This is a genomic window from Bradyrhizobium sp. IC3123, from assembly GCF_020193625.1.
GTDB lineage: Bacteria > Pseudomonadota > Alphaproteobacteria > Rhizobiales > Xanthobacteraceae > Bradyrhizobium > Bradyrhizobium yuanmingense.
Map to the genome: position 1 here is coordinate 1 of NZ_JADYVF010000002.1, position 115,343 is coordinate 115,343.

The 115,343-nt window shown below is 64.9% G+C and carries 98 protein-coding genes, 1 tRNA gene and 2 pseudogenes (1 of these 101 running past the window's edge); 54 read left to right on the plus strand and 47 right to left on the minus strand.

The window, feature by feature from the left end; all coding sequences use genetic code 11:
• A pseudogene (locus tag I6F20_RS05435) lies at window positions 1–434 on the minus strand (DUF2147 domain-containing protein); the annotation flags it as partial.
• Between the two features lie 304 nt (window positions 435–738).
• Here I6F20_RS05435 and I6F20_RS05440 point away from each other — a divergent pair.
• The gene (locus I6F20_RS05440; RefSeq protein WP_036012425.1) at window positions 739–1,236 is read left to right on the plus strand and encodes a DUF1993 domain-containing protein; all 498 of its coding nucleotides are present in this window, start codon (window positions 739–741) and stop codon (window positions 1,234–1,236) included.
• 4 nt (window positions 1,237–1,240) lie between these two features.
• Here I6F20_RS05440 and I6F20_RS05445 read toward each other — a convergent pair whose 3' ends face one another.
• From I6F20_RS05445 to I6F20_RS05470, 6 genes are all read right to left on the minus strand, one after another.
• Entirely contained in the window at window positions 1,241–1,732 is a 492-nt protein-coding gene (locus I6F20_RS05445; RefSeq protein WP_036012421.1) for a hypothetical protein, read from the minus strand.
• 168 nt (window positions 1,733–1,900) lie between these two features.
• Complete coding sequence (locus I6F20_RS05450; RefSeq protein ID WP_225125350.1) at window positions 1,901–2,890, minus strand: hydroxyacid dehydrogenase; 990 nt, start codon at window positions 2,888–2,890, stop codon at window positions 1,901–1,903.
• 37 nt (window positions 2,891–2,927) lie between these two features.
• Window positions 2,928–4,028, minus strand: coding sequence for an ABC transporter ATP-binding protein (locus I6F20_RS05455; RefSeq protein ID WP_036012409.1), 1,101 nt, complete (start codon window positions 4,026–4,028; stop codon window positions 2,928–2,930).
• Between the two features lie 20 nt (window positions 4,029–4,048).
• A complete protein-coding gene (locus tag I6F20_RS05460) occupies window positions 4,049–4,960 on the minus strand; it encodes a carbohydrate ABC transporter permease (RefSeq protein WP_036012407.1) in 912 nt (303 codons plus the stop codon).
• Window positions 4,960–5,898: a carbohydrate ABC transporter permease gene (locus I6F20_RS05465; RefSeq protein ID WP_057029220.1), complete on the minus strand. Its 939-nt coding sequence runs from the start codon at window positions 5,896–5,898 to the stop codon at window positions 4,960–4,962. Before I6F20_RS05465 ends, I6F20_RS05460 begins: the two co-directional genes overlap by 1 nt.
• A 120-nt stretch (window positions 5,899–6,018) precedes the next feature.
• Window positions 6,019–7,359: an ABC transporter substrate-binding protein gene (locus tag I6F20_RS05470; protein WP_036012401.1), complete on the minus strand. Its 1,341-nt coding sequence runs from the start codon at window positions 7,357–7,359 to the stop codon at window positions 6,019–6,021.
• 476 nt (window positions 7,360–7,835) lie between these two features.
• On the opposite strand from I6F20_RS05470, the gene I6F20_RS05475 reads away from it, so the two are divergent.
• Together I6F20_RS05475 and I6F20_RS05480 are read left to right on the plus strand one after the other, a co-directional pair.
• Entirely contained in the window at window positions 7,836–8,639 is an 804-nt protein-coding gene (locus I6F20_RS05475) for a Spy/CpxP family protein refolding chaperone (protein ID WP_036012400.1), read from the plus strand.
• Window positions 8,640–8,751: 112 nt separating this feature from the next.
• Complete coding sequence (locus I6F20_RS05480) at window positions 8,752–9,129, plus strand: response regulator (RefSeq protein ID WP_036012398.1); 378 nt, start codon at window positions 8,752–8,754, stop codon at window positions 9,127–9,129.
• A gap of 33 nt (window positions 9,130–9,162) precedes the next feature.
• Here I6F20_RS05480 and I6F20_RS05485 read toward each other — a convergent pair whose 3' ends face one another.
• Window positions 9,163–9,375, minus strand: coding sequence for a hypothetical protein (locus I6F20_RS05485; protein ID WP_036039656.1), 213 nt, complete (start codon window positions 9,373–9,375; stop codon window positions 9,163–9,165).
• 139 nt (window positions 9,376–9,514) lie between these two features.
• The gene (glk, locus tag I6F20_RS05490; protein WP_036012393.1) at window positions 9,515–10,486 is read right to left on the minus strand and encodes a glucokinase; all 972 of its coding nucleotides are present in this window, start codon (window positions 10,484–10,486) and stop codon (window positions 9,515–9,517) included.
• A 266-nt stretch (window positions 10,487–10,752) separates the two neighbouring features.
• Between glk and pncA the strand changes: the two genes are divergently transcribed.
• The 22 genes from pncA to I6F20_RS05600 all read left to right on the plus strand — a co-directional run bounded on the left by pncA (window position 10,753) and on the right by I6F20_RS05600 (window position 32,626).
• Window positions 10,753–11,379, plus strand: a complete 627-nt coding sequence (gene pncA / locus I6F20_RS05495) for a bifunctional nicotinamidase/pyrazinamidase (RefSeq protein WP_036028076.1) — start codon at window positions 10,753–10,755, stop codon at window positions 11,377–11,379.
• A gap of 16 nt (window positions 11,380–11,395) precedes the next feature.
• Entirely contained in the window at window positions 11,396–12,511 is a 1,116-nt protein-coding gene (locus tag I6F20_RS05500) for an alpha/beta fold hydrolase (RefSeq protein ID WP_225125352.1), read from the plus strand.
• 142 nt (window positions 12,512–12,653) lie between these two features.
• A complete protein-coding gene (locus I6F20_RS05505; RefSeq protein ID WP_225125354.1) occupies window positions 12,654–14,687 on the plus strand; it encodes an NAD(+) synthase in 2,034 nt (677 codons plus the stop codon).
• A 30-nt stretch (window positions 14,688–14,717) separates the two neighbouring features.
• Window positions 14,718–15,101, plus strand: a complete 384-nt coding sequence (locus I6F20_RS05510) for a GrlR family regulatory protein (RefSeq protein WP_036012369.1) — start codon at window positions 14,718–14,720, stop codon at window positions 15,099–15,101.
• A 104-nt stretch (window positions 15,102–15,205) separates the two neighbouring features.
• On the plus strand, window positions 15,206–16,489 hold the full coding sequence (locus tag I6F20_RS05515; RefSeq protein WP_225125356.1) for a DUF1236 domain-containing protein: 1,284 nt from the start codon (window positions 15,206–15,208) through the stop codon (window positions 16,487–16,489).
• A gap of 455 nt (window positions 16,490–16,944) precedes the next feature.
• Window positions 16,945–17,760, plus strand: coding sequence for a sugar phosphate isomerase/epimerase family protein (locus I6F20_RS05520; RefSeq protein WP_225125358.1), 816 nt, complete (start codon window positions 16,945–16,947; stop codon window positions 17,758–17,760).
• A 28-nt stretch (window positions 17,761–17,788) separates the two neighbouring features.
• Complete coding sequence (locus I6F20_RS05525; RefSeq protein ID WP_225125360.1) at window positions 17,789–19,426, plus strand: ABC transporter substrate-binding protein; 1,638 nt, start codon at window positions 17,789–17,791, stop codon at window positions 19,424–19,426.
• 2 nt (window positions 19,427–19,428) lie between these two features.
• Window positions 19,429–20,412 carry an ABC transporter ATP-binding protein gene (locus tag I6F20_RS05530; protein ID WP_225125361.1) on the plus strand — a complete coding sequence of 328 codons (984 nt, stop codon included), beginning with the start codon at window positions 19,429–19,431 and terminating at the stop codon, window positions 20,410–20,412.
• Complete coding sequence (locus I6F20_RS05535; RefSeq protein ID WP_225125364.1) at window positions 20,409–21,395, plus strand: ABC transporter ATP-binding protein; 987 nt, start codon at window positions 20,409–20,411, stop codon at window positions 21,393–21,395. Before I6F20_RS05530 ends, I6F20_RS05535 begins: the two co-directional genes overlap by 4 nt.
• The gene (locus I6F20_RS05540) at window positions 21,395–22,324 is read left to right on the plus strand and encodes an ABC transporter permease (protein ID WP_225125366.1); all 930 of its coding nucleotides are present in this window, start codon (window positions 21,395–21,397) and stop codon (window positions 22,322–22,324) included. Before I6F20_RS05535 ends, I6F20_RS05540 begins: the two co-directional genes overlap by 1 nt.
• Entirely contained in the window at window positions 22,321–23,181 is an 861-nt protein-coding gene (locus tag I6F20_RS05545) for an ABC transporter permease (protein ID WP_225125367.1), read from the plus strand. Before I6F20_RS05540 ends, I6F20_RS05545 begins: the two co-directional genes overlap by 4 nt.
• A 290-nt stretch (window positions 23,182–23,471) precedes the next feature.
• The gene (gene ilvD, locus I6F20_RS05550; RefSeq protein WP_109143722.1) at window positions 23,472–25,322 is read left to right on the plus strand and encodes a dihydroxy-acid dehydratase; all 1,851 of its coding nucleotides are present in this window, start codon (window positions 23,472–23,474) and stop codon (window positions 25,320–25,322) included.
• 257 nt (window positions 25,323–25,579) lie between these two features.
• Complete coding sequence (locus tag I6F20_RS05555) at window positions 25,580–26,029, plus strand: hypothetical protein (protein WP_225112899.1); 450 nt, start codon at window positions 25,580–25,582, stop codon at window positions 26,027–26,029.
• 315 nt (window positions 26,030–26,344) lie between these two features.
• Window positions 26,345–26,668, plus strand: a complete 324-nt coding sequence (locus tag I6F20_RS05560) for a hypothetical protein (RefSeq protein ID WP_036028057.1) — start codon at window positions 26,345–26,347, stop codon at window positions 26,666–26,668.
• Between the two features lie 122 nt (window positions 26,669–26,790).
• Window positions 26,791–27,135 (plus strand): hypothetical protein, encoded by a 345-nt coding sequence (locus tag I6F20_RS05565; protein ID WP_036012306.1) that lies wholly within the window; start codon window positions 26,791–26,793, stop codon window positions 27,133–27,135.
• Window positions 27,136–27,254: 119 nt separating this feature from the next.
• Window positions 27,255–27,344, plus strand: a tRNA-Ser gene (locus tag I6F20_RS05570).
• Between the two features lie 787 nt (window positions 27,345–28,131).
• A complete protein-coding gene (locus I6F20_RS05575; RefSeq protein WP_035999192.1) occupies window positions 28,132–28,428 on the plus strand; it encodes a hypothetical protein in 297 nt (98 codons plus the stop codon).
• Between the two features lie 192 nt (window positions 28,429–28,620).
• On the plus strand, window positions 28,621–30,654 hold the full coding sequence (locus tag I6F20_RS05580) for a VTT domain-containing protein (RefSeq protein WP_225125369.1): 2,034 nt from the start codon (window positions 28,621–28,623) through the stop codon (window positions 30,652–30,654).
• Window positions 30,654–31,328, plus strand: a complete 675-nt coding sequence (locus I6F20_RS05585) for an endonuclease/exonuclease/phosphatase family protein (RefSeq protein WP_035999197.1) — start codon at window positions 30,654–30,656, stop codon at window positions 31,326–31,328. The genes I6F20_RS05580 and I6F20_RS05585 overlap by 1 nt, the downstream gene beginning before the upstream one ends.
• 167 nt (window positions 31,329–31,495) lie before the next feature.
• Window positions 31,496–31,684 carry a hypothetical protein gene (locus tag I6F20_RS05590; protein ID WP_225125371.1) on the plus strand — a complete coding sequence of 63 codons (189 nt, stop codon included), beginning with the start codon at window positions 31,496–31,498 and terminating at the stop codon, window positions 31,682–31,684.
• Window positions 31,685–31,908: 224 nt separating this feature from the next.
• Window positions 31,909–32,229, plus strand: a complete 321-nt coding sequence (locus I6F20_RS05595) for a DUF1476 domain-containing protein (protein WP_225125373.1) — start codon at window positions 31,909–31,911, stop codon at window positions 32,227–32,229.
• A 106-nt stretch (window positions 32,230–32,335) separates the two neighbouring features.
• Entirely contained in the window at window positions 32,336–32,626 is a 291-nt protein-coding gene (locus I6F20_RS05600) for a hypothetical protein (RefSeq protein WP_036031443.1), read from the plus strand.
• A 33-nt stretch (window positions 32,627–32,659) separates the two neighbouring features.
• Here the strand turns inward: I6F20_RS05600 and I6F20_RS37910 are convergent, their stop codons facing one another.
• The gene (locus I6F20_RS37910; RefSeq protein WP_260347296.1) at window positions 32,660–32,788 is read right to left on the minus strand and encodes a hypothetical protein; all 129 of its coding nucleotides are present in this window, start codon (window positions 32,786–32,788) and stop codon (window positions 32,660–32,662) included.
• Window positions 32,789–33,579: 791 nt separating this feature from the next.
• Between I6F20_RS37910 and I6F20_RS05605 the strand changes: the two genes are divergently transcribed.
• Window positions 33,580–34,506: a septal ring lytic transglycosylase RlpA family protein gene (locus I6F20_RS05605; RefSeq protein ID WP_057029204.1), complete on the plus strand. Its 927-nt coding sequence runs from the start codon at window positions 33,580–33,582 to the stop codon at window positions 34,504–34,506.
• Here I6F20_RS05605 and I6F20_RS05610 read toward each other — a convergent pair.
• Entirely contained in the window at window positions 34,500–35,456 is a 957-nt protein-coding gene (locus I6F20_RS05610) for an alpha/beta fold hydrolase (RefSeq protein ID WP_036031438.1), read from the minus strand. The genes I6F20_RS05605 and I6F20_RS05610 overlap by 7 nt on opposite strands.
• 154 nt (window positions 35,457–35,610) lie before the next feature.
• Here I6F20_RS05610 and I6F20_RS05615 point away from each other — a divergent pair, with 154 nt between their 5' ends.
• The 9 genes from I6F20_RS05615 to I6F20_RS05655 all read left to right on the plus strand — a co-directional run bounded on the left by I6F20_RS05615 (window position 35,611) and on the right by I6F20_RS05655 (window position 45,343).
• Window positions 35,611–36,873 carry a D-alanyl-D-alanine carboxypeptidase family protein gene (locus I6F20_RS05615; RefSeq protein WP_225125375.1) on the plus strand — a complete coding sequence of 421 codons (1,263 nt, stop codon included), beginning with the start codon at window positions 35,611–35,613 and terminating at the stop codon, window positions 36,871–36,873.
• 2 nt (window positions 36,874–36,875) lie between these two features.
• Window positions 36,876–37,562 (plus strand): dTMP kinase, encoded by a 687-nt coding sequence (gene tmk, locus I6F20_RS05620; protein WP_036031435.1) that lies wholly within the window; start codon window positions 36,876–36,878, stop codon window positions 37,560–37,562.
• On the plus strand, window positions 37,559–38,605 hold the full coding sequence (locus I6F20_RS05625; protein ID WP_225125376.1) for a DNA polymerase III subunit delta': 1,047 nt from the start codon (window positions 37,559–37,561) through the stop codon (window positions 38,603–38,605). Before tmk ends, I6F20_RS05625 begins: the two co-directional genes overlap by 4 nt.
• Before the next feature lie 108 nt (window positions 38,606–38,713).
• The gene (gene metG, locus I6F20_RS05630; RefSeq protein ID WP_225125378.1) at window positions 38,714–40,657 is read left to right on the plus strand and encodes a methionine--tRNA ligase; all 1,944 of its coding nucleotides are present in this window, start codon (window positions 38,714–38,716) and stop codon (window positions 40,655–40,657) included.
• 13 nt (window positions 40,658–40,670) lie between these two features.
• Complete coding sequence (locus I6F20_RS05635; RefSeq protein WP_036039597.1) at window positions 40,671–41,447, plus strand: TatD family hydrolase; 777 nt, start codon at window positions 40,671–40,673, stop codon at window positions 41,445–41,447.
• A gap of 13 nt (window positions 41,448–41,460) precedes the next feature.
• Window positions 41,461–42,258 carry an MBL fold metallo-hydrolase gene (locus I6F20_RS05640; protein WP_035999229.1) on the plus strand — a complete coding sequence of 266 codons (798 nt, stop codon included), beginning with the start codon at window positions 41,461–41,463 and terminating at the stop codon, window positions 42,256–42,258.
• Window positions 42,259–42,416: 158 nt separating this feature from the next.
• On the plus strand, window positions 42,417–43,010 hold the full coding sequence (locus tag I6F20_RS05645) for a TRAP transporter small permease (RefSeq protein ID WP_109143760.1): 594 nt from the start codon (window positions 42,417–42,419) through the stop codon (window positions 43,008–43,010).
• A 2-nt stretch (window positions 43,011–43,012) separates the two neighbouring features.
• The gene (locus tag I6F20_RS05650; protein ID WP_035999234.1) at window positions 43,013–44,326 is read left to right on the plus strand and encodes a TRAP transporter large permease; all 1,314 of its coding nucleotides are present in this window, start codon (window positions 43,013–43,015) and stop codon (window positions 44,324–44,326) included.
• A gap of 39 nt (window positions 44,327–44,365) precedes the next feature.
• Window positions 44,366–45,343 carry a TRAP transporter substrate-binding protein gene (locus tag I6F20_RS05655; protein ID WP_057029200.1) on the plus strand — a complete coding sequence of 326 codons (978 nt, stop codon included), beginning with the start codon at window positions 44,366–44,368 and terminating at the stop codon, window positions 45,341–45,343.
• A 54-nt stretch (window positions 45,344–45,397) separates the two neighbouring features.
• Here I6F20_RS05655 and I6F20_RS05660 read toward each other — a convergent pair whose 3' ends face one another.
• The 8 genes from I6F20_RS05660 to I6F20_RS05695 all read right to left on the minus strand — a co-directional run bounded on the left by I6F20_RS05660 (window position 45,398) and on the right by I6F20_RS05695 (window position 56,803).
• Window positions 45,398–47,047, minus strand: coding sequence for an acyl-CoA synthetase (locus I6F20_RS05660; protein WP_225125380.1), 1,650 nt, complete (start codon window positions 47,045–47,047; stop codon window positions 45,398–45,400).
• Between the two features lie 21 nt (window positions 47,048–47,068).
• A complete protein-coding gene (locus tag I6F20_RS05665) occupies window positions 47,069–48,958 on the minus strand; it encodes a TRAP transporter large permease (protein WP_225125381.1) in 1,890 nt (629 codons plus the stop codon).
• Window positions 48,959–48,988: 30 nt separating this feature from the next.
• Complete coding sequence (locus tag I6F20_RS05670; protein ID WP_225125382.1) at window positions 48,989–50,020, minus strand: TRAP transporter substrate-binding protein; 1,032 nt, start codon at window positions 50,018–50,020, stop codon at window positions 48,989–48,991.
• Between the two features lie 571 nt (window positions 50,021–50,591).
• Complete coding sequence (locus I6F20_RS05675) at window positions 50,592–51,560, minus strand: Bug family tripartite tricarboxylate transporter substrate binding protein (RefSeq protein ID WP_225125383.1); 969 nt, start codon at window positions 51,558–51,560, stop codon at window positions 50,592–50,594.
• 66 nt (window positions 51,561–51,626) lie between these two features.
• Window positions 51,627–52,811 carry a CaiB/BaiF CoA transferase family protein gene (locus tag I6F20_RS05680; RefSeq protein WP_225125384.1) on the minus strand — a complete coding sequence of 395 codons (1,185 nt, stop codon included), beginning with the start codon at window positions 52,809–52,811 and terminating at the stop codon, window positions 51,627–51,629.
• A gap of 24 nt (window positions 52,812–52,835) precedes the next feature.
• On the minus strand, window positions 52,836–55,058 hold the full coding sequence (locus tag I6F20_RS05685; RefSeq protein WP_225125385.1) for an acyl-CoA dehydrogenase family protein: 2,223 nt from the start codon (window positions 55,056–55,058) through the stop codon (window positions 52,836–52,838).
• Between the two features lie 9 nt (window positions 55,059–55,067).
• Window positions 55,068–55,877 (minus strand): enoyl-CoA hydratase/isomerase family protein, encoded by an 810-nt coding sequence (locus I6F20_RS05690; protein ID WP_225125386.1) that lies wholly within the window; start codon window positions 55,875–55,877, stop codon window positions 55,068–55,070.
• A gap of 56 nt (window positions 55,878–55,933) precedes the next feature.
• The gene (locus I6F20_RS05695) at window positions 55,934–56,803 is read right to left on the minus strand and encodes a FadR/GntR family transcriptional regulator (RefSeq protein WP_051056824.1); all 870 of its coding nucleotides are present in this window, start codon (window positions 56,801–56,803) and stop codon (window positions 55,934–55,936) included.
• Between the two features lie 81 nt (window positions 56,804–56,884).
• Here I6F20_RS05695 and I6F20_RS05700 point away from each other — a divergent pair, with 81 nt between their 5' ends.
• Window positions 56,885–58,024: an acyl-CoA dehydrogenase family protein gene (locus I6F20_RS05700; RefSeq protein ID WP_035999273.1), complete on the plus strand. Its 1,140-nt coding sequence runs from the start codon at window positions 56,885–56,887 to the stop codon at window positions 58,022–58,024.
• 512 nt (window positions 58,025–58,536) lie between these two features.
• Window positions 58,537–62,358 (plus strand): Dyp-type peroxidase domain-containing protein, encoded by a 3,822-nt coding sequence (locus I6F20_RS05705; RefSeq protein WP_225125387.1) that lies wholly within the window; start codon window positions 58,537–58,539, stop codon window positions 62,356–62,358.
• Between the two features lie 27 nt (window positions 62,359–62,385).
• Here I6F20_RS05705 and I6F20_RS05710 read toward each other — a convergent pair whose 3' ends face one another.
• From I6F20_RS05710 to I6F20_RS05725, 4 genes and pseudogenes are all read right to left on the minus strand, one after another.
• Entirely contained in the window at window positions 62,386–65,475 is a 3,090-nt protein-coding gene (locus tag I6F20_RS05710; protein ID WP_225125997.1) for an ATP-binding protein, read from the minus strand.
• Between the two features lie 302 nt (window positions 65,476–65,777).
• Window positions 65,778–66,605: a hypothetical protein gene (locus I6F20_RS05715; protein WP_225125388.1), complete on the minus strand. Its 828-nt coding sequence runs from the start codon at window positions 66,603–66,605 to the stop codon at window positions 65,778–65,780.
• An 87-nt stretch (window positions 66,606–66,692) separates the two neighbouring features.
• Window positions 66,693–67,983, minus strand: a pseudogene (fsrB, locus tag I6F20_RS05720) (siderophore utilization protein FsrB).
• 212 nt (window positions 67,984–68,195) lie between these two features.
• On the minus strand, window positions 68,196–69,071 hold the full coding sequence (locus tag I6F20_RS05725) for a helix-turn-helix domain-containing protein (RefSeq protein WP_225125389.1): 876 nt from the start codon (window positions 69,069–69,071) through the stop codon (window positions 68,196–68,198).
• 255 nt (window positions 69,072–69,326) lie between these two features.
• Between I6F20_RS05725 and I6F20_RS05730 the strand changes: the two genes are divergently transcribed.
• The 5 genes from I6F20_RS05730 (at window position 69,327) to I6F20_RS05750 (ending at window position 75,359) form a co-directional block, all read left to right on the plus strand.
• Window positions 69,327–70,541, plus strand: coding sequence for an amino acid ABC transporter substrate-binding protein (locus tag I6F20_RS05730; RefSeq protein WP_225125391.1), 1,215 nt, complete (start codon window positions 69,327–69,329; stop codon window positions 70,539–70,541).
• A gap of 64 nt (window positions 70,542–70,605) precedes the next feature.
• The gene (locus I6F20_RS05735) at window positions 70,606–71,481 is read left to right on the plus strand and encodes a branched-chain amino acid ABC transporter permease (protein WP_225125393.1); all 876 of its coding nucleotides are present in this window, start codon (window positions 70,606–70,608) and stop codon (window positions 71,479–71,481) included.
• Entirely contained in the window at window positions 71,478–73,148 is a 1,671-nt protein-coding gene (locus tag I6F20_RS05740) for a branched-chain amino acid ABC transporter ATP-binding protein/permease (RefSeq protein WP_225125394.1), read from the plus strand. Before I6F20_RS05735 ends, I6F20_RS05740 begins: the two co-directional genes overlap by 4 nt.
• Window positions 73,141–73,872 (plus strand): ABC transporter ATP-binding protein, encoded by a 732-nt coding sequence (locus I6F20_RS05745; protein ID WP_036028046.1) that lies wholly within the window; start codon window positions 73,141–73,143, stop codon window positions 73,870–73,872. The genes I6F20_RS05740 and I6F20_RS05745 overlap by 8 nt, the downstream gene beginning before the upstream one ends.
• 35 nt (window positions 73,873–73,907) lie before the next feature.
• Complete coding sequence (locus I6F20_RS05750; protein ID WP_225125396.1) at window positions 73,908–75,359, plus strand: aldehyde dehydrogenase; 1,452 nt, start codon at window positions 73,908–73,910, stop codon at window positions 75,357–75,359.
• Between the two features lie 51 nt (window positions 75,360–75,410).
• Here I6F20_RS05750 and I6F20_RS05755 read toward each other — a convergent pair whose 3' ends face one another.
• From I6F20_RS05755 to I6F20_RS05765, 3 genes are all read right to left on the minus strand, one after another.
• Window positions 75,411–77,705: a TonB-dependent siderophore receptor gene (locus I6F20_RS05755; RefSeq protein ID WP_225125398.1), complete on the minus strand. Its 2,295-nt coding sequence runs from the start codon at window positions 77,703–77,705 to the stop codon at window positions 75,411–75,413.
• Between the two features lie 272 nt (window positions 77,706–77,977).
• The gene (locus I6F20_RS05760) at window positions 77,978–79,966 is read right to left on the minus strand and encodes a primary-amine oxidase (RefSeq protein WP_225125400.1); all 1,989 of its coding nucleotides are present in this window, start codon (window positions 79,964–79,966) and stop codon (window positions 77,978–77,980) included.
• Between the two features lie 15 nt (window positions 79,967–79,981).
• Complete coding sequence (locus I6F20_RS05765) at window positions 79,982–81,172, minus strand: serine hydrolase domain-containing protein (RefSeq protein WP_225125401.1); 1,191 nt, start codon at window positions 81,170–81,172, stop codon at window positions 79,982–79,984.
• A gap of 182 nt (window positions 81,173–81,354) precedes the next feature.
• Between I6F20_RS05765 and I6F20_RS05770 the strand changes: the two genes are divergently transcribed.
• Window positions 81,355–82,341: a helix-turn-helix domain-containing protein gene (locus I6F20_RS05770; protein ID WP_225125404.1), complete on the plus strand. Its 987-nt coding sequence runs from the start codon at window positions 81,355–81,357 to the stop codon at window positions 82,339–82,341.
• 6 nt (window positions 82,342–82,347) lie between these two features.
• Here I6F20_RS05770 and I6F20_RS05775 read toward each other — a convergent pair whose 3' ends face one another.
• The 3 genes from I6F20_RS05775 to I6F20_RS05785 all read right to left on the minus strand — a co-directional run bounded on the left by I6F20_RS05775 (window position 82,348) and on the right by I6F20_RS05785 (window position 85,174).
• Window positions 82,348–83,013, minus strand: a complete 666-nt coding sequence (locus tag I6F20_RS05775) for a methionine ABC transporter permease (RefSeq protein ID WP_057029183.1) — start codon at window positions 83,011–83,013, stop codon at window positions 82,348–82,350.
• Window positions 83,003–84,142, minus strand: coding sequence for a methionine ABC transporter ATP-binding protein (locus I6F20_RS05780; protein WP_225125406.1), 1,140 nt, complete (start codon window positions 84,140–84,142; stop codon window positions 83,003–83,005). Before I6F20_RS05780 ends, I6F20_RS05775 begins: the two co-directional genes overlap by 11 nt.
• Window positions 84,143–84,367: 225 nt before the next feature.
• Complete coding sequence (locus I6F20_RS05785) at window positions 84,368–85,174, minus strand: enoyl-CoA hydratase/isomerase family protein (protein WP_225125408.1); 807 nt, start codon at window positions 85,172–85,174, stop codon at window positions 84,368–84,370.
• Window positions 85,175–85,292: 118 nt separating this feature from the next.
• On the opposite strand from I6F20_RS05785, the gene nthA reads away from it, so the two are divergent.
• Genes nthA through I6F20_RS05800 form a run of 3 tightly spaced genes read left to right on the plus strand, consistent with a single transcriptional unit; the run spans window position 85,293 to window position 86,958 of the window.
• Window positions 85,293–85,925 (plus strand): nitrile hydratase subunit alpha, encoded by a 633-nt coding sequence (gene nthA, locus I6F20_RS05790; RefSeq protein WP_035999337.1) that lies wholly within the window; start codon window positions 85,293–85,295, stop codon window positions 85,923–85,925.
• Window positions 85,922–86,581: a nitrile hydratase subunit beta gene (gene nthB, locus I6F20_RS05795; protein ID WP_057029182.1), complete on the plus strand. Its 660-nt coding sequence runs from the start codon at window positions 85,922–85,924 to the stop codon at window positions 86,579–86,581. The genes nthA and nthB overlap by 4 nt, the downstream gene beginning before the upstream one ends.
• Window positions 86,581–86,958 (plus strand): nitrile hydratase accessory protein, encoded by a 378-nt coding sequence (locus I6F20_RS05800; protein ID WP_036028031.1) that lies wholly within the window; start codon window positions 86,581–86,583, stop codon window positions 86,956–86,958. Before nthB ends, I6F20_RS05800 begins: the two co-directional genes overlap by 1 nt.
• A gap of 109 nt (window positions 86,959–87,067) precedes the next feature.
• Here I6F20_RS05800 and queC read toward each other — a convergent pair whose 3' ends face one another.
• Window positions 87,068–87,781 (minus strand): 7-cyano-7-deazaguanine synthase QueC, encoded by a 714-nt coding sequence (queC, locus tag I6F20_RS05805; RefSeq protein WP_225125410.1) that lies wholly within the window; start codon window positions 87,779–87,781, stop codon window positions 87,068–87,070.
• A 127-nt stretch (window positions 87,782–87,908) separates the two neighbouring features.
• Here queC and mazG point away from each other — a divergent pair, with 127 nt between their 5' ends.
• Window positions 87,909–88,754, plus strand: a complete 846-nt coding sequence (mazG, locus tag I6F20_RS05810; RefSeq protein ID WP_225125412.1) for a nucleoside triphosphate pyrophosphohydrolase — start codon at window positions 87,909–87,911, stop codon at window positions 88,752–88,754.
• 18 nt (window positions 88,755–88,772) lie between these two features.
• Here mazG and hflX read toward each other — a convergent pair whose 3' ends face one another.
• The 4 genes from hflX to I6F20_RS05830 form a co-directional block, all read right to left on the minus strand.
• Window positions 88,773–90,155 (minus strand): GTPase HflX, encoded by a 1,383-nt coding sequence (gene hflX / locus I6F20_RS05815; protein ID WP_225125413.1) that lies wholly within the window; start codon window positions 90,153–90,155, stop codon window positions 88,773–88,775.
• A gap of 11 nt (window positions 90,156–90,166) precedes the next feature.
• Window positions 90,167–90,415 (minus strand): RNA chaperone Hfq, encoded by a 249-nt coding sequence (gene hfq / locus I6F20_RS05820; RefSeq protein WP_007591126.1) that lies wholly within the window; start codon window positions 90,413–90,415, stop codon window positions 90,167–90,169.
• A 249-nt stretch (window positions 90,416–90,664) separates the two neighbouring features.
• Window positions 90,665–92,035, minus strand: coding sequence for a nitrogen assimilation response regulator NtrX (gene ntrX / locus I6F20_RS05825; RefSeq protein WP_036039494.1), 1,371 nt, complete (start codon window positions 92,033–92,035; stop codon window positions 90,665–90,667).
• Between the two features lie 17 nt (window positions 92,036–92,052).
• Window positions 92,053–94,461, minus strand: a complete 2,409-nt coding sequence (locus tag I6F20_RS05830; RefSeq protein ID WP_109145803.1) for a sensor histidine kinase — start codon at window positions 94,459–94,461, stop codon at window positions 92,053–92,055.
• A gap of 176 nt (window positions 94,462–94,637) precedes the next feature.
• Between I6F20_RS05830 and I6F20_RS05835 the strand changes: the two genes are divergently transcribed.
• Window positions 94,638–94,784: a hypothetical protein gene (locus tag I6F20_RS05835; protein WP_167361662.1), complete on the plus strand. Its 147-nt coding sequence runs from the start codon at window positions 94,638–94,640 to the stop codon at window positions 94,782–94,784.
• Window positions 94,785–94,973: 189 nt separating this feature from the next.
• Here I6F20_RS05835 and ntrC read toward each other — a convergent pair whose 3' ends face one another.
• From ntrC to dusB, 3 genes are read right to left on the minus strand one after another with little or no spacing between them, the layout of a single operon-like run.
• Entirely contained in the window at window positions 94,974–96,416 is a 1,443-nt protein-coding gene (gene ntrC / locus I6F20_RS05840; protein WP_035999368.1) for a nitrogen regulation protein NR(I), read from the minus strand.
• Window positions 96,417–96,425: 9 nt separating this feature from the next.
• Complete coding sequence (locus I6F20_RS05845) at window positions 96,426–97,601, minus strand: two-component system sensor histidine kinase NtrB (RefSeq protein ID WP_035999469.1); 1,176 nt, start codon at window positions 97,599–97,601, stop codon at window positions 96,426–96,428.
• Window positions 97,598–98,599 (minus strand): tRNA dihydrouridine synthase DusB, encoded by a 1,002-nt coding sequence (gene dusB / locus I6F20_RS05850; RefSeq protein ID WP_085968735.1) that lies wholly within the window; start codon window positions 98,597–98,599, stop codon window positions 97,598–97,600. The genes I6F20_RS05845 and dusB overlap by 4 nt, the downstream gene beginning before the upstream one ends.
• Before the next feature lie 276 nt (window positions 98,600–98,875).
• On the opposite strand from dusB, the gene I6F20_RS05855 reads away from it, so the two are divergent.
• The gene (locus I6F20_RS05855) at window positions 98,876–100,057 is read left to right on the plus strand and encodes a bifunctional 2-C-methyl-D-erythritol 4-phosphate cytidylyltransferase/2-C-methyl-D-erythritol 2,4-cyclodiphosphate synthase (protein ID WP_225125416.1); all 1,182 of its coding nucleotides are present in this window, start codon (window positions 98,876–98,878) and stop codon (window positions 100,055–100,057) included.
• A 3-nt stretch (window positions 100,058–100,060) separates the two neighbouring features.
• Window positions 100,061–100,669 carry a CinA family protein gene (locus tag I6F20_RS05860; protein WP_035999375.1) on the plus strand — a complete coding sequence of 203 codons (609 nt, stop codon included), beginning with the start codon at window positions 100,061–100,063 and terminating at the stop codon, window positions 100,667–100,669.
• Window positions 100,670–100,675: 6 nt separating this feature from the next.
• Here I6F20_RS05860 and I6F20_RS05865 read toward each other — a convergent pair whose 3' ends face one another.
• From I6F20_RS05865 to lipA, 3 genes are all read right to left on the minus strand, one after another.
• Window positions 100,676–101,458: a mechanosensitive ion channel family protein gene (locus tag I6F20_RS05865; RefSeq protein ID WP_050996038.1), complete on the minus strand. Its 783-nt coding sequence runs from the start codon at window positions 101,456–101,458 to the stop codon at window positions 100,676–100,678.
• 222 nt (window positions 101,459–101,680) lie between these two features.
• On the minus strand, window positions 101,681–102,151 hold the full coding sequence (locus I6F20_RS05870) for a type II toxin-antitoxin system RatA family toxin (RefSeq protein WP_027542754.1): 471 nt from the start codon (window positions 102,149–102,151) through the stop codon (window positions 101,681–101,683).
• A 6-nt stretch (window positions 102,152–102,157) separates the two neighbouring features.
• Window positions 102,158–103,114, minus strand: coding sequence for a lipoyl synthase (gene lipA / locus I6F20_RS05875; RefSeq protein ID WP_225125418.1), 957 nt, complete (start codon window positions 103,112–103,114; stop codon window positions 102,158–102,160).
• A 130-nt stretch (window positions 103,115–103,244) separates the two neighbouring features.
• On the opposite strand from lipA, the gene I6F20_RS05880 reads away from it, so the two are divergent.
• Entirely contained in the window at window positions 103,245–103,847 is a 603-nt protein-coding gene (locus tag I6F20_RS05880) for a DNA-3-methyladenine glycosylase (protein ID WP_225125420.1), read from the plus strand.
• Window positions 103,848–103,939: 92 nt separating this feature from the next.
• Here the strand turns inward: I6F20_RS05880 and I6F20_RS05885 are convergent, their stop codons facing one another.
• The 5 genes from I6F20_RS05885 to I6F20_RS05905 all read right to left on the minus strand — a co-directional run bounded on the left by I6F20_RS05885 (window position 103,940) and on the right by I6F20_RS05905 (window position 110,604).
• Complete coding sequence (locus tag I6F20_RS05885) at window positions 103,940–106,816, minus strand: valine--tRNA ligase (RefSeq protein WP_225125422.1); 2,877 nt, start codon at window positions 106,814–106,816, stop codon at window positions 103,940–103,942.
• Window positions 106,817–106,956: 140 nt separating this feature from the next.
• Window positions 106,957–107,727 carry a PopZ family protein gene (locus I6F20_RS05890; RefSeq protein ID WP_225112862.1) on the minus strand — a complete coding sequence of 257 codons (771 nt, stop codon included), beginning with the start codon at window positions 107,725–107,727 and terminating at the stop codon, window positions 106,957–106,959.
• Window positions 107,728–108,029: 302 nt separating this feature from the next.
• Window positions 108,030–109,415, minus strand: a complete 1,386-nt coding sequence (locus I6F20_RS05895) for a TolC family outer membrane protein (protein ID WP_035999388.1) — start codon at window positions 109,413–109,415, stop codon at window positions 108,030–108,032.
• A gap of 204 nt (window positions 109,416–109,619) precedes the next feature.
• On the minus strand, window positions 109,620–110,282 hold the full coding sequence (locus tag I6F20_RS05900) for a protein-L-isoaspartate O-methyltransferase family protein (RefSeq protein ID WP_036028010.1): 663 nt from the start codon (window positions 110,280–110,282) through the stop codon (window positions 109,620–109,622).
• 142 nt (window positions 110,283–110,424) lie between these two features.
• On the minus strand, window positions 110,425–110,604 hold the full coding sequence (locus tag I6F20_RS05905; RefSeq protein WP_035999393.1) for a hypothetical protein: 180 nt from the start codon (window positions 110,602–110,604) through the stop codon (window positions 110,425–110,427).
• Window positions 110,605–111,062: 458 nt separating this feature from the next.
• Here I6F20_RS05905 and I6F20_RS05910 point away from each other — a divergent pair, with 458 nt between their 5' ends.
• From I6F20_RS05910 to I6F20_RS05920, 3 genes are read left to right on the plus strand one after another with little or no spacing between them, the layout of a single operon-like run.
• Window positions 111,063–111,710: a CoA transferase subunit A gene (locus I6F20_RS05910; RefSeq protein ID WP_035999395.1), complete on the plus strand. Its 648-nt coding sequence runs from the start codon at window positions 111,063–111,065 to the stop codon at window positions 111,708–111,710.
• Window positions 111,711–111,714: 4 nt separating this feature from the next.
• Entirely contained in the window at window positions 111,715–112,365 is a 651-nt protein-coding gene (locus tag I6F20_RS05915; RefSeq protein WP_225125424.1) for a 3-oxoacid CoA-transferase subunit B, read from the plus strand.
• A 12-nt stretch (window positions 112,366–112,377) separates the two neighbouring features.
• Window positions 112,378–112,836, plus strand: coding sequence for a MaoC family dehydratase (locus tag I6F20_RS05920; protein WP_036028008.1), 459 nt, complete (start codon window positions 112,378–112,380; stop codon window positions 112,834–112,836).
• A gap of 196 nt (window positions 112,837–113,032) precedes the next feature.
• Here I6F20_RS05920 and I6F20_RS05925 read toward each other — a convergent pair whose 3' ends face one another.
• Together I6F20_RS05925 and I6F20_RS05930 are read right to left on the minus strand one after the other, a co-directional pair.
• Window positions 113,033–113,917 carry an alpha/beta fold hydrolase gene (locus tag I6F20_RS05925; protein ID WP_109143791.1) on the minus strand — a complete coding sequence of 295 codons (885 nt, stop codon included), beginning with the start codon at window positions 113,915–113,917 and terminating at the stop codon, window positions 113,033–113,035.
• Window positions 113,918–113,926: 9 nt separating this feature from the next.
• On the minus strand, window positions 113,927–115,343 hold the 3' portion of the coding sequence (locus I6F20_RS05930) for an alpha/beta hydrolase (RefSeq protein WP_036039465.1). The gene runs 1,091 nt beyond the window's last position; only the last 1,417 of its 2,508 coding nucleotides appear in the window; the start codon falls outside the window, past its right edge; its stop codon occupies window positions 113,927–113,929.

Genomic DNA, 115,343 nt, shown 5'->3' on the forward strand with positions numbered 1-115,343 from the left:
GGCGGGGCCACGGCGGGCGCGGCTTGCTGCTCGACCGGCGCAGGGGCCGGAGGTGGTGCAGGCGGCGGCGCAACGGCCGTTTGGGCCGGCGTATTGGCCGCGGTCGCGGCCGTCGGCGGAGCCGGCGGCGCAGGAGGCGGCGCGACGGCGGCAGCCGCAGGTGCCTGCACGGCTGCGGGCGGCGCAGCAGGAGCGGGAGCTGGGGCCGGAGCAGCCGGCGCCTGCGGGTCGACCGTGGCCTGCTGCGGCGCCGTCTCGTTCTTCTTGGCCTTCTTGGGCTTATTCTGGCCTGTGTTGTCGTAGACGCCGGGGATCTGCACCGTGCCGCGGTCCGGATCGATGCGGATGGTGCGCCCGCCATATTCAAACGTGTACTGCGCCTGCGCGGCAGTGCTCGCCAAAAGGAATGCGGCCGTGGCCAACAGCTTCCTCATTTCCGTCTCCTGAACAGGTGGTCCCCGCACCGACGCTTACGCGCCGGCTCGCTTGCAAAAAGTGATCTAGATCACTGTCGTTGCTGTGAGTCGTCTCCCGGCGGTTCCGGGTTCAATAGGCCCGGAGCCGGTCCAAAGTTTGGCGAGGCAAAGCGACGGAAGGACACGGCCTTATCGAACTAGGCCGGGTAGATCTTCTTGCAGGCGCCGTCTTCCATGGCAATGTGCAGCCACTGGTCGACCGAAAAGCGGACAACTTTTCGGAAGGCAGAAATCGAAGGGAATCCTTGAAGTGACGATCTCGATCTACGAGGCCTCGGTCGGCCTGTTCGTGCCCTATTTGCGTAACCTGTCGGCGCTGCTCGACAAGGGCGTTGCGTATGCCGAGGCCCGGAAGTTTGATCCGGCGATTCTGCTCGGCATGCGCCTTGCGCCGAACATGTATGACCTCGCCCAGCAGGTCGGCGAGGCCTGCCGCCATGCCACGGTCGCGCCGGCCCTGCTGGCGCAGTGCGAGCCGGTGACGCTGCCGGCGCTGGAGCATGACATGGCCGGGCTGCAGGCGCGCATCGCAACGTCCATCGAGTTCATCGAGAGCCTGCCGCGCGCGGAGATCGATGCGGCGGCGGAACGGAGTGTCTTCTTCAAATTGAAGAACGGCACCGAGCTGCCCTTCACCGGCCGGACGCTGCTGCTGACGTTCAGCGTCCCGCAATTCTTCTTTCATGTCACCACCGCCTACGACCTGCTCCGCCACGCCGGCGTCGAGCTGGTGAAGAAGGATTATCTCGGCAGGAAGTGAGGTCTTACGCTTCGCCCTTGCGCTCGTAGTCGGCGAGCGAGCTGCGGCCGGCGATTTCGCTGCGCAGCAGCTCGAAGCGCCTGTTCGCCTCATCTTGTTGGGTGTCGACGAAGCGCACCGCGGCCTCGCTCGTCATGGGACCACTGACCACGGGGGCGGATTGCTCGCCGATGGTCTCGTGGACATAGTACTGGCCGTCATCGCCGCGATGAACCGTCCATTTCAGACGGATCGCGACCATGGGTCCCGGACCAACCTTGCTGTAGCCGTCGGCATCGGTGTGCTCCGGCGCCAGCGGCTGCTCCTCGACCACGGGATGCTCGTCGATCACCGGATGCTCATCCACGATCGGCGGCTCGTCCGACGCGATGTGCTCACGCTCTCCGGCGACCACGATTTCGGTCTCGGTCTGGCGAATGACGAGAACGGGCTCGGGGTGCTCCAGGATGCTGGCGATGGTCGCCAGCGCGTGGTCGGTCGGGTCGATCTCTGACAAGGGTCCATCCTCCAGCTCGCCGCGCCGGCCAGTCTGTCCCACCGCCGCCGCGTTTCAAGCCCATTACGCGCGTTTGATTAAGGCTGAGTTGGGGCCCGATCTGCACCAAAATGGGACGCTTTCTGGCGTTCCGAAGGCGGCGGGGTGAGCCGCTGACCTTCCATAATCTCAGCCCAGCACGTCCTGGTTGATGACATTCTGCCTGATGGGATCGCCGTCCAGCACGCTCAAAATATTGCGCGCGGTCTGCTCGCTCATGCGGCTCACCGCCTCGACCGTGACGCCGGCGACATGCGGGGCCATGATGACGTTGGGCAGCGCGAACAGCGCGTTGCTGACCGGCGGCGGCTCCACCTCGAACACGTCGATGCCGGCGCCGGCGAGCTTTCCGGACGTCAGTGCGTCATAGAGCGCCGCTTCCTTCACGATGCCGCCGCGCGCGGTATTGATGAGGTAGGATCTATCCTTCATGCGGCCGATCCTGTCGGCATCGAATAGGCCGACGGTCTCCGGCGTCTTCGGGCAGTGGATGGTGACGAAGTCGGCGTGAGGCAGCGCGGCATCGAGGTCGGTGACCGGCTCGCATCCGGCCGCCTTGATGTCGGCGGCGTCCTTGTAGGGATCGTAGACCTGCACCTTCATCTCGAACGCCAGGCAGCGCTTGGCTGTGCGGCTGCCGATGCGGCCGAAGCCGATGATCAGCACGGTCTTGCCGTAGAGGTCGAACGGCAGCATGCCGAGCCGGTCGACCCAGGTGCCCTCCTTGACGCAGGAATGCAGCTCCTGCGCGCGCTTGGCCAGCGTCAGCATCATGAACAGCGCCGCCTCCGCAACCGAGGGCGAATTGGCGCTGCCGGCGACCATCAGCGGCACCTTGCGGCGGGAGAGGGCGGGCACGTCGACGGCGTCGTAGCCGACGCCGATGCGGGTCACCACCTTCATGTCGCCGGCCGCCTCGAGCTCGGTCTCGCCGAAAGCGGTGGCGCCCAGCGCCACGCCATGGACCGGCGCATGGCTCTTCAACAAGGCCTCGAAATCCTTCGCCGAGATCAGGTTCGGAAACTCGACGAGCTCAATATCGTCCCGCTGGGTGAGGAGGGCACGTGCCCCTTGCGACAAAGTTTGCGTAACGAAAATCTTCTTCTTGTTGGTCGCCATCGCTCCCCTACCTGCTCGCTTTTCTTGGATCGCGGCGTCACAACACGACGCCGGTCTCCTCATTTAGCAGGTGCATGTTGTTGAGGTCCATCGCCAGGCGCATGGGTGCCCCGTCCTTGGCGCCGGCATTGGGATCGACGCGGCCGCAGACCGGCGTGCCCTCGAGCCCGAAATAGACCAGCGTCTCCATGCCCATCGGTTCGGTGACGTCGAGCACGGTGTCGAAGGTCTCGACCCCGGGCGCCAGATGCGCATGCCACTCGGTGAGATGCTCGGGACGGAGGCCGAGCAGCAGCTTGTCGGTGCGTGGCAGCGCGTTGTAGCGCGCGGCGCGGGCCGGCGGCAGCGCGAAGGCGAGGCGGTCGGTGAGGCGCAGCTGAAGCGTGCCGCCGACATCCTCGAGCCGGCACGGGATGAAGTTCATCGCGGGTGAGCCGATGAAGCCGGCAACGAAGCGCGTCGCCGGCTTGTGGTAGAGCTCGTTCGGCGTGCCGATCTGCTCGATCTTGCCCTTGTTCATGACAACGACGCGATCGGCCAGCGTCATCGCCTCGACCTGGTCGTGGGTGACGTAGACCGTCGTGGTGCGCACCTTCTGGTGCACCTTCTTGATCTCGATCCGCATCTGCACGCGGAGCTTCGCGTCGAGATTGGACAGCGGCTCGTCGAACAGGAAGACCTTGGGATTGCGCACGATGGCGCGGCCCATGGCGACGCGCTGGCGCTGGCCGCCGGAGAGCTGCTTCGGCTTGCGGTCGATCAGATCGGTGATGTCGAGGAGGCGGGCGGCTTCCGTCACCCGCGCCTTGATCTCGGCCTTGGGATAGTGCTTCAGCCGCAGCCCGAACGACATGTTCTCCGCGACCGTCATGTGCGGGTAGAGCGCGTAGTTCTGGAACACCATGGCGATGTCGCGGTCCTTCGGCGGCACGTCGTTGACGATATCGCCGCCGATCATGATGTCGCCATCGCTGATGTCCTCGAGGCCTGCGATCATGCGCAGCGTGGTCGACTTGCCGCAGCCGGAGGGGCCGACCAGCACAATGAACTCATGGTCGGCGATGTCCAGGTCGATGCCGCGCACGGCTTCGACATCGTCGTAACGCTTGACTACCTTCCGCAAGGAAACGTCGGCCATTTCAGTTCAACCCCTCGCTTTCAACCCTTTGTCGCACCGGCGGTAAGGCCGGCAATGTAGTAGTCCATCAGGAACGCGTAGATGATGAGCGGCGGCGCGGCTCCGAGCAGCGCGCCGGTCATGATCTGTCCCCAATTGAAGACGTCGCCCTTGATCAGCGTGGTGATGATGCCGACCGGCAGAACGAGCTGGTCCGTTGAGGTCGTGAACACGAGTGGATAGAGGAATTGCGCCCAGGATACGGTGAAGGCGAAGATGGTGGCGGCGATCAGGCCCGGCAGCGCCACCGGAATGAAGATCCGGGTCAGTGTCTGGAACCAGGACGCTCCATCGATGATGGCGGCCTCGTCGAGCTCCTTCGGGATCGAGGCGAAATAGCCGATCATGATCCAGGTGCAGAACGGGACCGTCAGCGTCGGATAGATGAAGAGCAGCACGTACCATCTGTTGATCAGCTGGACTCCCGTCCAGTCGCCGATCAGCGCGAACATCTTGAATAGCGGAATGAATAGCAGGCTGTCGGGGACGAGGTAGGTGAGGAACACGCCGGTGGCGAGTGTCGCCGAGCCCCAGAACTTCATGCGTGCCAGCGCGAACGCGGCCGGCACGCTGATCAGCATGGTGAGAGTCACCACGATGATCGAGACCCACGCCGAATTCCAGAAGAAGCGCAGGAACTGGTTGGACGTCAGCAGCTCGGCATAGTTGTCCAGCGTCGGATGGAACACCCACCAAGGGTTGGTCGCCGCCGAAATCTCGGCGCTGCTCTTCAGCGAGGTGATCAGCATGTAGAGTGGCGGCGTCAGCGAGAAGATCGCAAACAGCACCAGGAAGAAGTAGGACCAGCGCAGCGCCCAGGCGCGGTCGCGGCTCATGCTGCCGTATTTGACGTTGCGGCGCGGTCCGGCCTTGTCGATTGTCATGGTGCTCATCAGGCTTCGTTCCCGCGTTTGTTGACGTCGCGAAGGATGAAGATTGCGGCGACCGCCAGGATCGGCACCATGAACAGCGAGACGCTGGCGCCGAGCGGAATGTCGCTGCCCTCGATGCCGACCCGGAACGCCCATGTCGCAAAGATATGGGTGTGATCCAGCGGGCCTCCCGCGGTCAGGATGCGCACGATGTCGAAATTGGCGAAGGTGACGATGAGGGAGAACAGCGTGGTGATCGCGATGATGTTGCGCATCATCGGCAGCGTCACATACCAGATGCGTTGCCACCAATTGGCGCCGTCGATGGCGGCGGCCTCGTAGAGTTGATCGGGCACCGATTTTAGGGCGGCCAGATACATGATCATGAAGAAGGGCGCGCCATACCAGACGTTGACCAGGATCACGGCGAAACGCGCCCAGGCGGCGTCGCCGGTCCACGGGATGGGCCCAATACCGAAGAATGCAAGTGTGTAATTGAAGGCGCTGTAGGACGGGTCGAACAGCCAGAGCCAGGCAAGCGTGCTCATCGCGGGCGGGATCACCCAGGGCACGAGCAGCATGCCGCGCCATTTGCGCTGGCCCTTGGCCGGAATGTTGTGAACGAAATGCGCGACGACGAATCCGATCAGGGCCTTGAAGACCACGGCCGTGATGGCGAAGATGCAGGATTGCTTGACCACCAGCCAGAATGTGTCGCGCCTGAACAGGAACTCGAAATTGCCGAAGCCTACAAACTTCTGCATCGACTTGTTCAGCGTTGCCAGATGCAGCGAATAGAAGGCCGGATAGACCACGAGCAGCGTGATCAGCAGGATCAGCGGCAGCGTCATCAGGAACGCCACGGTCGATTTCCGCCTCAGGGCGTTGTGCAGGCTTGCACGTTTGTGGGCGCTCGCAGGCCGGGCGACGCCGGGTTGCCGAACTACGGCATCAGCCATGATGGATCTTCCTCGCAGGATCGTTCGCACGGAAGCCGGCGGAACCGGCTTCCGAAATTGATGCTTGTGGCGGCAGCCAGACCGGCGGCTCACGTCCAGCGTGAGCCGCCCGTCTCTGTCTCAGCTTCGCATGAAGCCTTCGCACTCGCCTTCCGCCCAAGCGAGCGTCGCCTCCATCTTCTCGCCTTGCGCGTAGCGGAGGCACATCTTGGTCAGCGTGGCCTGCGCGTAGATCTGCTGGGCGATCTTGGGCGGAGCAGGAGAGGCAGCAATCGACAGCGTCTGGTGATTGTGGGGATTGGGGTAGTGATAAAGGGTGCCCTTCGGCGGCCCTTCCTCCTGCCAGGTCTTCAGCGTCGTCATGTTCGCGTAGGCCGGCAGGTCGTAACCGCCGCTCGCGGCCACGAACTTCTCGATCGATGACGGCTGCGACAGATGCGTGAGCAGGCTCTTCGCCGCTTCCTTGTTCTTGGAGAAGCTCCAGGTCCCCCAGAAATAAGGCAGGTAGGGCGCATAACGGCCTTTCGGACCGGACGGCATGCCGTGGGTCCAGCACTGCTCTGCGACCTGCGGCGCGTCGCGCTTGGCGACCGCCCACGCGCTCGGAGGATTCATGATCAGCGCGCCTTTTCCGGAGATCAGCCACTTATTGTTGGAGGCGTCATCCCAGGCGGCGACGTCGGGCGGCAGGACCGCGATAAGCTTCTTGTAGAATTCGAGCGCCTGGCGAACCGCGTCCGTCTTCACCGTGAGATCGCCCTTGGCATTGACCAGCTCAGCGCCGAACGACTGGAAGATGGCGCCGGCAGTGTCGGTGCTGTCGGTGGTCTCGCCCAGGCCGATGCCGAAGGGCACGCCGCCTTTTTGGCAGGCCTCGGCCGCCTTCAGGAATGTCTCCATGTTCCAGTTATCGGCCTTGGGCTGGCTGCCGGCCGGATATATTTCCTGGATATCGATATTGGCGAACTTCTTCAGGAGATCGATGCGGGAGCAGGGCCCCTTGATCTGGCTTCCGATTGTTGCGGGCACCGCAAGCCATTTGTTGCCGGCCCGTCCCAGATATTTGACGGTGCCGTTCACGTCGCCGTTCTGCTTGATGATCGGCTCCATGATGTCATTGACCGGCTCGAGCAGTTCGGCATGGGCGTGCGGCCACCATGTCGGCATCGCCAGGACATCGTGACCTGACTTCGCCGCCGCCTCGGCCGCGATGGTGAGCTCGATCTTCTTGCCCTGGCTTGTGATGTAGTCGATGGAAATCTCGACCTTCTCCTTCGCCGCCCATTCGTTGACGAGCTCGGTCGAGGCCTTGTTGGCGCCCGGCACCCAATGGTCCCAGAAGCCGATCGAGAGCTTGCCGGCGGCGTAAGCGCCCCGGACATAGGGCGCCGAGATCAGCGCCGCGGAGGACATTGCAGTGGCAGCCACAAATTGACGTCGCGTCAGTGTCTTGCGTGACATCTCGTTTCCTCGCTTGGGTGTTGTTGTTGGAGTTTCCTCTGAGACTTCTTTCTTGAGTTCTTGTTGTCGATTTTCTTGTTGGTGCCGTCGGCCCGCGTGGGCAATTCACGCCGGTCGCAGCAAATTGGTAGCGCGATCAGATCATGATTGATCGCGTCTGTCGAGAAAGCCGAACGGCTCCGCGTCCAAAACTCATGTTGTGCCCGGAAAGGTCGCAACGTCTGGCAAGGCGATAGGGCCGCAGGCGCAGCGCACGGTGTTTTTTTGCGACGCACACTTCGCGCCAAACGGCCTCGAACGCTGCCGTGCGCAATTGCGCCTCAGTTTCGCAAGAGGCTGGATAACCGCTTCGCGTGAAAGACCTTTCGGGCGTGGACAGCAATCGGCCACGTCTGGACCTCGAAGCGGCGGAAACGATAGAGTTGCGCCTAGCGGCTGATCCTCGCTGACAGGCCAGATCGATGATGGAGACGAGAATGATCAAACCGGCGGCACCAGCGCGGCTTCATCTGCGGCGATGCCTGGCGCTGGGGTCTATGCTCGCGCTGTTGCTCGGGGCCGGCGCGGTGGCGAATGCTCAAGGTCTGGTCAAGGGCGTTCAGGAAGGCGCCGCGGCCGGCAACAAGGCGGCAGGTCCGGTCGGTGGTGTGCTCGGTGGCGCCATCGGCGGCGTGGTCGGCGTCTTCACCGGCGTGCTCGGTGTCGGCAACACCAACACCAGCAATCAGGCGCCGCCGCCCCGGGAGGCCGGCAAGGACGCGGCGAAGGATTCCAAGCAGCAGGGCGGGGCCAAGGACAAGGATGCCAAGAGCGCCAAGGGCAAGAGCGCCAAGGCGACCAAGGAGGCGAAGAACGCGCCGCAGGACAACAAGGGTAAAGACAACAAGGAAGTCACGGTTCTGACCCAGCCCGGTGCGCCGCAGCTGACTGCCGAGCAGATCGTCGCGAACAGCGATTCCTACATCGAGCGGATCAAGAGCGAGCTGAACCTCACGCCGGATCAGGAGAAGCACTGGTACGGCTTCTCAAGCGCGATGCACTACCTTGGGCATAATGGCGCAGAGCGGCTCAACCTGCGGATTGCGCGCGCCAAGCGCGATCCGCCCGACGACATCATCGAGCAGATGCGCAACGAGGCCCAGTTCCTGATCGATCGCGCCGGCGATCAGCGCAACGTCGCCGATGCCGCCGAGCCGCTCTTTTCCAGCCTCGACGACAAGCAGAAGCAGGTGTTCATCCAGGCAATGGTGCGCCTCAGCCACGAGCGCGGACTGGATTGATCAAGTTGAATCGGTTCGGGCGCGTGTGAATTAACGGCGCCCGCCACGAATTCGTGTATCTACAGCGCAATTCGGTTATGCTTAGCTTCGCACGGCTGATTGCGGGGTTGATATGGCGGACGGACTCTCCGTTTTCCTGGTCGAAGACGAGGCGTTGATCCGGATGATGATCGCCGACATGGTGGAGGAACTCGGCCACCACGTCGTTGCGGAGGCAGACAATGTGCGCGACGCCAGCGCCTTTGCCATGACCGCGCAGTACGATCTGGCCATCCTCGACATCAATCTGATGGGCGTCTATGTCGACCCCGTCGCCGATTTGATCGAACGTCGTGGAAAACCGTTTCTGTTCGCCACAGGCTACGGTCCGGAACTGCTGCCGTCCTTGCTCCGGCGCAGGCCGATCCTGCGCAAGCCGATCGCGATGGATCAGCTCAAGGCGATGATCGACTCGATGTTTCCGGAGCCGTCGGCCACTATCCCGAGCTGACCGATCGCGCTTTTGCCGCCTGGCGGGAAGGACTCAACCGGCAGGGTTGCGGCCGTTCCTCAGCACCCTTGCAATGGTATGAGCCGTCATGGCCGCGCGATCCGAAGCGCGCTGGGCGGCCAGCTGGTCGCGGGCCTTTTCCTCGATCAGGAGCTCGATGAGCGCCAGCCGCTTGTCTTCGCTGTCCGCTTCGCGCAACAGGCGGTGATAGCGGTGATAGTCGAAACCCGAATCCTGCTTACGCATGTCACGCCCCCGCAACTACGCCACACACGGGTAGATTGTTTCTCATCGGGAACACACAGGCAAGCAGAACCTGCGTGGAACCGCAGGTGCGCCGCAAATCAGCTGTGCATGACGGGAACTCGCCGCCTGAGACCGCTACTCAGCCGGAATTGTGCTCGGCAAACATCGTCAGGCCGAGGAAGCTCGCATCGGGTTTGATCACGAGCCTGGTCGGGATGTTGCGCAGATAATCCTGGAACCGTCCCTTGGCTTCGAAGCGCGCCCGGAAAGCGGAGGCGGCGAGGAACTCGCGGAAGCGCGGCACGATTCCGCCGGCGACATAGACGCCGCCGCGGGCGCCGAAGGTCACCGCGAGATTGCCGGCGACCGAGCCGAGGATGGCGCAAAACATTTCGAGCGTCGCGCGGCTGACCGGACAGCTGTTCTCCAGGGCCGCCTTGGTGATCCCGGCGGCATCGCGATGCGGCACCTGGACGCCGTCGATCTCAGCCAACGCTTCATACAGGTTTTGCAGCCCCGAGCCCGAGAGGGCACCGCGCTCGATCGAGACATGGCCGAGGCGCTGCCGCAAGCAGGCGATCACGCGCTCCTCGCGCTCGTTCTCCGCCGGCAGGGTCGCATGTCCAGCCTCGGTAACGACGGCCAGGCGCGAACCATGGCGGTCGACCAGGCAGGACACACCAAATCCGGTTCCAGGCCCCACGACCAGCAACGGCTCGCCGGCCAGGCCGTCGCCGCCGCCGAGTGGGACCAGGTCTGAAGGCTCCAAGGCAGGCAGGGACCAGGCCACCACCTCGAAATCGTTCAGCACATGGACGCTGTCGAAGCCGAGCGCGGACTGCAGCTCGTTGCCGTCGATGACCCAGGGACTGTTGGTCATGACGCAGCGATTGTTGGTGACGGGACCCGCCACGGCCAGCACCGCGCGATGGGGCTGCTCGCCGTTGGACCGGCGCGCCAAAACGTCCGCGATGGCTTCGCGCACGGTCGGGAAGTCGGCGACCTTGACATAGTCGATCGGTCCGGTCTGACCGCTCGGGCTCAGCGCGAAGCGCGCATTGGTGCCGCCGATATCGGCGAGAAGAATTTTTCCGGTCTTGCCGATATTCATGGCCTCATCGCCGCCACGACCTTCAGGCCCTGGCAGCCCTGTCCTCCGCTGCTTCGACCCGATCCGCCTGGCGCGGGCGGTGCGAGAATCTGCCCTTGGGTGCGCCTAGTCAACACGGACGAGGTCAAACCGTTGCATCGTGGCGGCCACGGTGACCAATTCGCGCAGCTGCCGCGCGTGCCAGTGGTTGCGAAGCCGCGCGGGAAGGCCGACACTGAGGTGGTCGCCCGGCGCCGTCGCGCCCGGCAGATCGAAATGGGACGGCGATGAAGATTTCCGACCGCGACGTGTTGCTGGTGATCGACGTGCAGAACGACTTCTGCACCGGCGGGGCGCTGGCGGTACCAGGGGGCGAGAAGGTCGTGCCCGCCATCAACAGGATCGCCCAAAAATTCGCCAATCTGGTGCTGACCCAGGACTGGCATCCGAGCGACCACGTCTCGTTCGCGCCGAACCATGCCGGCAAGCAGCCGTTCGAGACCATCGAGCTCGACTATGGCCGGCAGGTGCTGTGGCCGACGCATTGCGTGCAAGGCACGGCCGGCGCGGAATTTCATCGCGATCTCCACGTGACACGGGCAAGCCTCGTGGTGCGCAAGGGCTTTCGCCGCGGCATCGATTCCTATTCGGCGTTGTTCGAGAACGACCATCGGACACCGACCGGATTGCTTGGTTATTTGCGCGAACGCGAGCTGAAGACCGTCTTTGTCGCAGGTCTGGCGCTGGACTTCTGCGTCCGCTTCTCGGCGGAAGATGCGCGGAAGGCAGGGTTGGAGGTGGCCGTCATCGAGGATGCCTGTCGCGGCATCGATCTCGACGGCTCGGTCGCGGCGACCCATCGGAGTTTTCGGGACCTCGGCATTGCCGTCGTGAGCCTCGAGGCGTTTCTGTGAGGATGTCGAGGTAGCCATGGTGGACAAGACCTCCAAACCGCCACGCAGTTCAGCCCAGGCTCACGATGATCCACGGCTCTGGCCGTTTGCGGCAGCGCAGCTCGCCATGGATGCCTGCTTCTGGTGGCTGGAGCGGGCACCCGAGCAACAGGGTGACAGCAGCCTGCCATGGACGACGCCGAGCCGCGTTGCGCTGGAGCTCGCAACGATGGACTTGCGCGATTGCTCGCAGACCCGGTCCGGCCAGCCGGCGCTGGTCTGCGCGCCCTATGCGCTGCACCGGGCTCTGATCGCCGATTTCGCCCCGGGCCACAGCGTGGTGCAGTCGCTGCAGAACGGCGGCATCGACCGGATCTATCTCACCGACTGGCGGTCGGCGACGCCGGACATGCGCTATCTCTCGATCGACAGCTATCTCGGCGATCTCAACGTCGCCATCGACGAGATCGGCGCGCCGGTCGATCTCGTCGGGCTGTGCCAGGGCGGGTGGCTGTCGCTGCTCTATGCCGCGCGCTTTCCAGCCAAGGTGCGGCGGCTGGTTCTGGTCGGTGCTCCCGTGGACCTGTCGATCGAGTCCTCGCTGTCCCGGCTCGCCCGCAACGCGCCCGAGCTGGTCTATGACCAGCTCGTCGCGCGCGGCGGCGGCAATGTCAGCGGCGAGGAGATGCTGCGCTTCTGGTCCAAAACCCCTGACAACGACGATATCAGGACGGCATTGCAGCGGGATCTCTCGGACGAGCAGGGCTCCGAGCTGCTGGCGCGGTTCGACCGCTGGAACACCGAGACGCTCAACCTGCCGGGCACTTATTATCTCGAGATCGTCAACGCGATCTTCCGGGAGAACCGCATCGCCGAGGGCCGTTTCGTCGCGCTCGGGCGCCCGATCGATCTGAAGGACGTCAAGGCGCCGATCTTCCTGCTCGCCGGCCTCGACGACGATGTAGTGCCAGCGACGCAAGCGCTGGCCACCGCGGGGCTCGTCGGTACGCCACCTGCCTTCGTTGCAGCGGCATCCGAGCCCAGCAACCACCTCGGCCTGTTCATGGGCGCGCGCACCCATGCGCATGCCTGGCCCCGGATCGCCGGGTGGCTGCGCGGCGATCTGCCCGGCGTGCTGGCCCGCAGCGCCTGACCTCGCCGGCACTGGACCGGATGGGGCGCAAATCCGTTATGCATGACGGCGGATGGCCTGCACGGGGCCAGATCGATGGGCTAAATATGACCGGAGCTGACGGCTTTGGCCGCCGGCGAGAGATTTGAGGGTACTGCGCTCGATGACTTTCCACTCGATTTACGCCCACGGATTTGCGCGCGTGGCAGCCTGCGTGACCACCTCCCACGTCGCCGATCCCAGCGCCAACGTGAAGGCCGTGCTGGCGGCGGCCAATGCCTGCCATGAGCAGTCGGTCGCGGTCGCGGTGTTTCCCGAGCTGTGCCTGTCCGGTTATGCGATCGAGGACCTGGTGAAGCAGGATCCGCTGCTTGATGCGGTCGAGCGCGGGCTCGCAAGCGTCGTTGCGGCCTCCGTGGGGCTAATGACGGTCCTGATCGTCGGGGCGCCGCTGCGCTTTGGCAATCGCATCTACAACTGCGCCGTCGTCATTCATCGCGGCAACGTCCTCGGCGTCGTGCCGAAATCTTACTTGCCGACCTATCGCGAGTTCTACGAGGGACGGCATTTCGCCTCCGGCGCCGGCATCGCCGGTGAGACCGTCGCCTTTGGCGGCCTGCATGCGCCGTTCGGCGTTGATCTCCTGTTCGCGGCCGAGGACGTTCCGGGCCTCACCATTGGCGTCGAGATCTGCGAGGACATGTGGATCCCGGTGACGCCGGCCTCGGAGCTCGCGCTTGCGGGCGCGAGCGTGCTGATCAACCTCTCGGGCAGCCCGATCACGATCGGCCGGGCGCGCTCGCGCGCGTTGCTGTGCCAATCGACCTCGGCGCGCTGCCTCGCGGCTTACGTTTATTCCGCGGCCGGGGCCGGAGAATCCACCACCGATCTCGCTTGGGACGGTCAGACCTCGATCTACGAGAACGGCGTGCTGCTGGCCGAGGGTGAGCGGTTCCGCCAGGGCGGCCAGATCACGCTGGCTGACGTCGACCTCGACCTGCTCCGGCAGGAGCGCGCGCTGATGGGAACGTTCGACGACAACCGGCGGCAGCGCGAGGCGTTTTTCCGCAAGGTGACATTTGCCCTGAAGCCGCCGGCCGCCGATATCGGCTTCCTGCGCAAGGTCGAGCGCTTTCCATTCGTGCCGAGCGATGAGAGCCTGCTCGAGCAGGACTGCTACGAGGCCTACAACATCCAGGTCGCCGGGCTGGTGCAGCGCATGCGCGCCACCGGTACCAAGCGCGTGGTGATCGGCGTGTCGGGCGGCCTCGATTCCACCCACGCCCTGATCGTCGCCGCCAAGGCGGTCGACCTGCTCGGCCTGCCGCGCGAGAACATCCTGGCCTACACCATGCCGGGCTTTGCCACCGGCAGCGAGAGCAAGACCAACGCGCTCGCGCTGATGAAGGCGTTGCAGACGAGCTGGCAGGAGCTCGACATCCGCACCACGGCGACGCAGATGCTGAAGGATATCGGCCATCCCTTCGGCAAGGGCGAGAAGGTCTACGACGTCACCTTCGAGAACGTGCAGGCCGGCCTGCGCACGGATTATTTGTTTCGGCTCGCCAACCATTACGGCGGCATCGTGATCGGAACCGGCGATCTCTCCGAGCTCGCGCTCGGCTGGTGCACCTATGGTGTCGGCGACCAGATGGCGCATTATAACGTCAACGCCGGCGTGCCGAAGACGCTGATCCAGCATCTGATCCGCTGGGTGATCTCCTCCAAGCAATTCAGCGACGACGTCAACCGGACGCTTGGCTCGATCCTTGTGGCCGAGATCTCGCCGGAACTCGTGCCCGTCGAGGCCGGCCAGAAGCCGCAGAGCACGGAAGCGTCCGTCGGACCTTACGAGCTGCAGGACTTCAACCTGTTCTATACGCTGCGCTTCGGCATGCGGCCGTCCAAGATCGCCTTCATGGCGCTTCAGGCATGGAAGGACGTTGCCAAGGGCGAATGGCCACCGGCCTTCCCGAGCGATCGGCGCCGGGCCTATGACCTGCCGGATATCCGCCGCTGGCTCGAGATGTTCCTGCGCCGCTTCTTCGCCTTTAGCCAGTTCAAGCGCTCGGCCATGCCGAACGGGCCGAAGGTCTCGGCCGGCGGTTCATTGTCGCCGCGTGGCGATTGGCGCGCGCCCTCGGATTCGAGTGCAGCGGCATGGCTCGAGGATCTCGAGCGGAACGTGCCGAACTGATCGGGGCAGCGGATCGGTGGGGATGATCGGATGTCAGCTGGCGATGAAGCGGAAGCGGGTGAGGAGGCCAGGGTCGTCAACGGCCTCTACATCTTCGACATCGAGATGCGGGACGGCAAGCGTGGGCAGGCCAGGGGCGTGGTCGTGCTCAGCGACGGCCGCATCATGGGCGGCGACAGCTACTTCTACTACACCGGCAGCTACACCTTCCGGAACGGCAAGTGGCGGGGCGACATGATCGTCAATCAGCACACCGAGGCGGTCGGCAGGACGCTCGCATTCGGCGGCAGGGAGGTCACCTGCGGCTTTTCCGGCGACTATTTCCCCGGCGGTGCGGAAGTCGAAGGCATGGCGCTGGTCGGCAAGACCAGCGTGACGTTCACGGCGCGGCTGACGCTGAAGGATGCGATGTAATGGCGACTTGATTGGCTCACCTCCACGACTGCGTTCCTGCTCAGGAACCTTCGTACGAACAGAACGTTCGCGTTTATTGTTGCGAATTGTCGAGGAGAGGGACCATGCGTCAACATTTGATGTTATCGACTGCGGCCGTCGGGCTCATGCTCGCATCCGGCCTTGCCTATGCCCAGGCGCCCGGTGAGCGCAGGGACGAGCCGAAACGGACCGAGGAGCCGGCCAAGGGCGCTTCTCCGCAGCGCGGTGGTGCGGCTCAAGAACGCGGTCAAGAGCGCGCGCAAGGCGCCCAAGAGCGGCTTCAGGGCGCAGGCCGCGAGGATCGAGGCGGCGCTGCCAAGAGCGAGGCAAGTGACGACAAGCGCCAGCCGGCGACGGCCTCGGAGCGCAATCAACCGAAGGCGAGGGACCAGGCACAAGACTCTCGTGAGCCTTCGCGCGATCGCAACCGGGAGGCCGAGAGCACCAAACCCGGACGCGATGCGGGCAAGAGCGGTGCGGAAACCAAGCAGGACAAGGCTGCGCAGGACAAGGCTGCGCCGCAGAAATCAACCGCCGAATCCGAGAGATCCAAGACTGGCCCGACGACTGGTCCGGCTGGCCAGCAGAACGAGCGCACCGGAGCTACAGCCAACCAGAACGAGCGCAACCAGGCCCAGCCGCCGCGCAGTGCCGCCGAGCAGCAACAGAGCAACCAGCCGGCCACTGCGACGGATACCAGCCGCGCGGCACCGACCAACAACGCACAGACCGCGCCCGGCTCCACGGGCACGCAGACCAACCAGGCCAATCAGACCACGCAGACCAACACGCAGGTCAACCAGCAGGCCCAGGTGACGACCGAGAGGCAGGTGCGGATCTCCGAAACGGTGAGCCGCGCACGCCTGGCGCAGCCGGAGCGCAATCTGAACATCTCGATCCGGGTTGGCGAAACGATTCCCTCGCGCGTGCGTCTGCATCGGCTTCCGCCCGAGATCGTCTCGATCGAGCCTGCATATCGGGGCTACGAATATTTCACGACGGAAGACGAGGTCATTATCGTGGAGCCGCGCTCGCATCGCATCGTCAGCCAGGTACCCCGCGATCCGTCGCGGGCCCGGGCTCAAATGGGTGGCAGCGCCTCCTCGTCGTCAAGCATGGCGGCGGCCGGCGGAAACAACATGGTGAACTGCCAGATCATGCGACGTGATGCCTCCGGCAACGTCGCCCAGGCCGAGCCGACCACCGTGGGCTCGACTGCGCGCACCGATTCCCTGAGCGTGATCGTCCAGATGCCTGGCGGCGGCTCGTCCACGCCGATCGCTCTCGGCGCTCCCGCGGGCAACATCGTGGTCGCGACGCAAGGGCAGGGCGATTGCACGGTGACGCTGGAGCCGCAGACGCGCTAAGCGCCGAAACAAAGAGGCTCTGAAACGACAACGCGCCGCCCGGATGCCCCACCGGACGGCGCGTTGCTGCGTTCAATCTAAAAAGTTTCGAGGTCCGGAGTGCCTAGGAGTCCGGACCTCGTCACCTTGCCCCAGCCTTCAATCCCACGCCCCATGTGGTCCCCCAACCCCATGTAGCGCGATCAGAGGGTGATGCCCGTGGAAGTGGCCGCCGATCGATGTCCCGCGATGTACGCGAAGGACGGCTAGGATTCCATTCCGGATCACTACGGACACGATGGCGCTTGCCATGTGCCCATTCGGCATCGCTCGGAGCGATCGCTTTTGCTTGAACCGCAGCACGCGCGGGCAGGATGTCCACATCTCGTCCACGCTGCGGAAGGCGCATTTCACGGGCCTGTCATTGAACTGGTCTAGCGCTGCTCCCGTCATCGCTGACGACGAAGGAGCATGCCATGTCGAAGCCGGTGCTGGGCGCCGCATTGTCCATCAAATCGATCCCCGCGCATCGTGACTGGCTTCTCGAAAAGCAGCGCGATCTGGAAATCCAGGACTTCTTCCGCGCCGATCTGCTCGATAGCGACTGGCGCGCAACTGCCGGCGAGATCAAGCAGATGCTTATCGGTCACACCGGCCGGCTCGGCATTCATGGTCCGTTCTGGGGCTTCAAGATCGACAGCCACGATCCGATGATCCGCCAGGCCGTAACGAAGCGCCTGCTGCAGGGCCTCGAGGCCGCCGAGTTCCTCGGTGCGACGCAGATGGTGATCCACTCGCCGTTCACGACCTGGGACCACAACAATCTCGATCTCTATCCCGACAACCGCGCCAATATCGTCGAGCGAGTCAAGGCGACGCTCGCCGAGGTGATTGCGCGTGCCGAGACGATCGGCTGCGAGATCGTCATCGAGAACATCGAGGACAAGGATCCACGCGACCGCGTGCGCCTCGCCAAGGCGTTGGAAAGCAGCAAGGTCCGCGTCTCGCTCGACACCGGGCACGCCAATTATGCGCACATCTCCACCGGCGCGCCGCCGGTCGACTATTACGTCGAGACCGCCGGCGACATGCTGACGCATGTGCACCTGCAGGACACCGACGGCTTTGCCGACCGGCACTGGGCGCCGGGCGAGGGCAACATTCCCTGGGTCGCCGTATTCCGCGCGCTAGGACGGCTGACGTCAAATCCGCGGCTGATCCTCGAACTCCGCAATCACGACGATGTCCGCAAGGGCGCGGCGCATCTCGCCGCGCTCGGTCTCGCCGAATAACCGCAATCACAAAGGGCAGGGTCACATCATGAGCAAGCTCACCCGTCGCACCATCCTGAAATCCGGCGGCGCCGCCGCAAGCACCTTGCTGCTGCCGCGTTTTGCCATCGCGCAAGGCGACAACCGTCCGTCGGTGACGGTCGCCGTGCAGAAGGTCACGAATGCGAACGTGCTCGACGTGCTGCGCGAGCAGTCCAATGTCGGCGAGCGCGTGTTCTTCTCCTCGATCTGGGAAGGCCTGATCTCCAAGAACTGGCGCGGCAAGCTCGAAGCTGTGCCGGGCCTTGCCACCGAATGGCGCCGCATCGACGACCAGACCGTCGAGGTGAAGCTGCGCCAGGGCGTCAAGTTTCACAACGGCGACGAGCTCACGGCGGAAGACGTCGTCTTCACCTTCAGCCGCGAGCGCATGTTCGGCGAGACCGAGGCCAAGAACCGCTCCACCATCAAGGCGTTCGAGAAGATCCCGACGCCGCGCCCGGGCAAGGAGCTGCCGCCGGACGTCCCCGCGGTCGCCCGCCGCATCTGGCCGGACCTGGTGCGCGTCGATGCCGTCGACAAGTACACGGTGCGCTTCTACAACGCGACGCCCGACGTCACGATCGAAGGCCGGCTGTCGCGCTACGGCTCCGACATCATGAACCGCCGCGCCTGGGAAGAGGCGGCGAGCTATCTCGACTGGGCCCGCAAGCCGGTGACGACCGGCCCCTACAGGGTCGTCGAGCTCAAGCCGGACGTCTCGCTGACGCTGGAAGCCCACGACGAATATTGGGGCGGCCGGCCGCCGCTCAAGCGCATCCGCTTCCTCGAAGTGCCTGAGGTCGCGAGCCGCATCAACGGACTGCTCTCGGGCGAATACCAGTTCGCCTGCGACATCCCGCCGGACCAGATTGCCGGCATCGAGAAGAATTCCGCCTTCGAAGTGCAGGGCGGCACGATTCAGAATCACCGCCTGACCGTGTTCGACAAGAACCACGCCGTGCTCGCCAATCCGCTCGTGCGGCGCGCCTTCACCCACGCGATCGATCGCCAGGCGATCGTCGACAGCCTGTGGGCCGGCCGCACCCGGGTGCCGAAGGGTCTGCAATGGGAGTTCTACGGCGACATGTTCAACGCCGATTGGAACGTGCCGGCCTATGATCCGAAGCTCGCGCAGGATCTGCTCAAGCAGGCCAATTACAAGGGCGACCCGATCCCGTATCGCCTGCTCAACAATTACTACACCAACCAGGTCGCGACCGCGCAGATCCTGGTCGAGATGTGGAAATCGGTCGGGCTCAACGTGCAGATCGAGACCAAGGAGAACTGGTCGCAGATCATGGAGCGCGGGCCGGCACGCGCCGTGCGCGACTGGTCGAACTCGGCCGCCTTCAATGATCCGGTGTCGTCGCTGGTCGCCCAGCACGGGCCGAACGGCCAGCAGCAGCAGATCGGCGAATGGACCAATGCCGAGCTGAACACGCTCTCCGAATTCCTGGAGACCTCGACCGACCGGGCCGCGCGCAAGAAGGCGTTCCGCCGCATGCTGGAGATCGCCGAGCGCGAAGATCCCGCCTACACGGTGCTGCACCAGAACGCGACCTTCACGGCCAAGCCGAAATCGATCAAGTGGAAGGCAGCGCCCGCCTTCGCGATGGATTTCCGCGCCGGCAATTTCGAGGTCTGAAGGTGAAGCCGCTGGTCAGCATCGAGGACTTGCGCGTCGCCTTCAATGGCGTGCCGGTCCTGCGCGGCGTCGACATTGCCCTGCAGAAGGGCGAGGCCGTCGGCCTCGTCGGCGAGTCCGGCTCCGGCAAATCGGTGACGTGGCTCGCCGCGCTCGGCCTGTTGCCGCGCCATGCGCAAGTCTCTGGCTCGGTGCGGCTCGACGGGCGCCAGATTCTCGGCGCGCCGGCCACCGAGCTCGATCAGGTCAGGGGCGGGCGGATCGCCATGATCTTCCAGGATCCGGCGAGCGCGCTCAACCCGGTGCTGACCATCCGCAGGCAGCTGTGCGAAGCGCTGGCGCTGCACCGCGATCTCCAAGGCAACGCCGTGAAGGCGGAGGCGCGGCGGCTGCTCGATCTCGTCGGCATTCCCGACGCTGGCCGCCGGCTCGAGGCCTATCCGCACGAATTCTCCGGCGGCCAGGTCCAGCGCATCATGATCGCGATGGCGCTGGCCGGGAATCCCGATCTCTTGATCGCGGACGAGCCGACCACTGCGCTCGATGCCACCATTCAGGCGCAGATCCTGGAGCTGCTTTCAACTGTCCGCCGCGAGCTCGGCATGGCCATGGTGCTGATCAGCCACGACCTCGGCGTCGTCGCGGAGAATTGCGACCGCGTCGCGGTGATGTATGCCGGCCGCATCGTCGAGCAGGCGCCGAGCAACCAGCTGTTCGCCGATCCCGTGCATCCCTACGCGCAAGGATTGATCGGCGCGCTGCCGCCGCTCGATGGCCCGCGGCGGCGCCTCACCGCCATTCCCGGCACGGTGCCCGATCCCGCGCACATGCCCGGCGGCTGCGCCTTCGCGCCGCGCTGCGCGCTGGTCGCGGAAGCATGCGGCCTTGCGGCGCCGATGCTGGCGCCGATCGCGGATGACCGCAGCGTGGCCTGCGTCCGTGCCGAGACCTCGCGCCGCGCGCTGCTCGGGATTGCCGCCGAATGAGTCCGCCGCTCGTCGAGGTCTCCGCGATCTCGCGCACCTATGCGATGCGCTCCGGAATGTTCGGGAGAGCTGCGGCCGTGCATGCCGTCGACGGCGTGTCGCTGACGATTCCAAGGGGCCAGACGCTCGGTCTCGTCGGCGAATCCGGTTCGGGCAAGTCCACCACGGGCCGCATCGTGCTCGGCCTCGAGCCGCCTGACAGCGGCGCGGTGCGGTTCGACGGCAAGCCGATGGCCGCGCTTGGGACAACGGCGTGGCGTGCGCAGCGCGCGCGGATGCAGATGATCTTCCAGGATCCGCTCGGTGCACTCGACCGGCGGCTGCCGGTTGCAACGCAGATCCGCGAGCCGCTCGACATTCACGGCCTCGGTACGCCGGCGGAGCGCGACGAGCGCATCCGCGACCTGCTGCGCGCCGTCGAGCTCACGCCGGCGCATGGCGCACGCTATCCCGGCGCGCTCTCCGGCGGGCAGCGTCAGCGCATCGTGCTGGCGCGGGCGCTGGCCACGAAACCGGATTTCCTGGTCTGCGACGAGCCGGTCAGCGCGCTCGACGTCTCGATCCAGGCGCAGGTGGTGAATCTGCTCTGCGATCTCCAGGCGCAACTGTCGCTGACGCTGCTCTTCATCAGCCACGATCTGCGCGTCGTCAGGCAGATCAGCAACGTCGTCGCCGTGATGTATCTCGGCCGCATCGTCGAGATCGGCAGCGCGGACGATCTGTTCGCGCGGCCCGAGCATCCCTACACCCAGGCGCTGGTCTCGGCCTCGCCCGCGCCGGGCCGCCGCAGTGCGGGCCGCATCGTGCTAGCAGGCGACCCGCCGAACCCGGCCGCGCGCCCCACGGGCTGCGCCTTCCATCCGCGCTGCCCGCGCGCCATCGCGCGCTGCGCGCGCGAGGTGCCGGCGCTGTCCGCCGTCGGCGGCGACAGGCAGGTCGCCTGCCATCTCGTCGCCGGCGCTGCGACACGGGACGCCGCGTGATGGGACGTTATTTCGCCATTCGGATCGGACGCGCCGCGCTCACGATCGTGCTCGTCGTGACCTTCGCCTTCATCGTGTTGCGGCTGTCAGGCGATCCCGCACTGATGATGCTGGGACCGGAGGCGCCGCCGGAGGTGCTCGCGGCATTCCGCAAGGCTTGGGGCCTCGATGACCCGATCTGGGCTCAATATTTCGATTATTTCGGCGCCATCGCCAAGGGCGAGCTCGGCCGCTCCATGCGCGACGGCCGGCCCGCGATCGAGCTGGTGCTGGAACGCATCCCGGCGACGCTGGCGCTGACCCTGCCGGCGTTCTTCTTCAAGGTCGCGCTCGGCGTTCCCGCAGGGATCTACGCCGCGCTGCATCGCGGCTCGGCCATCGATCGCGCCGTGATGATGACGGCGGTCGCGGGCTTTACCGTGCCGAGCTTCGTGCTCGCGCTGCTGCTGGTGCTGATCTTCGCCGTGCAGCTGGGCTGGCTCCCTTCGGGCGGGCAGGACAGCTGGCGCCACGCCATCCTGCCGATCGCAACGCTCAGCCTCGGCGGCGCGGCGGTGCTGGCGCGCTTCACCCGCAGCGCCATGCTGGAGGTGCTGGGCCAGCCCTATATCCGCACCGCATCCGCAAAAGGCGTGCCGTGGCGCAAGGTGGTGACCTCGCATGCGCTGCCGAACGCGGCGATCCCGACCGTGACCATCCTCGGCTTCATGGTGGGCACGCTGATCGCAGGCGCAGTCGTGGTCGAGAGCGTGTTCGCCTGGCCGGGAGTAGGGCGGCTTCTCGTCGTCGCGGTTGCCAACCGCGATCTCGCGGTCGTGCAATGCATTCTGCTGCTGGTTGCCATGACCATGGTGACGTCCAATCTGATCGTCGACTTCCTCTACGGCTTCCTCGACCCGCGCCTGCGCAGCAAGGGAGCCCACGCATGACCGACGCGACGCTGAAGGAGACCAACGCGTTTTCACGCCGCATCAGCCTGCCAGCCATTCCGGTCTCGGTCGCGCTGGCGATCACCTGGATCGTCGCGATGCTGCTGATCGCGGCCTTTGCGGAGAAGATCGCGCCTTACGGCTTCACACAGCTCGACCTGCGCAACCGGCTTGCTGCGCCCGGCAATGCCGCGCACTGGCTTGGCACCGACGAGCTTGGCCGGGACGTGCTGTCGCGGCTGCTCGTCTCGATCCGCATCTCGCTCCTGATCGCGTTCGGCGCGACCGCAATCTCGGCCGTGGTCGGGACCACCCTCGGCTTCCTCGCCGCGCATTTTCGTGGGTTCGTCGAGCAGCTCGTGCTGATGCTGACCGACTTCCAGGCCAGCATGCCCTTCCTGATCATGGCGCTGGCCGTGCTGGCCTTCTTCGGCAACTCGTTGCCGCTCTTGGTCGGGCTGATGGGCCTGTTCGGCTGGGAGCGCTACGCCCGCATCGCGCGGGGCCTTGCCATCTCCGCCAATGCGCAGGGCTACGCCGCTGCCGTCCGCCAGCTAGGGGCGACGCCGTCGCGGATCTACCTCCGGCACATCCTGCCCAACATCGCCTCGACCTTGATCGTCTCGACCACGCTCGTGTTCCCCGAGGTGATCCTGATGGAGTCAGGCCTGTCCTTCCTCGGCCTCGGCGTGCAGCCGCCGATGACCAGCCTCGGTAACATGGTCGGCTACGGCCGGGAATATCTGACCCGCGCCCCCTGGATCATGCTGGCGCCGGCGACGACCATCGTGGTCACCACCCTGGCGGTCTCTGTGATCGGCGACTGGCTGCGCGATCGGCTCGATCCGACGCTGTAATAGGGGCTCCGACGCCCCCCGCCGTCATTCCGGGGCGCGCCGAAAGGTGCGAACCCGGAATCCATTGTCCCGCGGGTGCTGCCGCCCGATGGATTCCGGGTTCGATGCTGCGCATCGCCCCGGAATGACAGAGAGTGAGCGACGAGCCCCCGCGCCGGGAGCAGGGGAGCCCTGTCCGACCCAAGTTCCCGTTGCGCGGGCTGCCCCCGTGCGGTATCCGGCCGGAAAGGCCTGAGGTGGCTCCACATTTTCCCGCCCCGGCCGACGCAAACCCGAGGACGGAAACCGCCATGCCAGCCTATCGCTCCCGCACCACCACCCACGGCCGCAACATGGCGGGCGCCCGCGGCCTCTGGCGCGCGACGGGCATGAAGGACGCCGATTTCGGCAAGCCGATCATCGCGGTGGTCAACTCCTTCACCCAATTCGTGCCCGGCCACGTGCATCTGAAGGACCTCGGCCAGCTCGTGGCGCGCGAGATCGAGCAGGCCGGCGGCGTGGCGAAAGAGTTCAACACCATCGCGGTCGATGACGGCATCGCCATGGGCCATGACGGCATGCTCTACAGCCTGCCGTCGCGCGAGCTGATCGCCGACAGCGTCGAGTACATGGCCAACGCGCATTGCGCCGACGGCCTCGTCTGCATCTCCAATTGCGACAAGATCACGCCCGGCATGCTGATGGCCGCGCTCAGGCTCAACATCCCCGCCGTGTTCGTCTCGGGCGGGCCGATGGAGGCCGGCAAGGTCAAGCTGGCCGGCAAGACCAAGGCGGTCGACCTCATCGACGCCATGGTGGCCGCCGCCGATAGCAAGGTCAGCGACGAGGACGTCAAGGTGATCGAGCGCTCGGCGTGCCCGACCTGCGGCTCCTGCTCGGGCATGTTCACCGCCAATTCCATGAACTGCCTGACTGAGGCGCTGGGCCTCGCGCTGCCCGGCAACGGCTCGGTGGTCGCAACCCATGCCGACCGCAAGCGCCTGTTCGTCGAGGCCGGCCACACCATCGTCGATCTGGTCCGCCGTTATTACGAGCAGGACGATGCCTCCGTGCTGCCGCGCAACATCGCGAATTTCAAGGCGTTCGAAAACGCGATGACGCTCGATATCGCGATGGGCGGCTCGACCAACACCGTGCTGCATCTCTTGGCTGCCGCCCATGAGGGGCAGGTCGCCTTCACCATGAAGGACATCGACCGTCTGTCGCGCCGCGTGCCCGTGCTCTGCAAGGTCGCGCCTTCCGTCGCCGACGTGCATGTCGAGGACGTGCACCGTGCCGGCGGCATCATGGGCATCCTCGGCGAGCTCGACCGCGCCGGGCTGATCGACACCTCTGTTACGACCGTGCACGCGCCGACCATGAACGAGGCGCTGGAGCGCTGGGACATCAAGCGCACCAAGAGTGAGACGGTCCGGACCTTCTATCGCGCTTCGCCCGGCGGCATCCCCACGCAAGTCGCCTTCAGCCAGGAGCGCCGCTACGACGAGCTCGACGCCGACCGCGAGAAGGGCGTCGTGCGCGATCTCGCGCACGCCTTCAGCAAGGACGGCGGTCTCGCCGTGCTCTACGGCAATCTCGCGCAGGACGGCTGCATCGTGAAGACCGCCGGCGTCGATGCCTCGATCCTGAAATTCTCCGGCCCAGCGCGCGTGTTCGAAAGCCAGGACGCGGCGGTCGAAGGCATCTTGGGCGGCAAGGTCGTCGCCGGCGAAGTCGTGGTCATCATCTATGAAGGCCCTCGCGGCGGCCCCGGCATGCAGGAGATGCTGTATCCGACCAGCTATCTGAAATCGATGGGCCTCGGCAAAGCCTGTGCGCTCGTCACCGACGGCCGCTTCTCCGGCGGCTCCTCCGGCCTGTCGATCGGCCATCTGTCGCCGGAGGCCGCCGAAGGCGGCAATATCGGCCTGGTGCGGACGGGCGACATCATCGCCATCGACATCCCGAACCGCAGCATCAGCCTCGAGGTCTCCGACGAGGAGCTCGCCAAGCGCCGCGCCGCGGAGGAGGCGAAGGGCGATGCCGCCTGGCAGGCGCAAGGCCGCAAGCGCAACGTCTCGACCGCGCTGCAGGCTTACGCCGCGCTCACCACCAGTGCCGCGCGCGGTGCGGTGCGCGAGGTCAAGCGGCGTCCGAAGTAGGCGGCATCGGCGCCACTGGCCTGGATCGGCGATCTTGGAACGCCTCGCGGCTCCGTGCGACCACCCGGATGCGCCGTTGCAGGAAGTAGCCGGAACGGAGATCGGGAAAGAACGGCCCCCGCCACCCTAGGGCGTGGGGCTGGTTGGGGTGGGAGCGGGAGCCGTTTGCTCAGTGGGCACCCGACGTGCGGGCTCGCCCGCCAGGCATCATCAACTTAGTGCATTGTCCACATTTTGCTATTTAATTTTTATTAATTTTGTTTTTATTTTTATTTAATCGTGCCATCCTAAGAAAAATCGTCGAAATCCATTTTTCCGAATTCAGCCGAGGCGGTCGCCGTATCGAGGTTCGTCCGCAAAGGTTCGGATTGCCAATAGCGGAGTTAGCCATGAGTCATTCTCCATCACTCGTGCCGCAAATCACGACAGACCGGGACGTCTATCTTGTGCTCGATGATTTCGGCCGCCGCCTGGGCCGGGCTTGGTGCGAGACGGCCGAGGAGGACGCCAATCGCGCGACCCTGCTCAGACATCTCGCCGAAGGGCAATATCTCCATCCCGCACGTATCGTGGCCTTCAATACTGCGGAGGGATGGTCGCGCGATGCCACCGCTGAAATCGCCGATGAGCTGCGCCGTCGCTTCGTCGAACTCGAGGAGACCGATCCCTCGCTGTTGGAGTTTCTGGAAAGAGCAGCGAGGCGTTGAAAGCTCGAACATGGAACGAGGATGAACTGCAAATTATGCTCGAACGAGTGCCGCGGCGATGTCCGATCGCGGACTCGCTGTCATGCGCACCCCCGCGCAAACATCCCGCGCGTTAATGCGCGTGGTCAATGAGTTCTTACCGCTCCGCCGCGATCGATCGTTCGCATTAAGGATGCCTCGACGAAGTTCGGCAAGGCAAGGTTTTGCGCCGTATACTCCCGCGACCTTCGCAGATCCGTTTCGGGCAACTGGGGCACCACCGCAATGTCTCGTACTCTCGCTGTCGTTTTCTCAACGGCCGTCGCCGCCATTTCCATGACGGGCGCGGCCTCCGCCGGCTGCTACAATTGCTACACGCCGCCGCCGTGCACGACCTGCTACCAGCAACAATATGTGCCGCCGCAATACCGCACCGTCGACGAGACCGTGATGGTCTCGCCCGGCTCCGTGGTCGCGCACCGCACGCCGGCGCAGTACCGCACCGTGATGGTGCCGCAGACCGTGATGGTCGCGCCGCCCAGCGTCCAGTACGAGCGCATCCCGCCGCAATACGCCACCCGGCAGCGCGTCGAGATGGTCTCGCCGGGTTATTCCTATTACGCCCCGGTGCAGATGAACTGCGCGTCCTGCGGCTACTGAGCTAGACGCAAACAACAAAGAATTTCAGGACGGCGCTCTTCGCGGGGCGCCGCGCTTTCTGTTGCGCGACGCAAAGGTGAGGGAGCCTTTGAACCGCAAGGCCCGGAACGACACGAAACGGCATGAGCTCGTTTCTGGACTCCGTCGAGCGACCGCAACTCGGGCTGGTCGCTGCTTTCGCCGTTTCACTGATGTGCGCAGTTGCGGTGGTCTGGTCGGTCGGCTCGACCGATCGCGTTACCTATCTCGGCCCGGACCACGGCCAGGAGCAGACCATCACACAGGTCCGCCTCAAGACGCTCCCACAAGGGAGTTACGTGATCGAACGGGGCGCGATCTACAAGGCAATGCAGGCAGGGTGCCGCTACGACTTGAACTACAGCCCTCAATTCGGGCGCAACGTCAGCGACCGGCAGAGGACCAAGTACATCCGGAGTGCCGTCCTGGTTGATTGCCCGAAGAGCTAGACAGGTTGTGCAGGAAAAGGAACGCGCCGCGCTCCGGCCGGCAAAGGTTTGAGCACTTGCGCCAACTTGGCGTTGCCTTGCGCGGTCGACTACGTTAAGCGACACCCATTCCCGGGACTGGAAGGGTGGCCGAGTGGTTTAAGGCACCGGTCTTGAAAACCGGCGTGCCCGCAAGGGTACCGTGGGTTCGAATCCCACCCCTTCCGCCAGAAATCGCCATAAGTTCCCCTCGTGGGCTGGCACGCTCCTTGCCAATTGGACGTGCCCGACCATGGAGGCGTGCACCGATGGCACAGCGAGTTCGTATCTTAAAGCAATCCAAGTCCGGTTTGACACATATTGCCCGCGAGCTGGTGAGATTGCTGGACGCGATCGAGGAGCTCGAGGAGCTGAGAGAAAGGGTCCGGCTCGCCGAAGCCGCTCGCGTGTTGCACTAGCCTGCGCTGGAAAGACTGGGGCGCCTCGGCGCGTCACTCCAAGGTCTGGATTGGCGGCGCCCCGGTGCCGCTCGGGTCATTTGGCTGAGACCCATTCCTAACACCGCAGCCCGACGGATCTGTTCAATCTTCCTCGCTCAAGTCCGGCCCGCGATGTTGGAGAGACGGATTCCGGCGGTGCCGTAGACCCATGTTGCGTTTGGATCTCCAGTCTTCAGAGGAGGATCGGGACTGGTTGAAATGCAGTGGAAGGAAGCGTTGCGTGCTAGAGCCACGGACACGCGAAACTGCGCAGGAACGCTACTGACTTAGAGAGATTAGCCCGACAGCAAGCTTCACAGCGGGCAACGCATGTTCTTCTTTTTCTCGAACCGGCTGGGATGTCTCGGCTCGCTGCTGATCTCCGGCCTGGTCACGGTGGCGCTGCTCTTCCTGTTTGGACTCATTCGGTTCTGATCATCAGCGCCTGGGATCCGACCGTCATCCTCTTGCATGCTCCCTCAGGAACTTGGCCTCGGCTCGTCTGTTGTTCGCAGTCTCGAGCACACGGAGAGCAGCCTTGGAAAGCACCATCATTGGAGAATTCGACACGCGCCGCGGAGCCGAGCTTGCGGTTGAGCATGTCGTGCAGGAATGCGGCGTGCCGCGAGGCGACGTCTTCGTCCAGCCTGCCGGCGCTGCGAACACCGTGGGAACACGCGCGGCAGGTCCCGACGTCAAGACAGCGCCCACACCGGAGGGGCGGCAGAAGCTGGAAGGCCTGATCGAGGTTTCCGTCGATTTTCACGGCGATGCCCCTGAGAAAATTGTCGATGTGTTGAGGAGCGCCGGCGCGAAGTTTGTCCGCACCAAATGACGACTTGTGCGACGGGCCCAGAGGGCGCGGGACATTCGGCATTCGCATCGAACCGCAGCCGTTGACCGCCTGGAACCCCTTGAGCCTCCAGCGCGTTTAGACGCAAACGCGAATTGCGAGGTCCACCTGCTTCAGAGCGCATCGACACTCACTCCCGGCGACACCGTCTGGCGGCGGTGCAAGGCGCGGCGCGTGGCGGTACTGAATGATGCCGCCGCCTATTTCGCCGCCCTGCGGGAGGCACTGCTGGAGGCGCAGGATGTCGTCTACATCGTCGGATGGGACATCCATAGCAGGACACGTCTGGTCGGAGCTTCCGGACGTGCCGATGATGGCCTGCCTGAGGAGCTTGGTCCCTTCCTACGCGCCCTGGTGCAGCGCCGGCCCGCCTTGCGCATCAACATTCTCGTCTGGGACTTCGTCTCATTCTACGCTTCCGAGAGAGAGTGGAGTTCCGCGGCGAAATTCACTGCCGACACCGACGGCCGCGTCCGGTTTCATCTTGACGCCACGCTTCCGTTTGGTTCGGCGCAACACCAGAAGATCGTCTGTGTCGACGGATCACTGGCGTTCGTCGGCGGCCTCGATCTGACGATCCGGCGCTGGGACACGAGTGACCACCGCGCCGACAATGCCATGCGCTGCGACCCTCAGCGCAAGCCATATCCACCCTTTCACGACGTTCAGTGCCTGGTCGACGGGGATGCTGCGGAGCAGCTGTTCGCCCTCGCGGAGCAACGCTGGCGTGCGGCAGGCCAACAGTCCGATGAACGGCGCGCACCGAGGAACGGTCGCTGGCCGGCGAACGTGCCTGTCGAGGCCGAGCACTTACCGGTCGGGATCGCCAGGACCGAGGTAGTCTGTCCTGCAGGCTCGACCATCAAGGAGGTCGAACGCTCCTTCATTGCGGCGATCCGGTCGGCAACGAGCTTCGTGTACATCGAAAATCAATTCACCAGCGCGACCAGGATGGCGCACGAATTGGCGGAGCAGATGTGTCGCGTGCCATCGCTTCGGGTTCTGATCGTCGCTCCGAAACTGCATTCCTCGTGGCTTGAGTCCCAGGCCATGCAGAACGGCCGTGGCGCCTTCATCGACTGCTTCAGCGCGGCTGGCGTGGCCGATCGCATCCGCTTCGTCTATCCGATCTCCCGCAGCGGCAATAAGGAAGCCGCGGTGATGGTGCACAGCAAGCTCATGATCGTCGATGACAGGATCTTGCGGATCGGCTCGGCCAATCTGAACAATCGTTCCATGGGCGCCGACAGCGAATGCGACCTCATCTTTGAAGCTGAATCCGAGCAGCATCGGGATTTCATCGCCTCGGTCCGCCGTCGGCTCATCGCTCATTTCTGCGGTCTCGACGAGCAGGCCGTCACGCAAAACGAGCATCGGCTGTTCGCCCTGCTGGATCAGGTGTCGAAAAAGGGTGGGGCGAAGACGCTGCGAAAAGTGGAGTCCTCGGTTCTGACCAGCACGCTGGCCACCCTGGTTCAGCCGGTGGCGGACCCTGAGCTGCCTCTTCATCTCGAGCGGGCGGCATCGCGCATGTGGAGCACGAAGACGATCATCGGGATCGCCTCGATCGCGCTGGCGCTTCTTGGACTGACGCTGGCGTGGTCGTACACGTCCCTCAGCGATTACGCCGATGCGGGCCGGATCTCGTCGTTCCTGTCTGCCTATTCGCAGTCCGTTTGGGGACCGCCATTCGCAATTGCGGCCTTCGTCGTCGGCGGGCTGGTCATCTTTCCGGTTCTCGTGCTGATTGCTGCGACTGCCGCCGCCCTGGGGCCCTGGCTGGGTTTCGTCACCGCAATGGCGGGCGTCTCGCTCAGCGCACTCCTCCTTTTTGCGATCGGACGGTTCCTGGGCCGAGAGCGCCTTCAGCGCTTGCTGGGACGCCGTGCCGCGCGCATCCAGGAACGCGTTGTCGGCAAGGGAATCCTGGCCGTTGTCGTCATCCGGATGATTCCGATCGCACCATTCTCGCTGGTGAACGTCGCGGCTGGCGCGAGCACGCTGCCGCTCCGTGATTTCCTGGTTGGAACGCTGCTGGGCATGATGCCCGGCATTCTCGCCATGGCCGTTCTGGGAGCGCAGATCGCCGATCTGGCCAGGAATGCGTCCTGGAGCAGCGTATTGCTGCTCACGCTGGCATTTCTGGGCTGGCTCGGCGTCTGTGCGGGCGCTCAATTCCTCGCGACGTGGCTCGCCGGGAGGCGCTGATGGCGCCGATGCGCTTCATGACGTGGAATGTGCACGGCACGTTCAATCTTAATCCGACGTTCGATCTGGAGGGAGTTTGCTCCATCATCCGCAAATGGTCGCCGGATGTCGTCGCGCTTCAGGAGGTGGATTCCCGATCGCGGTCGGACGATCCGTTCGCGAAGCTGGCGCGCGTCGTCGGCGATCATCGCGTTCATGCCAAGTCGATCGTCACGGAGGACGGTGACTACGGCCAGATGCTCATGAGCCGCTTTCCGTTCTCCAGCGTGCCCGAGATCGTCGACGTGTCGTATCGAGAGCGGGAGCCGCGCAGGGCGATCGCGACGGGGTTGCTGACGCCTTTCGGCGACGTCCGCGTGGTCGCCACTCATCTCGGCCTCAGCATCCACGAGCGTTATGCGCAGGCTCAGGCCGTGGTGAGCCTGGTGAGGCCGGAAAGGACCGTCGTCCTCGGCGATTTCAACGACTGGTTTTGGGTGAAATCGGTGCGGCGCGTGCTCGCGCAGGCCTGCCCGAACCGGACGCGGTTGCGAACTTTCCCATCGCGCTTGCCCCTCATGCGGCTCGACCGGATCTACGCAACGCGTGACAGCCGAATCGAGAAAGTCTGGACCGATCATGCGGCGCGCGCCTATTCCGACCATTTGCCCGTGATCGCGGACATCGCGATCTGACGGTTCCGGCGACGGAGCGCGGATCTCTGGCCCTCATTGAGAAAAGCGTTGTGGTAGAGGAACTTAGCTACTGTGCATGGGGTTGTTTTCGGACAACTTATGCCCCCGGCCGACGGTCTCGAACGCGACCATGCGGAACTTTTTCCTCACGGCCACGTTCATTTGGCATGACTGAAGACCTTTCCTTCCGACGCAAACCCCTGACTCCCGAACAGCGCCACGCTCGCGATGCGGCTCGGCGGATCGAGGCGGAGAAGGCCATGCGCGATCACGAAGCGGCGCAGAAGGCGTTCTATGCCAACAAGGAACGGCTGAAGGCCGAGCGGCTGGCGCGCGAAGCGGCGGCGAAGGGCTGAGCGAACGCGCTTAGCCGCGCAATTACCAAAAAATCGCATCTGCTGGCGGCCTGCATTTGATTGTCGGCCGCCAATGGCGCTTGGATGTCTGCTTCCCATCGGCAGGCTTGACGGCGCTTCGCTTCCGGGAGGAAGCTTCTGATGATCCAAAACTGACCTGAACCATGGAGACGTTCGCTCCCAGCAAGTCCGATCCTCATCAGCGACGCAGAATGGAGCTGACCATGACCACGTTCGACAAGCGCGAGCGGGGCTTTGAAGCCAAATTCGCCCACGACGAGGAATTGATGTTCAAGGCCACGGCGCGGTCCAACAAGCTGCTCGGGCTTTGGGCCGCAGGCCAGCTCGGGCTCAGTGGCGATGCCGCTGCAGGCTACGCGGCGGCGCTGGTGACGGACCATCTGGAGAGCCGGACGATGGACCATGTGGTGGGCAAGGTGGCGGGCGATCTCGCAGGCAAGGGGATCGCGCGCGAGCAGGTCGCGCAGAGGCTTCAGGAATGTCTGCACCAGGCGCTGGCGCAGCTCGAAGCGGACCGGCAATGACACCCGCTGCCGCGTTCATTCGGCGCGCTTGCCGCCTTCCGCGGGCTGTGCCGTTTCGTGCTACCGTGCCAGCCGCCGGAGACGGCGGCGAGCGGGAGGTGGGGGCATGTCACGGGGCAGCTTTGGCAAATGGTCCGGCGCAATCGCATGCGCCGGCGCCATGCTGGTCGCTGCAGGTGGCGCCGAGGTCTCGGCGACGCCGCTGACGCCGTTTCGATACGAGGCGCAGGCCCAGCGTCATTGCCCGCGCGACAAGGTGGTTTGGCTCGACTTCGGCAAGGGCGTCTATTACCGCAAGGGGCAGAAGCGCTACGGCCAGGGCTTCGACGGCAGCTTCGTCTGCCAGAACGAGGCCCGCGGCGGCTTCTACCGCCGCTCGCTGTTGGGCCTGCGCTGAGCGGCGGATTTCGGCGGCTGGCGGACGCGCCGGTTATTTCGCTGACGGCAGCCTGACCGGCACATGCGGGGAGGTGCTGATGACCCGGGGACTTCCATCCGGATAGGTGCGGTTGCCGCGGATCAGGGATTCCAAGACCAGGAAGAACTTCTCGGCAAGCATTTGCGTCACCCTCGTTGGTGATGGCCTCTTGCAATTGGTCGAGGCGCCGAACGCAATAATTCAATCAACTGAATGGGAGCGGGGACGGCCGCGCCTGCTGCGCCGCAATGGAGAGAACCCGTGTTGGACAGGAGGACGTGCGGTTCAGGCAAACGCCAGCGCGACGAGGCTCGAGCAGAGCAGCACCAAGCCGCCGGCGGTCAAGGCCAGGAAGCCATCGGATACGAGGTCATGATTACGCATGGGACACCTGCCGCTCTCGTGTTCGATGCGCGAGTGGATCGACCAAGACCGTCCGAACGCGCCGCTTTGAAAGAGGTGATGCTTGCCGTCCGCGCGAGTGCCTTCAGGCCCTCGTGCGGTAACCCTCGAACGCATGGGCCAGGAAGATCCCCGCGCTTACCAGACCCATCAGTGCCGAAACCGTCTCGATCATCGTTAAATTCCAAATCCCGCCCTCGCATCCGAGAGAACGCGGGCGGCCTTGCACAGTCAAAAGAATTTCGGTGAGCGGCGCGACAATGGGGGTGGAGTGAGGATTTGGCGCAACAGACTGTCCGGCACTGGCACAGTGCGGGGGCCATCGCCCCGTAGAACAACGGAAAAATGCGAACGTCTCGTTTACCATCCCGGCGTGATCGCCGTGGGCTCCCCATTTCCGCCGCGTTCGGGTTGCGTTATCGTTACCGCTTCCGAGACGGTGGTGGGCCGCCTCGGATGAGATGACCGGACAGCGCTCCCGTAGCCAAAGCGGGTTGGGTACGCCTCCGGCGAAGTGGTATTTGGGGCGCATGGGGATCCATCGGTCAGATTCGGTTTTGCGAGCCGCGCGCGGTGTTGCGGCGGTCGCGACCTGCCTTGCGCTCGCCAACTGCGCCTCCTCAAACAAGTTCGCCAGCCGCGTCGACCCGAAATACGGGGTGTCCTCGAGCCCGCGGGTGGTGGCCTTCGGCGATCCGGTCCCGAAGGGCGGCGGCACCTACCGCGTCGGCAAGCCCTATGTCGTGGCGGGCCGGACTTACGTGCCGGAGGAGGACGTCAACTATCGCGCTGAGGGCATGGCCTCCTGGTACGGCGACAGTTTCCACGGCCGCCTGACCGCCAATGGCGAAGTGTTCGACATGACCTCGCTGACCGCGGCGCATCCGACCCTGCCGATGCCGTCTTATGCGCGGGTGACCAACGTCTCGAACGGCAAGTCGCTGATCGTCCGCGTCAATGACCGCGGGCCTTATCACGGCAACCGCCTCATCGACGTCTCGAACAAGGCTGCCGAACTCCTTGAATTCAAAGGAAATGGCGTCGCCAAGGTCCGCGTCGAATATGTCGGCCGGGCTCCGCTAGAAGGCTCCGACGACCGCCAGCTTCTGGCGACCCTGCGCACCGGCGTTCCGGCGCCGTCGCCCTCGATGGTCCGGGTCGCCTCGGCCAAGCCGTTTGTGCCGGAGCTGCCGTCCTCGACCCGCGGTGCCATTCGCGGCGAGGTCCCGATGCCGGAGGGGCGGCCATACAATCTCGGCAGTACCTCGGCCGATATGGCTTCGCTCAATGCTACCTCGGAAATGTCGGCCTCGAGCCGCAGCCGGGGCCAGGCGCTCCAGAACGCCCGCGCGGTGTCCTATGGCGAGGACGGTCGCTACGCCGCCGACAGCGCGGCCGCATCGACCGATGGCGCCGCCGAGGCCCGCAGCATCCTGAGCGGCCGCGGCCTCTACTGAGCCGCGCTCTCCTTCAAGAACGTGACGAGCGCCGCATTCACCTCTTCGGGCCGCTCCTGCTGCACCCAATGGCCGGCGCCCTCGATGATCAGCTTGCGCTTCAGATTGGGCAGCACGCGCTCGAGCTCGTTGACGCGCTTGGCCCCGATCAGGCCGGTGATGACGGCGTCCTTCGAGCCTGCGATGAAGAGGGAAGGCTGGTGAATCTGCGCGTCCTGCCAGGGCGCGGTCAGCTCCCAATTGCGGTCGATGTTGCGATACCAGTTCAGCCCGCCGCGGAAGCCGGACTTGCGGAAGGCCTCGGTGAAATAGGCCAGGTCTGCCTCGCTGAGCCAGCCAGGCAGCGGCTCGTCGGCGCCCGCGTGGCCGAGAAAGCCCTTGCCCTCCTGCACGAACATGGCGGCGGTGGGATCGGCGAGGCCCCGCCCGCCGAGGACGATGCGCATGGTGCGTGCGACGTCACGCTCGAGCTCGGCCTCGGCGACGCCGGGCGTCTGGAAATACTGCCAGTAGAAATTGGTGACGCCGCCCTGGCGCAGCAGGTCGAGCGGCTTGCCGCGGCCCCGGAACGGCGGCGGCACGCTCAGGCCCGCGACCGCCGTGAAGATGTCCGGCCGGAACAGCGCCGCGTGCCAGGCGACCGGTGCACCCCAATCATGGCCGACCACCATCGCCTTGGTCTCGCCGAGGGCCTGGACCAGGCCGACCACGTCGCCGACCGTGTCGAAGATCGAGTAGGCGTTCGCGTCGAGCGGCGCCGCGCTCTGGCCATAGCCGCGCATGTCGGGGGCGACGACGTGAAACCCGGCTTCGGCGACTGCCGGGATCTGGTGGCGCCAGGAATAGGACAGTTCCGGCCAGCCATGGCACAGCACCACAAGCGGTCCCTGTCCGGCTTCGCGGACGAACAGCTCGACCCCGTTGGACTTGATCATGCGGGTTGAGGGCATTCGCTTTTCCGCCTTGTTTCAGGGGTTTGGTCGAAAAACATGAGGCGTCACGATAGGGGCGCGGCGAGAATCGTGCAATCTCTGCGACAAGCGTCCAACCGCGTGTTGTTCGCATCTGTTCCAGCTGTTAGAACGCCTCTCTCAGGGCTTCGCCATGGCACTTCGTCTTCCTTTGCTTCGTCGCAACCGGCTCACCGCAGGAACGCTGGCGCGCGGGCTGATCGCGACGGTTTTGGCGGCGGCCATCGGCTGGGGCGGGGCGCTCCATGCGGCCAACCAGAGTGTCCAGGGCGGCAAGAAAGCGGAAGATGCCGGCTTCGACGGCGATGCCCCGACCGCGATCCTGATCGAAGCCTCCTCGGGCAGCGTGCTGTTCGAGAAGGACGCCGACGAGCTGCGCGCGCCCTCGAGCATGATGAAGCTGATGACCGCGGAGGTCGTCTTCAATGCCATCAAGAAGGGCGACATCAAGCTGAACGACGAGTATCGGATCAGCGAGAATGCCTGGCGCAGAGGCGGGGCCCCCTCGGGCGGCTCGACCATGTTCGCCGCCATCAACAGCAAGGTCTCGGTCGACGATCTCCTGCGCGGCGCGATCATCCAGAGCGGCAATGACGCCTGCATCGCGCTGGCCGAAGCCATGGCGGGCAATGAGCGGATCTTTGCCGCCGACTTCATGACCAAGCGCGCCCGCGAGCTTGGCATGACCAGGTCGACCTTCGCCAATTCCAGCGGTCTGCCCGATCCCGGCAACAAGATGACGGTGCGCGAGCTCGGCATGCTTGCCCGGCACATCATCCTGGACTTCCCCGAATTCTACAAACTGTTCGGCGAGAAGGAGTTCACCTGGAACAAGATCCGCCAGCAAAACCGCAATCCGCTGCTCAATTCGATGGAAGGCGCTGACGGCCTGAAGACCGGCTACACCAAGGAAGGCGGCTACGGCATGGTCGGCTCCGCCGTGCAGAACGGCACGCGGCTGATCGTCGTCGTCAACGGACTTGACGATCCCGAGGACCGCGCCACGGAAGCCAAGAAGATGCTGGAATGGGGTTTTCGCAATTTCGAGACCCGCACCCTGATCGCAGCCGAGCAGCCGGTCGGCTACGCCAAGGTGTTCGGCGGCGAGAGCCGGTCGGTCAAGCTCATCGCCAAGACCCCTGTGAAGGTGATGGTGCACAAGAACGGCAGCGACAAGCTGATTGCGCGCATCGTCTATAGTGGCCCGGTGCGCGCGCCGATCGAGGCCGGCCAGCGGGTCGGCGTGGTCAGGGTCTGGCGCAGCGGCAACATCGCGGTCGAGACGCCGGTCTACGCCGCGGAGGCGATCGGCACCGGCTCGACCATGCGCCGCGCGATCGACGGCGCCAGCGAGCTCGTGATCGGCATGTTCCGCGCAGGCGCCGAGAAGCTCTGATCATGAGTGAGAGCGCTGCACAGCGGCCGTCCGGACGGGGACGCTTCATCACCTTTGAAGGCGGCGAGGGCACGGGCAAGTCGACCCAGATCAAGAAGCTCGCCGACCGCCTCAAGGCGGCAAAGCTGCGCATCCGCGTGACGCGGGAGCCGGGCGGCTCGCCGGGCGCTGAAATCATGCGTCATCTGGTGCTGTCGGGCATGGGCAAGCTGCTCGGCCCCGAGGCCGAGACGCTGCTGTTTGCCGCCGCGCGCGATGACCATGTCCGCACGGTGATCCAGCCGGCGCTGAGCCAGGGCGTCTGGGTGCTGTGCGACCGCTTCGCGGACTCGACGCGGGCGTATCAGGGCAGCCTCGGCCAGGTGTCCGATGGCCTGATCAACGCGATGCAAAGGGTGACGATCGGCGACCTCAAGCCGGACCTCACCATCATCCTCGATTTGCCGGTCGAGATCGGCCTGCAACGCGCCGCCGCGCGCCGCGGCAGCGGCACGCCGGACCGGTTCGAGGCCGAGAAGCTCAGCTTCCACCAGGGCCTTCGCGAAGCCTATCGCAAGATCGCGGCGGAGGATCCCGCGCGCTGCGTGCTGATCGACGCCAATTCCGATCCGGACACGGTCGCCGCGCGCATCTGGACGGCGCTGCGCGAGCGCCTGCTGCCAACGCCTGCGTCAGTGGTGTCGGTATGAGCCCGCGTCAGGCCGAGCGCGAAACCGCCATACCGCATCCGCGCGAGACGTCGCAGCTGTTCGGCCATCGCGAGGCGGAGGCCGCGCTGCTTGATGCCTATCGCAGCGGACGCATTCCGCATGCCTGGCTGATCGGCGGGCCACAGGGGATCGGCAAGGCGACGCTGGCCTATCGCATGGCGCGCTTCGTGCTCGCCCATGCGCAGCCGCTGGCGCCGGCCGTGCAGCGCGCCGAAAGCCTTGCGATCGATCACGACGACGCCGTGGCGCGGCAGGTGGCGGCCGGCTCGCATGGCGGCCTGCTGACGCTCGAGCGCACCGCCAACGAGCGCGGCGTGATGCGCACCGTGATCACCGTGGACGAGACGCGCGAGACGATCGGTTTCTTCGGCTCGACCGCCGCGGCCGAAGGCTGGCGCGTCTGCATCGTCGACACGGTCGACGAGCTCAATCCGAACGCGGCCAACGCGCTTCTGAAGATCTTGGAGGAGCCGCCGCAGCAATCGCTGTTCCTGCTGGTGAGCCACGCGCCCGCGCGGGTGCTCGCCACGATCCAGTCGCGCTGCCGCAAGCTGCGCCTGCGACCGCTCACCACGGATGATGTGATCGGCGCCGCAGCTTCGGCGGCTGAGCTCGATCCGAACGATGCCGCGCTGCGCGAGGCGGCCGAGGCCTCCGAGGGCAGCGTCGCACGGACGCTGACGTTGCTCGGTGGCGAGGCCCTGAAGCTTCAGCAGCGCACGGCGGCGCTGCTCGCGCGCCTGCCGCAGGTCGATCCGCGCGAATTGCACACGCTCGGCGATTCGCTCGGCACCAGCGACCGCGTGGCGCTTGCGGCCTTCATCGACGGCATCGACCGCTGGATTGCGGAGCGCCTGCATGCGGATGAGGCCAATGCCAACCAGAACCTGCCGCGCCTTGCGCGGCTAGCTGAGGTATGGGAAAAGATCGTCCGCGCCGCGCGCGACACCGAAACCTACAATCTGGAGCGAAAGCCCTTGGTTTTCTCGGTGTTCGGCTGGCTGGCGGACGCAACGCGCTAAAGCATGATCCGGAAAAGTGCGCAGCGGTTTTCCGAAAGATCATGCGCAAAACAATAACGGAACGCCGAGCCGTTTCCAAAATTCGAGAAGCCGGTAAAGGAATTCGTGGTGGCAACGCGAGCTAAGAAATCCGTCAAACGCAAGAGCGGCAAGAAGGCTGCGAAGAAGGCCGTCAAGAAAGCCGCGAAAAAGGCCAAGGCGCGCGCGGCCAAAGCTGCCAAGAAGGTCAAGAAGACCAAGAAGGCTGCCGTCAGGAAGAGCGTGAAGAAGGGCGCCGCAAAGAAGGCCGCGAAGAAGCAGGTCGTCGCCAAGAAGGCGGTGAAGAAGGCTGCCAAAAAGCCGGCCAAGGCTCCGGCGAAGAAGGTCGCGAAAAAGGCGGCTGCGCCTGCCGTGACCGCCGCACCGACTCCCGTCGCGCCTGTGAAGCCAACGGCGCCGAAGTCCAAGGCCCCGCGCGCGCCGAAGCCCGTCGCTTCTCCGCACGCTGCCGCGCCTGCGGTGGCCGCCGCGCGCGACAACGTGTTCTACATCACGACTGCGATCGCCTATCCCAACGGCAGCCCGCATATCGGTCATGCCTATGAGGCGATCGCGACCGACGCGCTGGCGCGCTTTGCGCGGCTCGACGGCAAGGATGTGTTCTTTTTGACCGGCACCGACGAGCACGGCCAGAAGATGATTCAGACGGCGGCGAGCGAAGGCATGTCCACCGCCGCGCTCGCGATGCGCAATGCCGGCCGCTTCAGAGAGATGGACGAGCGCCTGGACGTGTCGTTCGACCGCTTCATCCGCACCACCGAGGAGCAGCATCACCGCTCCAGCCAGGAGATCTGGCGCCGCATGGAAGCGAACGGCGACATCTACGCCGACACCTATTCGGGCTGGTACTCGGTCCGTGACGAGGCCTATTACGCCGAGGACGAGACGCGTGTGAACGACGATGGTGTGCGCTTGGGGCCGCAGGGCACGCCGGTGGAATGGGTGGAGGAGAAGAGCTATTTCTTCCGCTTGTCGGAGTACCAGGACAAGCTGCTCAAGCTCTATGCGGATCAGCCTGACTTCATCGGGCCGGACTCGCGCAAGAACGAGGTGGTGAGCTTCGTCAAGGGCGGCCTGCGCGATCTCTCGATCTCGCGTACCACGTTCGATTGGGGCGTGAAGGTGCCCAGCGACGAAGAGCACGTGATGTATGTCTGGGTCGATGCGTTGACCAACTACATCACCGGCGTCGGTTTCCCCGATGAGAGCGACAAGAACTGGCGCTATTGGCCGGCCGACGTGCACGTCATCGGCAAGGACATCATCCGCTTCCATGCGGTGTATTGGCCGGCCTTCCTTTTGTCGGCGGGCATTCCGCTGCCGAAGCGGGTCTATGCCCACGGCTTCCTGTTCAACAGGGGCGAGAAGATGTCGAAGTCGGTCGGCAACACTGTCGATCCCTTCAACCTCGCCGACCAGTACGGCGTCGACCAGTTGCGCTACTTCTTCTTGCGCGAGGTGCCGTTCGGCCAGGACGGCAACTACAATCACGAGGCGATTGTCGCGCGCATCAACGCCGATCTCGCCAACGATCTCGGCAATCTCGCGCAGCGCTCGCTGTCGATGATCGCAAAACAGCTCGGCGGCGTGCTGCCCGAGCCCGGCGAGTTCAGCGACAACGACAAGGCGATCCTGGCGATGGCCGACGGCATGATCGCTGCCTCGCGTGAAGCCATGGCGACGCAGCAGATTCATCAATGGCTCAACGCCGTCTGGGCCGTGGTCGCGGAGGCCAACCGCTATTTTGCGGGTGAAGCGCCGTGGGCGCTCGCCAAGACGGATCCGGCCAGGCAGAAGACGGTGCTCTACGTCACCGCCGAAGTCGTGCGTCAGATTGCGATCCTGGCTCAGCCCGCGATGCCGACCGCCTCCGGCAAGCTGCTCGACAGCCTCGGCATCCCCGAAGCCGAGCGCAATTTTGACATGCTCGGCGGCGCCAAGCGCATCGCGCCCGGTTCGACGCTGCCGGCGCCGATGCCGGCGTTCCCGCGCTACGTCGAGCCGGCGGCCTGAAGGCGTTCGCACGATGCTGGTCGACAGTCATTGCCATCTGGATTTTCCGGACTTTGCGGAAGATCTCGACGGTATCGTGTCGCGGGCGCGAGCCGCCGGGATCGCCCGCATGGTCACGATCTCGACGCGGGTCCGGCGGCTGCAGGACCTGCTCGCCATCGCGGAGCGCTATGACGACGTCTATTGCTCGGTCGGCACCCATCCGCATCATGCGGACGAGGAGGACGGCATCGCGCCGGATGAGCTGATTGCGCTGACCCAGCATCCCAAGGTCGTCGCGCTCGGCGAGGCCGGGCTCGATTATTTCTACGACAACGGCTCGCCGGAGGCGCAGGCGAGGGGCTTTCGCGCCCACATCGCCGCCGCCCGCACCACCGGCCTGCCGCTGGTGATCCATACCCGCGAGGCCGACGAGGACTGCGCGCGCATCCTGGAAGAGGAGGCCGCAAAGGGATCGTTTCGCGCCGTCCTGCATTGTTACACGGGCGGGCGCGAGCTGGCACTGAAGGCGGTGTCGCTCGGGCTCTATATCGGCTTCACGGGAATCCTGACCTTCAAGAAATCGGAGACCTTACGCGCGATCGCAGCCGAACTGCCGCCCGACCGTATTCTGGTCGAAACAGACTCGCCTTATCTTGCGCCCGGCAAGTTTCGGGGCAAACGCAACGAGCCGGCCTACGTGGTCGAAGTCGCAAAAGTGCTCGCCGAGACGCGCGGCGTGTCGCTCGACGAGATCTCGCGCCAGACCAGCGAAAACTTCTTCCGCCTGTTCTCGAAGGTGAAAGCTTGAGACTGGGAGCCACATGACGCTGACGCTGACGATCCTGGGCTGCGGCTCCTCCGCCGGCGTGCCGCGCCCGGCGCTCGGCTGGGGCGCCTGTGATCCCAACAATCCCAAGAACCGCCGTCGCCGCTGCTCGCTGCTGGTCGAACGGACGTCCGAGCATGGCACGACACGCATCGTCATCGACACCTCGCCGGACCTGCGCGAACAATTGCTCTCGACCAATGTCGACCACATCGACGCGGTGTTCCTGACGCACGAACATGCCGACCAGACCCACGGCATGGATGATCTGCGCTCGGTCGTCATGCACATGCGCCGGCGCATTCCAACCTATTTCAACCAGTCGACCGCCAAGGACATCCTGTCGCGGTTCTCCTATTGCTTCATCTCGCCCGAGGGCAGCGATTATCCGCCGATCCTGACGCGGCATTCGATCGAGGCGGGAGAAAGCCAGACCATTCTGGGGAAGGGCGGCGCGGTGACGATGACCGCCTTTCTGGTGCAGCACGGCAACATCCCCGCGCTCGGCTACCGCATCGGGGATGCGGCCTACACGCCTGATCTCAATGATATCCCGCGCGAGAGCTGGGAGGCGCTGGAAAATCTCGATCTCTGGATCGTCGACGGCCTGCGTTACACCGGCCATGTCAGCCATTTCAGCATCAACGACGCGCTGTCCTGGATCGAGCGCTTCAAGCCGAAGCGCGCGGTCATCACCAACATGACCGCCGACGTCGATTATGAGGTTATCCGGCAGTCGCTGCCCCCTGGCGTGGTGCCGGCCTATGACGGGCTGCGGCTCGAGACGCACTAAACCCGCGGTGGAAATTCTCCTGCCAGCCGGCATAGACCTTGCTTGCACCGGCCCCATCATGTTGATCTAACGTCTGAAAGACAGGCGTTGGGCAGGGCGATATTCAAACAGGACCGGCAGTCGGATGCTATCGGTCCGTCGAGTCGCCTCGTGTGAGGATGGGGATCGCGTTGGCAGAGGACGAAGTAGCGACTCAGGGACCGGTACGACGCGCGCTGGACCTCCTCTATCTCGGCGCGGGCTATGCCGCGGGCGTCTTCCTGGTCGCGATCTTCGCAATCATGATGGTGATGTCGGTCGGGCGCCAGTTTGCGCTCAACATTCCCGCCGGCGATGATTTTGCGTCCTGGTGCATGGCGGCGATGGCGTTCCTCGGCCTCGCTCACACCTTCAAGCGCGGAGAGATGATCCGCGTCGGCCTGTTGCTGGAGCGCTTGCACGGGCGGACCAAGCAGATCGCGGAGGTCGTGGCGCTCGGCATTGCCGCTGCCTTCATTCTCTACTTCACCCGTCATGCTGTGCAGATGACCTGCGATTCCTGGCGCTTCAACGACGTGGCGCAGGGCGTGGTCGCGCTTCCGCTCTGGATTCCCCAGCTCGGCTTCGCCGGCGGCCTCGTGATCCTCTCGATCGCGCTGATCGACGAGATGGTCAACGTCATCGGCGGCAACCGTCCGAGCTACGAGAAGGGCTCGCCCGACGAAACTCCGGAAGAGTTCGTCGAACGCATCTCGCAGGGCGGTGGGGGCTGACCATGGCCAGTCTCGGCATGATCGAGCTGTCGTTCGTCCTGCTCGGCGTCATGATCCTGCTGCTGGGAAGCGGCGTCTGGATCGCGGTCTCGCTCGGGCTGGTCGGCTTCGTGGCGATGGCGCTCACCACGAGCCTGCCGCTCGGCACCGTGCTTGCGACCACCACCTGGAGCGCGAGCTCATCCTGGACACTGGCGGCCCTGCCGTTGTTCATCTGGATGGGAGAGATTCTCTTCCGCACCAAATTGTCGGAGGAAATGTTCCGCGGCCTGTCGCCCTGGGTGCAGTGGCTGCCGGGACGGCTGACACATGTGAACGTGATCGGCTGCGGCATCTTCGCGGCGGTGTCGGGTTCGTCGGCGGCGACCTGCGCGACGATCGGCAAGATCGCGCTGCCGGAGCTCGACAAGCGCGGCTATGACAAGGGCCTGAGCCTCGGATCGCTGGCGGGCTCAGGCACGCTCGGCCTGCTGATCCCGCCGTCGATTCCGATGGTGGTCTATGCCGTCACGGCGAACGTCTCCGTGCTTCAAGTGTTTCTCGGCGGCTTCCTGCCGGGATTGCTCGTGATCGCGCTCTATTCCGGCTACATCATCATCTGGTCGCTGCTCAACCCGACAAAGGTTCCGCCGCGCGATCCGCCCATGCCGCTCCGGCAGAAGCTGCGCGAGTCCGCCAAGCTCGCGCCCTGCCTGCTGCTGATCCTGGCGGTGTTCCTGTCGCTCGTTCTCGGCTTTGCGACGGCGACGGAGTGCGCGGCCTGGGGCGTTTCCGGCGCGCTGCTGCTGGCTTGGTGGAGCGGCACGCTCACGCGCAAGAACTTCCTCGAGAGCATCATGAGCGCGACGCGCCTGACCTGCATGATCATGCTGATCCTGGCAGGCGCGGCCTACACCACGGCGGCGATGGCCTATACGGGGATTCCGGCCGCGCTCGCCACCTGGGTCCAGGGCCAGCAGCTCACGCCGAGCATGCTGGCGCTGTATCTGAGCATCATGTACATCATCCTGGGTTGCCTGATCGACGGCATCTCGATGATCGTTCTGACCGCTGTCATCGTGCTGCCCATGGTCAGGCAGGCCGGCCTCGACCTGGTCTGGTTCGGCGTCTATCTGATCATCCACGTCGAAATGGCGCAGATCACGCCGCCGGTGGGGTTCAACCTGTTCGTGCTCCAGAACATGAGCGGCCGCGATACGTTCACGGTCGCGCGGGCGGCCTTCCCGTTCTTCGTGCTATTGCTCGCTGCGGTCTTCATCATCACGGAGTATCCGCAGATCGTGACGTTCCTGCCGAAGCTCGCTTTCCCAGACTGAGCGTACCCGTTCTCTAGATCGACTGTGAGGAGAAGTCCGATGATGTCTCGCTTATTCCACGCATCCTTGATTGCCGGCGTTGTGCTGGCCGCGACACCTGCCTTGGCTCAGAGCAAATGGAATCTGCCGGCAGCGTATCCTGCGGACAATCCGCACTCCGAAAACCTGGTCGCGTTCGCCAAGGACGTCGAAGCCGCCACCTCGGGCAAGCTCCAGATCACGGTTCATCCGGGCGCCTCGCTGTTCAAGGCGCCCGACATCAAGCGCGCCGTGGTGACCGGGCAGGCGCAGATGGGTGAGGTGCTGCTGTCGATCCACGAGAACGAAGACCCGATCTTCGGCGTCGACGTCGTGCCGTTCCTCGCGACCAGCTTCCCCGAGGCGACGAAGCTGTATCAGGCCTCCAAGCCTGCGATCGCCAAGAAGCTCGACGCGCAAGGTCTCAAGCTGCTGTTCGTGGTGCCGTGGGCACCGCAGGGCGTCTACGTCAACAAGCCGCTGGCCACGATCGAGGACATGAAGGGTCTGAAGTGGCGCGCCTACAATGTCGGGACCGCGCGGATCGGCGAACTGGTCGGCGCGCAATCGGTCACGATCCAGGCTGCGGAACTGCCACAGGCGTTGGCGACCGGCGTGGTGAACTCCTTCATGTCGTCGGGCGGCACCGGCTACGATTCGAAGGCGTGGGAGTCGCTCAAATACTTCTATGACGTGCAGGCCTGGATTCCGAAGAACTACACTTTCGTCAACAAGGCTGCGTTCGAGGCGCTCGACAAGCCGACCCAGGAGGCCATCCTGAAGGCCGCCGCCACCGCGGAGACGCGCGGCTGGAAGGCTTGGGAAGAGAAGGCCAATTGGTACCTCGGTCAGCTCAAGGCCAAAGGCATGACTGTCGAGCCGCCGAGCCCGGCACTGAAGGCCGGCTTCCAGAAGATCGGCGACCAGCTCACGGCCGACTGGCTCAAGAAGGCAGGGGCCGACGGTCAGGCGGTGCTCGACGCCTACAAGAAGATGTGAGGATGAGAGAGCTTCCGCCCGCCGCAGGCGGGCGGAAGCTTCTTTGGCCGCTGGTCAGGCCGAGATCGCCTTCACCGAGCCGACTTCGTTGCGCAGCAGGAACTTTTGGATCTTGCCCGTGGACGTCTTCGGGATCGGCCCGAACACGACCGCCTTCGGCGTCTTGAAGCCGGACATCTGGCTGCGGCAGAAGGCGATGATATCCGCCTCGCTGGCACTGGCGCCCTCTTTCAGTTCGACGAAGGCGCAGGGCACTTCACCCCATTTCGGATCGGGCTTTGCCACCACGGCCGCGAACAGCACGGCCGGGTGCTTGTAGAGGATGTCCTCGACCTCGACCGAGGAAATGTTCTCGCCCCCGGAGATGATGATGTCCTTGGAGCGATCCTTGATGATGACGTAGCCGTGCTCGTCGAGCACGCCGAGATCGCCGGTGTGGAACCAGCCGCCTTCGAAAGCTTCCCTGGTCGCCTTCTCGTTCTTCAGGTAGCCCTTCATCACGATGTTGCCGCGGAACATGACCTCGCCGATGGTCTCGCCGTCGCGCGGCACCTGCTGCATCGTTTGCGGGTTGATCACGGTGACGCTTTCCTGCAGCGGGTAGGGCACGCCCTGCCGGCGCTTCATGCGCGCGCGCTCGGCGGCGGGCAGGTCATCCCAGCCCGGCTGCTCGGCGCAGACGGAGGCGGGGCCGTAGACCTCGGTCAGGCCGTAAACATGCGTCAGCTTGATGCCGATGCTTTCGGCGCCTTCCAGCACCGCGACCGGCGGCGCGGCGCCCGCGATCAGGCCGACGACGCGGCGGGCCGCATCGCCCTTTGGTGCATCGGGCGCGTTGATCAGCGTGTTGTAGACGATCGGCGCGCCGCACATATGGGTGACGCCGTGTTGCTTGATCAGCTCGAAGATCCTGGTCGGCTCGACCTTGCGCAGGCAGACATTGATGCCGGCGGCCGCCGCAATGGTCCAGGGAAAGCACCAGCCGTTGCAGTGGAACATCGGCAGCGTCCAGAGATAGACCGGATGCTGGCCGAGATTGCCGGCGAGGATGTTGCTGACGGCGTTCAGATAGGCGCCGCGATGATGGGTGACGACGCCCTTGGGATTGCCCGTCGTGCCCGAGGTGTAGCTCAGCGCAATCGCGTCCCATTCATCGCTCGGCGTGATCGGCGCGAAGCTTGGATCGCCTTCGGCGACGGCTGCCTCGTATTCGATCTCGCCGATGCGCGTGCCGCCCTTGAACGATGCGTCGTCGACGTCGACCACCAGCGGCTTGGGGCCGGTCATCTGCGCCAGGGCCGCAGTGATGACGCCTAAAAACTCTGGATCGACCAGGATGATTTTCGCGCCGCCATGATCGAGCTGGAACGCGATCGAAGGCGCATCGAGGCGGATGTTGAGCGCGTTGAGCACGGCGCCGGTCATGGGCACCGCGAAGTGCGCCTCGTTCATCGCGGGAATGTTCGGCAGCATCGCCGCGACGGTGTCGCCGACGCCGATGCCCTTGCTCGAAAGCCACGAGGCGAACCGCCGGCAGCGCTCATAGGTCTGAGCCCAGGTGAAGCTGCGGCCTTCATAGACCGTGCTGACGTGATCGGGATAGACCGCGGCGCTGCGCGCGAGGAAGCTCAGCGGGCTCAGCGGCACATAATTGGCTTGCGTCTTGTCGAGGCCGATATTGTACGGGTTCTGTCGCTCGCTCATCGACACCCTCCTTAAACCGCATCAAAGAAATCCGATCGAGATCCAGGGGAAGATCGCGACGATGATCAATCCCACCAGCAGCGCCAGCAGATAGCCCCAGATCGGCCTGATGCCTTCGGCCGGATCGACGCGCCCGATGGCGCAGGCGGCATAATAGCCGACGCCGAAGGGCGGGGCGAATAGCCCGATACCCATGGCGAGAATGATCACCATGGCGTAGTGCACCTCGTGCACGCCGACGGCGCGGGCGATCGGAAACAGCAGCGGTCCGAACAGCACGATCGCCGGGATACCCTCCAGCACGCTGCCGAGGATGGTGAAGGCCAGGATCGACACGGCGATGAAGGTCGCAGCCCCGCCCGGCAATCCCGTCATGGCCGCAGCCAGCGAGCGCGAGAAGCCGGATTGGGTCAGGCCCCAGGCCATGCCGGTTGCGGTGCCGATGATCAGGAGGATCGCACCCGACAGCGCGGCGGTCTCGACGAGCATCGGAAACAGCCGTCGCCAGTCGAAGCGGCGGTAGATCAGGAGGCCGACGAGGGCGCCATAGACGATGCCGATGGTGGAGACTTCAGTCGCGGTCGCAATGCCCTCGACCACGGCATAGCGGATCACGAAAGGCAGCGCGAGCGCGGGCAGGGCGACGACGAAGGTCTTGCCGATCTCGGATGCCGTCGCGCGGCGGACGTGGCCCATGTCCTCGTGGCGGTAGCGCCACCACACCAGCATGCAGAGCGTGACGGCGAGCACGACGCCGGGCAGGAGGCCGCCGGTGAAGAGGGCGGCGATCGAGACGCCCGTGACCGAGCCGATCGTGATCAGCACGAGGCTGGGCGGGATGGTCTCGGTCTGGGCGCCGGTGGCCGCCAGCAGCGCGACGAGATCGCCGGGCTTGGCGCCGCGCTCTTTCATCTCCGGGAACAGCACGGGCGCGACTGCCGCCATGTCGGCCGCCTTGGCGCCAGAGATGCCGGAGACGAGGTACATCGCGCCGACGAGCACGTAATGCAGGCCGCCCCTGATATGGCCAAGCAGGCTTGCCAGGAACGCCACCATGGCCCGCGCCATGCCGGTCATCTCGATCAGCAACCCCAGAAACACGAACAGCGGCACGGAAAGCAGGATGAGGTGGCTCATGCCCTCGTCCATGCGCCCGACCAGCACCATGACCGGCGTGCTCGTGGTCAGCGCGAGATAGCCGTAGATCGCAAGACCAAAGCCGAACGCAATGGGAACCCCGGCAAACACGCAGAAGCCGGCGACGCCGACGAAGAAGATGATGAGGTTGAGATTGCCGAGCGGCCGCAGCAATGGCTCGGCCAGCCAGAACAGGCCGATCACGACCGCAACCGACAGCACGGCGGCCGCAACCATGCGGTGGTCGGCGGCGCGCGCGAGCCGCAGCAGGGCAAAGGCCGCCATCAGGCCGATGCCGGCCGGCAGCGCGGCGGCGCGCCACATATTGGAGATCTGCAGCGCCGGCGTCGTGATGTAGCTTTCTTCATAGGCGTAGTCGCAGGCCGGCCACACAATCAGGATCAGGAACGCCAGGGCCGCGGAGGTCGCGACCAGATCGAGATAGGCCCGCATCGCCGGCCTGGCGCTGGCGACGACCGCCGTCATGCGCATGTGCTCGGAGCGGCGGAACGCAACCGCCGCGCCCAGCATGGCGAGCCACAGGAACAGGATCGAGGCGAGCTCGTCCGACCAGATCAGCGGCCGCTGCAGGCCATAGCGTGCGACCACGCCGGCAAACAGGATCACGATCTCGGCGACCACCAGGATCGCCGTGGGGATTTCGACGACGAGGCCGAGCACGCGCTCGACTGAGGCCAGCAGCGAAGGTCGGCGAGGGGACTGCAACGTCACCTCGCCCACAGCTTCGGTCATCTCAATCTCGACATGAGCCATCCTGATACCGACCTCGACGGCCCCAATGCGCTACGACAGCTTGCCGACGGCTTTCTCCAGGAGCTCCCAGGCCTGATCGCCATATTTGCCCTTCCACTCGGCGTAGAAGCCGGCGGAGCGCAGCTTGTCGCGGAACGGCGCGATGGGCGGCTGGTTGAAGGTCAGGCCCTTGCCCGCGAGTTCCTGCTGCAGGTTGGCGTTCAGCTTGGCGGTATCCTCACGCTCCCTAACGGCGGCGGCATTGATGTTCCTGGCGACGACGGTGCGCACGTCCTGCGGCAGCTTTTCCCAGGCTCTGCGGTTGGCCAGGAACCAGAAGCCGTCCCACATGTGGTTGGTCAGCGAGCAGTACTTCTGCACCTCGTAGAGCTTGCCGGTCGAGATGATGGCCAGCGGGTTCTCCTGGCCCTCGACGATCTTGGTCTGGAGTGCGGAATAAACCTCGCTGAAATTGATCGAGGCGGGCGCGGCATCGAACGCCTTGAACATCGAGGTCCACAGCGGCGACACCGGCACGCGGATCTTGAAGCCCTTGAGATCGTCAGGCCCGGCGATCGGCCTGGTCGACGACGTGGTCTGGCGGAAGCCGTTGTCCCAGATCTTGTCCATGACCTCGAGGCCGGCCTTCTTGATCTCGCCGCGGACATGGGCGCCGAGATCGCCGTCCATGGCCTTCCAGACCGTGTCGTAGTCCGGGAACGCGAAGCCGATGCCGTTGATGGACGCCGCCGGCACCAGGGTCGACAGGATCAGGCCGGACAGCGTGAAGAACTCGACGCCGCCGGAGCGGATCTGGCTCAGCATGTCGGTGTCGGAGCCGAGCTGATTGTTCGGGAAGATTTGCAGGTCGAACTTGCCGCCTGTCTCGGTCTTGATCGCCGCCGCCATCTCCTTGGCACGGACGTTGAGCGGATGGGTGTCGGGCAGGTTATTGGCGTACTTGTAGGTGAACTCGGCGCTCTGGGCGCGGGCCACATGGGGCGCACCGAGGCCGCCCAGGACCGCGGTCGCGGCGGAAGCCTTGAGAAGCGTGCGTCGGGAATAGCGCGTGGAAAGGACCATGGGTCTGCTTCCTCGGAAGGTTTGTTGTTGTTCTGAGATGCAAACCTATACGGGCGGTCGGCCTTAGGGTCATCTGCGATCTCGCGGATGCCTCGCTTATTGCAGCCGGACAAGGTCACGGCAATATCGGCTTTCGCAGACCTCGACCCGTTTCAAAACCTGAAAAACAACCCCATGCACAGTAGACGTCAAGAGCTAAGACGACGGCCGACGCGCAGACGGAGATACGGGCTTTGGCGAAGGTCGGATGTCAGCAATTCCGCCCAAATGATTGATTTCATTGTACATAAATATATTCCATAATATACCTTATGCGAATTTTGGATGTGCCGGGCACCAGGCCAATGTCCTGCGGCGATTTCGACGATGCTACGTTGATCTGGTTCTGCCGACTGGTACCCCAAGTGATCGGCGGCTTCCTCCTCTGGCAACGTGACGATGCGGCGGCGGCGCGAGCCTACCTCCAAGCTCCGGCGGTCGGCGGAAGCCCAGACGCCGCGATCCACCGGCTGGTGATCGCCCTATTCGAGGCCTCTTCCGCCTCGGCCAGTCCCCTCTCCCCGAACGTCCGCTATTCGGTCTTGACGTTGCGTTCCTCGATCACCTTGCGCCAGGACGGGATTTCTGCGGCGATCAGGGCGTGCAGTTCGGCAGGCGTGCTGGCCTTGGCCTCCACGCCATAGGAGAGAAACCGATCCCGTATTTGCGGCATCGCCAGCACCGTGCCAAGCGCAGCGTTGAGCTTGGCCAAGACGTCTGGCGGAGTGCCGGCAGGCGCGAGAATGCCGAACCACGTTTCGACCGAATAGCCCTTCAAGGCACTGCCGATGGATGCCGCACCGGGAGCAACCGGAGAAGGACCGGGCGAGGAAACCCCGAGCAGCTTCACCTTGCCGGAGCGGATGTGCTCGTTCAGCGTATCGGACGTGGTGGTGAGCAGAATGTCGACCTCGCCGGCAAAGATGGCGAGCGTCGTCGGCGCCTGGCCCCGGTATGGGACGTGGACCATCTGCAGACCTGCCTGATTGAGGAAGCGTTCCGTGCTCAGATGCCCGAGCGAGCCTGGTCCAGCGGAGGCATACAGCATCGGCTTGCTCTGCGCCTTGGCGTAGGCAAGCAGCCCGGCAACGTCGTTCACGGGCACCTTGTCGCTTGACACCAGAACCAGAGGCGCCGTGGAGACCAGGGACACCGGTGCAAAGCTCTTCAGCGGATCGAAATCGATGCCCTTCTGCAGCAACGGTGCGATCGAAATCGGCCCATTGTTGGCAAACAGAAGCGTGTAACCGTCGGCATCCGATCGGGCCGCTTCGTTGGAACCGGTCGTGCCGGCCGCACCGCCGCGATTGTCGATGACAATCGGCTGGCCGAGGATTTTCGTCATCGGCTCCTGCAGTGCACGAGCCATGATGTCGGTCGAGCCGCCGGCGGGATATGGCACGATGAGCCGGATCGGACGCGATGGATAATTGTCCGCTGCGGCGGGCGCAACGAGGATCGCCGCTCCGAATATGAAAGTCAGAACACGCAGTACCTTCACGTCGATCCTCCCAAGCTGTTTTTTGATTATCTTGCGGTAGAACAATTCGCGGCTTGCAGCTTTAAATCATAGGGGTGTCTCACCCTTGCCAAATGCGCCGGCGGCAGCCGCCTGTCCGATGTCGCTGTTGGATAGGCCGAGCACGCGCGCGAGGATCTCATCCCGATGCTCGCCGACCGCGGGGATGTCGTGGCCGATCCCAGTCCGCGCGCCCGACATCCGCCACGGCGCGTTGACGCCCCTGAACTCGCCTGCGACGTCGGCGATCGGCGCGAATACGCCGCGAGCAGACAAGTGCGGGTCATCCAGCGTTTCCGCGGGATCGCGAAAGCGGGCGCTCGGAATACCGGCGCGATCGAGCGCTGCCAGGGACTCATCCACCGTGTGATGCATCGTCCACCGCTCGACGACCTGCATCAGAGCGGTCCAGTTCGCGCCGCGCGCCGACACCGAGGAGAAACGAGGTTCGGACGAGAGCTCCGGCAGGCCCGTGAGGTCGCGAAGCGCGGAAAAATTGCGTGCCGACACCGGCGCGATCAGGACGTCGCCGTCTTTGGCGCGCACAGGGCCGTAGGTCGGGCGCGCCACCGGCGCCGAGAACTGCGCTTCCTGCAGCTCGTACACCAAGAGGTTCAGCATACAGTCCATCAGAACGACATCGACGTGCTGCCCTGCTCCCGTACGCTCCCGTTGTACCATCGCCGTTTGAATCGCCGAGAAGCCGAAAACGCCGCCGAGAATATCGGCGACGAACACGGCTCCAGCCGCCGGCCGGTCGCGATCGCCGGCATATCGCATCAGCGCGCGGTCGAAACCGCTCTCGGCATGAACGATCATTGCATAGGCCGGGCGTTCCGACTGCGGACCGGCCTGGCCGTAGCCGGATATCGAGCAATAGATCAAACGGGGATTGATCTTGCGAAGCGCCTCATATCCGAGACCCAGGCGCTCCATGACGCCGGGCCGGAAATTCTCGACCAGAATATCCGTGCTTTCGACCATGCGATGCACGAGCTCGATCGCCTCGGATGATTTGAGGTCCAGCGCGATGCTCTTCTTGCCGGCATTGAGCTGACCGAAATAGGCGCTTTGGCCGTGGCGAAGGGGCGCGCGCAGACGCATCTCCTCGCCTTCCGGCGGCTCGATCTTGATCACTTCGGCGCCGACATCCGCCAGCAGCCGCGCGCAATAGGGTCCGGCGAGCATGATGGAGAAATCCAGCACGCGGACGCCCTCGAGTGGTGATTTCAATGATTGGCCCTGCATCATCGGTTCCTATCGAGGTAAGCCAAGCGCACGCTGCGCAATCAGGCTGCGCTGAATTTCGTTCGTGCCGATGCTGATCACCCACATCAGCGAATGACGCAGGTTTTGCTCGAACCGGCCGTTCTCGACGGCCCCCGGCATCTGTTCGGACAGCGTGGCCCGCATGCCAAGGATGTCGAGCGCGGCTTCGCCAAAGCGTTCCATCAGCTCGCTGGAAAAGACCTTGCTGATCGCGCCATATTCCGGCGGCGTGACGCCGCCTGTGGCAAGGTCCGCGCAATGCATCATCAGTTGGCGGCCTATCTCGATTTCGCAGGCGAACGCCGCCATGCGGTCCCGGACAATCGGATCTCCACTCAACTCCTGCCGGGCGATCACATGCTGGCGCAGTTGTTCAAAGGTATGCGCAACTTTCAGCACGATGCCGCCGCCGACCAGTCCCCGCTCGAAAGCGAGCGCTCCAGTCAGGACTTTCCAGCCCTCGTTTTCACCGCCGACGAGGTTCTCCACGGGCACGCGAACATCGTCGTAGAAGATGTTGGCGAACGTTCCATCGTACATGGTGGTGGCCGGCCGGATCGTGATTCCGGGTGTGTTCATCGGCACGATGAACATGCTGATGCCTGCATGGGGCTTGGCGTTCTTGTCGGTTCGCGCCGCCAGGAACATGTATTTTCCCCACCAGGTCGTGGTCCAGATCTTCTGACCGTTGATGACCCAATGGTCGCCGTCGCGGACCGCGCTGGTTCGCAGCGCCGCAAGGTCGGAGCCTGCCTGCGGCTCGCTGTACCCCATCCCATGCATGGCCGCGCCGCGCAGAATTTCCGGCAGATACTTCTTCTGCTGCTCGGGCGTACCGAACATCATCAAGGCGTTGGCCTGGATCGAGGCGCCGAGGCGCGGAGCTTCGTACTGCTCCATGGTCTCCATGAAGGCGATCTGCTCAAGCGGCGAACGCGCCTGGCCACCGAACTCCTGCGGCCAGCCGAGGCCGATCCAGCCGGTGCTCCCCATATCGGCAGCAAATTCAGCGTCGAATTCACGCTTTGCGAACGGCTTGGCGTCAAAAGCGGCCTTTCGGCCGCCCGCCCAGTTCTGTGCAAGCCACCGCCTGACATGTTCGCGCAGTTCGTTCCCGGCGGAGCCGAGATCATATTGCGGCATCGCTGCACCGCCATTGTCGAACAGGTGGGCGGCGAGGCGGCGTCTGGCATGGGCCGAGCCACCAAGCGCTATGGTGTCCAAATGCACGCGCTTGAAGTGCAGCGGCGCTTCGTGTTCTTCGGCGTAGCCGATCGCGCCGAATGTGTGCTGCGTCTCAAGAGAAACGCGTCGCAAAGACGGACCCCCGAACGCCATGGCGCAATCGGAGAAGTATTGCCAGTCGCGATCACCCTCGTCCCGCAGCTTCGCCGCGTGGCGCAGAACGAGACGCACGCCCTCGAGATCGACGAAGCAGCTGGCGAGCTTGTGCTGGATCGCTTGAAATCGCCCGATCGGTTGGCCGAATTGCTGCCGCTCCCCGGCGTAGGCTACCGCCAGCTCGAACGCACGACGCGCGGCACCATGGGCGCGCGCCAGCAGCGCCAGTCGCGCGATCGATCGCAAATCGCTCAGGCTGATCTTGGCAGCAGGAACAAGTCTTGCCGGCGCCGCATCGAGCGCCAGCTCCCAATTGCCCCATGCACCCATCGCGCGCGTGGGGGTACGATTAACGCCGTGAGCCCGAAGGTCGACGAGCGCAAGCTGTTTCTCGTCCACCGGCGCGAGCAGGTGGGTAGCGCTCCCCGCGGCCTCAACGAACCGAAGCGATCCTGTTGCCTTCTCGCCAAGAAGCGCGATCGACCCAATACCAGGATCGGAGTCGAATGCACCGAACGAAAAAACAACACGCGCCGTGCCCCCCTGAAGTGCTGTTCGCAATTCCCCTGCATCGGGGGATGCACCTGACAGCACGAGATTTGCCAGCACGGCAGACCACATCGGAGCGGGACACGCCGCGCGGCCAAGTTCTTCCATCACCGTCAGGATCTCACGAAGGCCGCCCTCCTCCGGATCTGCGCCCAGAGCCGTGAGACCTTGCCCGGCCAGCTTGTTCCACATCTCGGTGATCGCGTCGGGCGATGCACCATCCTTCAGGCAGTCGGCTCGCCAATGCGCTTCGAGAAGCCCGCGCAGGGATTCGCGAAGCATGCCCGCAACGTCGTCGCTTTCGATGCCGGAGGCCGCCATTGCGAGAGCCTACACCTGACCGAACCTCGGTTTGCGCTTCTCCTTGAAGGACATGGTTGCCTCCTTGTGATCCGCTGTCTCGAACGTGACCTGTTCGAGCGCCATTGACGCCTCGAGCAACATGTTCACGCGATCCTTCACGATCTGGTTGATCGACAGCTTGGTCCAGCGGATCGCCCAAGTTGGGCCGTTTGCCAGTTCAACGGCGATTTCCCGCGCCTTGCCCAGCACGTCAGCACGAGGAACGACATGATTGACGAGGCCGATCCGCTCCGCTTCCCGCCCCTTCAGCAGCGTGCCGCGGATCAAAAACTCCTTGGCCTTGTTGATGCCGACCAGCAACGGCCAGATAACGGTGCCGCCGTCCCCGGCAACCAGCCCAACGCGCGAGACGTGCGTGTCGCCAATGCGCGCATCGTCGGACATGACGGTGATATCGCACAGCAGCGCATGGGTCGCAGCGAGCCCGATGGCATCGCCATTGATCGCCGCGATGATGGGTTTGTCGAGCTCGAGCTGCCGCGTCACGCCGCGGCGGCTGATCATGGGATCATGGACCTCACCCTCCTCCAGGACGTCCCCGCCGGGACGCTCAGACATGGCCTTGACGTCGCCGCCGACGCTGAAGAAATCGCCGGCGCCGGTCAGCACGACGACGCTGACGGCGTGGTCATCGGCGAGGTCGTCCCAGATCGTCCGCAGCTCGCGGATCAGCTTCTGATTGATCGCGTTGCGCGACTGCGGCCGGTTCAGGGTCACCGTCGCCACCTTCTCCGACACGTCGACCTTGAGGCATTCATACTTTGCGTAGTTCGACACTTTATTCCTCCCGTTGTTATCGTGTTCGAGCGCAGGCCTTCGGCGTCCAAGCGCGGCTAACGCCGCATGCCCGGCTGGACCTCGGCCAGCGCGACATGCAGCGACATCGCGCCCGGATCCTGCTCCAGCATTCGCTGGACAGCTTCGAGATGCGCGCGCATCAAGCGGCGCGCCGATGAGGTGTTCCGTTCGGCTATGGCGGAGAGCAATTGACGCCGCCGGTCGGCCAACCGGCTCATCGCGACGCCGCTCGAGGCCACCTTGGCGTAGACGAAGCGCATGTGAATTTCGGTCACCGAATCCATGATCATCGCGATGACCTTGTTTCCGGTCGAGGCCGCCAGCAGCTTGTAGAATTCGCGCGAGCACTCGACCCGGTCGAGCAGCCTCCCCTCCTTCGTCGCAAGCTCGGTTCGCCGGATGTTGGCCTCCAGCGCATCGAGATCGGACTGGCGTGCATGGTCGCACGCAAGACCGACGACGAGGTCGAGCACGTGGACACGCGCCTCCGACAGCTCCCGGACCGAAATCGTTCCAAGGCTCAGCATGTCCCGCATGACGTCGTTCATGCGTCTGGTGTCGCCCTCCTGGATGAAGGCACCGCCTTTGACGCCCTTCAGCAATCGAAGCACGCCAGCCATCTCGAGGCTGCGCAACGCCTCCCTCAGGACATTGCGGCTCACACCGAGCTGCTGCGCGAGATCGCGCTCCGGAGGCAGCTTGTCGCCGGGCTTCAGCTGCCCGAGCGCCAGCTGCTCGCGGATGCGCTCGCAGATTTCCTCGAACGCCCGCCTCGTATGGATCGGCCGGAACCTGGGGGCCGGCGCGGGACTTGCCGTCGCCCGCTGATCGGCCGGGCGCTCGCGCCTACCGGGCGAAACATTGCGTGACTGCGCACCGGCGCGGGGGCTTGACTTGGTGTTCATGTGGTGAATTATTAAATGGATCACCCATTCAATGGAAGCCCCTTTCTGGGTTTCACTCAAGAAAGTCCACTACGAGGGTCCATGAGCTTTTCCGAGGAGCAGATCGCCTTCCGCGACACCGTCCGCAAGATAGCCGAGAAGCATGTGGCGCCGATCGCCGCCGAGATTGACGAGACCGACCGCTTTCCGACCGAGCTCGTGAAGCTGTTCGGCGAAATGGGGCTGATGCAGCTTTGGGTGCCGGAGCAATATGGCGGCCCGAACGGCAATCTCACCATGGCTTGCATCGCGCGCGAGGAGATCTCGAGGATATCACCTGCCTGCGCGTCGATCGCCTGTCTGAACACCATGTTCATTATGCCGCTCCTCCACTTTGGCTCAGAGGAACAACGAAAAAGATACCTGCCGATCATCGCCAAGGGCGGCGTCGTCACCGCAATCGCCATCTCCGAGCCGCAGGCCGGTTCAGACGTCACCGCTATTGCGACACGCGCGCGGAAGGATGGCGATTCCTACGTTCTCGATGGCCGCAAGCAGTGGTGCAGTTACGGGGTGGTCGCCGACTATATGGTGGTGATGGCACGGACCAGCGACGGTCCAGGCTCCGATGGCATAAGCGCCTTCATTGTCGAGCCGAAGAAGATGGCCGGAATTTCCTTTGGACGTCACGAGCGCAAAATGGGTTTCCGGGGCGCGCCGAATACCCCGATCTTCTTCGACAATGTGCGCGTGCCGAGGGAAAATCTGGTTGGGGAAGAAGGCAAGGGCTTTCGAGCCTCGATGCGCGCCCTCGATCTCAATCGGCCGACCATTGGGGCACAGTCCGTCGGATTGGCTCAGGGCGCGCTCGACGCCTGCGTCGCCTACGCGAAAGAGCGCAAGCAGTTCAAGAAATCGATCTCGGAGTTCCAAGGCGTCCAGTTCATGCTCGCGGACATGGCGATGCAAATCGAGGCCGCACGTGCACTGGTCTACGAGTGCGCGCGCGCCGGGGACGCGGGTGACTGGAAGCGCCTTAATGTTCTTGCCAGCATGGCCAAGTGTGTGGGCAGCGATATGGCCATGAAGGTCACAACGGATGCGGTGCAGATATTCGGGGGCTATGGCTACACCATGGATTACCCCGTCGAGCGCATGATGCGCGACGCGAAGCTAACCCAGATCTTCGAGGGCACGAACCAAATCCAGCGGGTCGTCATCGCGCGTGAGCTGCTCAGTTAGACAAACGCGGCCCTGGTCCTGAACCGGGCCGCACCTTTCTCGACTTCGCCTCCGCCGCGTCGAGGGTGGTGCGCGAGCCAGTTGTTGCGCAACCTCGCGGAATGAGCCGCGGCGATGCTCACCGTCAGACGTGAATGCGGTGTGGTGTTAATTCACGGCAATGATGCGCGCGATTCGACCACAAATCGGTGAGCACCCTCGTATGGAATCTCAATACCGTGCGAGCTACGTCCCGAGGCCCAGCTCGGCCCGTCGAGATGGCCGAAGCCGATATCGCCCCTTACCGAGCTCAAACCCGAGGTCGCTCAGTCCTGGTGGATTGCGCTGCTCCGGCGAACTTTCCGACCGCTGACCGCAACGGAAAGTTCGGAAAGTGTGGGCCAGTTCATACAATCGAGCGGCCGCGAGCCGCACTATTCGCAAATAGCGTTGCATTGCGAAACACGTTTCGGTTGCCGGGCTCAGGCGCGAAATGGCCTCAAGTCTGCGTGCGACCCGGGGGAGCCAAAAACATGCGTCGTGATTTGACCATCAAGACCGGCAGCATGGCCGGCACGTCCGATTTCAGGGTGATGGCTCCGATCAAGAAGGGGTTCGTGCCGTCCCTGGATGCGACCACGTACAAGACCCGCGTCAAATACGTGCTACGGGCGCTGAATGGCGGACGCGCCAACGCGTATGAATACGAGCTCGCCCGCGTGCTGACCGATTCCGTTGACCGCGTCGGGCGAATCCACTCGGTGGGCATCGCCGTGCTCGAACCCGAGGACGAATCCGTGGACGGCGTGGACTATTTGCTGCTGACCGCCACGTTCGACGGCTCCTGGGAAGCCTATGTCCGCGTCATCTGGCAGAAGGCCGCCCGGCTGCTCGACCTCATCTTCTGCAATACCGATGGTTATGTGCTCGGATACGAGAACACGTACGAAAACTGGGGTATCTGGCTCAAGAGCAAGCAGACCGAAGCCTATTTTCTCTATGCCACCCCCGACCTGACCGTGGATGACACGCGCTTCCTGCGGATGGAGGAGCGGGTCTATCGGCGCGCCTCTGGCGCCGGCGCCGACAAGATCGTCACGCGGATCAGGATTCCCTCGCCGGAAGACATCGCGCGACACTCGATATTCGAGGTCGACGGCCAGGTCGGCGTCGATCCGACCAATGCCGGCTTCAGCAAACCGCTCAGCATCGAAGCCGCCGCCCGGCCTCCGTTTCGCCACGGCATCCGCGCACTGGCGGGCCTCTACCGTCTGGCCGACTTCTATCCGCCGGGGACGCATGACGGGGTGCTTCTGCATCGGGCCGGCCACGAGCTGCTGCCCGAATTCGTCACCATGATCAACGACCCCACCTACGCGGAAGGCGTCAAGCGCGCTCGCCGGCGCTATGATGAGGCCCTGCGCTGGTTGATGACCCCGCCCGATGTGGCGCCGGTACGGCGCAACCTGCCCCTCGCCCCGCCGGCCGAACTGCCGTTGCAGGATCGCGGTAACGTGCAAGGCGGGATCATCACCGCCTACCCCGATTCCGACTACGGCTGCCTGCTGCTGCTGCAATTCGCCAATCCGGCCGCACTGGCCGCGTTTCTCGACGTCCTCGAGGTGACTTCCGAAGCCGACGTTCTGACGCCGGGGCAGATCGTCACTAACATCGCATTCACGGTCGAGGGACTGCGTCAGGCCGGCCTGTCGGACGAAGAGGTGCGCACTCTGCCGGAAGAGTTCGTGCAGGGCATGGAAAGACGCGCCGGCCTGCTCGGCGACGTGCGCTGGAATCATCCGCAGCGATGGCGCCTTCCCGCCAGCAACTGGGCGCTCGGGACCGACGCGCCGGACCTGCCCGAAGGCGACCCGGCGCCGCGCATCAGCATGAGCTCGGTCCATGCCGTCCTCCAGCTCCGCCTGTTGCTGTCCAAGGATGCGCAGCCGACGGCGGATGCGAGACAGGCGTTGATGGCCGAAATGAAGCGCCTGGTCGGGGTCGATGCGGGTATCAGGCCCCTTTCGATCCAATGGATGCAGCGGCAGCGCGATAAGAGATCCCGCGACATGCAGGACCATTTCGGGTTCGCCGACGGCAGTTCGAACCCGGTGCTGCGAGAGTGCGAGGCCGGCACGTACTATTCCAATCAGGTGCATCTCGGCGAAATTCTGTGCGGCTATCCGAACATCGCCGACGAGACGGCGCCGTTCGGCAACGCGACCAATCGTGCTCACGCGATGCTCCGCGACGGCAGCTTCATGGCGCTGCGCAAGCTGCGACAGGACGTCGAGCAGCTCGAGGATGTGCTCGCCCGCGCGACGCGACAGGCAGCCGAGATGGCCGGACCGGACGCACCTGCCCTGACGCGCGAGACGCTGATGGCCAAGATGATGGGACGCTGGCCGACCGGCCATCCCCAGGCCGGGCAACCCCTGACCCCTACTCCGCCCCCTGACAAAGGCCACAACGACTTCAACTACGACGCCGACCCGCAGGCCCAATCGTGTCCGTTCCACGCGCACATACGGCGCGCCAATCCGCGCGTGTCGATCACCAAGGCGGATGCCGGCGCCCGGCCCCCACGGATCGTCAGGCGCGGCATGTCCTACGGTCCGCCCGTCGACCCGCAAGCCGCCAAATCCGGCCAGCAAGCAGAGCGCGGCCTGGTTTTCATGGCCTACAACGCCAGCCTCGGCGAGCAGTTCGAGGTGGTGCAGAGCTGGCTCTCCGGCGGCAACAGCGCGGGTTCGTCCTCAGGGGTCAGCGATCCTTTCCTCGGCCTCGCCGAGCCTGGCCGGCTCCGGCATTTCCGTTTCGAGCATGAAGGCCAGACCATTCGCGTGGCGCTGGACGGCTCGGACCGGCTCCACGACGAACCTCGTCCGTTCGTTCGGCTGGAATGGGGAGCATATTTCTTTGCGCCATCGAAGAAGGCGCTTGCCGATCTAAAGCAATGGGCGGCGAGCCGGGGGTATAAACCGGCCGTGACATGGTGCGCGGATCGGGGAGAAAAGGAGATCGCGCGTCTGCGCCTGATCGAGCGCCGGCACGGCGAAGCCGCGGCGATGGCCGCGTGGAAGACAGCGCTCGAAGATCCGGATTCAGCCTCGCATTTCGTCAACGCCTCGATCTGGGCTGCGATCCGCGAGCGCCACGGCGGCGCACTTCGCACGCCCTTCGGGGTCTTGGTGGCCGACCGCGACATGGTCTACAAGGTGTTCGCCGATTCCGACACCAAGCTGACCATCACCGGCTATCTTCCCCGCATGCTGCGGTCGTTCGGCATCCTCTATCTTGGCCGCGACGCCGGGCAGCCAGACCAGGTCTACGAGCAGGAATCCGAGGCCTGCAACGCCGCGATCATGGCCCTTGACCAACCCGCCGCATTCGAGCTGGCGCGCGCGGTCACACAGAAGGTGCTGGGCTTCATGGTCAAGCAGACGATCGACTATGCCGCCAGCGACGGCGAAGCGAGCTGGGAGCTGACCGTCGACGTGCACGAATTGGTGGATCCGCTGCTCGCCGCCTTCTGCGAAGCGTGGTTCGGGTTGAGCGAAGACGGGGGTCATTTCCGCCGCGTCGGCTATCGCTGGGATTGGACGCCGGGCGAGCCGCCCGGCTATCCCGGGCATTTCCTGTCGCCTTCGCGCTACATCTTCCAGCCTCATCCGAACGCGACAGTGGAGGCGATCGGCGCGGCGCATGGCGACGCTGCGCGCCGTGCGATGGAAGGTTTCCTGACGCAGTTCGGGCCGACAAACGGTCCGGTGACGAAGGCGGTTTACAACTCGCCGCGGGGCAACGGCGACATTCCGTTCGTGGCGCGCACGGTCGCAGGCGCCATGATGGGATTCATTCCGACCGTCGACGGCAACCTGCGGCGGATATTGAACGAATGGCTGCGCGAAGGAACGCTATGGGCGTTGCGCGCTCGCTATGCCGGCACGAAGGCAAAGAACTACATGGACGCCCTCAACCGGCTGAGAGACGACTTCATTCCGGCGATGCAACTTCGCGCGGTGCCCGAATTGATCTGGCGGACAGCCGTCGTTTCGCAGACCATCGGAGGGGTCGAGGTGAGGCCTGGCGACGTCATCGTCGCCGGCGCAGTCTCCGCCACCCAGCAAAGTCTCGCCGAAGGTCGCCAGGACATCTACCACGCCTTCGGCGGCAACCGCAGGGTCACGGGGCATCCGACGCATTCATGTCCCGGAGCAGACCCGGCACTGGCGGTGATGCTGGGTTTCTTCAGCGCACTGGTGGAGACGGAGCTACCCTTGCGGACCGGCCCCATTCCAATGAGCCTGACGATGGACGGAAGAGTTCCCGCACCGAGCCCACCTCCACCCTAGAGCCGTGTAAGGAAAGGTGCGCAGGGGTTAGACGGCACAATGCCGAGCGAGCTGATCGTTGGCGTAGCCGACGGGTATGCCAATGACGAGCCTGATCGTCTCCTCCGCATGCCAGTGCATGCCGAGCGCGCGCAGCTTCTCGGCGGCTTCCATCATGGTCTGGCGGGCCGCCTCGCCCCGGCCCTGCCCTGCGAGAAGCTCGCCGCGCAGGGCCAGGTTCAGGGCCGCATCGCGCAGCGAACCACGCCAGCCTGCGGAAGTTTCAGCCCGTCGCAACCAGCGCTCGCTAAGGCCGAGACCCTGGCGCAGGGCTGCGAGCTTCGCCAGCGAGCGGCATGCCGCCGCCTCGCCCAGTCGCTCGCCTTCGCGTGCGCGGCGCAGGACATGGGCGGCATACCGCCGCGCCGTCTCGACATCGCCTTCGGCGGTCGCCGCCTCGACGAGCCAGCTATATTGAACCGACGTGTAGAATTGAAAATTGCGCCGCTCCATCCATTCGGCGGCGTTCCGCAACTGCAGCAAGCCATCGGCGTCGCCGGTCGCCGACCAGCGGGCAAATCCCGAGGCTGCCCGGCAATCCGCCAGAAGCAGCAGGCTGCGCGTGTTCTCGGCGATGCGCGCCCCTTCCACGGCAAGCTGCTCCGCCTCCTGCCAGCGGCCCTGCCAGATCAGCGCGACGGCAATCCAGTTGCGCACGGAGTTGACGACCGGGTGGGTCGAGCCTTCGACCAGAGCCATGCCTTCACCGAAACAGGCGTGGGCGCCCTCGAAATCGCCGCGATCCGCGAGGATGCCGCCCTTGCATGCCAGCGCATAAGCCGCCCCGAAGGATATCGCACCATGACGCCGGCTGCGTTGCTGCTTGGTCGAAATGGCGGCGTCGATCAAGGCGATGGCTTCGTCGTACTGACAGCTTGCAGCCAGAATCTGCCCGAGCGTCGCTTCGATCTGGGCGATCAGGCGACGATCTTCGAGCTTGCGTGCCAATTCCAGTGCCGTCCGCGTGTGCGTCACGGCCTCGCGGAAGCGGCCGAACCCGTAGCACATCCAGCCGAGCCATTCGTAGGCGCTGGCCATCGCGGCGGTCTCGCCGAGGGAGGACGCGATCGCGACCGCGCGTTCGAACACGGAGGTGTCGTCGGTCAGCGACAGCGGGTCGAAGATGTTGGCCATACCCAGCTTGTTGGCCAGCAAGCACCAGCGCAGCGATTGCTCGCGCGAGCGATTGGGCACGCGATCCAGCGCCTGCATCGCAACCTGGTACTGCGCGCTGGCACGATCGAGCGCAAATGCAGCCATGGCCTTGTCGCCGGCACGTTCAGCATAATGGGCTGCGCTTTCCCAATGACCTGCGCCTTGCGAATGGTAGGCCAGAGCTTCCATCGCCTCCTCGCGATCAGCCTGCTCGGACCGCGCCAGCAGGGTGTCTTCGATCCGCTTGTGCAATGCCTGACGCTCGTGCAGGCCAATGGTGTCGTAGACCGCATCGCGCGTGATGCCGTGCTTGAAGCGAAGGACGCCGCCCGCTGGATCCGCAAAGAGAAAGTCCGCATCCGCCAATGCCCGCACGATGGCCGGGTCGGGTTCGCTGCCGCAGGCCGAAACCAGCAACCCGTGCGGCACGGTGTTGCCGATAACGGCCGCGGCGCGCACCACCTTCGCCTCATCGGGCGGCAGGCGTGCCAGGCGCGAAGCGACCAGGGTTGCGATCCAGCCCTGTTTGCTGCGCGCTTCGAACGAGGCCGGATCGTTGGCCGCGATGGAATGGCAGAGCTCTTCGATGAACAACGGCACCCCGCCCGCATAGGCATGGATGCGGGCTACGAGGAAGGGATCGGCCTGCGGGACCCAACGTCGTACGGCAAAGTCGGTTTCCGGCCCCTGAAACGGTTCGAGAAACAGGTGCGGCGCGCCGGAAATCCATTCGGTGCCGTCCTCGCGCGGCCGGCTGGCGAGGATGACGCGAGGTCCGTTGGGCAATTCCAGCAAAGCCTGCAGCAATTGGCGGCTCGCGTCATCAGACCATTGCCAGTCGTCGATCACCAGCACCAGCGGGCCATGTGCCGACAGTCCGGTGAAGAACCCGAGCAGATCGCCGACGACGCCATCGACGGTGATGCGGCCGCCACGCGCATCGGCGCCGGCCGACGCCAGTGCCAGGATCGATTCTGCATTCGGACCGAGCTGGGCCGCCCATGGCTCCAGAGCCGCGCGCGCCGTCTCCTTTGCCTCGACGAGGGAGGCGTCCGCTCGAATTCCCAGCGCAGCGCGCAGCATTTGCAGGAATGGTTGCAGAACCTCGGCACCGACGTAACTCTCGCAACTGCCTCGCAGCAGCCTGATGCGCTCGGTGCCGACGTGCCCCAGCACCTCTTCCAGAAGGCGCGTCTTGCCGAGTCCGGGCCCGCCGACGACCACCGCGCAGCGTTGCGCCTGCGCAGGTGCTTCGCTCAGAAAGCGTGTCAGGAAGCCGAATATCTCGTTGCGGCCGATGAAGGGTGTCAGGCCGCGGCGCGAGGTTGCTTCGAAGCGTCGGGTCGCCGTGCTTCGACCCAACACCAGCCTCGCCTGCGGCATTCCCGAAGCCGCCGGGAGGTGGGCGGCGAGCTCGAAGAAGTTGGCATGCGGCCCAAGGGCATCGAGGCTGGCCAGGATCTGATCCGGACCGGCGTGGCGCGACAGGTGCGCTGCCGTGTTCACGACATCGCCGATCAGGTCATACCGGCCGGACTCGATGTCGCCTTGGGTCAGGAGCACGGTGCCGGCATGGATACCCGAATGCATTCGAAGCGGCATCAGCGCCGGCGATACGCCATCGTGGCGCAGCTCTCCGACCCATTCGTGAATATCGAGTGCTGCTTCCGCAGCACGACGACCGTCATCTTCGCCGGATTGGGGATAGCCGAAAATGGCGAGCGCACCGTCTCCCTGCGTTCGGATGATGCGACCACCGTGCTTCGCCACCGCGCGATGCCAGATCTGCCGCAACTGGCTGAGGAGTTCGGAAAGGTGCTCGGACTCGACATCCCGGCCCAGGGCGGTTGATCCGACAAGGTCGGAGAACAGCACCGTCAATCGATGACGTTCGCCTCTGGGGTCGCGGGTCTGCGTAATCATCGTCAATCGCAGCCAACTCGTTGACGAACCGCAAGAACGGTCTCCAGCGGGTGCCAGACCGGATGCAGCAAGTATCGCAAAAGGCCATAGTAACTCGCCCAACCCGCAAGTGGAAGCTCGCGGGGATTGCATCCGCCGAATATGACGATCAGGACGACCGCATTGGCCTAACCTATTAAAAAACCTCATGTCTTCCGTTTGCCGACGGCGCGGCGCCGCCTCGCCTGCGCAGGCCAAGGCGTGGTTCAAAGCCGGTGGTTCACAGCCGGAGGATCACGGCGGAGAATATCGAGCTGGCATTCCTAGGGAAGCGGCAGCCGGTCCAGCTGGCTCTGCGCCGTCTTGACGGCGGCCGCATACCAGCTCTGGCTCGGGGCTTCCTTGGCGAAGCACGCCGTGAAGGCGGTCATTGCCTTGTCCTCGCGGGCCATCTCGCCGCGCGGGTCTTTCTTGTCGACGGGCTTTGCCATCATCTGCTTCCAGACCTTCTCGCAGGTCGGGATCGGGGCGGTCTTCACGGCCTCCCTTGCCGCGAGGAAATAGACCTTGTCGCCCTGGATCGCGACGACATCGATTTCGTCCGGCGGGCCCTTGAGGCCGCCATTGCCGCGCACGCCGAGCACAGCGGCTGCCACGCTCGCCTTGACCGGCTTGGTGATCGGCAGCTCTGCGTAGATCGCAAAGGCGGCGTCCTGGATGGCGTAATAATAGAAGCGGTCGGATTTCGACGCGGCGCCGCTCTCCTGAGGCATGCCGTCCTCGCGATGCTCGCCAAGCCAGTGCTTGAGCAGCCCGGTCGTGGTCACCACAGCCTGCATCTTGTCGCCTTCGGATGCGAAGCTCAGCCCGTCGAGATGGCCGAAGCCGATGTCGTCCTTGAACAGCGTATCGACGTTCGACTTGCCCTCGGCCGGGAGTCCCTTGATCGCGACCGGACCGACCAGGCCGCGCAGCACGCCGGCCAGCGCCTTCAGGGCCGCATCGTGCTGCTTGTAGATCTCGTCGCTCTCCTTGGCATTCGAGAATTTTGCGATGTAGCGGTCGCGCAGGTCGAGATAGTGCTGCTCGGGCGCGGCCGCCCCGGCGGGCGCGGCCAGGACGAGCAGGCAGAGCAAGGCAAGCAATCTCATTGCAATTCCGGGAAGACTGGAGAGCGATCTCCATCTTTGTGCCGACGCCGCGTGCCAAGGTTCATCCATTGGCGGAACGCGGGTGCCCTACTCTGCCGGCGTCAGTTGCTCCCGGTTCAGCCGCACGGCCGCCGTCTCCCGCACGCGAACGCGGGCGCGGCGCTTGCGCCACCAGATCACGACGCCGGTGACAGAGAGCGCGGCGACCACGAGGCCCATCACCGAGATCAGGATACGCCCGAACAGTCCGACGATGCGGCCCGAATGCAGCGGAAACTGCGCCTGCACGAAGATGTCGGCGGCGGTGCCGACCCAGGGCAGCCGCTCGCCAATGGGGCGGCCGTCCTCGCTGTCGTAATAGAGCTGCGCCGGGCCGACGCCGCCGGCACCGTGATCGTCGCCGGGATGGAAGAACGCGGCGGCGTAGACGCCATGGGCCGGGCCGTAGCTGAGCGCGCCGACCGGGGTGGTCCAGCCTCGCGCCTTGCCGTCGGCGGCCGCGCGGGCAGCAATCTCGGCGAACGTCATCTTGGGCTCGATCGGATTATCGAGATCGCGATAGGGCCGCTGCTCATAGGGTGTCGGGGTGTAATTCGACACCATCTTCATCAGCGGCGAGAACACCTCGAAGTAGAGGTTCAGCGAAAACGCGGTGAAGGCGATGATGAACAGTACGCCCCACGTCCACAGGCTGAATGCGCGGTGGATGTCGAAATTGATCCGGTAGGCGCTGCCCGAGGTCTTGATGGTCCAGGCCGGCGCCCAGCGCGCCCAGAAGCCGCGCTCGAACTGGCGCGCGACCTCAGGCGCCCGCGCGGCCTTGGCGCGCCGGCGCGAGGGCAGCGTCAGATAGAACCCGACGAAGCAATCGATGGTCCAGATGATGGCGATGATGCCGAGCACGCGCATGCCCCAGCGGTCGCTGCCCCAGAATTCCGGGATGTGCATCGTGTAGTGCAGCTTGTAGAGAAACGAGACGAAGTTTTCCCGCGTGACGGGCCAGACCGCGCCCCAATAGCCGGCCAAGCTCCGCGCCCGTGTTGGGATCGAGGAAGACCTGATTGTAGTCGAGCGGGTAGCGCTTGCCGGTCGCGGGATCGATTCGCGGCATGACGAAGAACCACAGCGAGTGCCCCTCCTCCGGCGTCATGAAGAGATAGACCACGCGCGCGCGCGGATCGCGCTGCTCGATCGTCTTGGCGAGTTCGAGCGAGGGAATAGCCGGGCCCTTCGTCGAGACGTCGAACAGATGGCTGTTCAGGACGTCGTCGAGCTCGTGATCCCAGGAGATGATCGCGCCGGTGATGCCGGAGAAGAACAGGAAGGCGGCCGTCAGCAGTCCCGCCCAGCGATGCAGTTTGCCGAATATCGCTCTCATCGCTCAGATCTCATTCCCACTGGGCCCGGCCCCTCATTTGCCGGACCGCTTTTCGATTGGACTCGCCGCCGGCAGTTCAGCCGGTGGGCCTTCGGCCTAACGCAGGGACAGTTGCAGTGCGAGAGGTCCGACATTAGAATTTATCGAGACTGGCCGATAAGCTGCGCGACAAAGCGTCCATGCGTGATCGGGTGTCGACGCAGCCGCGTGCGTTACGGCCAATCGGCAAAATTCAGCGTCGGTCTCGATCGCCCCGCTCTCGCGCGTGCCGCAACGCGCCGACGCCATACGCCCGGTGCCTCGCCGGTGTGCTTGCGGAAAAAGCGGCTGAAATAGGCGGTGTCCGTGAAGCCCAGCGCAAATGCGATCTGCTTGACGGCGATGGTTCCAGCCTCCAGCCGCGTCGCCGCTTCCCTGACGAGGCGCTGCTGAATCAGCTCGCTCGGCGAGCGCTTCAGCTCGCGGCTGCACAGCGCGTGCAGGCGATCCGGCGTGGTGCCGAGTAGCCTGGCGTAATCGCTGACGCGCAAGTGCTGTTGATAGCGCTCCTCGAGCAGCCTGCGGAACCGGCTCAGGATCTCGGTGCTGCTGCTCTCCTCGTTGCGGTTCCCGTCGCCAGCGAACAGGCGCCAGAATCGCAGCACGCACAGCGTCAGCTCCGCCGACATGATCGACGCTGCACCGCTGCGTGCGGGCGTGGCGACCTCGGCGGCGATCGCCGCGATGGAACGCGCGATCGTGGCCGCGAGATCGGCCTCGACCTGCAACGCCAGGATGCCGCCTGCGCCCTCGAGCGCGAGATAGGCCGCCTCTGCCGATGGCGGGAGATAGCGATGCCATGTGCCGGCGCGCAATTGCAGCAGCTGCGCCGTCGTGCCTGCCGACACCTCCAGATAGTCGGCGGATCCTGCCGGGAGCCAGACCAGCGCGGGTCCGACCGTCCGCATGGTCCTGCCGGCCTGACCGATCTCGGCGGTCCCTCCGCCGGGAAGGCAGAGCAGATGAATGAACGGACGGGCCGCTTTCGAGGTCACCGTCCATCGCCGCGCGACGTAATGCGCCGCGATCAGCTCGGCGCCCACAGGCACAGCCCCACTCGGGGCGGTTGCCGTTGCCGGATCTGGGCCCGCGACGCCTCGACGCACTTGGCCACCGAGACCAGAACCGTCCAATCTTTCACCGGATTTGTCCATTGTGCGAGCAAAGCTTGGGATGCTTGCTAGGTCAAGTCCCGGTGGCGGCCGGCTCAATGATGCCGCCCTAGAGAAAGTTGGGATCAAGAGGAAACGACCACTCACTGCGATGCCGACCATCGCTTGAGTGCAACAGGAGGGAGACACGATATGTTTTCAGCGAACCGTCGAACGTTGCTGCGCGTCGTTGGCCTTGCGGCTCTGGCCGGAACGCTGGGGACGTCCTCGGCCGATGCGCAGGAGAAGATCCGGATCGGCTACGCCATTTCCAAGACCGGTCCCTATGCCGGCGGCGCCGGCATCACCACCCTGCCCAATTATGAGCTGTGGGTGAAGGACGTGAATGCCGCCGGCGGCATCAAGCTCGGCGACAAGAAGCTGCCGATCGAGGTGGTCGAATATGACGACCGCAGCAGCTCGGAAGAAGCCGTCAAGGCGATCGAGCGCCTCGCCAACCAGGACAAGGTCGATTTCATTCTTTCGCCGTGGGGCACGGGTCTCAATCTCGCGGTCGGCCCGACTCTGAACCGTCTGGGCTACCCTCACCTCGCGGTCACGTCGGTGACCGACAAGGCGCCGGAGCTTGCCAAGCGCTGGTCGAACGCGACGTTCTGGCTCGGGACGTCGGCCCAGATATCCGAGGGGCTCGCCGATCTGCTCGGCAAGCTGAAGAGCGAAGGCAAGATCGGGGCGAACATCGCGATGGTCAGCATCGCCGACCAGTTCGGCATCGAGCTGTCCGCCGCGGGCCGCGAGGCCTTCAAAAAGCACGGCTTCAAGCTCGGCTATGACAAGACCTATCCGATGGGCACGCAGGATCTCCAGCCTCTGTTGAAGGATGCGATCGCCTCGAACCCGGACGCGTTCATCGCCTTCAGCTATCCGCCGGACACGATCGCGCTGACCGAACAGGCGCAGCTGTTGAAGTTCAACCCGAAGGTTTTCTATGTCGGCGTCGGCACCGCGTTCCCGCTCTACAAGGGCAAGTTTGCCGCCAACAGCGACGGCGTGATGGGCATCGGCGGCTGGAATGCCGAGTCTCCGCAACTGAAGGAGTATCTCGCGCGCCACAAGGCCGCCACCGGCAAGGAACCGGATCGCTGGGCGAGCTCGATCACCTATGCGAGCCTGCAGGTGCTCCAGCAGGCGATCGAAAAGGTCGGCAAGCTCGATCGCACCGCTGTCGCGGCGGAAATCCGCGCGGGCACGTTCGAGACCATCATCGGCAAGGTCAAGCTGAAGGACGGGCTGCTTCAGGAGGTCTGGAGCGTCGGACAGTGGCAGAACGGCGAGTTCTACGCCCTCGCACCGACCTCGCTGCCGGGCGCGCGTGCCGCGGTCGTGCCCAAGCCGCAGTGGCAGTAAGGCTGGTTGGCAGGCCTTGCGTCGGCGAGGCCTGCCTGCCGTCCGCTCAAGGGGACGCCGCTTCATGTTGCTTGTCGACATCATCCTGCCGGGTCTCGTGCTCGGCGGCATGTACGCGCTGATCGCGCTCGGGCTGACGCTGCAATATGGCGTGGCGCGGATCATGAACCTCTCCTATGGAGAGTCGCTGGTCGCGGCCGCCTTCGGCGCGTTCTCGCTCTACGGCGGCCTTGGGCTGAGCCCGCTCGCGGCGCTGCTGCTGGCGGTCCCGGTCGCGATGGTGCTGAACTGGCTGCTGTATCGCTTGCTGCTGGAACGGCTGATGCGGCGCGGCAAGGACCGGGGCGCGCAGGAGATCGACAGCATCCTCGTCACCTTCGGCGTGCTGTTCGTCATCCAGGGCGCCATGCTGGTCGCCTTTGGCGGCCAGTACTACAGCTATAGCTATCTCTCCATTCCGCTGACGATCATGGGCTCGACGCTTGCTGTCAATCGGCTCGTCGCGCTGCTGTTCGCGGCGCTGGTCGGCGGCGCCGTGTACCTCGCCCTCACCCGCACCCGGATCGGCACTGCGGTACGCGCCATCGCCGTCGATGCCAACGCCGCGCGTCTCGTCGGCATCGACGTCGCGGCCCTGTCGGGGCTGGCGTTTGCCTTCGGCGGCGGCCTCGTCGCCGTCGGCGGTGTGCTGATCAGCATGTTCCTCACCTTCAATGCCGCGATGGGCGTGGTCTTCACGATGAAGGCGCTGGTCGTCGTCATCATGGGCGGTGTCGGCAACGTCATCGGCGCGCTGGTCGCCGGGCTGCTGCTTGGTGTGGTCGAGACCGCGGTGGCGCGGCTGGTCGATCCCGGTCTGACGCTGGCTGCGACCTACGCACTGTTTCTCGGCGTGCTCGTGATCAAGCCCACCGGCCTGTTCGGCAGGGCGGCGTCATGACGGGGCCCGTCCGCATTCTGCTGTGGTGCGCCGGCCTCGCCCTCGCCGCATGCCTCGTCACCTATCCGCTCTATGCCAACGGCTATTATCTCGCGCTCGGCATCAGTGTGCTCTATTTCACGATCCTGGCGACCGCGTGGGCGATGTTCTCGGGCCCGACGCGCTACATCTCGCTTGCAACGGTCGCGTTCTTCGGGCTCGGCGCTTACACGGCTGCGGTGCTCGGCGAGACCATGCCCTGGCCGGTCGTGCTGCTGGCCGCAGCCGGCGTGGGCGCACTCACCGCCGCAATCACCGGGCTTTCGACGCTGCGGCTGTCCGGAATCTATTTCGTGATCTTCTCCTTCGGCCTGGCCGAGCTGATCCGGCAGCTCGTAATCTGGTACGAGGTCAACATCCACAAGTCGGTCGGCCGCTATCTCTTCAGTGCGGTGACGCAGGACGTTCTCTACTGGCAGCTGCTGGGCTTGACCGCGGTCGTCTTCCTGGTCGGCTGGATGCTCGGGCGCTCGCGCTATGGGCTGGCCCTGCGCGCCATCGGCGCCGACGAGACCGCGGCGAGCCATTCCGGCATCGATGCCACGCGGATCAAGCTCGGCGTCTTCATTCTGAGCGCGACCTTCATGGCGGTGACCGGCGCGGTCATGGCGCCACGCTGGACCTATGTCGATCCGGCCATTGCGTTCAATCCGACCATCTCGTTCCAGGTCGTGATCATGGCCCTGCTGGGCGGCGCGGGCTCGCTGTTCGGGCCCGTGCTGGGCGTCATTCCCCTGGTCCTGCTGTTCGAGGTGCTGACGGCGACGCTGCCCAACCATTTCAGCATCGTGCTCGGCGTCATCTTCGTGTTCATCGTGATGGTGTTGCCGAACGGCGTGATCGGCCTGTTCGGGGCGGGCCGCTGGCGTGTTCCGGCCGGCGGTCCCGCCGCCGCGCCCGTCCCCACGAGCGATGCACCGCTGCTCGCGGTCGACGGCGTCAGCAAATCGTTCAGCGGACTACGCGCCGTCGACGGTGTCAGCTTCACGGTCACGCCGGGCGAGATCATCGGCATCATCGGCCCGAACGGATCCGGCAAGACGACGCTGCTGAATACGCTGTCCGGGGCGCTGCGGCCCTCCTCGGGCACGATCCGGCTGGGCGGCATCGTCCTCAACGGTATGCGCGCGCACCAGATCGCGCGCCTTGGCCTTGCGCGCACGTTCCAGCTGGTGCGCGTGATGCCGGACCTGACGGTGGTCGAAAACGTTGCGGCGGCGCGGCTGTTCTCGACGACGAACGGCTCGGGCGCAACGGCAAGCGAGCTGCTGGACCTCGTCGGGCTCGGCAAGCTGCAGGAAGCGCCCGCGAGCGAGCTGACCTATATCGACCAGAAGCGGCTCGAGCTTGCCCGCGCGCTGGCGCTGCAGCCGCGCCTCGTGCTGCTCGACGAATGGCTGGCGGGCCTCAACCCGAGCGAGCTCGAGACCGGCATCGCGCTGATCGCGAAATTGCGCGATCGCGGCCTCACCATCATCATGGTCGAGCATGTCATGGATGCGATCCGAGCGCTGTGCAGCCATTGCATCGTCATGAATGCCGGCAGCGTGATCGCGCGCGGCGCGCCGGAGGCCGTGTTGTCCGATCCAAAAGTCGTTGCAGCCTATCTCGGAGGCGACGATGCTTGAGGTCGCCGCCCTCTCCCATTTCTATGGCAAGCACCAGGCTCTCGCCGACATTGCGCTCGCTATTGGGCAAGGCGAGATCGTCGCGATCCTCGGCGCCAACGGCGCCGGCAAGTCCACCCTGCTCAAGAGCATCGCCGGGCTGGTCAAGCCTGCCCCCGGCGCAACGATCCGGTTCGAGGGACATCACATTGGCGAGCTGCCCGCCCACCTGATCGTGGAGCGCGGCATCGCGCTGGTGCCCGAAGGCCGCGGCGTATTCGGCGATTTGACGGTTGCCGAGAATCTGCAGCTCGGCGCCTACCCCGCCCGCGCCCGCGCAGGCGAGGCAGACCGGCTCGCGAGGATCCTGCGACTGTTCCCGCGCCTTGCCGAGCGTATGGCCCAGGCCGTTCGCACCATGAGCGGCGGCGAGCAGCAGATGGTGGCGATCGGCCGGGCGCTGATGTCGAACCCGCTGCTGCTCCTGCTCGATGAGCCTTCGCTCGGCCTGTCGCCCCTGCTCAGCCGCGAAGTGTTCCGTGCACTGGCGGAGATCCGTAGCAGCGGCCTCAGCGTGTTGCTGGTCGAGCAGAATGCGCGGGCGAGCCTCGACATCGCCGACCGTGTCTACCTGATCGAGTCCGGCCGCAACGCCGGCAGCGGGCCGGCCAGTGCGATGAAGAACGATCCGGAGGTCCAGCGCGCCTATCTCGGCAAGGCCCGCGCTGCCCCGTCCCCGCCATAATCGCTCAATCCCGCCTGCAACCCTTGGAGTGCATCATGAACGCGATCGACCTTCTCATCGGCGGCAAAGACCAGTCGGCCACCAATCAGCGTACCTTCCAGCGCCACAACCCGATCTCCGGCGACGTCGCGACGATCGTGGCGGCGGCCTCGATCGACGACGCGATGCGGGCCGCGGACGCTGCGGCCGCCGCGTTCCCGGCCTGGTCACAGCTCGGCCCGTCGGAGCGCCGCAAGCGGCTCAATGCGGCCGCCGACATCCTCGCGCGCCGTGCCGCGGAGTTCACCGCGCTGATGGTCGCCGAAACCGGCGCCACCGCGGGCTGGGCCGGATTCAACGTGCACCTGGCCGAAGGCATGCTGCGCGAAGCCGCGGCCATGACGACGCAGATATCCGGCGAAGTCATACCGACCGACAAGCCCGACAACCTCGCCATGGCGTTTCGCCAGCCGGTCGGCGTGGTGCTCGGCATCGCGCCCTGGAACGCTCCCGTGATCCTCGGCGTGCGATCGGTCGCGATGCCGCTCGCCTGCGGCAATACCGTGGTGCTGAAGGCGTCCGAGATGAGCCCGGGCGTGCATCGGCTGATCGGAAGCTGCCTGGCGGAGGCCGGCCTCGGTGACGGCGTCGTCAATGTCGTGACCAACGCGCCGGAGGATGCGCAGGCGGTCGTCGAGGCGCTGATCGCCCATCCTGCGATCCGCCGCGTCAACTTCACCGGCTCGACCCGCGTCGGCCGCCTCATCGCACTGGCATGTGCAAAGCACCTGAAGCGCGCGCTGCTGGAACTTGGCGGCAAGGCCCCGCTCGTCATCCTCGACGATGCCGACCTCGACGCCGCCGTGAATGCGGCAGCGTTCGGCGCCTTCATGAACCAGGGGCAGATCTGCATGTCGACCGAGCGGATCGTGGTCGACGACAAAGTGGCGGACGCCTTCATCGCCAAGTTCGCCGCCAAGGCCAGGAGCCTTCCCTTCGGCGATCCCCGCAAGGGCAATGTCGTGCTTGGCTCGCTGGTCAGTGACGCCGCCTGCGAGCGCGTCCGGGGCCTGATCGACGATGCCGTCGCCAAGGGCGCCGTGCTCGCTGCCGGCGGTCACGGCAGCGGCACCATCATGCCCGCCACCATCGTCGATCATGTCACGCCGGCGATGCGGATCTATGGCGAGGAGAGCTTTGGTCCGGTCGTGACCGTGGTGCGCGTGAGCGGGATCGACGAGGCCGTGCGTGTGGCCAACGACACCGAATACGGCCTCTCCTCGGCCGTGTTCGGCCGCGACATCGCCCGTGCGCTCGCCGTTGCCAGGCGGATCGAGGCGGGCATCTGCCACGTCAACGCCCCGACCGTGCATGACGAGCCTCAGATGCCGTTTGGCGGGACCAAGGCGTCAGGCTATGGCCGCTTCGGCGGCAAGGCCGCAATCGACGAGTTCACCGAACTGCGCTGGATCACCGTGCAGACCGGGCCCCGGCACTATCCGTTCTGATCGGCGGGATGCAGGTCCGGTCTCCAAGGCCGGACCGTCCTCGCATTGTGCTCACCAGCGGTAGGTCAGCCTGGCGATGGCTTTCCGCCCTTCCGCGTAGAAGCAGCCCGACATGCTGTAACATGAGGCGACATAGCGGGTGTCGGCGAGATTGGTGACGTTCAGCGCCAGGCGCCAATTGTCCCTGTTGTAGGCCAGCAGCGCGTCGAGAACGGTCGACGATCCCACCTTGAACGTGTTGGCCTCGTCGCCCCAGGTCGCGCCGACATAGCGGATGCCGCCGCCGAACTGCAGGCCGGCGAGCGACCCGTTCTGCAGCGTATAGTCGCTCCACAGCGAGGCGCGGTTGAGCGGCACCGTAGTTGGCGCCTTGCCGACATTCACCGGATCCTGCGTGACCATGGCGTCGACATAGGCATAGGCGGCGCGCAGGTTCCAGCCATCGGCGAGCGACATCGTGCCTTCGAGCTCGATGCCGCGCGACTTCACCTGCCCGATCTGTTCGTAAAAGGTGGCCGCGGGCACGTACACAGCGACGTTATCGCGCGTCAGGTCGAAGGCGGCGAAGGTGAACAGCGCGTTCCAGCCGATCGGCTGATACTTGACGCCGACCTCGTATTGGACGCCGGTCTCGGGATTGAGCATTTGTCCGCCAAACCCGGTCGCGAGCAGCGGCAGGAACGATTCCGAGTAGCTGAAATAGGGCGCGATGCCGCTATCGAAATTGTACATCACGGCGGCTCGGCCGGTGAAGGCCGAGGCGTCCTTCGCGGCCGTGGTATTGGCGATACCGTTATCGACCTGCGTGGTCACGAAATCCTGACGGCCGCCGAGCTGGAACGAGAGCCGGCCGAGCTTGATCTGATCCTGCGCATAGACGCCGACCTGGGACTGCTTGACGCCGGTGTTGTCGTACATGGCGCCGATGGCGTAGTCGTAGCTGTAGTTCGGGTTGAAGACGTTGATCTCGGGGGACGAGGTCGTGACGCCGAAGGCGGTGTCGCGGAAGGAGGTGTTGCGATAGTCGACGCCAACCAGCGTGGTGTGGCTGAGAATGCCGGTGGTGAACTTGCCCTGGAGCTGGTTGTCCACGGCGAATGAGTTGATGTAGGAGTTGCTGTAGCTGCCATAGCGCGCGAGCTGCCCTGCGGCTTCGTTGGTATAGCCGCCGCCGTAAAACACCTTCTCCTCGTTGTGCTGATAGGCGTAGCGCAGATTTTGCCGGAACGTGACGTTGTCGGTGAAATTGTGCGCGAGCTGGTAGCCGACGGTTGCGATCTCGGTGTTGAACGCATCGAAGCCCGGCACGCCTGCGAAGAACGAGACCGGGATGGTGCGGCCGTTGTTCGGCCACACGGTGCCCGAGGCCGGCAGGAACTGAAGGCCCCACCCTGCCCGGTCCCGTTGATAGTTGGCGAGCAGGGTGATGGTGGTGTCCTCGTTCGGCTTGAAGGTGACGGCGGGCGCGATGAAGACGCGATTGTCCTTGCTGAAATCGACCTGGGTCTCGCCGTCGCGCACGACGCCGGTCAGGCGCCACAGCACCGTGCCTTCCTTGTTGGCGGCGCCGCCCATGTCGAACTGGCCCTGATAGCGGTTGAAGCTGCCACCCGAGATCGAGACCTCGCCGAACTGCTGCGCCGTCGGCAGCTTGGTCACGTAGTTGAGAACGCCGCCTGTGCCGCTGCCGCCATACATCGCGGAGGACGGACCCTTGAGCACCTCGATACGCTCGGCCCCATAGGGCTCGAGGCCATTGAAGTGCACGTAGTTGCTGGAGGGAATCCGCAGGCCGTCGACGAAGAGGCCCGGCATCGTCATGTCGAAGCCGCGGATCTGGAGGCCGCCGAAGCGGGTGTCCGAGCCGCCATTGACGTCGCCGCTGACGCCGGCGGTGTAGCGCAAGGCCTCGCCGATCGAGACCGCGCCCTGGTTTCTGATCTGGTCGGTGGTGATGACCGACACCGACTGCGGCGTTTCGATCAGCGGCGTATCGGTCTTGGTGGCGGTGCCGCTGCGCGTCGCAACGAAACCGCGTACCGGGCCATTGGCGCGTTCGCCCGTTGCACCGTTCGATGAGGCCGACTGGGTTGGCGCAGCCTGCTGCGCCGGGCCGCGACGATTGGCGCGTGCGGTTCGCGCCGCAGCAGCCCGTCGCGACGACGCAATCGCCGCTGGACGGGTGCGCTGCGTCGGCGCTTCGACGGTGACAGAGGGAATCTGCGTCTGGGCTTGGGCAGAGCCGAAGACCACGGCGAGAGCGAATGTGCTGGCCGCACCTAGGAAGAGCGTCTGAATCTGTCGGCGGCGCGTGTTCTTACGCGAAGAAGGTTGGAAATCGGTCACGTCTGTTGAGCCCCACGCACTGCCGGCTTTGCCGATATCGATCTTGATGGCCCGCCCTAACTCAGGCGGTTTCGGAGTGCGATAGGAACGGCGTTAGAATTTCTCCAGACGTGTGCACAGCACGTGCGACGCATGCGCTCATGCGCGCTGCTTCTTTGGAATTGGAATGCTTCTAGAATGTTTCTGTCAGTGTGTCAGGACCCGACCGCGTGCGACGGCCGCGTCGCGCAATCAGTGTTGCGACCAAAGCCAGGGGTGGGAGCGGATGAAGGTCACGTCCGGTCCGCGTGACAACAGGTCGTGCTCTTCTCGCCAGCCAGCACGCTGCGGCTGTTGCGGTCCGGCGGAAGGTCGCCAGCCGCATTCGCCGCAAAGAATCCGGTTGGCTTCAACACGAAGCCGGCATATTCCACCGGCATGATCGGGAAGTCTTCGGGCTTGCAGACATGGGTGTGGCCGAAGGAGTGCCACACCACGATGTCGGCATTCTCGATATTGCGATTCTGCGCGGCATAGCGCGGCAGGCCGTCACCGCCGGCGTGAACGTTGGGATAGTCGCCGCTGGCATATTTCTCGGCCGGATCGAATGCAGTCACCCAGATATGCCTTGTGGCAAAGCCGCCGCGCTTGCGCACGTAACTACCCTCCTGGGCCAGCATCAGCGGGCTGGGATTGACGACGAGCTTGTAGGCCGGTGCACCGCCGACCGAGTTGATCTCGTTCGGATTACTGATCTTCCAGAATCGGCCGGTCTCGCCATTGGCGACCGCTGCGGCGTCGCGCTCGCGCGACAGCACGCGCGTGGTGGTGTCGAACACGTTGCCGTGCGGATTGTCGTCGCCCCAGGGCCGCGGCACGAACTCGTGCTCCGTCACCGTGTTACCGCCGCCGTCGAGATCCATATGCAGGCGGACGTTGAAGAAGTGCTGGTGCGTGGGGCCGCCGAGATTATCGTCGACCATGCCGCCCCATCGGTACTTTTCGCCCGGCCGCACCGCGGCGGTCTGGATGATGCCGGTGAGTTTCGTCTCCAGCTGAATCGTGCCGTCCTGATAGAGATACCAGTAGAAGCCGTAATCGTAATTGCCGACGGTGGCGAAGAACGAGATCACGAGCCGCCGGGATCTCCGCACCTCGAACAGGCCGTTGCGAAACTCGTAGTGCTTCCAGGCAATCCCGTAGTCCTCCTCATGCATGCAGATCGCGTTCTGCATGACGAAGGGCTCGCCCTTGTTGTCGGCGGCAGGCACGTCGAAATAGTGGATGTTGCCGAGGCAGTCGCAGCCCAGCTCCAGCGCGTTGGCGAGCATGCCGAGCCCGTATTCGCCGGCATCGAAGGCCGACTTCCAGAAGTGGCTAGCGGTCGGATCGGCGTAAGGCACCACCATCTCGGTAACGCTGGCGCGGTGGATCAGCGACCGCTTACGCGCGCCGTCCTGGTAGGCGAGCTGATGCAGCACGAGGCCCTCGCGCGGCGTGAATCCGACGCGGAAGCTCCATTTTTGCCAGTCGACTTTCCAGCCGTCGACCTTGAAGCTCGGCCCATCCGGCTGCTCGATATGCAGCGGCTTGATGTCGGTGCGCGGGTTTGGCACCTCATGCGCGCCGTAGTTCCGTTTCTTGCGCGGAATCGGCACGATCGGATCTTCATCCGTGAGCTCGATGATCTTGCGCCCGATGAGGTCGACCACAGCGACCACGCCCTCGATCGGATGGGCGTAGCCGTTGTCCTGGAGATGCTCGCGAAAATAGCTGACGGCCCGGACAATGCGGGCGCCGCGCTCGAACTCCTTGTCGAAGAATCCGGAGGAGAACGGGTCGACCTGGACCAGCTCGATGTCCTTGTCGGTCAGCCCGCGCCGAACCATCGCCGCCCGCCAAGCGGGATCGGCCTTCACCACGGCATCGCACTTGAACAACTCTTCCAGCATCACCGGCGGCTGCCCATAGGGCGCCTCGCGGTTCGGCACGACCTTGCGGCCGACGATCTCGCCGCGGCCGAGGTCGACGATATGCTCGATCGCCTCGCCCGTGGCGACGTCGAGCGTCAACGCGAAGGCGCGGCGTCCCACCTCGCCTGAAGCCAGCTCCTGCTTGGTCGGCTCCTCCAGCCGCACCGTCGGGAAACGGCAGTTCTCCGCTGAAGTGGCCGCCGCCCGCACCGAGGCGCAAGCCGCGGTGATCTCGTCGGCCGTCAGCGGATCGAGCGGATGCGGTGTCGCGGTCTGCGCTCGCGGTTGGGCTTTGGTGGTTTCAAGCATGAGGACGTCCAAATATCAGGCGAGATGTGCGGTGATGGCGCGGAAGGCAGCAAACCAGCGCTGGTCGATCGACACGTCCATCGCCTTGGGCTGTGTTGCGAGCTTGACGATGACGGTGTCGGAGTCGAGGTCGACATAGAGTTGCTGGCGGTGAATGCCGATCGCGGTGAGCGCGTTGCGCGAAGGATCGATGGTGAACCATTTGCTGCGGTAGCGCGCGCCCGGGAAGAACTCGGCGAGGTCGCCATCGGCCCACGCCTTGGGATCACCGTTCTCGCGGATATCGTCGATCCACCAGCCCGGCACCACCTGCCGGCCCTCGACGACGCCGCGGCAGCGGATCATCTCGCCGAAGCGGACGAGATCGCGCGCCGTGACCGAGATGCCGCCGGCAATACGGCCCATGCCGTGGCTATCGAGTGTGAGAGAGCCGTCCTCCTCCGCGCCCAGGGGCTGCCACAGAAACTCGGAGAGAATAAGATGGTAGGGCATCCCACAAGCGCGTTCATAGAGCCAGCCGAGCACCTCGGTATTGGGCGAGACGTAGTGGAACACCTTGCCGTGCGGTTTGCCGCTGCCGCGCAGCGTCGTCAGATAAGCGCGCTGATGGCTGGGCTCGACGTCCGGCGGCGGCACGTCCCAGCCCGAGGAGAACCGATAGCGCGCGAGGTCGCCGGCGGGGTCCTCGTAATCCTCCTCGAACTTGATGGCGACGGCCATGTCGAGCAGGTTGCGGACGGTGCAGCCGGCGTAGGCCGATGTCTCCAGCTCCGGCACGTAGCGCAGCACCCTCGCCTCCGGATCGACCAGGCCGCGCGCGGCCAGCACGCCGCCGAGCGTGCCAGCGATCGCCTTGCTGATCGAGCAGATCAGATGCGGCGTGGTCGCGCTCATGCCGTCACCGTACCATTCATGGATCAGCGTACCCTGATGCATCACGAGGAGCGTGTCGGCAAAGGTTTCGCGCAGCGCGCACTCGATCGTGGTCGCGTTGCCATCAGGCCCGGTGAAGCCGAGCTTTGCCAGTTCGCGCGGGGCGCTTCTCATCGGCGTCGGCCGGGCGGAGCGGCGGATCTCTGCGGTCGGCAGCACTTCGCGGGTGTGGGTGAAACCCCAGCGGATCGCGGGAAAGCTGCGCCAATTGGCTCGCGTCACCTGAGCCTCGGGTACGGGCGGGCTGCCGCGCATGACATCGGTCGGTCGCATCTCGATCCCTCCGCGAAGCGCCGTCCCGGCAGCGATGTCGGAGCGGCAGGACGGAAGCCTGCACCGCGGCGCTGTCAGGCGTTATCGAGATCCGGCAATATTTTGCTGGACAGCGCTCATGGCCGTGCCAGTCTGGCGTGGTTCCTGCTCGGTGCTGGACTCAAGGATTTCGACGTATTGCCATGGCCTTAAGGGCAACTCTTCCGATTCAAGACTCGGCTGCCTGCTTGCTCCAGGCGAACAGCACGGATGTCGATGAGCATTGCGCAAGCCTCGGCCGCTGGCGGCTGAGCTACGATCAGATCAGCGCCGGCGCGTTCCGGGGCAGTTTCACGCAACTCTCCTTGCCGCGGCTGGAGGTGTTCTGCGAGATCACCAGCCAGCAGGTCCGCCAATATGGCCAGCTTGGCGCCGACAGTTTTGGCATCGGCCTGCCCTGGCACGGCGACGGCGAGCTCAGCTTCAACGGGACCGGTGCCAGCGGCGCCCGCGTCCTCGCCAGCATCGACGCCGAGATCGACATGTGTACCCCGAAGGCCTTCGAGCTGCGCGGCGTCGTTGCCAGCACGGTGTTGATCGCAGAGCTCGCCGCCCGGCTCGACATCGAGCTGCCGCGCACCGCGTGGCACCGGCTGCAGGTGATCGAAATGGCGGAAGCGCCGGTCGCGCGGCTGCGGGCGCATCTGGCCGCCATTCAAGCGACGATCACGACCGCTCCGGCAACGTTCAACGATCCGGCGGCGAGGCAGGCCCTGGAAGACGCCCTCCTCGTCGAAATCATGGACATGCTGCCGACCGCACGTCCGAGCGATCCCGGCCGCGGTGCGGCGGCTCGGAAGCGAACCGTGGATCGTGCCCGCGAGCTGATGCATGGCAGGGGCGATCGCTCGCTCTCGCTGCTGGAGGTCTGCAAGGCCGTCGGCGCCAGCCCGCGCAAGCTCGGCTATTGCTTCCAGGAGGTTTTGGGCACGAGCCCGATGCACTATTGGCGCGCGATGCGGCTGAACCGTGTGCGGCGCGATCTCAAGGGCGCCGTCAACGAGACCTCGGTCTACGACGTCGCGGTGCAGCACGGCTTCTGGCACTTCAGCCAGTTCTCGCTCGACTACAAGCGTCACTTCGGCGAGCTGCCCTCGCAGACGCTGCGTCGCGCGAGGTGTGCCGCCTGACCGGATTCAGCGATGCCGCAGCCGGCGGTTGACCCGGCGCGCCAGGTAATCGCCGGCGCTCTGGACTATCTGCACCAGTGCGATCAGCACGACTACGACGGCCAGCATCATCTCCGGCATGAAGCGCTGATAGCCGTAGCGGATGCCGAGATCGCCAAGGCCGCCGCCGCCGACTGCGCCGACCATCGCGGAATAGCCGAGCAGGCTGACCACCGCGAGCGTCAGCGCCAGCAGCAGGCCGGGCAGCGCCTCCGGGATCAGGACCTTGAGCACGATCTGAAGGGGCGAAGCGCCGAACGAGGACGCAGTCTCGATCAGGCCGCCGTCGACCTCGCGGATCGCAGCCTCGACGAGGCGCGCGATGAACGGCGTCGAGGCGATGGTCAGCGGCACGATAGCGGCGGTCGAGCCGATCGAGGTGCCGGCAACGAGGCGCGTGAACGGGATGATGGCGACGACGAGGATAATGAAGGGCGTCGAGCGCGTCGCATTGACGACGATGCCGAGCACGCGATTGACGATGGGCGCCGCGAACAGCTCGCCTTTGCGGCTGGTGGCCAGGAACACGCCGAGCGGCAGGCCGAACGCGGTGCCGAGCAGCGCCGCGATGCCGACCATGTACAGGCTTTCGAAGGTAGCCTGGACGATCAGGTTGATGAGTTCAGGCGACATAGCCGAGACGCTCCGCCGAGAATTGATATCGAGAGAGCCAGGCGAGCGTCCGCATCACCGCGTCCTCGCCGCCGGGAATTCCGAGCGTCAGCGAGCCGACATGCTGGCCGCCAATCTCGTCGATGCGCGCCGACAGCAGCGACACGTCGAGGGCTAGCTCACGCGCGAGGCGGGCCACCACGGTATCGCCGGCCCCTGCCCCGCGCACCTGGATCCGGATCACGGCCTGCCCGCCGGCAGGCTGCGTCGAAACGATTCGGCTCGCCAGCGAGACCGGCAGGCTGTCGCCGATCACCTCGGCCAGGAAGGACTGCGTGATCGGATGTCTTGGCTGCGTGAAGATGTCGGCGACGTGGCCACTCTCGACGACGCGGCCGGCGTCCAATACCACCACCTCCTTGGCGAGCTGGCGCACCACGGACATCTCATGCGTGATCAGCACGATGGTCACGCCGAGCTCGCGGTTGATGTTCGCAAGCAGATCGAGGATCGCGCGCGTGGTCTGCGGATCGAGTGCCGAGGTCGCCTCGTCCGACAGCAGCACGCTCGGCCGCGTCGCCAGGGCGCGGGCGATGCCGACGCGCTGCTTCTGGCCGCCGGACAGTTCGGAAGGATAGCGGTCGTGCTTGTCGGCGATGCCGACCAGCGCGAGCAGCTCGGCGACGCGGGCCTTGATGTCGGTCTTGGTCCAACCGGCGATCTCCAGCGGCAGCGCGATGTTGTCGGCCGCGGTGCGCGAGGACAGCAGGTTGAAATGCTGGAAGATCATGCCGATCGAGCGCTGCGCCAGCCGCAGCTCGCGGCCGGCCAAGGCCGAGATATCGCGGCCGTCGACGATCACACGGCCCGTGGTCGGCTTCTCCAGGCCGTTGATGAGCCGGACCAGGCTCGACTTGCCGGCGCCGGAGCGGCCGATCACGCCGGTGACGGAGCCGCGCGGAATGGCGAAGTCGATGTCTTGCAGCGCGTTGACGCCGGGCTTGCCGCGATAGGCCGGATAGGTCTTGGAGATGCCGGCGAAACGGACCATCGCGTGCGGCACGGCGAGCGCGGGTGAAATCGCTTCGATCGTTTCGATCGGTCGTCCGATCGCGAGCGATTGGCGGGCATTCATGGAGATGGCCTTCATGCACGATAGCTCGGTCACCCAGATGCCCAGGGCACATGGGAACCGGTCGCGTCTGCGACGGGGTGAGAATGGCGACGAGGGCTCAATCGAGCGCGCTGCACCGCAGCACGCACCTTCGCTCTTTCTGGTCTTCCTTGCAATCTCAGATATTTGGGAGGACTTGGAGGAAGTTTTCCCGATCGCCTCCAGGCGGAGAAGATTATCCGCCGACTATCGGCGCTGTGATCACCGACCCCGGAACCGCGGCTTGCGGCGCGTCAGGAACGCCTCCACGCCCTCCTTGTGGTCCTCGCTGAGGCTGGCGAGCGCGAACTGATCGACATCCATGTGGCTCGCAAGGTCGTCCAGCGCATGCGCGAGCCGGTTGACGGTCAGCTTGGTCATGGCGACGGACAGCGGCGGCTGCGCGGCAACCTTGCGGGCAAGCTCCATGGCGGCATCGAGCGCATGGCCGGGATCCGCCACCTGCTCGACGAGCCCCCATTCATAGGCCTCGTCCGCGCTGATACGCTGGTCGGCTAGGATCACCGCCTGCTTGGTGCGGGCCGGCCCAATCAGATGCAGCATGCGCGGGATGCTCTGCCAGCTCATATTCATGCCGAGCCCGATCTCGGGCACGCGCAGATGCGCATCGCGCCCCATCACCCGGAAATCGAGCGCCACCGCGAGGGCGACGCCGCCGCCGACGCAAAAGCCTTCGATCGCGGCGATGGTGATCTGTTCCATCTCTTGCCAGACGTGCGTCAGGCGCGGCCCGAGCTTGAGGTGCCGCCGCAGCGCGCCGAGGTCCATCTCCTTGCGCGAGCGTCCCTCAGCGTCCTTGAGATCGAAGCCGGCGCTGAAGGCGCCCGAGCTGCCGGTCAGCACAACGACCGAGGTCGCTGCATCGTCCTCGAAGCTGCGCGCGGCCGCCGTGAGCTGGCGCAGCGCCTCCGGCGAGAGCGCGTTGATGCCGTCGCCGCGGTCGAAGCGCACGACCGCGATCCGCCCCTCCGGCCCGAGACCCTTCTCGATCTTCACGTAGTCGGTCACCATCATCTCCACGATGTTTGCGGGATGCTAGCGCACAACTGCCCTCACGCATACGTGCCAGGACTGCACTGCAACGAGCCCTCGACAGCCCCTAGCCATTGCGCCTATCTTCCGCCGCATGAGCCAAGATCACGACCATCATCACCACGATCACGATCATTCCGAGCTGTCCGAGACCGAGCTGCGCGTGCGCGCGCTCGAGACGATCCTGACCGAAAAAGGCTATGTCGAGCCGGCTGCGCTCGACGCTATCATCCAGGCCTATGAGACCAAGATCGGCCCGCACAATGGCGCGCGCGTGGTCGCCAAAGCCTGGACCGATCCGGCGTTCAAGACGGCGCTGCTGCAGGACGGCTCCAAGGCGATCGGCACGCTCGGCCATGTCAGCCGCGTCGGCGATCATCTCGTCGTGGTCGAGAACACGCCCGAGCGGCACAACATGGTCGTGTGCACACTGTGCTCCTGCTACCCCTGGGAAATGCTCGGGCTGCCGCCGGTCTGGTACAAGGCCGCGCCCTACCGCTCGCGCGCGGTGAAGGACCCGCGCGGCGTGCTCGCCGATTTCGGCGTCGCGCTGCCGAAGGACACCGAGATCCGGGTGTGGGATTCCACCGCCGAGACGCGCTTCCTGGTGCTGCCGATGCGCCCCGCGGGCACGGAAGGCTGGAGCGAGGAGCAGCTCGCCGAGCTCGTGACGCGCGACTCCATGATCGGCACCGGTTTCCCCAAGACGCCGGGCGCACCGTCGTGAACGGCGTGCACGACATGGGCGGCATGGACGGGTTCGGCAAGGTCGAGCCTGAGCCGAACGAGCCGATGTTTCACGAGGAATGGGAGTCGCGCGTGCTGGCCATGGTGCGCGCGATGGGCGCGGCCGGCGCCTTCAACATCGACACCTCGCGCTTCTATCGCGAGACCTTGCCGCCGCACGTCTATCTCTCGAGCTCTTATTACAAGAAATGGTTTCTCGGGCTCGAGGAGATGCTGATCGACAAGGGCTATCTCACCCGCGAGGAGGTCGCTGCCGGCCATGCGATGCAGCCTGCAAAGGCGCTCAAGCACGGCAAGTTCGACCGCGCCAATGTCGAGCGCGTGATGGTGCGCGGCAAGTTCGGCCGCCCTGCCCCGGCTCCGGCGAAATTCAACATCGGCGATCGCGTCCGCGCCAGGAATATTCATCCAGCCACGCACACGCGGCTGCCGCGCTATGTCCGTGGCCATGTCGGCGTGGTCGAGCTGAACCATGGCTGTCACGTGTTTCCTGACACGGCGGCGATGGAGCGCGGGGAGAACCCGCAATGGCTCTACACCGTGGTGTTCGAGGGCCGCGATCTCTGGGGCGAGGACGGCGATCCCACGCTGAAGGTCTCGATCGACGCGTTCGAGCCCTATCTGGATCCGGCGTGATGAGCAGCGCGCTTGCGGCCGCCGCGACGGCGGCGATCCCGAGCATTCCGTGCGACGACGACGGCCCGGTGTTCCGAGCGCCCTGGGAGGCGCATGCCTTCGCGATGGCCTTGAGCCTGCACGAGCGCGGCGTATTCACCTGGCCGGAATGGGCCGCAGCACTCGCAGACGAGATCAAGCGCGCCCAGGCCGCCGGCGACCCTGATACCGGCGAGACCTACTATCTGCACTGGCTCGCCACGCTGGAGGGCCTCGTCGCCCGCAAGGGCGTCGCGTCGATGGAGACGCTGCACCGCTATCGGAATGCGTGGGACCACGCCGCCGATCGCACGCCGCACGGCAAGCCGATCGAGCTCAGGCCGGAGGATTTTGGTTAGCTGTTGCCTCTCGTTATTGCGAGCGCAGCGAAGCAATCCAGAATCCCTCCGCAGTGGCAGTCTCGATTGCTTCGTCGCAAGGGCTCCTGGCAATGACGACAGAGCGAGCTTACCGTCCCGCCACGTACTCGTTCCACCCCTTCGCCCGCAAACTGCAGGCCGGGCACTCGCCGCAGCCGTAGCCCCAATCGTGCCGTGCGCCGCGTTCGCCGAGATAACAGGTGTGGGAGTGCTCGCGGATGAGATCGACGAGGCCGTCGCCGCCGAGGTCATGCGCGAGCCGCCAGGTCGCGGCCTTGTCGATCCACATCAGTGGCGTGTGCAGCTCGAACTGCTTGGCCATGCCGAGCGAGAGCGCGGCCTGCATGGCGCGGACGGTCTCGTCACGGCAATCGGGATAGCCGGAATAATCGGTCTCGCACATGCCGCCGACGATGTGGCTGATGCCGCGCCGGTAGGCCAGCGCCGCCGCAAAGGTCAGGAACACGAGGTTGCGGCCCGGCACGAAGGTGTTCGGCAGGCCGTCCGCGCCCATCGCGATCGCGACGTCGCAGGTCAGCGCCGTCTCGGAGACGGCCGCCAGCGTCGGGATCGACAGCGTGTGGCTCTCGCCGAGCCTTGCGGCCCAATCGGCGCGCAGGCCCTTGATGCCGTCGAGCAGGCGGTCGCGGCAGGCAAGCTCGATGGCGTGGCGCTGGCCGTACTCGAACCCCAGCGTCTCCACGCGGGCGAAGCGGCTCAGCGCCCAGGCGAGGCAGGTGGTGGAATCCTGGCCGCCGGAGAACAGCACCAGCGCGGTTTGTGAGGAAAATGCATCACTCATGGCCCGCGCTTTAGCATCGCACGACTTGCCCGCCAATCGGTGGAAATCGGCCAGTTCCGCCGCCTTGTGCTGGGATCGGAGGCCCGCTTTTGGCATAAGGCTCTGGATCCCAGGAGACTGCCCGGCAATGACCCCTTCCCGCGACATTTCCCGCCTGATTGAGATCATGGCGGCGCTGCGCACGCCGGTGACCGGCTGCCCCTGGGACCTCGAGCAGGATTTTTCGACGATCGCGCCCTACACGATCGAGGAAGCCTATGAGGTGGTCGACGCCATCACCCGCGGCGATCTCGACGATCTCAGAGAGGAGCTTGGCGATCTCCTGCTCCAGGTGGTGTTCCACGCCCAGATGGCTTCTGAGCAGAACGCGTTCAATTTTGGTGACGTGGTCCTGGCCATCACCCGCAAGATGATCCGCCGTCATCCCCACGTCTTCGCCGACAAGGACGGCAATCTCGCCTCCTCCCACGTCAAGGAAGTCTGGGACCGCATCAAGGCGGAGGAGAAAGCCGAACGCGCCGCGCGCCGGCCGCCGGAGGAGGCGCCGACGCACAAGTCGCTGCTCTCGGGCGTGAAGGCCGGCCAGCCCGCGCTGACGCGTGCGATGGAGCTGCAGCGCAAGGCCTCCACCGTCGGCTTCGACTGGAACGACCCGCGCGCGGTGCTGCACAAGATCCGCGAGGAGGTCGACGAGATCGAGGCGGCATTGGACCGCAACGACAAGCAGGAGATTGCGGAAGAGACCGGCGACCTCATGTTCGCCCTCGTCAACCTCGCCCGCCATGTCGATGCCGATCCGGAGGCTGCGCTCCGCGCGACGAATGCAAAATTCGAGCGCCGTTTTGCCTATATCGAGCGGGCACTGGAGGCGCAGGGTCGGACGCTCGAGCAGGCGTCGCTGGCGGAGATGGATGCGCTGTGGAATGCCGCGAAAGTGGAGACGAAGGTGACTTCGGAGACGCGAACCGCGTAGTCCAGATGCGCGCCGGCCTCACGCCGGCAGATGTGGCACGGCGTCGAACCTGTTCACCACGATATCCCGCTTGGTCTCGTCCACCCGCACGGTCATGTCGAAGCGGCCCTCGTGCAGCTCCTTCGACAGCACCTCGGCATTGCGGTGCAGCCAGCTGATGCCGGCGCCGTCTGCGGCGTCGATGGAGAGATCGAGCGTTGTCCGTTTCGCCGCGAGCCGCTGCTCGATCGCGGCGAGCAGAGCGTCGACGCCCTCGCCCGACACGGCTGAGACCAGCATCGCCGGATGATCCTCCGGCCTGCGCGCGACGATGTTGAGCAGCTCTTCGCGTTGCTCGGGGTCGAAACGGTCGATCTTGTTCCAGACCTCGATGATGCGGCCGGAATCATCAGGGTTGATGCCGAGCTGGCGCAGCACCGCATCGACGTCGCTCTGCTGCGCCTCGGCATCTTCATGCGAGATGTCGCGGACATGCAGGATGACATCGGCTTCCAGCACCTCCTCCAGCGTGGCGCGGAAGGCGGCGACGAGCTGCGTCGGCAGGTTGGAGATGAAGCCGACGGTATCCGAGAGCATCGCCTTGCCGCCATGCGGCAGGTTGAGCGCCCGCAAGGTGGGATCGAGCGTCGCAAACAACATGTCGGCCGCCTGCACGTCGGCGCGGGTCAGGCGATTGAACAGCGTCGACTTGCCGGCATTGGTGTAGCCGACCAGCGCGACGACACGATACGGCACGCGTTGACGGCCGGCGCGATGCAGACGCCGCGTCGCCTGCACCTTTTTCAGCTCGCTCTCCAGCTTGGAGATGCGCTCCTGGATCAGGCGGCGGTCGGCCTCGATCTGCGTCTCGCCGGGGCCGCCCATGAAGCCGAAACCGCCGCGCTGGCGTTCGAGATGGGTCCAGGAGCGCACCAGGCGCGAACGCTGGTAGTTGAGATGCGCAAGCTCGACCTGCAGCGAGCCTTCCCGGGTCTTGGCGCGGCGGCCGAAGATTTCGAGAATGAGCCCGGTGCGGTCGAGCACCTTGGCATGCCATTCCTTTTCGAGATTGCGCTGCTGGATCGGCGACAATGCGCAATCCATCACCACGAGCTCGACCTCGAGGGTCTTGATCAGCCCGGCGATCTCCTCGACCTTGCCTTTGCCGATATAGGTCGCGGGGCGGATCTGGCTGACCGGCGCGACGATGGCATCGGCAATGACGAGATCGATCGCACGTGCGAGGCCCGCGGCTTCATCGAGCCGGGCCTCGGTATCGCGCAAAGCATGAGTCTCCGATTGCGCGTCGGCGCTGCCCGCGCGCACGCGCAAGTAGGGGCCGATGACAAGCACCCGCCCCGTCTGCGTAGCCCCTGCCGACCGCGGACGGTCGGCATCCCCGTCGAAATTCCGGGGTTCCAATCAGGTCACTCTCAAGCCGGCTGGTCCTCGCCGCCTTCGAACAACTGAATCGGAGCGCCCGGCATGATGGTCGAAATCGCATGCTTGTAGACCAGCTGCGAATGACCGTCGCGCCGAAGCAGCAAACAGAAATTGTCGAACCAGGTCACGATGCCCTGGAGCTTCACTCCGTTGACCAGAAAGATCGTCAGTGGCGTCTTGGTTTTGCGAACGTGATTAAGGAAGGTGTCCTGTAGGTTTTGTGCGCGGTCTGCCGCCATTGTTTTTTTCTCGCTTTGAGTTTCTTTTTATTGCGCCGGATGCGGCCCTCTTTGTGGAGTTCGGGGCTTCCTCCGGTTGCCGTCCTTCATGAGATCCCCCTCGGAAGGAACAGCGGTTCGATTAGAGGACAGGTCGGGATATTAGGCAAGCCGCTTGAAGCGGCAGGCGTGGCCCTATTGCCCCGAAAAATTACGGAAATCGATGATTTTCTTTGCCTATTCCCGAGATGCCGCCGCAGCGTCGCAGCATTAGCCGACGCCGAGCGCTTTCAACTTCCGGTGCAAGGCCGAACGTTCCATGCCAACGAACTCGGCCGTTCGAGAAATATTTCCTGAGAAACGGCTGATCTGTGCAATCAAATAGTCGCGCTCGAACACCTCGCGTGCTTCGCGCAGCGGCAGGCCCATGATGTGCTCGCCATTGTTGCTGGTCGGCATCGCCGGCACCATCGAGCCGACATCCTGCGGCAGCATGTCGGCGGTGATGATGACTTCCGGCCCGCCGGCGGCCAGAATCATGACTCTTTCAACGTTGTTGCGGAGCTGGCGCACATTGCCGGGCCAGACATGCGATTGCAGCACCGCCATTGCGTCCTGACCGATCTGGCGCTTGGGCAGGCCGCTGCCGGCCGAGATCTGCTCCATGAAATAATCGATCAGTTCCGGAATGTCCTCGCGCCGCTCCGACAGTGCGGGCACGCGGATCGGCACCACCGAGAGCCGGTGGTAGAGGTCCTCGCGGAAACGGCCGGCCGCGATCTCCTCCTCGAGATTGCGGGCGGTCGATGAGATGATGCGCACGTCGACCTGCACCTTGGCGGTGCCGCCGACGCGCTGGAACGACTGCTCCACCAGCACGCGCAGGATCTTGTTCTGGGTCTCGCGCGGCATATCCGCGATCTCGTCGATGAACAGCGTGCCGCCATGCGCCTCTTCGAGCGCGCCGGGCTTGCGCGGTTGCTCGCCATTGGACTGCTCGACGCCAAACAGCTCATGCTCCATTCGCTCGGGCGTGATCGCGGCGGCGTTGATGACGACGAACGGACCGTCGGCGCGGCCCGAAGCGGTATGCAGCGTGCGCGCGGTCAGCTCCTTGCCGGCGCCGGCGGGGCCGACGATCAGGATGCGGCTGTTGGCCTTGGCCGCCCGCTCGATGGTCTGGCGCAGCTGGTTCATGCTGGGCGAGCGGCCGACGAGCTGGCTGGCGCTCGGGGCGAGCTGCTTCAGCTCCTTGACCTCGCGCTTCAGCCGCGAGTTCTCCAGCGCTCTGGTCGCGACCAGGATGAGGCGGTCGGCCTTGAACGGCTTCTCGATGAAGTCGTAGGCGCCGCGCTTGATCGCGGCGACCGCGGTCTCGATGTTGCCGTGGCCGGAGATCATCACGACGGGCAGATCGGCATTGTCCTTCTTGACCTGCTCCAGGAGCTGCAGGCCGTCGAGCTTGGAGCCTTGCAGCCAGATGTCGAGAAACACCAGATGCGGCCTGCGATTGGCGATCTCGGCGAGCGCCGTGTCGCTGTCACGCGCGGTCCTGGTGACGAACCCCTCGTCTTCGAGAATGCCTGCAACGAGATCGCGAATATCGGCTTCGTCATCGACAATCAGAATTTCACTTGCCATGGATCGCGCCTGTCTTGTCAGCTGCCTGTTGAGGCTTCGATTTTGGTTGAATCATTGGTCTTTTCAGCCGGCTCTTTGGTTCCGGCGGCCGGCTCTTTTGTTGCCTGGGTCGCGACGGATTCCGTCGCCGTTTGCGTGATGTCGGGCTTGGAGGTTGTCCCAGTCGCGTCGTTGACCGTCGGCACTTGCTCTGTTGTCGCGGACTTCGCGGGTTGCCCCGACACGGCAAAGCGCATGCGCATCCAGGCGCCGCGCTGGCCTGGGCGGAAGTCTGAGGCGTCCTTCAGCTCGATCCGCCCGCCATGGTCTTCCAGCACGCGCCCGACGATCGCAAGCCCCAGCCCGGTGCCCTTGGCACGCGTGGTAACGTAGGGCTCGAGCAGACGCGAGCGCGCGACCTTGGGCAGGCCGATGCCGTTGTCGATGACGTCGATCAGCACGTCGTCGCCCTCGCGCGACACCACGACGTCGATACGCCCCTTGCCGAGCTCCTCGGGCGGGACCTGCTCGATGGCCTCGGTGGCGTTCTTGACGATGTTGGTGACCGCCTGCGAGATCAGGCGCCGATCGAACTGGGCGCGCAGCGGATCCTGCCTGAACTCGGCCTCGATGTCGATTTCGGGATGGGCGACCTTCATCAGGAACACGGCCTGGCGCACCGTGTCGGCGACGTCCTCGCCTTCCATCACGGGCTTCGGCATCCGCGCAAAGCGCGAGAACTCGTCGACCATGCGCCTGATGTCGTCGACCTGGCGGACGATGGTATCGGTGCACTGGTCGAAGATCTGCTTGTCCTTGGTCTCTGTGATGTCCTTGCCGAACTTGCGGCGGATGCGCTCGGCCGAGAGCTGGATCGGCGTCAGCGGATTCTTGATCTCATGCGCGATGCGGCGCGCCACGTCGCCCCAGGCCGAGGTACGCTGCGCCGAGACCAGCTCGGTGATGTCGTCGAGCGTGATGATGTAGCTGTCATGCGGCTGGTTCTTCTCGGCGCTGACGCGGACCGACAGGTTGCGCTCGGTGCCGTCGCGGGTGATCGTGATCTGGCCCTGCACCAGGCGCTGGGTGCCTTCCCGCGCCGTCTTCATCATCTCGTCGAGCTCGGGCAGCACGTCGGAGAGCGGATGGCCGAGCGTCTCGGCTTCGGAGTGCCCGATCAGTTTCTCTGCGGAGCGGTTGAGGATGCCGACGCTGCCGGACGCGTCGACGCCGATGATGCCGGCGCTCGCGGATGACAGCACCGCCTCGATGAAGCGGCGGCGGCTGTCGATGAGGTCGCTGGCATTGACCAGCTCGTCGCGCTGGCTGCGCAATTCCTGCGTCATCTTGTTGAAGGTCTCGCCCAGCTGGGCGAGATCGCCCTCCGACTGGTGCACGGGCACCTGGACGTGCAGGTCGCCGGTCGAAACTGTATGTGCCGCGTTCATCAGCCGCCGGATCGGCGAGACCAGCGAGTTGGCGAAGTTGAGACCGATCAGCACCGAAGCCATGAGAATGGTCAGCGCGATCACCGCGAACATCAGCGCGAAGGCGACCTGGATGCCGAGCCTGCGCGATTCGATCTGGGCGTATTCGGCGACGCTGACCTCGGTCTGCTTGAGCTGATTGACGACATTCGGATCAAGCGGCCTGGCGACATAGAGGAAGGTGTCGTTGAAGGCGCGCAGGCGGATCACCGCGGCAACGAAGCTCGCATCGGGGAGCACCGCGATCTCGGGCTCGTTCTCGTTGACGTTGCTGAGAAAGTCCGGCGCGGGCGGCGAATAAGCGAGCCGCATGCCGGTGTCGGCGGATTCCAGGATGTTGGTGTTCTTGTCGATGATCATCGCGCCCGGCAGGTTGCGCGACGCGGCGCTCGCCGTCAGCATCTCGCGGAACGAGCGGCGGTCCTGGTCGTAGAGCGGCCGGGCATGGGCGATGTCGTTGGCCATGCCGAGAATGTCGCCGCGGATCAGCTGCGCATGGTCCTGCATGTAGGCCCGCGCGATCGTCAGCGAGTTCTGGATCACCTCCTTGGTCGGCCCGGAGAACAGCCGGTCGAGGCCGCGCTCGATGGTGACGTTGGCGACGACGGCGACCAGCACCGCCGGCAGCACCGCCACGATCGAGAACAGGCTGACGATCTGGACGTGGAGACGCGCCGCCGCCCTGCCCCGCCGCCGCGCCAGGATGAGCTGCCAGAGTTCCCGGATAATGATCCCGACCAGCAGCAGGATCGTGGCGGCATTGATCAGATAGAATGTGCGGACCACCCCGGGCGTCGGCTCGATCGTGCTCAGACCCGTCAGGACCAGGAAGGTCAGGAAAGCCGACAGCAGCGCGAGCGCGACGGCAAAGGGCGCCAGCCAGCGTCGCACCGACCAGCGCCGGGGCTCTTCCGCTGGGGCCGTGTCAAAGTGTGCGGCCGAGGTATCTGCGCTGGTCATTCCGGCAATGGCGGTGCTGAAAACGGGTCCGCGGACGCGCGGATACTGATGTATTCGTACCACATTGTTGCCGAATTGCGACAATTCCGCGGCGTGTTCGCCCTGGCGGACCCGCGCAATCCACAGGCACATGCCGCCTGGGCGGAACGGATTCCCGCCGTCCCGGCTTAATCCGCATGGATAGGATCTTTCTCGCGACGATGGTTTCGGCCGTTCTGCTGCTGATCGTGGCCGCCGACCTCCTGGTCAACGGCCTCGGCCTTCAGCAGCCGCCGCTGAATGTCGCGAGCGTGGTGCCAGCCTCCGGCGGACTGGTCAGATAGGCGCAATGGCCGCGCTGCGGCCGACGACCAATTTGAATGTGCGGGCGGAACATTAGAGTCCCGTCAGGACTTGTGCTCACCGCGTCAGCCACAACGGCCAGCGCGATCCGGACAGGCTCAGCTCTGCCTTGGTAGGGGGAGCTGAGCCACCGGTCCGCGCTAGCGCGTTTGGCGTTCGTCGCAAGAAAGTCAGCCCCCGCTCCGATACACCTGGATGTCGAGATCCCGGATCTTCTTCCGCAGCGTGTTGCGGTTGAGGCCGAGCAGGTCCGCGGCGCGGATCTGGTTGCCACGCGTGGCGGCGAGCGCGGCCGTGAGCAGCGGCACCTCGATCTCCTTGAGGATACGGTGATAGAGGCCAGGCGGCGGCACGCCGTTCGGGAAGCCCTGGAAGTGCGAGGACAGATACGCCTCCACGGCGCCGCCGAGATTGTCGACCCCCTGCTGGACCGCAGCCCCCGGGCTGACCGAGGGCGGCGCGAGCTCGCCGTCGATGACGGAGGACGTGATCACGTCCTGCGGATAGAGCGCGGCGAGCCGCCGGGCGAGGTTTTCCAACTCGCGCACGTTGCCGGGCCAGCGGTGCTGCTTCAGCCGCTCCAGCGCCAGCGTGTCGAGCTTCTTCGGCGGCAGACCGTCCTTCTCGGCCAGCGTGAAGAAGTGCCGCACGAGATCCGGCAGGTCCTCGATGCGCTCGCGCAAGGGCGGCAGCCGCAGCGGGACGACGTTGAGGCGGAAGAACAGGTCTTCGCGGAACAGGCCCTGCTGGATCAGCACGCGCAGGTCCTTGTTGGACGCCGCGACGATGCGCACGTCGGTCTTGATCGGGGTACGGCCGCCGACGGTGGTGTATTCGCCCTGCTGCAGCACGCGCAGCAGGCGGGTCTGCGCCTCCATCGGCATGTCGCCGATCTCGTCGAGGAACAGCGTGCCGCCCTCGGCCTGCTCGAACCGGCCGGAGGCGCGGGTGTTGGCGCCGGTAAAGGCACCGCGTTCGTGGCCGAACAATTCGGACTCGATGAGATCGCGCGGGATCGCCGCCATGTTGACCGCGACAAAGGGGCCGTTGCGGCGCTTGCCGTAATCGTGCAGCGCTCGCGCCACCAGTTCCTTGCCGGTTCCGGACTCACCCGTGATCATCACGGTGAGATCGGTCTGCATCAGGCGCGCCAGCACGCGGTAGATTTCCTGCATCGCCGGCGAGCGGCCGACCAGCGGGATCGCCTCCATCTCGGCGTCCTCGTCCGGCGACGAGGTCCGCTCCTTCGGCTCGGCGAGCGCGCGGCCGACGATGGCGATCAGTTCCTTCAGGTCGAAGGGCTTTGGCAGATATTCGTAAGCCCCGCGCTCGGAGGCGCGGATCGCCGTCATGAAGGTGTTCTGCGCGCTCATGACGATGACGGGCAGGTTCGGCCGCATCTTCTTGATCCGCGGCAACAGGTCGAAGGCGTTTTCGTCCGGCATCACCACATCGGTGATGACGAGATCGCCCTCGCCCTGGCTGACCCAGCGCCACAGCGTTGCGGCATTGCCGGTCAGCCGCACTTCGTAACCGGCGCGGGACAGTGCCTGATTGAGAACGGTGCGGATGGCGGTATCGTCATCGGCTACGAGAATGCTACCTGCGGGCATCGTTGATCCTCATTTTGCCCCCTGTGACGCAGGCGACGACTTCCCGGCAGAGCCGTCGCGACTGCTTTGATCGGCGTGTTTGACCGATGTGGAATACATCGGCATCAGCACGCGGAAAGTGGTCTTGCGCGGCTGAGATTCGCATTCGATGATGCCCCCGTGATCGCCGACGATCTTGGCGACCAGCGCAAGGCCGAGACCCGAGCCGGTCTGCTTGGTGGTCACGAAGGGATCGAACAGGTTGGGCAGAAGATCGTCGGGCACGCCGGGTCCGTTGTCCTTCACACAGAATTCGAGCGGAAGGGATACCCGCGATTTTTGACCGGGGACTGACAGGCGCACACCGGGTCGGAACGCGGTGGTGAGCTGGATCTCGGCATCGGGCACGTCGATCAGCGCTTCGGCGGCGTTCTTCACGAGATTGAGGAACACCTGGATTAGCTGGTCCTGGTTCGCCAGCACCGGCGGCAGCGAGGGATCGTAATCCTCGACGAAGCGGATGTTGCGGGCAAAGCCCGACTGGGCCAGCCGCTTGACGTGATCGAGCACCGAATGGATGTTGACGGGGCCGCGCACCACGGGGCGCTCGTCGCCGAACACCTCCATGCGGTCGACCAGCGTCACGATGCGGTCGGCCTCGTCGCAGATCAGCCGCGTCAGCATGCGGTCCTCGGACGAGGCCTGCTGCTCGAGCAGCTGCGCTGCGCCGCGAATGCCCGAAAGCGGATTCTTGATTTCATGCGCGAGCATTGCTGCTAGCGCTATCACCGAGCGCGCTGCGCTGCGATGGGTGAGCTGCCGATCCATCTTGTCGGCGATGGTGCGCTCCTGCAGCATCACGACGATATGGCCGGGCCGCTCGGTGAGTGGAGCCACGTGCAGGTCGACCTGGCGATCGCCGCCCATGCGCGGCGTGCCGAGATCGACCTTGTATTCGTTGACCGGCGCGTTCGAGGAGCGCACTTGGTCGATCAGCGCCAGCAACGGGCTGCCGAACGGCACCAGCTCCTTTAGCGACTGCCGCTTCAGGAATTGCGTGGAGATCTCGAAGAAGGCCTCGGTGGCGATGTTGGCGGCGACGATCTTGCCGTCGGGCCCGATCATGAGCACGGGGTTGGGCAAAGCATCCAGGATTGCGTCGCTGTCGGACTGAAGCGGCCGACGATGTTCAGCGGCTGAACTCATGCAGCAGCGCTCCATGCGAAGTCGTCGAAGGCGTCTTGCAGTGCATCGTGAACGAGGCGCGGATCCTCCGAGACCAGGATCTTCTGCCGCCAGGATTTCAGCTTCTCGGCCGGCGCACGGCTCGCCTGCGCTGCGACGTCGAGCGCCCAGCCAAGATGCTTGCGGGCGTGCCTCAGTCCGATGCGCAGGCCATAGAGCGCACAAACGCCGTCATAGAGCGTGCGGACATAATGCAGCTGCGTCTGGAGCGAGGGCACGGCTTCCTCGGCCCCGCCGTTCAGACGGCGGCCGATCTGGCCCGGCAGCCAGGGCTGGCCCTGCGCGCCGCGGCCGATCATCACGGCGTCGGCGCCCGAGGCGTCCAATGCCGCCAGCGCCTTCTCGTAGGAGGTGATGTCGCCGTTGACGACGAGCGGAAGGGAGGTGGCCTCGCGCACGGCGCGGATCGCATCCCAATCGGCCTCGCCCTTGTAGAACTGGCAGCGGGTGCGGCCGTGCACGGTGACGAGCTTGATTCCAGCGGCCTCGGCACGTCGCGCCAGCTCCGGCGCGTTGCGGCTGCGGTCGTCCCAACCGAGGCGCATCTTCAGCGTCACCGGCACCTTCACCGCCGCGATCGTCGCTTCGATCAGGCTGACGGCGTGGTCGAGGTCGCGCATCAAGGCCGAGCCGGACTGGCCGCCGGTGACGTGTCGGGCGGGACAGCCCATGTTGATGTCGATGATATCGGCGCCTTCCGCTTCGGCGATCCGGGCGCCTTCGGCCATCCAATGCATCTCGCAGCCGGCGAGCTGGACCACATGCGGGCCGATGCCAGTGGCTTCGCAGCGCAACCGGGACATCCGGTGGCCATTGGCGAGCTCATCGCTCGCGGTCATTTCAGACACAACGAGACCAGCCCCAAGCTCGGCGGCCAGCCGGCGGACGGGCGAGTCAGTCACACCCGACATCGGCGCCAGGAAGACCGGGGTGGCGACTTCAATATCGCCTATTTTCAACGGCTTAGAGCCTGATACTGCCGAGCCGGTCACAGGGGTCCCGTTGACTGGGCAGGGCCTCATCGCGCCTGCCATGATCTATCTTGCGCACAATTCTTGTGCAGTCAAGCGTCATGCCTACAGTTTAGACAGTTCTGTAGATCTTTCAAGTGCAGTGCAGCAAAATGCTGTTTCCCACAATCCGGGGAAACCCCCTTTTTTTGCGGGCCTGCCGTGCTAGAGGCATGCCGGCAAATCACCCCTGCTCTTTCATTAGCAATTGAGTATTTGAGTCCTATGGCGAAATCACAGCGCACCGCGGTCGTCCTCGTCGCAGCCGGGCGTGGACTGCGCGCCGGCGCCGGCGGGCCGAAGCAATATCGCGAGATCGGCGGCGTGGCCGTGATCCGCCGCGCCATGGAAGCCTTCAGCGGTCACACCGAGGTGTTCGCGGTGCAGCCGGTGGTGAACCCCGACGACAGCGCCATGTTCACCGCAGCGGTCGCAGGGCTCAGGCACGAGCCACCGACCAATGGCGGCGCGACGCGGCAGGCTTCGGTGCTCGCCGGCCTCGAAGCGCTGGCCAAGCACAATCCGGACATCGTGCTGATCCACGACGCCGCGCGCCCCTTCGTCTCGGAAGGCGTGATCTCGCGCGCGATCGAGGCGGCGAGCCGCACCGGCGCTGCGATCCCCACCGTTGCCGTCACCGACACCATCAAGGTCACCGGCGAAAGCGGCAACGTCGAGGCCACGCCGGAGCGCGCTTCCTTGCGGATCGCACAGACGCCGCAATCCTTTCGTTTCGACGTCATCCTCGAGGCGCATCGTCGTGCGGCAAGGGATGGACGCTCGGATTTCACCGACGATGCCGCGATTGCCGAATGGGCAGGATTGACGGTTGCAACCTTTGAAGGCGATGTTGCCAACATGAAGCTCACAACTCCCGAGGATTTCGTGCGCGAGGAAGCGCGCCTGGCCGCCCAGCTCGGCGACATCAGGACCGGCACCGGCTACGACGTGCACGCCTTCGGCGAAGGCGACCATGTCATGATCTGCGGCGTGCGCGTGCCGCACACCAAGGGTTTCCTGGCTCATTCCGACGGCGATGTCGGCCTGCATGCGCTGGTCGACGCAATTCTCGGCGCTCTCGCCGACGGCGACATCGGCTCGCACTTCCCGCCGAGCGATGCGAAGTGGAAGGGCGCCTCCTCCGACCAGTTCCTGAAATATGCCATCGAGCGCGTCGCAGCGCGCGGCGGCCGCGTCGCCAATCTCGAGGTCACGCTGATCTGCGAGCGGCCGAAGATCGGCCCGTTGCGCGACACCATGCGGGCGCGCATCGCCGAGATCTCCGGCGTCGACATCTCGCGCATCGCAGTGAAGGCGACCACCAGCGAGCGGCTCGGCTTCACCGGCCGCGAGGAAGGCATCGCGGCCACCGCGAGCGCCACCATCCGCCTTCCCTGGGGCATCTAGGCCATGGGCGGCAGCGACGCACGCGCCCTCTCCCGCTCGCTGCTCGATCTGTGCCGGATGCGCAAGCTGACGATCGCAACGGCCGAATCCTGCACCGGCGGTCTCGTCGCGGGCGCACTGACTGACATCCCGGGCTCGTCCGATGTCATCGACCGCGGCTTCGTCACCTATTCCAACGAGGCCAAGCGCGCGATGCTTGGCGTCGAGGCGAGCACGTTGGCCAATTTCGGCGCCGTAAGCAAGGAGACCGCGACCGCAATGGCAATCGGTGCGCTTGAGCGCGCCGATGTCGATCTCGCGGTCGCCATCACCGGCATCGCCGGCCCGGGCGGCGCCACGCCCGGCAAGCCGGTCGGTCTCGTGCACTTCGCCGCCGCCGCCCGCGACGGCCGCATCATCCACCGCGAGCACCGCTTCGGCGCCATCGGCCGCAGCGCGGTGCGCGCCCGCTCCGTGGTCGAGGCGCTGCGCATGCTGATGGATCTGGCCCGCGGCCCGCAAGTCGCGGCCAAGCCGCAGCGCACCGCCGCCAGCCGCCTGCGCCCGCGTGTGACGCGCTCACCGCGCCGGCATGTGGTGAAACGCAGGCCGCCACGTCCGCCGCGGGGATAGAACGCCTTAGGCGGCCGTGGCAAGCAGCGCGCTCGCATGATCGAGCACGCACTGCTTGACCGCGCCAGCTTCAGACGGTTTCGCCTTGGCGCTAACCGTCAATTCCAGGATCGGCGCGGCGGGATTGGCGACATCGAGGACCTTGCTGACGGAGACGGCAGGTTGCGCCTGATCGTCGATGCGGGAATCCTTGCGAAGCTCCTTCAGAATGCGATCGGCCAGCGCCGGAACGGCGCCGGCGGGGACCGGAAACGTCACCTTGATCTCGCCCGTGCCAGGATAGGCGCTGTGGTTGATGATGGCCGCGCCCCAGACCTGTCCGTTCGGCAACAGGATCTGCGTGTTGTCGGGCGCGACCAGCTCGGTCATGAACAGCGACAGCGACCTCACCTTGCCCGCCTTGCCGGCGACCTCGACATCGTCGCCGATGTGAAATGGCCGGAACAAGAGCAGCATCACGCCGGCGGCGAGATTGGACAGCGTGCCCTGCAAGGCAAGACCAATGGCGAGCGAGGTCGCGCCCAGCACGGCAACGAGGCTCGCCGTCTGGATGCCGAACAGCTGCAGCACGGCGATGCCGACGACCGCGAGCACGCCATAGCGCGCAAGGCTGCCTACGAACAGCGTCACCAGCGGGTCGACGCGGTGCGTAACGCTGAGGACGCGCGTGACGAAGCGTTGCATCGCGCCGGACAGATACCAGCCGACCGCGAGCAGCAGGACCGCGTAGATCGCGTTCAGGCCATACAGGACAAGCGAAGCTTTCAGCGTGTCGAAATTGATAGTCATGGCGGCTCCAACCCGGTCAGTCGGTTGAGAACGCGCCGCGATGCGAAATGATCCCGGTGGATGCTGATGGGGAACACGGAGCGATGTTGGATTGGGAGGGCACGCCCGCCGCTCCATTGCCATTGCGAGCGCAGCGAAGCAATCTAGAATCCCTCCGCGGAGACGCCCTGGATTGCTTTGCTGCGCTCGCAATGACGGTGGAGAGAGCAGTGCTGATCGCGACTACGTCGACGCCAGCTTCGGCCGGCCGTAGATCGCGTCCGCCCGTTTCTCGAACGCGGTCGAGAACCGCGCGAAGGCGGCATCGAACATCGAGCCCATCAGCATCGCCAGCATGCGGCTCTTGAATTCGTAGGCGAGGAAGAAGCCGACGTCGCAGACGCCCTCGCCCTTGGGCTCGAACGTCCAACGGTTTTCCAGATTCCTGAACGGACCTTGCAGATATTCGACCAGGATCTTCAGATTGGCGCGGTCGAGCGTCACGCGGCTGGTGAAGGATTCCTTGACCAGCTTGAACGACACCGTCATGTCGGCGACCAGCACCTCGGTGCCGTCGGGTTTCGCCATGCGCTGGCGCACCTTCAGCGCGCTGCACAGCGGCACGAATTCCGGGTAGCGCTCGACATCGGCGACCAGATCAAACATCTCGGACGCGCTGTGGTTGACACGGTGCTTGCTCGAAACTCGATGCATGGTACGTCAACGGGCGTGAGCTGCCCGCGCAGCCTTCAGTCTCGCGAAATCCTCGCCGGCATGATGCGACGAGCGGGTGAGCGGGCTTGCCGACACCATCAGGAAGCCCTTCGTGTAGGCGATCTTTTCGTAGGACGAGAACTCGTCCGGCGGCACGTAGCGCATCACCGCGTGATGCTTGCGGGTCGGTTGCAGATATTGTCCGATGGTCAGGAAGTCGACGTCGGCCGAGCGTAGATCGTCCATCACCTGCTGCACCTCGTGGCGCTCTTCGCCGAGGCCGACCATGATGCCGGACTTGGTGAAGATGGTGGGATCGAGCTCCTTGACCCGCTGCAGCAGCCGGATCGAATGGAAGTAGCGCGCGCCGGGCCGGACCGTGAGATAACGCGACGGCACCGTCTCGAGATTGTGGTTGAAGACATCGGGCTTCGCCGCGACGACGATTTCGAGCGCCCCCTCCTTGCGCAGGAAGTCGGGCGTCAGGATCTCGATCGTCGTCGAGGGACACGCGGCCCTGATCGCGCGGATAGTCCGAGCGAAATGCTCGGCACCGCCGTCAGTGAGGTCGTCGCGGTCGACCGAGGTGATGACGACGTGGGCGAGGCCCAGCTTCGCCACGGCCTCGGCGACGTTCTGCGGCTCGGCCGCATCCAGTGCATTCGGCAAGCCGGTCTTGACGTTGCAGAAGGCGCAGGCCCGGGTGCAGGTGTCACCCATGATCATAAAGGTCGCGTGCTTCCTGTCCCAGCACTCGCCAATGTTCGGGCAGCCCGCCTCCTCGCACACCGTGTGCAGGCCGTTGGCGCGCACGATGTTGCGGGTGTCGGCATAGCCGCGGGTGTTCGGAGCGCGCACGCGAATCCAGTCCGGCTTCGGCGGCGAAGCGGAATCGGGCCGATTCACCTTTTCGGGGTGGCGCGGGCGCAGCGGGTTCGAGATGGTATCGACAATAACGACCATGGGGTGTCCGGTCTGTTCAGGTCCTACCTAGTCGGTCTGGCCTGGCATCGCAACCCGGCTCGCCCCGCTTCAGGGAACATGGCAGATATGGGCAATATCTTGCTCTGTTCTCAGGCGATTCTCACCTCGAATGGCTCCAATCTCGAACGCTTCACCACCGCGGCTCGGCAAGCCCCTGAAGCGCGCCTTCTTCGGACGCAGCGTCCATGAGGTCGCGCCCGACCTGATCGGCGCCACCATGCTCGTCGACGGCGTCGGCGGGATCATCGTCGAGGTCGAGGCCTATCACCATACCGACCCGGCGGCGCACTCCTATCGCGGGCCGACGCAGCGGAACCAGGTCATGTTTGGCCCGCCTGGCTTTGCCTATGTCTACCGCTCCTACGGCATTCATTGGTGCGTCAACTTCGTCTGCGAGGAGGAAGGCTCGGCCAGTGCCGTGTTGATCCGCGCGCTGGAGCCGACGCATGGATTGGCCGCGATGCGCCAACGCCGGCGTCTGCAGGAGGTGCATGCGCTGTGCTCGGGCCCTGGCAAGCTGACCGAGGCGCTCGGCATCACCATCGCGCACAACGCCCTGCCGCTGGACCGGCCCCCCATCGCGTTGCATGCGCGAACCGAGGATGTCGAGGTCGCAACCGGCATCCGCATCGGCATCACCAAGGCGGTCGAGCTGCCCTGGCGCTACGGCGTCAGGGGCTCGAAGTTTTTGAGCAAGCCGTTTCCGAAATAGGCCTAAAGCGCGATGAATCATCATCGCGCTTTAGGTTATTGTTTGAGCATGATCTTTCCGGAAAACCGCTGCACACTTTTCCGGATCATGCTCTAAGACGCCTGCTTCAGCCGCTCCATCGCCTCAAGCAGCTTGGCCTTGCGCGCCAGCGCCGCCTCGCGCTTTTCGCGCTCCTCCTCGACGACTTCCTCGGCCGCGTTGGCGACGAACTTCTCGTTCGCCAGCTTCGACTCGGCGCGCTTGATGTCGGCCTCGGCCTTGCCGATCTCCTTGTCGAGGCGCGTGCGCTCGGCGGCGACGTCGATCACGCCCTTGAGCGGCAGCGCGGCGACCTCGCCGCGCACCAGCAGCTGGACAGCGCCGTCAGGCGCGCGGTCGGCGAACGAGATGTCCGACAGCCGCGCCATACGCTTGATGACATCGGTCCAGCGCGGCGCGCGCTCCTTGGTTTCGGCCGAAGCGCCTGCGAGCACCAGCGCCGTCAGCGTTGCCGGCGCGATATTCATCTCGGCTCGCACCGAGCGGATCTGCGTGACGAGGTCGATGACCCAGCCGATCTCGGCTTCGGCAGCCGGATCGGTGAAGTCGGCATGATCGAAGATCGGCAGCACCCAGGCCGGCGAGACGAGCGCATCGGTCGGTCCCGTGGTCGCCGCAAGCATCGCGAGCTGCTCCGGCGTCGGCTCGACCGGCTTCAGCGGCCACGGCGCCAATGCGAGCAGGCCCTCGCGCCTGGCCGTCACCTCCCACAGCTCTTCGGTGATGAAGGGCATGAAGGGATGCAACAGCTTCAGGATCTCGTCGCGCGCCCAGGCGACCATGGCGCGGGTCTCGTCCTTGGCAGGGTTGTCCGGACCGAGCAGCACGGGCTTGGCGAGCTCGACATACCAGTCGCAATAGACGTTCCAGACGAAGCGATAGATGCTGCCGGCTGCATCGTTGAAGCGATAAGCTTCGATCGCCTCGGTCACCTCGCGCGTGGTGTGGGCGGTCTCATGCGCGATCCACCGGTTCAGCGTCTCCTTTGCCTTCGCCGGCTCGAAACCATCAGGCACGGCGCAGTGGTTCATCTCCGCGAACCGGCACGCGTTCCAGAGCTTGGTCGCGAAATTGCGGTAGCCTTCGACGCGGCTGGTGGCGAGCTTGATGTCGCGCCCCTGCGCCGCCATCGCGGCCAGGGTGAAGCGCAGCGCGTCGGCGCCGTATTCGTCGATCAGGTGGAGGGGATCGATGACGTTGCCCTTCGACTTCGACATCTTGGCGCCCTTCTCGTCGCGGACGAGGGCATGGATGTAGATGGTCGAGAACGGTACTTCCTTCATGAAGTGCAGGCCCATCATCATCATGCGGGCGACCCAGAAGAAGATGATGTCGAAGCCGGTCACCAGCGCATTGGTCGGATAATAGCGCTGCACCTCGGGCGTCTCGTCGGGCCAGCCGAGCGTCGAGAACGGCCACAGCGCCGAGGAGAACCAGGTGTCGAGCACGTCCTCATCGCGCGTGATGAAGCCTTCCCGCTTGTTGCGGTCGAGCGCCATCTCGCGGCCCTGCTCGGGCGTAATGACCTCCTGCTCGACGTAATAGCCGAGCGCGTGGCTGATGGCCTCCTCCTCGGTCTCGGCGACGAACACCTTGCCGTCAGGGCCGTACCAGGCCGGGATCTGATGGCCCCACCAGAGCTGACGCGAGATGCACCAGGGCTGGATGTTCTCCATCCACTCGTAATAGGTCTTTTCCCAGTTCTTCGGCACGAACGTCGTTTCGCCCGAACGCACCGCCGCGATCGCAGGTCTCGCCAGCGTCTTGGCGTCGACGTACCACTGGTCGGTCAGGTAGGGCTCGATCACGCTGTTGGAACGATCGCCGTGCGGCACCATGTGGGTGTGCGGCTCGATCCGTTCGACGAAGCCGAACGATTCCAGCCGCTCGACGATGCGCTTGCGCGCAGCGAAGCGGTCGACCTTGTGGAATTCCTCGGCGAATTGCGCAGCGCCTTCGGGCAGGTCGCGCAGATAATCCTCGTTGTCGAGGAGATCGAGACAGCCTTCCCTGTCGAGCACGCTGATCCGGCGCAGCCCGTGGCGATTGCCGACCTCGAAATCGTTGAAGTCGTGCGCCGGCGTCACCTTCACAGCGCCCGATCCCTTTTCGGGATCGGAATACTCGTCGGCGACGATTTTGATCTTGCGGCCGACCAGCGGCAGGACGACGTTCTTGCCGATCAGCTGCTGGTAGCGATCATCCTCCGGATGCACGGCCACGCCGGTATCGCCGAGCATGGTCTCGGGTCGCGTGGTGGCGACCACGATGAAGCTCGAGGGATCCTCGGGGTTGAACGTCTTGCCCTCGATCGGATAGCGCAGATACCAGAGGTGGCCCTTCACTTCCGTCTGCTGCACTTCGAGATCGGAGATCGCGGTGAGCAGCTTGGTGTCCCAGTTCACCAGCCGCTTGTCCTTGTAGATCAGGCCCTCGCGGTGCAGCTCGACGAAGACCTTGACGACGGCCTTCGACAGGCCCTCGTCCATGGTGAAGCGCTCGCGCGACCAGTCGCAGGACGCACCGAGGCGCTTGAGCTGGTTGATGATGGTGTCGCCGCTCTCGGCCTTCCACTGCCAGACCCGCTCCAGAAACTTCTCGCGGCCCATCTCGCGACGACCGGGCTGCTGGCGCTCCATCAGCTGCCGCTCGACCACCATCTGGGTGGCGATGCCGGCATGATCGGTGCCGGGCTGCCACAGCACGTCGCGGCCACGCATGCGCTCGAACCGGCAAAGGATGTCCTGCAGCGTGTTGTTGAGGGCGTGGCCCATGTGCAGCGAGCCCGTCACGTTCGGCGGCGGGATCACGATGGTGAAGGGCACGGCATCACGGCGGTCGGGCCGGCCAGCCTTGAACGCAAGGCTGTCCTCCCACACCACGGACATGCGGGTTTCGATATCGGCGGGTTGGTAATTTTTCTCGATCATGGGGCTGCTAGAAAGCCGCGCGAGGGGGCCAAGTCAACGAAAAGCTCAGGGAAAGCGCGGCGGCGACAGCGCTTTCCGACCCGGTCCGGGCTCGAATATGACACCCGAAGCCAGGCTTTATGAGGGCCTTTCGGCCGTCCTCAGCGGCCGCCGCGCGAGACCCGCTCGATTTCGGCCTTCACGATGCGCTCAACGAGGCCGGGCAGATTGTCGTCGAGCCAGGACTTCAGCATCGGCCGCAGCATCTCCTTGACCAAGTCCTCCAGCGTCCGGGCGTTGCTGCTGAGCACCGTATGGGCCAGGGAGTTGAAGGCGGATTCGACCGCGGAGACCGTCGATTGCGCGAGGATCGGCTGCTGTGGGGGCAGCGGCGGCGCGTCGAAATCCACCGGCGCGTAGGACGGCGGCGGGGCGGGACGCGGCGGCTCGGCGAATTCGAGATCGTCGCGTGGCTCGACCTTGCGGAAGGTCGGCGGCGGCGGAGGCGGCGTCGGGTCCATCGCCATGTCGTCGGTCAGTTCGAGCACGTCGGGCTCAGGCTCAGGCTCGGGCTCTGGCTCGGGCGCGCGGACCTCCGGCGTAGGTGTGGCCGCATCGAGACCCGCCAGCAACGCGTCGATATCGTCCTGGCTGTTGGATGCGTCCGCCGCGGGCGCCGGCGCAGGTGGCGGCGCCGGCTTTGCAGCCGGCGGCGGTGCCGGCTTCTCGGCGGCGGGTTTAGGCGGAGCGACCTTGGATGGCGGAATGTCGTTCATCGCCTGCGGCTTCGGCGGCGCGGCGGGCGCAGCAGCCTTCTCGGGCTTGGCGGCCTCAGCCGGCGGGGGCTTTGCCTCGTCGTCGGCAATGATGCGCCGGATCGAGGCCAGAATCTCCTCCATCGAGGGTTCTGTGACCTTTGCAGGCTGCGTCATCTCCGACTCCACATCATCAACGCCCTCGCATGCGTTGTTTTACACCAAGCACGGCAGGATTGGCCGGTTCCGCAACGATGGGTCCGCCATTTTCGTCGCCGCAGCCCGACTTGTCCCCAGATCACGGCTCGACGCGCAGCGGTGCGCCCCTGCCCCGGCGTCGAAGCGTTACGCACACGACATCAACGCGGGCGAATCGACCCGCATCATCTTGGCAAGGCTATGTCAGGGATTTTGACGATTGCAAGCAAAGCACCGGTCGACCTCGGCTATTGGCGAGATCGACCGGATGATTACGGGAATCAGCGGCCGTCAGGCGTGCGCACACCCGCCCAGCTGTCCCGCACCTGATGATAGTGAACGCTGGGGTCGTAGGTCGTAGTCGCAAGGCCGAGGACCTGCGGCGATAGACGCCCGACCGCCGCGAGGACGTTATACGATGCGACCACGCGATCGTGCTGCGCGGTCACCAACGCAACGCGCGCGTTCACCAGCGCCTGCTGCGCATTGAGCACGTCCAGCGTGGTGCGCTGGCCGGCCTTGGCCTCCTCGCGGACGCCGTTCAGGGCGATCTCGGACGCCGTCACCTGCGCCTGAGCCGACTGCACCTGCGCCTTGGTGGCCTGCAGCGAGCCCCACCATTGCACAATGGTCGCGCGGGTCTGGTCGCGAGTCGTTTCGAGGTTGAGCCGCTGCTGCGCCAGGTTCTCCTTGGACTGGCGGATCAGCGAATATTCACCACCGCCATTATAGATCGGCACGGTGAGCTGCGCGATCGCCGATGCGGTGTACGAACGCATCTGAATCAAGGATTGTTCGTCGGCCCGCTGGGCCGTTGCCTGAACCGAAAGTGTCGGCAGCAACGCTCCTTCATTGATCTTGACCTGCAGATAATTGACGTCGATGCCGTACATGGCGGCCGTCACGTTGGGGTGCTCGATCAGGCCGAGCTCGATGGCGGAAGCCAGCGTCTGAGGCAGAAACCGATCGACAGGCGAGCCGGGCGCAAGATTCGTGGGCTCGTTGCCGATGATGCGACGGTAGTTCGCGCGGGTCGTCGTCAGATTCGCTTCAGCGGTGAGCGCCTGGGTCCTCCCGGCCGCCAGTTGCGCTTCCGATTGGGCGACGTCGGTGCGGGTCACTTCGCCGACATTGAAGCGGTCGCGGGTCTGCTTCAGTGTCTGCTCGAGGACGCGCACGTTGCTGCGCTGGACTTCGAGCGTGGCGGCATCCCGCAGATAGTCCATGTAGGTCGTCGCGGCGCTCAGCAGTACGCTCTGATCCATACCGCGCAGCGCTTCACGCGTACCGGACACCTGGCTCTCCGCCGCGCGGGTCCGGTTGGCGGTCTGGTTGCCATTGTAGAGCGTCTGTGTCGCCGTCACGCCAATGCTGCGAGGCACCCTCGTTCCGTAGACTGAGTTGGTCCCCGGGGCACTCTGCAAATCTTGATATGAATAGCCACCGGTCGCTGTCAGATTGACCCTCGGGCGATAGCCCGACAAGGCCTGAGGCACGCCCTCGTCAGTCGAGCGCACCTGGGCACGCTGTGCGTTGAGCTGCGGGTTGTTCTGATAGGCGCGCACCAGCGCGCCCTCGATCGTATCCGCCAAGGCAGGTGTCGGCCCGGCAAGCGCCAGCAGCAGGACCGAAACCGCAGCTCCGGTGAAGAGCTTCACCCCATGCATCCGTGAAATTCCGTTCGTTCTAGCGCCCGGCTCGTGCCCGCGAGCCGGGGTACCGTACCAATGGAGTCGTTGCCCCGCCGCAACATAGGACGCGGTCAAGCGCGACGGAACTACCTGGGGGTGGTTCTCAGTGGAAACTCTTCGCGTGCAGCATCCCGGCCACACTTCTGATTCAGAACGGGATTTGGGGCGGCTTTGGGGCCGTCAGAAGACAAAGGCAGCCGCCCGTTCCAGCCCGGGAAGCACCGGGGCGGCGGCGTCGAACAGGGTCCGATGACCGAATTCGCCGTGGGTACGGGTCACGATCGTGGCGCGCGGCGGCCTCGATTCGGCCGACACCCCCACCAGGCGCCCACCCTCCTTCAGCTGCCCGAGCAGCGCTTCCGGCATCACCTCGGCCGCGCCGTTGAGGAGAATCACATCATAGGGGGCAGCAGCAGGGTCCCCCTCGGTGCAGGCCGCCGCCTTGCAGGCGACATTGGCAAGCCCCTGGGCGGCGAAGGCGTCGCTGGCCTTGGCCGCCAAAGCCGAATCGCACTCGGTCGCCGTGACCTGACGCGCGAGCTTGGCGGCCAGTGCGGCGAGATAGCCGGTGGCGCAGCCGACGACCAGCACGTTGTCATCCGCGCCGATCTCGGCGGCCTGGAGCAGCTTGCCGGTCAGCGCCGGCTTGATCAGGAACCGCTTGGCGGCGCCTTCGCTGACGTCGAGGTCGAGATCGAGGTAAGCCAGCGCCTGCCGGCCGGCCGGCACGAAGGCCTCGCGCGGCACCGTGAGCATGGCATCGAGAACACGACGGTCGGTGACGTCATTGGTGCGCACCTGGCCATCGACCATTTTTTGGCGCGCGGTCGAAAAACCGGACATTTGCGGACCCTGCAATGCGGACGATGCCGCGGAGAAAAATCGCGGCATCTTTTGGAGCATGCTCGGTCAAAACGCAACATAGCGGTTGGCGATGCGCGTTTCGCCCTCCGCAACCTCTCCTGATGGGAGGGCCGGGCCGGCCCTATTCGATGGCGACTGCCAGGCGGCCAATGAGGCCAGCGACCTCGTCAAGCCGCGCCGAATCCGGCGCCTCGACTGCGCGCGCGAGACAAGCGAGGCATTCATCGTCGCTGAGCTCGGGGATGCCGGCCGGCAGAATCGAGGGGGCCAAATCAGAACGGTCGACCTTGTTGTCTGGCATGGGAATCAGCTCCGCGAGTGTCCGGCAGATCCACGCTCGACGTAAATTGAGTCGTTTTGGCGCCGTCCGAATGGCGGGACCTCGCCGACGCACAGGTGTTCGAGCGCGATTCCGTGCTGCACCCCGGTGCTTCGCTCTAGATTTCAGGCAAAGCACATAGCACGCAGCATCAGGATGCAAGGGCAAGCTTTTGAATTTAGTAAGATTCGGCTCTCCGGACTGGATCCGGTTTTGTTACGGAAGCGTCGGTTTCTCTTGAGCCTTTTAGCGCGCCTCAGCGTCGAGGTTCCCAAATCATTCCCAAGGCCTACCATGCGTTCACGTTGGAGAAGGGCGCGCTGACGGCGCGCAATGATCCAGAGGCCCTTGACCCAGATCAAGGGAGCCCGTCGCCCGCCCGCCAACATCCACACATTACCGCCCTTCAGCCCATCGTCGGGCGACCGGGAGTTTCGATCATGAAGGCTGTTTCCGTCGAAGAAGCCGTTGCGATGATCCCGGCGGGCGCCAGCGTCATGGTTGGCGGCTTCATGGGAGTTGGAACGCCGGAGCGGCTGCTCGACGAAGTCGTGCGTCAGAGGAAGACGGGTCTGACCTTGATCTCGAATGACGCGGCCACGCCCGGCAAGGGCGTCGGCAAGCTGTTCGATCAGGCACTGGTGTCGAAGCTGACGGCAACGCATATCGGTCTCAATCCGAAGGCGCAGCAGCAGATGCTGGCGAACCAGATCGCGGTCGACCTCGTGCCGCAAGGCACCTTCGTCGAACGCATCCGCGCCGGCGGGTGCGGTCTCGGCGGGGTGCTGACGCCGACCGGGGTCGGAACGCTGGTGGCCGAAGGCAAGCGCCAGATCGAAGTCGACGGCAAGCCGTTCCTGCTGGAAACGGCGCTGCGGGCGCAATTCGCATTGGTGCACGCCTTCCTCGCCGACTACCTCGGCAACCTCGCCTACGCCCTCACCTCGCGCAATTTCAACCCGGTCATGGCGATGGCGGCCGACACCGTCATCGTGACGGCGGAGCATATCGTCCCGGTCGGCGTGATCGCGCCCGATCACGTCGTCACCCCCGCGCCGCTCGTCGACTATCTCATCACCAACGGGTGACATCATGGATCCCCAGATCATCATCGCCCGGCGTGTCGCCAAGGAGCTGAAGAGCGGCAATCTCGTCAATCTCGGCATCGGCATTCCGACCCTGGTCGCCAATTATGTGCCGTCGGACCTGAAGGTCTTCTTCCAGTCCGAGAACGGATTGATCGGCACCGGGCCGATTCCCGAGCAGGGGATGGCGCATCCGACGCTCACCGATGCCGGCGGACGCCCGATCAGCGCGCTGCCGGGCGCCTCCACCTTCGACAGCGCGATGTCGTTCGGCCTGATCCGCGGCGGCCACGTCGATGTCACCGTGCTCGGCGGTCTCCAGGTCGATGCGCATGGCCATCTCGCGAACTGGATGATTCCGGGCAAGATGGTCCCGGGCATGGGCGGCGCAATGGACCTCGTCACCGGCGCCAAGCGCGTGATCGTCGCCATGCAGCACGCGGCCAAGGGCAAGTCGAAGATCGTGGTGAAATGCTCGCTGCCGCTGACCTCGGCACGCCCTGTCAACCTTGTCGTGACCGACATGGCCGTGATCGGTTTTCCCGATGGCAAGGCGACGCTGCTGGAAACAGCACCCGGCATGAGCATCGGCGAGGTCATGGCCTTGACGGAGGCCGAACTCGCCATTCCCGACAATGTTCCGGAAATGAAGCTCTGAACAGGTCAACCCATGCGAATATTCAGCGACTTCAACGAGATCAAATCCGCAATCGGCACCGAGATAGGCGCCAGCGACTGGATCGAGATCACGCAGGACCGCATCAACCAGTTCGCCGAGGCGACCTGCGACGAGCAGTGGATCCATGTCGACCAGGAGCGCGCCAAGCAGGAGATGCCGGGCGGCAAGACTATCGCCCATGGCCTGCTCTCGCTTGCCCTTGCCCCGCTGTTCATCCGCTCGGTCATCGGCCTGAAGGGGCTGCGCAACACGCTGAATTACGGTGCTGACCGCATCCGATATCTCGCGCCGGTTCCGGCGGGCTCGAAGTTACGCGGCCGGGTCACGATCGCGGAAGCGGAGGACGTGCCGCCGGACGGGCTGCGCGTCAACTACCACCTCGTGATCGAGATCGAGGGCGGCAAGAAGCCGGCCTGCGTGGCCGAATTGATCGCGCTTCACTATCGCTGAATCAAAGAGTCGAAAAACAACCCCATGCACAGTAGACATGGGGCTGATTTGACGGATGTTTCCTGTTCGCCCGGAACCGGTTGCTCCGTCGGGCAAAACACTGGCAATATGTCACCATCGATCATGGGTCCCGGACTGCTCAGCGCGTCAATCGACGATGTGGTGGCCGCCGTCGACGTCGAGGCCCCGCCGGGGATCAGCTTGGCGCCGTGGATGGTGACGCGGCACGTCCTCCGAACCAGGCGCCGAAATAGCCTGCATAAAGTGCCGGCGATTCGAGGTTCATCGAATGCCCTACGCCTGGCACGATGACCAGCCGGCAATCCGGCATCGCTTCGGCCATAGCACGGAGATCGGCCGGCGCGATCCAACCGTCCCGCTCGCCCCACAACACGAGGTGCGGATGCCGGATCTCGGACATACGGCGCTCCAGCTCACGGCTCTCCTTCTCCCGCGTCAGGTTCACCGGCGTGCCGATCCAGATCCCCTCCGATACGCCGAAGGTCTGCTCGATGATCCGATCGAACAGCGTCTGGATCTCTCCCAGCCCCTCGCGAAAGCGAGGGACCATGTTCGGCCCCATGCTCTCCGGGACGAACAGCGAAGAAGCGGCTGTAGCCATCACGGACCGCGTCAGCTCCTTGCTCGACATCATGGCCCTGAATAATCCGATCTGATCGGCATCGAAGGCCATGCCGAGCGGCGTTACCGGATCGAGCGCGAACACACGGCCGAAGCGCTGCGGCTGCTCGAGCAGCATTCTGGCGGCGATGATGCCGCCGGTGGAATGTGTCGCGAGATGGCAATAGCCGATCCCGAGCGTATCGAGCGCCGCCAGCATGTCCTCGGCGTGCTGCCGCATGGAGTAGTTGGAATAGTCGGCCGACGGCTTCGGCCGGTCGCTGTCGCCACAGCCGCGCCAATCGATTGCAACCACACGGAGCCCGATCGGAAACAATGGCGCGGCGAGCTCGATCCAGTCCTTGCTGGCGAGATTTCCGTGGATGAAGACGACGGTGACGTCGCCTCCTCCCCACTCCCGCCAGCCGAGTCGGAGTTCGCCCGCCTGCACCCTTGGCATCGCCGGGCCCTACTTGTTGAGGCCAGCCGTCGGAGCCGCTCCAGGCGGTGTCGGCGCCACTGGCAAGGCAGAGACGACGGCGCCCTTGATCATGCGATCGGTTCCGAGCGGCGATGATGTGTCCACCTCCCCGTTGGTCACGAAATCCACGACATCGGCAGCGTATTCCACTGGATTGTCGGTGTGGATGAAGTGTCCGGTCTCCGGATAGATCTTGAGCATCGGCCGGTTGCCGGCATTGGTCATACGCGTCATGAACGGCGTGATGACGTCGCGGCCGAGGTCCGTCAGGCCGTTGAACGCAGGCGTCGGAATGAACGGCTCCTTGTCGCCGAACGCCAGGAAGATCGGCGCTTTGATCTGGGTGACCCGCTCATAGAGGTTCTTCGGGTCATCCTGCTGGAGCTCAGCACCGATCGTGTAGATGTCGAAGATGAAGACGTTGCACCACTGATCGAGCTCCTTCGGGTTGCCCTTGGTAAGCCCGGCGCGTTGCTCGGTATGGAAACGGGCATATTCGCTGTCGTTGAAGAAGTATCCGCTCTTCGCAGCCGATACCACGCCGGTGTCCGGATCACGTTTCTTGAAGTAGAAGAAGTCGCGGACGTTCTGCTCGCTCCGCGCCTTTTCCGCAGCGAGAATACCGGTCTGGTCCCAGACCTGCTTCCACTTGTCGAAGTCCCGGCCGAGGCCGTCGGCGAACAGAGTCGCCTTCTTGTCCTTGGCAATGGTGATCTCGCGCGGATATTCCTCGAGGCCGGACGGCGCCTCCAAGGCGAGGCCCTGCACCGCATCAGGCCAGGTCAGGGCGTAGCCCACGACGAACTGGCCGCCGAGCGAGTGGCCAAGATAGTACGCCTTCTTGACTCCGAGTTGGTTGACCACGAGGTCGTAGATCACCTCGCGCATGTCCTGCATGGTGCGAGCGGGATTCTTGTCGAGATTGCCGGGCCCCGACATGCCGTAATGCGGTAGGTCCGGCACGATCACGCGCAGGCCGCTGCGCAACGCATACTGCATGATGTTGCCGTAATGGCCGCCGAACGCGCCCTTGCCGTGGATGATGACGAGCACCTTCGGATCCTTGTCGGTGCCGGCATACTCGTCCATGTAGCCGATTTCCCAGGAGTTGCCGCTCTTGTCCTTGGCACTGCCGAATTTGACCGGATAGGGATAGGTCACGTAGGCCTTCCAGAACGACTTCTTGGGATCGATCGTCTGGGCGACGCCGGGCACGCGGTAATTCTTGTCGACGAATTTCTGGGCGCGATCGAGGGCCGCCACGTCATCCATGAAGGCGACGAACTTCGGATCGTTCTTGCGCTGGTTGATGATCGGGAACACGCCGTAGTGCGCGACGGGGCTCTCCTGTGCGATAAGATCAGCGCCGGGCACGCGATCGACAGCCTTCTGCGCCAGCTTGAAG

Excerpts from the sequence above, each read along its gene's own strand:
- I6F20_RS05615 (WP_225125375.1), top strand. The coding sequence starts at position 35,611 with ATGGCACTTCGTCTTCCTTTGCTTCGTCGCAACCGGCTCACCGCAGGA.
- I6F20_RS05505 (WP_225125354.1), top strand. The coding sequence starts at position 12,654 with ATGACTTTCCACTCGATTTACGCCCACGGATTTGCGCGCGTGGCAGCC.
- mazG (WP_225125412.1), top strand. The coding sequence starts at position 87,909 with ATGACCCCTTCCCGCGACATTTCCCGCCTGATTGAGATCATGGCGGCG.
- ntrX (WP_036039494.1), bottom strand. The coding sequence starts at position 92,035 with ATGGCAAGTGAAATTCTGATTGTCGATGACGAAGCCGATATTCGCGAT.
- I6F20_RS05905 (WP_035999393.1), bottom strand. The coding sequence starts at position 110,604 with ATGCCAGACAACAAGGTCGACCGTTCTGATTTGGCCCCCTCGATTCTG.
- I6F20_RS05780 (WP_225125406.1), bottom strand. The coding sequence starts at position 84,142 with ATGAAGGCCATCTCCATGAATGCCCGCCAATCGCTCGCGATCGGACGA.
- I6F20_RS05605 (WP_057029204.1), top strand. The coding sequence starts at position 33,580 with ATGGGGATCCATCGGTCAGATTCGGTTTTGCGAGCCGCGCGCGGTGTT.
- I6F20_RS05700 (WP_035999273.1), top strand. The coding sequence starts at position 56,885 with ATGAGCTTTTCCGAGGAGCAGATCGCCTTCCGCGACACCGTCCGCAAG.
- I6F20_RS05895 (WP_035999388.1), bottom strand. The coding sequence starts at position 109,415 with ATGCATGGGGTGAAGCTCTTCACCGGAGCTGCGGTTTCGGTCCTGCTG.
- I6F20_RS05695 (WP_051056824.1), bottom strand. The coding sequence starts at position 56,803 with ATGAACACCAAGTCAAGCCCCCGCGCCGGTGCGCAGTCACGCAATGTT.
- I6F20_RS05915 (WP_225125424.1), top strand. The coding sequence starts at position 111,715 with ATGGATCCCCAGATCATCATCGCCCGGCGTGTCGCCAAGGAGCTGAAG.
- I6F20_RS05920 (WP_036028008.1), top strand. The coding sequence starts at position 112,378 with ATGCGAATATTCAGCGACTTCAACGAGATCAAATCCGCAATCGGCACC.
- I6F20_RS05670 (WP_225125382.1), bottom strand. The coding sequence starts at position 50,020 with ATGGTCCTTTCCACGCGCTATTCCCGACGCACGCTTCTCAAGGCTTCC.
- I6F20_RS05510 (WP_036012369.1), top strand. The coding sequence starts at position 14,718 with ATGTCAGCTGGCGATGAAGCGGAAGCGGGTGAGGAGGCCAGGGTCGTC.
- nthA (WP_035999337.1), top strand. The coding sequence starts at position 85,293 with ATGAGCCAAGATCACGACCATCATCACCACGATCACGATCATTCCGAG.
- I6F20_RS05545 (WP_225125367.1), top strand. The coding sequence starts at position 22,321 with ATGACCGACGCGACGCTGAAGGAGACCAACGCGTTTTCACGCCGCATC.
- I6F20_RS05865 (WP_050996038.1), bottom strand. The coding sequence starts at position 101,458 with ATGACTATCAATTTCGACACGCTGAAAGCTTCGCTTGTCCTGTATGGC.
- I6F20_RS05600 (WP_036031443.1), top strand. The coding sequence starts at position 32,336 with ATGTCACGGGGCAGCTTTGGCAAATGGTCCGGCGCAATCGCATGCGCC.
- I6F20_RS05450 (WP_225125350.1), bottom strand. The coding sequence starts at position 2,890 with ATGGCGACCAACAAGAAGAAGATTTTCGTTACGCAAACTTTGTCGCAA.
- lipA (WP_225125418.1), bottom strand. The coding sequence starts at position 103,114 with ATGGTCGTTATTGTCGATACCATCTCGAACCCGCTGCGCCCGCGCCAC.
- I6F20_RS05455 (WP_036012409.1), bottom strand. The coding sequence starts at position 4,028 with ATGGCCGACGTTTCCTTGCGGAAGGTAGTCAAGCGTTACGACGATGTC.
- queC (WP_225125410.1), bottom strand. The coding sequence starts at position 87,781 with ATGAGTGATGCATTTTCCTCACAAACCGCGCTGGTGCTGTTCTCCGGC.
- I6F20_RS05710 (WP_225125997.1), bottom strand. The coding sequence starts at position 65,475 with ATGATTACGCAGACCCGCGACCCCAGAGGCGAACGTCATCGATTGACG.
- I6F20_RS05765 (WP_225125401.1), bottom strand. The coding sequence starts at position 81,172 with ATGCGACCGACCGATGTCATGCGCGGCAGCCCGCCCGTACCCGAGGCT.
- I6F20_RS05910 (WP_035999395.1), top strand. The coding sequence starts at position 111,063 with ATGAAGGCTGTTTCCGTCGAAGAAGCCGTTGCGATGATCCCGGCGGGC.
- I6F20_RS05685 (WP_225125385.1), bottom strand. The coding sequence starts at position 55,058 with ATGGCGGCCTCCGGCATCGAAAGCGACGACGTTGCGGGCATGCTTCGC.
- I6F20_RS37910 (WP_260347296.1), bottom strand. The coding sequence starts at position 32,788 with ATGCTTGCCGAGAAGTTCTTCCTGGTCTTGGAATCCCTGATCCGCGGC.
- I6F20_RS05730 (WP_225125391.1), top strand. The coding sequence starts at position 69,327 with ATGTTTTCAGCGAACCGTCGAACGTTGCTGCGCGTCGTTGGCCTTGCG.
- I6F20_RS05540 (WP_225125366.1), top strand. The coding sequence starts at position 21,395 with ATGGGACGTTATTTCGCCATTCGGATCGGACGCGCCGCGCTCACGATC.
- pncA (WP_036028076.1), top strand. The coding sequence starts at position 10,753 with ATGAAGATTTCCGACCGCGACGTGTTGCTGGTGATCGACGTGCAGAAC.
- I6F20_RS05560 (WP_036028057.1), top strand. The coding sequence starts at position 26,345 with ATGACGGGCGCGGCCTCCGCCGGCTGCTACAATTGCTACACGCCGCCG.
- I6F20_RS05565 (WP_036012306.1), top strand. The coding sequence starts at position 26,791 with ATGAGCTCGTTTCTGGACTCCGTCGAGCGACCGCAACTCGGGCTGGTC.
- I6F20_RS05900 (WP_036028010.1), bottom strand. The coding sequence starts at position 110,282 with ATGTCCGGTTTTTCGACCGCGCGCCAAAAAATGGTCGATGGCCAGGTG.
- hfq (WP_007591126.1), bottom strand. The coding sequence starts at position 90,415 with ATGGCGGCAGACCGCGCACAAAACCTACAGGACACCTTCCTTAATCAC.
- I6F20_RS05845 (WP_035999469.1), bottom strand. The coding sequence starts at position 97,601 with ATGAGTTCAGCCGCTGAACATCGTCGGCCGCTTCAGTCCGACAGCGAC.
- I6F20_RS05520 (WP_225125358.1), top strand. The coding sequence starts at position 16,945 with ATGTCGAAGCCGGTGCTGGGCGCCGCATTGTCCATCAAATCGATCCCC.
- I6F20_RS05830 (WP_109145803.1), bottom strand. The coding sequence starts at position 94,461 with ATGACCAGCGCAGATACCTCGGCCGCACACTTTGACACGGCCCCAGCG.
- I6F20_RS05525 (WP_225125360.1), top strand. The coding sequence starts at position 17,789 with ATGAGCAAGCTCACCCGTCGCACCATCCTGAAATCCGGCGGCGCCGCC.
- I6F20_RS05535 (WP_225125364.1), top strand. The coding sequence starts at position 20,409 with ATGAGTCCGCCGCTCGTCGAGGTCTCCGCGATCTCGCGCACCTATGCG.
- I6F20_RS05625 (WP_225125376.1), top strand. The coding sequence starts at position 37,559 with ATGAGCCCGCGTCAGGCCGAGCGCGAAACCGCCATACCGCATCCGCGC.
- I6F20_RS05660 (WP_225125380.1), bottom strand. The coding sequence starts at position 47,047 with ATGAGCGAGCGACAGAACCCGTACAATATCGGCCTCGACAAGACGCAA.
- tmk (WP_036031435.1), top strand. The coding sequence starts at position 36,876 with ATGAGTGAGAGCGCTGCACAGCGGCCGTCCGGACGGGGACGCTTCATC.
- I6F20_RS05740 (WP_225125394.1), top strand. The coding sequence starts at position 71,478 with ATGACGGGGCCCGTCCGCATTCTGCTGTGGTGCGCCGGCCTCGCCCTC.
- I6F20_RS05880 (WP_225125420.1), top strand. The coding sequence starts at position 103,245 with ATGGCTCCAATCTCGAACGCTTCACCACCGCGGCTCGGCAAGCCCCTG.
- I6F20_RS05800 (WP_036028031.1), top strand. The coding sequence starts at position 86,581 with ATGAGCAGCGCGCTTGCGGCCGCCGCGACGGCGGCGATCCCGAGCATT.
- I6F20_RS05515 (WP_225125356.1), top strand. The coding sequence starts at position 15,206 with ATGCGTCAACATTTGATGTTATCGACTGCGGCCGTCGGGCTCATGCTC.
- I6F20_RS05760 (WP_225125400.1), bottom strand. The coding sequence starts at position 79,966 with ATGCTTGAAACCACCAAAGCCCAACCGCGAGCGCAGACCGCGACACCG.
- I6F20_RS05470 (WP_036012401.1), bottom strand. The coding sequence starts at position 7,359 with ATGTCACGCAAGACACTGACGCGACGTCAATTTGTGGCTGCCACTGCA.
- ilvD (WP_109143722.1), top strand. The coding sequence starts at position 23,472 with ATGCCAGCCTATCGCTCCCGCACCACCACCCACGGCCGCAACATGGCG.
- I6F20_RS05665 (WP_225125381.1), bottom strand. The coding sequence starts at position 48,958 with ATGGCTCATGTCGAGATTGAGATGACCGAAGCTGTGGGCGAGGTGACG.
- I6F20_RS05475 (WP_036012400.1), top strand. The coding sequence starts at position 7,836 with ATGATCAAACCGGCGGCACCAGCGCGGCTTCATCTGCGGCGATGCCTG.
- I6F20_RS05770 (WP_225125404.1), top strand. The coding sequence starts at position 81,355 with ATGGCCTTAAGGGCAACTCTTCCGATTCAAGACTCGGCTGCCTGCTTG.
- I6F20_RS05480 (WP_036012398.1), top strand. The coding sequence starts at position 8,752 with ATGGCGGACGGACTCTCCGTTTTCCTGGTCGAAGACGAGGCGTTGATC.
- I6F20_RS05640 (WP_035999229.1), top strand. The coding sequence starts at position 41,461 with ATGACGCTGACGCTGACGATCCTGGGCTGCGGCTCCTCCGCCGGCGTG.
- I6F20_RS05855 (WP_225125416.1), top strand. The coding sequence starts at position 98,876 with ATGGCGAAATCACAGCGCACCGCGGTCGTCCTCGTCGCAGCCGGGCGT.
- I6F20_RS05890 (WP_225112862.1), bottom strand. The coding sequence starts at position 107,727 with ATGACGCAGCCTGCAAAGGTCACAGAACCCTCGATGGAGGAGATTCTG.
- I6F20_RS05485 (WP_036039656.1), bottom strand. The coding sequence starts at position 9,375 with ATGCGTAAGCAGGATTCGGGTTTCGACTATCACCGCTATCACCGCCTG.
- I6F20_RS05590 (WP_225125371.1), top strand. The coding sequence starts at position 31,496 with ATGACTGAAGACCTTTCCTTCCGACGCAAACCCCTGACTCCCGAACAG.
- I6F20_RS05635 (WP_036039597.1), top strand. The coding sequence starts at position 40,671 with ATGCTGGTCGACAGTCATTGCCATCTGGATTTTCCGGACTTTGCGGAA.
- I6F20_RS05460 (WP_036012407.1), bottom strand. The coding sequence starts at position 4,960 with ATGAGCACCATGACAATCGACAAGGCCGGACCGCGCCGCAACGTCAAA.
- I6F20_RS05750 (WP_225125396.1), top strand. The coding sequence starts at position 73,908 with ATGAACGCGATCGACCTTCTCATCGGCGGCAAAGACCAGTCGGCCACC.
- I6F20_RS05885 (WP_225125422.1), bottom strand. The coding sequence starts at position 106,816 with ATGATCGAGAAAAATTACCAACCCGCCGATATCGAAACCCGCATGTCC.
- I6F20_RS05705 (WP_225125387.1), top strand. The coding sequence starts at position 58,537 with ATGCGTCGTGATTTGACCATCAAGACCGGCAGCATGGCCGGCACGTCC.
- glk (WP_036012393.1), bottom strand. The coding sequence starts at position 10,486 with ATGAATATCGGCAAGACCGGAAAAATTCTTCTCGCCGATATCGGCGGC.
- I6F20_RS05645 (WP_109143760.1), top strand. The coding sequence starts at position 42,417 with ATGGGGATCGCGTTGGCAGAGGACGAAGTAGCGACTCAGGGACCGGTA.
- I6F20_RS05595 (WP_225125373.1), top strand. The coding sequence starts at position 31,909 with ATGACCACGTTCGACAAGCGCGAGCGGGGCTTTGAAGCCAAATTCGCC.
- I6F20_RS05650 (WP_035999234.1), top strand. The coding sequence starts at position 43,013 with ATGGCCAGTCTCGGCATGATCGAGCTGTCGTTCGTCCTGCTCGGCGTC.
- I6F20_RS05835 (WP_167361662.1), top strand. The coding sequence starts at position 94,638 with ATGGATAGGATCTTTCTCGCGACGATGGTTTCGGCCGTTCTGCTGCTG.
- I6F20_RS05585 (WP_035999197.1), top strand. The coding sequence starts at position 30,654 with ATGGCGCCGATGCGCTTCATGACGTGGAATGTGCACGGCACGTTCAAT.
- I6F20_RS05500 (WP_225125352.1), top strand. The coding sequence starts at position 11,396 with ATGGTGGACAAGACCTCCAAACCGCCACGCAGTTCAGCCCAGGCTCAC.
- I6F20_RS05655 (WP_057029200.1), top strand. The coding sequence starts at position 44,366 with ATGATGTCTCGCTTATTCCACGCATCCTTGATTGCCGGCGTTGTGCTG.
- I6F20_RS05465 (WP_057029220.1), bottom strand. The coding sequence starts at position 5,898 with ATGGCTGATGCCGTAGTTCGGCAACCCGGCGTCGCCCGGCCTGCGAGC.
- I6F20_RS05735 (WP_225125393.1), top strand. The coding sequence starts at position 70,606 with ATGTTGCTTGTCGACATCATCCTGCCGGGTCTCGTGCTCGGCGGCATG.
- I6F20_RS05610 (WP_036031438.1), bottom strand. The coding sequence starts at position 35,456 with ATGCCCTCAACCCGCATGATCAAGTCCAACGGGGTCGAGCTGTTCGTC.
- I6F20_RS05870 (WP_027542754.1), bottom strand. The coding sequence starts at position 102,151 with ATGCATCGAGTTTCGAGCAAGCACCGTGTCAACCACAGCGCGTCCGAG.
- I6F20_RS05715 (WP_225125388.1), bottom strand. The coding sequence starts at position 66,605 with ATGAGATTGCTTGCCTTGCTCTGCCTGCTCGTCCTGGCCGCGCCCGCC.
- I6F20_RS05775 (WP_057029183.1), bottom strand. The coding sequence starts at position 83,013 with ATGTCGCCTGAACTCATCAACCTGATCGTCCAGGCTACCTTCGAAAGC.
- I6F20_RS05745 (WP_036028046.1), top strand. The coding sequence starts at position 73,141 with ATGCTTGAGGTCGCCGCCCTCTCCCATTTCTATGGCAAGCACCAGGCT.
- I6F20_RS05925 (WP_109143791.1), bottom strand. The coding sequence starts at position 113,917 with ATGCCAAGGGTGCAGGCGGGCGAACTCCGACTCGGCTGGCGGGAGTGG.
- ntrC (WP_035999368.1), bottom strand. The coding sequence starts at position 96,416 with ATGCCCGCAGGTAGCATTCTCGTAGCCGATGACGATACCGCCATCCGC.
- I6F20_RS05860 (WP_035999375.1), top strand. The coding sequence starts at position 100,061 with ATGGGCGGCAGCGACGCACGCGCCCTCTCCCGCTCGCTGCTCGATCTG.